This is a genomic window from Promicromonospora sp. NPDC110617 (genome assembly GCF_055598465.1).
Map to the genome: position 1 here is coordinate 1 of NZ_JBVKBM010000005.1, position 112,459 is coordinate 112,459.

99 protein-coding genes and 2 pseudogenes (1 of these 101 cut by a window edge) are annotated in these 112,459 nt (G+C 73.8%); 42 read left to right on the forward strand and 59 right to left on the reverse strand.

What is annotated here, in order from left to right; translation table 11 throughout:
• Positions 1 to 204: 204 nt before the first annotated feature.
• A complete protein-coding gene (locus ACZ7LE_RS23990) occupies positions 205 to 1,026 on the reverse strand; it encodes a hypothetical protein (protein WP_470405732.1) in 822 nt (273 codons plus the stop codon).
• Between the two features lie 146 nt (positions 1,027 to 1,172).
• A complete protein-coding gene (locus ACZ7LE_RS23995; protein ID WP_470405733.1) occupies positions 1,173 to 1,865 on the reverse strand; it encodes a TetR/AcrR family transcriptional regulator in 693 nt (230 codons plus the stop codon).
• On the opposite strand from ACZ7LE_RS23995, the gene ACZ7LE_RS24000 reads away from it, so the two are divergent.
• Both ACZ7LE_RS24000 and ACZ7LE_RS24005 read left to right on the forward strand, forming a co-directional pair.
• The gene (locus ACZ7LE_RS24000) at positions 1,864 to 2,571 is read left to right on the forward strand and encodes an SDR family NAD(P)-dependent oxidoreductase (RefSeq protein WP_470405734.1); all 708 of its coding nucleotides are present in this window, start codon (positions 1,864 to 1,866) and stop codon (positions 2,569 to 2,571) included. The two genes, ACZ7LE_RS23995 and ACZ7LE_RS24000, sit on opposite strands and share 2 nt — an antisense overlap.
• A 145-nt stretch (positions 2,572 to 2,716) precedes the next feature.
• Positions 2,717 to 3,112, forward strand: coding sequence for an SgcJ/EcaC family oxidoreductase (locus ACZ7LE_RS24005; protein WP_470405735.1), 396 nt, complete (start codon positions 2,717 to 2,719; stop codon positions 3,110 to 3,112).
• Positions 3,113 to 3,131: 19 nt separating this feature from the next.
• On the opposite strand, the gene ACZ7LE_RS24010 is transcribed toward ACZ7LE_RS24005, so the two are convergent.
• Positions 3,132 to 3,599 carry a winged helix-turn-helix transcriptional regulator gene (locus ACZ7LE_RS24010; RefSeq protein ID WP_470405736.1) on the reverse strand — a complete coding sequence of 156 codons (468 nt, stop codon included), beginning with the start codon at positions 3,597 to 3,599 and terminating at the stop codon, positions 3,132 to 3,134.
• Between the two features lie 118 nt (positions 3,600 to 3,717).
• On the opposite strand from ACZ7LE_RS24010, the gene ACZ7LE_RS24015 reads away from it, so the two are divergent.
• On the forward strand, positions 3,718 to 4,629 hold the full coding sequence (locus ACZ7LE_RS24015; RefSeq protein WP_470405737.1) for an SDR family oxidoreductase: 912 nt from the start codon (positions 3,718 to 3,720) through the stop codon (positions 4,627 to 4,629).
• A gap of 107 nt (positions 4,630 to 4,736) precedes the next feature.
• Complete coding sequence (locus ACZ7LE_RS24020) at positions 4,737 to 5,750, forward strand: zinc-dependent alcohol dehydrogenase family protein (protein ID WP_470405738.1); 1,014 nt, start codon at positions 4,737 to 4,739, stop codon at positions 5,748 to 5,750.
• A 213-nt stretch (positions 5,751 to 5,963) separates the two neighbouring features.
• On the opposite strand, the gene ACZ7LE_RS24025 is transcribed toward ACZ7LE_RS24020, so the two are convergent.
• On the reverse strand, positions 5,964 to 6,368 hold the full coding sequence (locus tag ACZ7LE_RS24025) for a RidA family protein (protein WP_470405739.1): 405 nt from the start codon (positions 6,366 to 6,368) through the stop codon (positions 5,964 to 5,966).
• Between the two features lie 256 nt (positions 6,369 to 6,624).
• Between ACZ7LE_RS24025 and ACZ7LE_RS24030 the strand changes: the two genes are divergently transcribed.
• Positions 6,625 to 7,407 carry a TetR/AcrR family transcriptional regulator gene (locus tag ACZ7LE_RS24030; protein ID WP_470405740.1) on the forward strand — a complete coding sequence of 261 codons (783 nt, stop codon included), beginning with the start codon at positions 6,625 to 6,627 and terminating at the stop codon, positions 7,405 to 7,407.
• A 34-nt stretch (positions 7,408 to 7,441) separates the two neighbouring features.
• Here the strand turns inward: ACZ7LE_RS24030 and ACZ7LE_RS24035 are convergent, their stop codons facing one another.
• Positions 7,442 to 8,152, reverse strand: coding sequence for a FadR/GntR family transcriptional regulator (locus tag ACZ7LE_RS24035; RefSeq protein WP_470405741.1), 711 nt, complete (start codon positions 8,150 to 8,152; stop codon positions 7,442 to 7,444).
• A 129-nt stretch (positions 8,153 to 8,281) separates the two neighbouring features.
• On the opposite strand from ACZ7LE_RS24035, the gene ACZ7LE_RS24040 reads away from it, so the two are divergent.
• Positions 8,282 to 8,869, forward strand: coding sequence for a gluconokinase (locus tag ACZ7LE_RS24040; RefSeq protein ID WP_470406028.1), 588 nt, complete (start codon positions 8,282 to 8,284; stop codon positions 8,867 to 8,869).
• Positions 8,869 to 10,419 carry a GntT/GntP/DsdX family permease gene (locus ACZ7LE_RS24045; RefSeq protein WP_470405742.1) on the forward strand — a complete coding sequence of 517 codons (1,551 nt, stop codon included), beginning with the start codon at positions 8,869 to 8,871 and terminating at the stop codon, positions 10,417 to 10,419. The genes ACZ7LE_RS24040 and ACZ7LE_RS24045 overlap by 1 nt, the downstream gene beginning before the upstream one ends.
• A 121-nt stretch (positions 10,420 to 10,540) precedes the next feature.
• On the opposite strand, the gene ACZ7LE_RS24050 is transcribed toward ACZ7LE_RS24045, so the two are convergent.
• A complete protein-coding gene (locus ACZ7LE_RS24050) occupies positions 10,541 to 13,084 on the reverse strand; it encodes an amylo-alpha-1,6-glucosidase (protein WP_470405743.1) in 2,544 nt (847 codons plus the stop codon).
• A 530-nt stretch (positions 13,085 to 13,614) separates the two neighbouring features.
• Here ACZ7LE_RS24050 and ACZ7LE_RS24055 point away from each other — a divergent pair.
• Together ACZ7LE_RS24055 and ACZ7LE_RS24060 are read left to right on the forward strand one after the other, a co-directional pair.
• Entirely contained in the window at positions 13,615 to 14,814 is a 1,200-nt protein-coding gene (locus ACZ7LE_RS24055) for a LacI family DNA-binding transcriptional regulator (RefSeq protein WP_470405744.1), read from the forward strand.
• Entirely contained in the window at positions 14,811 to 17,075 is a 2,265-nt protein-coding gene (locus ACZ7LE_RS24060) for a beta-galactosidase (RefSeq protein WP_470405745.1), read from the forward strand. The genes ACZ7LE_RS24055 and ACZ7LE_RS24060 overlap by 4 nt, the downstream gene beginning before the upstream one ends.
• A 23-nt stretch (positions 17,076 to 17,098) precedes the next feature.
• On the opposite strand, the gene ACZ7LE_RS24065 is transcribed toward ACZ7LE_RS24060, so the two are convergent.
• A complete protein-coding gene (locus ACZ7LE_RS24065; RefSeq protein WP_397395685.1) occupies positions 17,099 to 17,650 on the reverse strand; it encodes a MarR family winged helix-turn-helix transcriptional regulator in 552 nt (183 codons plus the stop codon).
• 171 nt (positions 17,651 to 17,821) lie between these two features.
• Here ACZ7LE_RS24065 and ACZ7LE_RS24070 point away from each other — a divergent pair, with 171 nt between their 5' ends.
• Positions 17,822 to 18,271 carry a pyrimidine dimer DNA glycosylase/endonuclease V gene (locus ACZ7LE_RS24070; RefSeq protein WP_470405746.1) on the forward strand — a complete coding sequence of 150 codons (450 nt, stop codon included), beginning with the start codon at positions 17,822 to 17,824 and terminating at the stop codon, positions 18,269 to 18,271.
• Positions 18,268 to 20,445: an MMPL family transporter gene (locus ACZ7LE_RS24075; protein ID WP_470405747.1), complete on the forward strand. Its 2,178-nt coding sequence runs from the start codon at positions 18,268 to 18,270 to the stop codon at positions 20,443 to 20,445. The genes ACZ7LE_RS24070 and ACZ7LE_RS24075 overlap by 4 nt, the downstream gene beginning before the upstream one ends.
• A 151-nt stretch (positions 20,446 to 20,596) precedes the next feature.
• Here the strand turns inward: ACZ7LE_RS24075 and ACZ7LE_RS24080 are convergent, their stop codons facing one another.
• On the reverse strand, positions 20,597 to 21,619 hold the full coding sequence (locus ACZ7LE_RS24080; RefSeq protein ID WP_470405748.1) for a TetR/AcrR family transcriptional regulator C-terminal domain-containing protein: 1,023 nt from the start codon (positions 21,617 to 21,619) through the stop codon (positions 20,597 to 20,599).
• A gap of 200 nt (positions 21,620 to 21,819) precedes the next feature.
• On the opposite strand from ACZ7LE_RS24080, the gene ACZ7LE_RS24085 reads away from it, so the two are divergent.
• Both ACZ7LE_RS24085 and ACZ7LE_RS24090 read left to right on the forward strand, forming a co-directional pair.
• Entirely contained in the window at positions 21,820 to 22,617 is a 798-nt protein-coding gene (locus ACZ7LE_RS24085; protein WP_470405749.1) for a GNAT family N-acetyltransferase, read from the forward strand.
• 145 nt (positions 22,618 to 22,762) lie between these two features.
• The gene (locus tag ACZ7LE_RS24090; protein ID WP_470405750.1) at positions 22,763 to 24,319 is read left to right on the forward strand and encodes an HNH endonuclease; all 1,557 of its coding nucleotides are present in this window, start codon (positions 22,763 to 22,765) and stop codon (positions 24,317 to 24,319) included.
• 247 nt (positions 24,320 to 24,566) lie between these two features.
• Here ACZ7LE_RS24090 and ACZ7LE_RS24095 read toward each other — a convergent pair whose 3' ends face one another.
• The 13 genes and pseudogenes from ACZ7LE_RS24095 to ACZ7LE_RS24155 form a co-directional block, all read right to left on the reverse strand.
• Positions 24,567 to 25,355, reverse strand: coding sequence for a ferredoxin reductase (locus ACZ7LE_RS24095; RefSeq protein ID WP_470405751.1), 789 nt, complete (start codon positions 25,353 to 25,355; stop codon positions 24,567 to 24,569).
• Complete coding sequence (locus ACZ7LE_RS24100) at positions 25,348 to 25,995, reverse strand: sulfite oxidase-like oxidoreductase (RefSeq protein WP_470406029.1); 648 nt, start codon at positions 25,993 to 25,995, stop codon at positions 25,348 to 25,350. The genes ACZ7LE_RS24095 and ACZ7LE_RS24100 overlap by 8 nt, the downstream gene beginning before the upstream one ends.
• Before the next feature lie 405 nt (positions 25,996 to 26,400).
• Complete coding sequence (pcaC, locus tag ACZ7LE_RS24105) at positions 26,401 to 26,802, reverse strand: 4-carboxymuconolactone decarboxylase (RefSeq protein WP_470406030.1); 402 nt, start codon at positions 26,800 to 26,802, stop codon at positions 26,401 to 26,403.
• A 629-nt stretch (positions 26,803 to 27,431) separates the two neighbouring features.
• On the reverse strand, positions 27,432 to 28,298 hold the full coding sequence (locus tag ACZ7LE_RS24110) for an alpha/beta fold hydrolase (protein ID WP_470405752.1): 867 nt from the start codon (positions 28,296 to 28,298) through the stop codon (positions 27,432 to 27,434).
• On the reverse strand, positions 28,295 to 29,830 hold the full coding sequence (locus ACZ7LE_RS24115) for a lyase family protein (RefSeq protein WP_470405753.1): 1,536 nt from the start codon (positions 29,828 to 29,830) through the stop codon (positions 28,295 to 28,297). Before ACZ7LE_RS24115 ends, ACZ7LE_RS24110 begins: the two co-directional genes overlap by 4 nt.
• 475 nt (positions 29,831 to 30,305) lie before the next feature.
• Positions 30,306 to 30,716 (reverse strand): annotated as a pseudogene (locus tag ACZ7LE_RS24120) (dioxygenase family protein); the annotation flags it as partial.
• A 34-nt stretch (positions 30,717 to 30,750) separates the two neighbouring features.
• Positions 30,751 to 31,677 (reverse strand): protocatechuate 3,4-dioxygenase subunit beta, encoded by a 927-nt coding sequence (gene pcaH / locus ACZ7LE_RS24125; RefSeq protein WP_470405754.1) that lies wholly within the window; start codon positions 31,675 to 31,677, stop codon positions 30,751 to 30,753.
• Between the two features lie 95 nt (positions 31,678 to 31,772).
• Entirely contained in the window at positions 31,773 to 33,005 is a 1,233-nt protein-coding gene (locus tag ACZ7LE_RS24130) for a 4-hydroxybenzoate 3-monooxygenase (RefSeq protein WP_470405755.1), read from the reverse strand.
• A gap of 193 nt (positions 33,006 to 33,198) precedes the next feature.
• The gene (locus ACZ7LE_RS24135) at positions 33,199 to 33,957 is read right to left on the reverse strand and encodes an IclR family transcriptional regulator domain-containing protein (protein ID WP_470405756.1); all 759 of its coding nucleotides are present in this window, start codon (positions 33,955 to 33,957) and stop codon (positions 33,199 to 33,201) included.
• Positions 33,958 to 34,093: 136 nt separating this feature from the next.
• A complete protein-coding gene (locus ACZ7LE_RS24140) occupies positions 34,094 to 35,014 on the reverse strand; it encodes an ABC transporter ATP-binding protein (RefSeq protein ID WP_470405757.1) in 921 nt (306 codons plus the stop codon).
• 1 nt (position 35,015) lies between these two features.
• A complete protein-coding gene (locus ACZ7LE_RS24145; protein WP_470405758.1) occupies positions 35,016 to 35,864 on the reverse strand; it encodes an ABC transporter permease in 849 nt (282 codons plus the stop codon).
• Positions 35,861 to 36,628 (reverse strand): ABC transporter permease, encoded by a 768-nt coding sequence (locus ACZ7LE_RS24150; RefSeq protein WP_470405759.1) that lies wholly within the window; start codon positions 36,626 to 36,628, stop codon positions 35,861 to 35,863. The genes ACZ7LE_RS24145 and ACZ7LE_RS24150 overlap by 4 nt, the downstream gene beginning before the upstream one ends.
• Positions 36,629 to 36,723: 95 nt before the next feature.
• Positions 36,724 to 37,755, reverse strand: coding sequence for an ABC transporter substrate-binding protein (locus ACZ7LE_RS24155; RefSeq protein WP_470405760.1), 1,032 nt, complete (start codon positions 37,753 to 37,755; stop codon positions 36,724 to 36,726).
• A 294-nt stretch (positions 37,756 to 38,049) separates the two neighbouring features.
• Here ACZ7LE_RS24155 and ACZ7LE_RS24160 point away from each other — a divergent pair, with 294 nt between their 5' ends.
• The gene (locus tag ACZ7LE_RS24160) at positions 38,050 to 38,847 is read left to right on the forward strand and encodes an NPP1 family protein (protein ID WP_470405761.1); all 798 of its coding nucleotides are present in this window, start codon (positions 38,050 to 38,052) and stop codon (positions 38,845 to 38,847) included.
• On the opposite strand, the gene ACZ7LE_RS24165 is transcribed toward ACZ7LE_RS24160, so the two are convergent.
• Positions 38,844 to 39,581 (reverse strand): sigma-70 family RNA polymerase sigma factor, encoded by a 738-nt coding sequence (locus tag ACZ7LE_RS24165; protein ID WP_470405762.1) that lies wholly within the window; start codon positions 39,579 to 39,581, stop codon positions 38,844 to 38,846. The two genes, ACZ7LE_RS24160 and ACZ7LE_RS24165, sit on opposite strands and share 4 nt — an antisense overlap.
• 239 nt (positions 39,582 to 39,820) lie before the next feature.
• On the opposite strand from ACZ7LE_RS24165, the gene ACZ7LE_RS24170 reads away from it, so the two are divergent.
• Together ACZ7LE_RS24170 and ACZ7LE_RS24175 are read left to right on the forward strand one after the other, a co-directional pair.
• Positions 39,821 to 40,912 carry an alpha/beta hydrolase gene (locus ACZ7LE_RS24170; protein WP_470405763.1) on the forward strand — a complete coding sequence of 364 codons (1,092 nt, stop codon included), beginning with the start codon at positions 39,821 to 39,823 and terminating at the stop codon, positions 40,910 to 40,912.
• On the forward strand, positions 40,909 to 41,625 hold the full coding sequence (locus tag ACZ7LE_RS24175) for an alpha/beta fold hydrolase (RefSeq protein ID WP_470405764.1): 717 nt from the start codon (positions 40,909 to 40,911) through the stop codon (positions 41,623 to 41,625). Before ACZ7LE_RS24170 ends, ACZ7LE_RS24175 begins: the two co-directional genes overlap by 4 nt.
• A gap of 161 nt (positions 41,626 to 41,786) precedes the next feature.
• On the opposite strand, the gene ACZ7LE_RS24180 is transcribed toward ACZ7LE_RS24175, so the two are convergent.
• Together ACZ7LE_RS24180 and ACZ7LE_RS24185 are read right to left on the reverse strand one after the other, a co-directional pair.
• A complete protein-coding gene (locus ACZ7LE_RS24180) occupies positions 41,787 to 42,614 on the reverse strand; it encodes a helix-turn-helix transcriptional regulator (protein ID WP_470405765.1) in 828 nt (275 codons plus the stop codon).
• A gap of 112 nt (positions 42,615 to 42,726) precedes the next feature.
• Entirely contained in the window at positions 42,727 to 43,848 is a 1,122-nt protein-coding gene (locus ACZ7LE_RS24185; protein WP_470405766.1) for an SDR family oxidoreductase, read from the reverse strand.
• Positions 43,849 to 44,026: 178 nt separating this feature from the next.
• Between ACZ7LE_RS24185 and ACZ7LE_RS24190 the strand changes: the two genes are divergently transcribed.
• Together ACZ7LE_RS24190 and ACZ7LE_RS24195 are read left to right on the forward strand one after the other, a co-directional pair.
• A complete protein-coding gene (locus ACZ7LE_RS24190; protein WP_470405767.1) occupies positions 44,027 to 45,502 on the forward strand; it encodes an NAD(P)/FAD-dependent oxidoreductase in 1,476 nt (491 codons plus the stop codon).
• Positions 45,492 to 47,204, forward strand: a complete 1,713-nt coding sequence (locus ACZ7LE_RS24195) for a cytochrome b (RefSeq protein WP_470405768.1) — start codon at positions 45,492 to 45,494, stop codon at positions 47,202 to 47,204. Before ACZ7LE_RS24190 ends, ACZ7LE_RS24195 begins: the two co-directional genes overlap by 11 nt.
• On the opposite strand, the gene ACZ7LE_RS24200 is transcribed toward ACZ7LE_RS24195, so the two are convergent.
• Both ACZ7LE_RS24200 and ACZ7LE_RS24205 read right to left on the reverse strand, forming a co-directional pair.
• Positions 47,167 to 47,346, reverse strand: a complete 180-nt coding sequence (locus ACZ7LE_RS24200) for a hypothetical protein (protein WP_470405769.1) — start codon at positions 47,344 to 47,346, stop codon at positions 47,167 to 47,169. The two genes, ACZ7LE_RS24195 and ACZ7LE_RS24200, sit on opposite strands and share 38 nt — an antisense overlap.
• Positions 47,347 to 47,515: 169 nt before the next feature.
• Positions 47,516 to 48,373, reverse strand: coding sequence for a phosphotransferase (locus ACZ7LE_RS24205; protein WP_470405770.1), 858 nt, complete (start codon positions 48,371 to 48,373; stop codon positions 47,516 to 47,518).
• Positions 48,374 to 48,718: 345 nt separating this feature from the next.
• Here ACZ7LE_RS24205 and ACZ7LE_RS24210 point away from each other — a divergent pair, with 345 nt between their 5' ends.
• Genes ACZ7LE_RS24210 through ACZ7LE_RS24250 form a run of 9 tightly spaced genes read left to right on the forward strand, consistent with a single transcriptional unit; the run spans position 48,719 to position 58,626 of the window.
• Positions 48,719 to 49,915, forward strand: coding sequence for a heme/hemin ABC transporter substrate-binding protein (locus tag ACZ7LE_RS24210; RefSeq protein ID WP_470405771.1), 1,197 nt, complete (start codon positions 48,719 to 48,721; stop codon positions 49,913 to 49,915).
• Positions 49,912 to 50,988: a FecCD family ABC transporter permease gene (locus tag ACZ7LE_RS24215; RefSeq protein ID WP_470405772.1), complete on the forward strand. Its 1,077-nt coding sequence runs from the start codon at positions 49,912 to 49,914 to the stop codon at positions 50,986 to 50,988. Before ACZ7LE_RS24210 ends, ACZ7LE_RS24215 begins: the two co-directional genes overlap by 4 nt.
• Entirely contained in the window at positions 50,985 to 51,968 is a 984-nt protein-coding gene (locus ACZ7LE_RS24220; RefSeq protein WP_470405773.1) for an ATP-binding cassette domain-containing protein, read from the forward strand. Before ACZ7LE_RS24215 ends, ACZ7LE_RS24220 begins: the two co-directional genes overlap by 4 nt.
• Entirely contained in the window at positions 51,965 to 53,314 is a 1,350-nt protein-coding gene (locus ACZ7LE_RS24225; protein WP_470405774.1) for a hypothetical protein, read from the forward strand. The genes ACZ7LE_RS24220 and ACZ7LE_RS24225 overlap by 4 nt, the downstream gene beginning before the upstream one ends.
• Positions 53,311 to 54,744: a hypothetical protein gene (locus tag ACZ7LE_RS24230; RefSeq protein ID WP_470405775.1), complete on the forward strand. Its 1,434-nt coding sequence runs from the start codon at positions 53,311 to 53,313 to the stop codon at positions 54,742 to 54,744. Before ACZ7LE_RS24225 ends, ACZ7LE_RS24230 begins: the two co-directional genes overlap by 4 nt.
• Before the next feature lie 43 nt (positions 54,745 to 54,787).
• Positions 54,788 to 56,515, forward strand: a complete 1,728-nt coding sequence (locus ACZ7LE_RS24235; protein WP_470405776.1) for an HtaA domain-containing protein — start codon at positions 54,788 to 54,790, stop codon at positions 56,513 to 56,515.
• Positions 56,516 to 56,522: 7 nt separating this feature from the next.
• Positions 56,523 to 57,818, forward strand: coding sequence for a WxL protein peptidoglycan domain-containing protein (locus ACZ7LE_RS24240; RefSeq protein WP_470405777.1), 1,296 nt, complete (start codon positions 56,523 to 56,525; stop codon positions 57,816 to 57,818).
• On the forward strand, positions 57,818 to 58,189 hold the full coding sequence (locus ACZ7LE_RS24245; RefSeq protein ID WP_470405778.1) for a YidH family protein: 372 nt from the start codon (positions 57,818 to 57,820) through the stop codon (positions 58,187 to 58,189). The genes ACZ7LE_RS24240 and ACZ7LE_RS24245 overlap by 1 nt, the downstream gene beginning before the upstream one ends.
• On the forward strand, positions 58,186 to 58,626 hold the full coding sequence (locus tag ACZ7LE_RS24250; RefSeq protein ID WP_470405779.1) for a DUF202 domain-containing protein: 441 nt from the start codon (positions 58,186 to 58,188) through the stop codon (positions 58,624 to 58,626). Before ACZ7LE_RS24245 ends, ACZ7LE_RS24250 begins: the two co-directional genes overlap by 4 nt.
• A 267-nt stretch (positions 58,627 to 58,893) precedes the next feature.
• Here the strand turns inward: ACZ7LE_RS24250 and ACZ7LE_RS24255 are convergent, their stop codons facing one another.
• Positions 58,894 to 60,150, reverse strand: coding sequence for a family 16 glycosylhydrolase (locus tag ACZ7LE_RS24255; RefSeq protein ID WP_470405780.1), 1,257 nt, complete (start codon positions 60,148 to 60,150; stop codon positions 58,894 to 58,896).
• A 372-nt stretch (positions 60,151 to 60,522) separates the two neighbouring features.
• Here ACZ7LE_RS24255 and ACZ7LE_RS24260 point away from each other — a divergent pair, with 372 nt between their 5' ends.
• Positions 60,523 to 61,695 carry a MarP family serine protease gene (locus ACZ7LE_RS24260; protein WP_470405781.1) on the forward strand — a complete coding sequence of 391 codons (1,173 nt, stop codon included), beginning with the start codon at positions 60,523 to 60,525 and terminating at the stop codon, positions 61,693 to 61,695.
• Between the two features lie 68 nt (positions 61,696 to 61,763).
• Here the strand turns inward: ACZ7LE_RS24260 and ACZ7LE_RS24265 are convergent, their stop codons facing one another.
• Positions 61,764 to 62,756 (reverse strand): DNA-3-methyladenine glycosylase family protein, encoded by a 993-nt coding sequence (locus ACZ7LE_RS24265; RefSeq protein WP_470405782.1) that lies wholly within the window; start codon positions 62,754 to 62,756, stop codon positions 61,764 to 61,766.
• A gap of 63 nt (positions 62,757 to 62,819) precedes the next feature.
• Positions 62,820 to 63,548 carry an esterase/lipase family protein gene (locus ACZ7LE_RS24270; protein ID WP_470405783.1) on the reverse strand — a complete coding sequence of 243 codons (729 nt, stop codon included), beginning with the start codon at positions 63,546 to 63,548 and terminating at the stop codon, positions 62,820 to 62,822.
• 55 nt (positions 63,549 to 63,603) lie between these two features.
• Between ACZ7LE_RS24270 and ACZ7LE_RS24275 the strand changes: the two genes are divergently transcribed.
• Positions 63,604 to 65,169 carry an NAD-dependent epimerase/dehydratase family protein gene (locus ACZ7LE_RS24275; protein WP_470405784.1) on the forward strand — a complete coding sequence of 522 codons (1,566 nt, stop codon included), beginning with the start codon at positions 63,604 to 63,606 and terminating at the stop codon, positions 65,167 to 65,169.
• On the opposite strand, the gene ACZ7LE_RS24280 is transcribed toward ACZ7LE_RS24275, so the two are convergent.
• From ACZ7LE_RS24280 to ACZ7LE_RS24295, 4 genes are all read right to left on the reverse strand, one after another.
• Positions 65,166 to 66,239, reverse strand: a complete 1,074-nt coding sequence (locus tag ACZ7LE_RS24280) for a YihY/virulence factor BrkB family protein (RefSeq protein ID WP_470405785.1) — start codon at positions 66,237 to 66,239, stop codon at positions 65,166 to 65,168. The two genes, ACZ7LE_RS24275 and ACZ7LE_RS24280, sit on opposite strands and share 4 nt — an antisense overlap.
• 74 nt (positions 66,240 to 66,313) lie before the next feature.
• Positions 66,314 to 66,907, reverse strand: a complete 594-nt coding sequence (locus ACZ7LE_RS24285) for a DUF3618 domain-containing protein (RefSeq protein ID WP_470405786.1) — start codon at positions 66,905 to 66,907, stop codon at positions 66,314 to 66,316.
• Positions 66,904 to 67,362 carry a phage holin family protein gene (locus ACZ7LE_RS24290; RefSeq protein ID WP_470405787.1) on the reverse strand — a complete coding sequence of 153 codons (459 nt, stop codon included), beginning with the start codon at positions 67,360 to 67,362 and terminating at the stop codon, positions 66,904 to 66,906. The genes ACZ7LE_RS24285 and ACZ7LE_RS24290 overlap by 4 nt, the downstream gene beginning before the upstream one ends.
• Complete coding sequence (locus ACZ7LE_RS24295; RefSeq protein WP_470405788.1) at positions 67,346 to 67,939, reverse strand: hypothetical protein; 594 nt, start codon at positions 67,937 to 67,939, stop codon at positions 67,346 to 67,348. The genes ACZ7LE_RS24290 and ACZ7LE_RS24295 overlap by 17 nt, the downstream gene beginning before the upstream one ends.
• 462 nt (positions 67,940 to 68,401) lie before the next feature.
• Between ACZ7LE_RS24295 and ACZ7LE_RS24300 the strand changes: the two genes are divergently transcribed.
• Positions 68,402 to 69,193, forward strand: a complete 792-nt coding sequence (locus ACZ7LE_RS24300; RefSeq protein ID WP_470405789.1) for a PAS and ANTAR domain-containing protein — start codon at positions 68,402 to 68,404, stop codon at positions 69,191 to 69,193.
• Between the two features lie 61 nt (positions 69,194 to 69,254).
• Here ACZ7LE_RS24300 and ACZ7LE_RS24305 read toward each other — a convergent pair whose 3' ends face one another.
• Positions 69,255 to 71,054, reverse strand: coding sequence for a CocE/NonD family hydrolase (locus ACZ7LE_RS24305; protein WP_470405790.1), 1,800 nt, complete (start codon positions 71,052 to 71,054; stop codon positions 69,255 to 69,257).
• Positions 71,055 to 71,318: 264 nt separating this feature from the next.
• On the opposite strand from ACZ7LE_RS24305, the gene ACZ7LE_RS24310 reads away from it, so the two are divergent.
• From ACZ7LE_RS24310 to ACZ7LE_RS24320, 3 genes are all read left to right on the forward strand, one after another.
• Complete coding sequence (locus ACZ7LE_RS24310; RefSeq protein ID WP_470405791.1) at positions 71,319 to 72,512, forward strand: sensor histidine kinase; 1,194 nt, start codon at positions 71,319 to 71,321, stop codon at positions 72,510 to 72,512.
• Entirely contained in the window at positions 72,509 to 73,111 is a 603-nt protein-coding gene (locus tag ACZ7LE_RS24315) for a response regulator (RefSeq protein WP_470405792.1), read from the forward strand. The genes ACZ7LE_RS24310 and ACZ7LE_RS24315 overlap by 4 nt, the downstream gene beginning before the upstream one ends.
• 106 nt (positions 73,112 to 73,217) lie before the next feature.
• Complete coding sequence (locus ACZ7LE_RS24320) at positions 73,218 to 76,064, forward strand: AfsR/SARP family transcriptional regulator (protein ID WP_470405793.1); 2,847 nt, start codon at positions 73,218 to 73,220, stop codon at positions 76,062 to 76,064.
• A gap of 59 nt (positions 76,065 to 76,123) precedes the next feature.
• Here ACZ7LE_RS24320 and ACZ7LE_RS24325 read toward each other — a convergent pair.
• Positions 76,124 to 77,005: pseudogene (locus ACZ7LE_RS24325) on the reverse strand (hypothetical protein); the annotation flags it as partial.
• 136 nt (positions 77,006 to 77,141) lie between these two features.
• On the opposite strand from ACZ7LE_RS24325, the gene ACZ7LE_RS24330 reads away from it, so the two are divergent.
• On the forward strand, positions 77,142 to 80,186 hold the full coding sequence (locus tag ACZ7LE_RS24330; RefSeq protein ID WP_470405794.1) for an AfsR/SARP family transcriptional regulator: 3,045 nt from the start codon (positions 77,142 to 77,144) through the stop codon (positions 80,184 to 80,186).
• Here ACZ7LE_RS24330 and ACZ7LE_RS24335 read toward each other — a convergent pair.
• From ACZ7LE_RS24335 to ACZ7LE_RS24350, 4 genes are read right to left on the reverse strand one after another with little or no spacing between them, the layout of a single operon-like run.
• Entirely contained in the window at positions 80,101 to 80,853 is a 753-nt protein-coding gene (locus ACZ7LE_RS24335; protein ID WP_470405795.1) for a succinate dehydrogenase/fumarate reductase iron-sulfur subunit, read from the reverse strand. The two genes, ACZ7LE_RS24330 and ACZ7LE_RS24335, sit on opposite strands and share 86 nt — an antisense overlap.
• The gene (locus ACZ7LE_RS24340) at positions 80,850 to 82,856 is read right to left on the reverse strand and encodes a fumarate reductase/succinate dehydrogenase flavoprotein subunit (protein WP_470405796.1); all 2,007 of its coding nucleotides are present in this window, start codon (positions 82,854 to 82,856) and stop codon (positions 80,850 to 80,852) included. Before ACZ7LE_RS24340 ends, ACZ7LE_RS24335 begins: the two co-directional genes overlap by 4 nt.
• A gap of 11 nt (positions 82,857 to 82,867) precedes the next feature.
• Complete coding sequence (locus ACZ7LE_RS24345; protein WP_470405797.1) at positions 82,868 to 83,692, reverse strand: hypothetical protein; 825 nt, start codon at positions 83,690 to 83,692, stop codon at positions 82,868 to 82,870.
• A complete protein-coding gene (locus ACZ7LE_RS24350; protein WP_470405798.1) occupies positions 83,689 to 83,976 on the reverse strand; it encodes a hypothetical protein in 288 nt (95 codons plus the stop codon). The genes ACZ7LE_RS24345 and ACZ7LE_RS24350 overlap by 4 nt, the downstream gene beginning before the upstream one ends.
• 190 nt (positions 83,977 to 84,166) lie before the next feature.
• Between ACZ7LE_RS24350 and ACZ7LE_RS24355 the strand changes: the two genes are divergently transcribed.
• Together ACZ7LE_RS24355 and ACZ7LE_RS24360 are read left to right on the forward strand one after the other, a co-directional pair.
• The gene (locus ACZ7LE_RS24355) at positions 84,167 to 84,589 is read left to right on the forward strand and encodes a hypothetical protein (protein WP_470405799.1); all 423 of its coding nucleotides are present in this window, start codon (positions 84,167 to 84,169) and stop codon (positions 84,587 to 84,589) included.
• Between the two features lie 15 nt (positions 84,590 to 84,604).
• On the forward strand, positions 84,605 to 85,150 hold the full coding sequence (locus ACZ7LE_RS24360) for a ferritin (RefSeq protein ID WP_470405800.1): 546 nt from the start codon (positions 84,605 to 84,607) through the stop codon (positions 85,148 to 85,150).
• Position 85,151: 1 nt separating this feature from the next.
• Here the strand turns inward: ACZ7LE_RS24360 and ACZ7LE_RS24365 are convergent, their stop codons facing one another.
• Both ACZ7LE_RS24365 and ACZ7LE_RS24370 read right to left on the reverse strand, forming a co-directional pair.
• A complete protein-coding gene (locus ACZ7LE_RS24365) occupies positions 85,152 to 85,553 on the reverse strand; it encodes a hypothetical protein (protein ID WP_470405801.1) in 402 nt (133 codons plus the stop codon).
• Between the two features lie 144 nt (positions 85,554 to 85,697).
• A complete protein-coding gene (locus ACZ7LE_RS24370) occupies positions 85,698 to 87,050 on the reverse strand; it encodes an FAD-binding oxidoreductase (protein ID WP_470405802.1) in 1,353 nt (450 codons plus the stop codon).
• A 140-nt stretch (positions 87,051 to 87,190) separates the two neighbouring features.
• Between ACZ7LE_RS24370 and ACZ7LE_RS24375 the strand changes: the two genes are divergently transcribed.
• Entirely contained in the window at positions 87,191 to 87,712 is a 522-nt protein-coding gene (locus ACZ7LE_RS24375) for a PH domain-containing protein (RefSeq protein WP_470405803.1), read from the forward strand.
• Between the two features lie 164 nt (positions 87,713 to 87,876).
• The gene (locus ACZ7LE_RS24380; RefSeq protein WP_470405804.1) at positions 87,877 to 89,337 is read left to right on the forward strand and encodes a PH domain-containing protein; all 1,461 of its coding nucleotides are present in this window, start codon (positions 87,877 to 87,879) and stop codon (positions 89,335 to 89,337) included.
• Here the strand turns inward: ACZ7LE_RS24380 and ACZ7LE_RS24385 are convergent.
• Genes ACZ7LE_RS24385 through ACZ7LE_RS24395 form a run of 3 tightly spaced genes read right to left on the reverse strand, consistent with a single transcriptional unit; the run spans position 89,303 to position 92,620 of the window.
• Positions 89,303 to 90,262, reverse strand: a complete 960-nt coding sequence (locus ACZ7LE_RS24385; protein WP_470405805.1) for a diacylglycerol/lipid kinase family protein — start codon at positions 90,260 to 90,262, stop codon at positions 89,303 to 89,305. The two genes, ACZ7LE_RS24380 and ACZ7LE_RS24385, sit on opposite strands and share 35 nt — an antisense overlap.
• Before the next feature lie 4 nt (positions 90,263 to 90,266).
• Positions 90,267 to 91,631 (reverse strand): MATE family efflux transporter, encoded by a 1,365-nt coding sequence (locus ACZ7LE_RS24390; RefSeq protein ID WP_470405806.1) that lies wholly within the window; start codon positions 91,629 to 91,631, stop codon positions 90,267 to 90,269.
• On the reverse strand, positions 91,628 to 92,620 hold the full coding sequence (locus ACZ7LE_RS24395; RefSeq protein ID WP_470405807.1) for a phosphotransferase family protein: 993 nt from the start codon (positions 92,618 to 92,620) through the stop codon (positions 91,628 to 91,630). The genes ACZ7LE_RS24390 and ACZ7LE_RS24395 overlap by 4 nt, the downstream gene beginning before the upstream one ends.
• A 182-nt stretch (positions 92,621 to 92,802) precedes the next feature.
• Between ACZ7LE_RS24395 and ACZ7LE_RS24400 the strand changes: the two genes are divergently transcribed.
• On the forward strand, positions 92,803 to 96,030 hold the full coding sequence (locus ACZ7LE_RS24400) for an AfsR/SARP family transcriptional regulator (RefSeq protein ID WP_470405808.1): 3,228 nt from the start codon (positions 92,803 to 92,805) through the stop codon (positions 96,028 to 96,030).
• Here ACZ7LE_RS24400 and ACZ7LE_RS24405 read toward each other — a convergent pair.
• The 3 genes from ACZ7LE_RS24405 to ACZ7LE_RS24415 are packed head-to-tail and all read right to left on the reverse strand — an operon-like array spanning position 96,014 to position 98,555.
• On the reverse strand, positions 96,014 to 96,763 hold the full coding sequence (locus tag ACZ7LE_RS24405; protein ID WP_470405809.1) for an ABC transporter permease: 750 nt from the start codon (positions 96,761 to 96,763) through the stop codon (positions 96,014 to 96,016). The genes ACZ7LE_RS24400 and ACZ7LE_RS24405 overlap by 17 nt on opposite strands.
• Positions 96,760 to 97,746, reverse strand: coding sequence for an ATP-binding cassette domain-containing protein (locus tag ACZ7LE_RS24410; RefSeq protein ID WP_470405810.1), 987 nt, complete (start codon positions 97,744 to 97,746; stop codon positions 96,760 to 96,762). Before ACZ7LE_RS24410 ends, ACZ7LE_RS24405 begins: the two co-directional genes overlap by 4 nt.
• Positions 97,746 to 98,555 (reverse strand): lysostaphin resistance A-like protein, encoded by an 810-nt coding sequence (locus ACZ7LE_RS24415; RefSeq protein WP_470405811.1) that lies wholly within the window; start codon positions 98,553 to 98,555, stop codon positions 97,746 to 97,748. Before ACZ7LE_RS24415 ends, ACZ7LE_RS24410 begins: the two co-directional genes overlap by 1 nt.
• A 169-nt stretch (positions 98,556 to 98,724) precedes the next feature.
• Between ACZ7LE_RS24415 and ACZ7LE_RS24420 the strand changes: the two genes are divergently transcribed.
• A complete protein-coding gene (locus tag ACZ7LE_RS24420; protein WP_470405812.1) occupies positions 98,725 to 99,105 on the forward strand; it encodes a zf-HC2 domain-containing protein in 381 nt (126 codons plus the stop codon).
• A 9-nt stretch (positions 99,106 to 99,114) separates the two neighbouring features.
• On the opposite strand, the gene ACZ7LE_RS24425 is transcribed toward ACZ7LE_RS24420, so the two are convergent.
• The 11 genes from ACZ7LE_RS24425 to ACZ7LE_RS24475 all read right to left on the reverse strand — a co-directional run bounded on the left by ACZ7LE_RS24425 (position 99,115) and on the right by ACZ7LE_RS24475 (position 110,674).
• Positions 99,115 to 100,791, reverse strand: a complete 1,677-nt coding sequence (locus tag ACZ7LE_RS24425) for a cellulase family glycosylhydrolase (protein WP_470405813.1) — start codon at positions 100,789 to 100,791, stop codon at positions 99,115 to 99,117.
• 185 nt (positions 100,792 to 100,976) lie between these two features.
• Positions 100,977 to 102,587 carry an FAD-dependent oxidoreductase gene (locus ACZ7LE_RS24430; protein WP_470405814.1) on the reverse strand — a complete coding sequence of 537 codons (1,611 nt, stop codon included), beginning with the start codon at positions 102,585 to 102,587 and terminating at the stop codon, positions 100,977 to 100,979.
• Entirely contained in the window at positions 102,584 to 103,666 is a 1,083-nt protein-coding gene (locus ACZ7LE_RS24435; RefSeq protein WP_470405815.1) for a LacI family DNA-binding transcriptional regulator, read from the reverse strand. Before ACZ7LE_RS24435 ends, ACZ7LE_RS24430 begins: the two co-directional genes overlap by 4 nt.
• Positions 103,663 to 104,706, reverse strand: a complete 1,044-nt coding sequence (locus ACZ7LE_RS24440) for an ABC transporter ATP-binding protein (protein WP_470405816.1) — start codon at positions 104,704 to 104,706, stop codon at positions 103,663 to 103,665. Before ACZ7LE_RS24440 ends, ACZ7LE_RS24435 begins: the two co-directional genes overlap by 4 nt.
• Entirely contained in the window at positions 104,703 to 105,800 is a 1,098-nt protein-coding gene (locus ACZ7LE_RS24445; RefSeq protein WP_470405817.1) for an ABC transporter ATP-binding protein, read from the reverse strand. The genes ACZ7LE_RS24440 and ACZ7LE_RS24445 overlap by 4 nt, the downstream gene beginning before the upstream one ends.
• Positions 105,800 to 106,732 carry an ABC transporter permease gene (locus tag ACZ7LE_RS24450; protein WP_470405818.1) on the reverse strand — a complete coding sequence of 311 codons (933 nt, stop codon included), beginning with the start codon at positions 106,730 to 106,732 and terminating at the stop codon, positions 105,800 to 105,802. The genes ACZ7LE_RS24445 and ACZ7LE_RS24450 overlap by 1 nt, the downstream gene beginning before the upstream one ends.
• 5 nt (positions 106,733 to 106,737) lie before the next feature.
• On the reverse strand, positions 106,738 to 107,814 hold the full coding sequence (locus ACZ7LE_RS24455) for an ABC transporter permease (protein ID WP_470405819.1): 1,077 nt from the start codon (positions 107,812 to 107,814) through the stop codon (positions 106,738 to 106,740).
• A gap of 2 nt (positions 107,815 to 107,816) precedes the next feature.
• Positions 107,817 to 109,478, reverse strand: a complete 1,662-nt coding sequence (locus tag ACZ7LE_RS24460; protein ID WP_470405820.1) for an ABC transporter substrate-binding protein — start codon at positions 109,476 to 109,478, stop codon at positions 107,817 to 107,819.
• A 168-nt stretch (positions 109,479 to 109,646) separates the two neighbouring features.
• Entirely contained in the window at positions 109,647 to 110,099 is a 453-nt protein-coding gene (locus ACZ7LE_RS24465; protein ID WP_470405821.1) for a hypothetical protein, read from the reverse strand.
• 25 nt (positions 110,100 to 110,124) lie between these two features.
• Positions 110,125 to 110,475: a hypothetical protein gene (locus ACZ7LE_RS24470; RefSeq protein ID WP_470405822.1), complete on the reverse strand. Its 351-nt coding sequence runs from the start codon at positions 110,473 to 110,475 to the stop codon at positions 110,125 to 110,127.
• 10 nt (positions 110,476 to 110,485) lie between these two features.
• Positions 110,486 to 110,674 (reverse strand): hypothetical protein, encoded by a 189-nt coding sequence (locus ACZ7LE_RS24475; RefSeq protein WP_470405823.1) that lies wholly within the window; start codon positions 110,672 to 110,674, stop codon positions 110,486 to 110,488.
• Between the two features lie 223 nt (positions 110,675 to 110,897).
• Here ACZ7LE_RS24475 and ACZ7LE_RS24480 point away from each other — a divergent pair, with 223 nt between their 5' ends.
• Together ACZ7LE_RS24480 and ACZ7LE_RS24485 are read left to right on the forward strand one after the other, a co-directional pair.
• A complete protein-coding gene (locus ACZ7LE_RS24480; RefSeq protein WP_470406031.1) occupies positions 110,898 to 111,419 on the forward strand; it encodes a DUF402 domain-containing protein in 522 nt (173 codons plus the stop codon).
• Between the two features lie 37 nt (positions 111,420 to 111,456).
• Complete coding sequence (locus ACZ7LE_RS24485) at positions 111,457 to 112,287, forward strand: TIGR02452 family protein (RefSeq protein WP_470405824.1); 831 nt, start codon at positions 111,457 to 111,459, stop codon at positions 112,285 to 112,287.
• Between the two features lie 37 nt (positions 112,288 to 112,324).
• Here ACZ7LE_RS24485 and ACZ7LE_RS24490 read toward each other — a convergent pair whose 3' ends face one another.
• Positions 112,325 to 112,459, reverse strand: the 3' end of a protein-coding gene (locus tag ACZ7LE_RS24490; protein WP_470405825.1) for a histidine phosphatase family protein. The gene runs 396 nt beyond the window's last position; 135 of the gene's 531 nt are visible here — the last part of the coding sequence; its start codon lies off the right edge, out of view; the stop codon is at positions 112,325 to 112,327.

The following is a 112,459-nucleotide window of genomic DNA, read 5'->3' on the forward strand; positions in this document are numbered from 1 at the left end:
CGGGCTGAAGGTTGGTGTGGTAACCCCTTCGATACCGGAGGTCCTCGCTACTTTCCGATCACGCCACGCCGTTCACAACCTTCCGGGGAACTACAGCTAGCTGGCCCGTCGACCAGTCGGCCAGTCGGCCAGTCGGCCAGTCGGCCAGTCGGCCAGTCGGCCAGTTGATCAGTCAGCCAGTTGGTCAGCCAGCCAGTTCGTGAGTCAGCCAGTTGGTCGGTCAGCCGCGCGCGGCCCGCGGCCCGCACCACCGGTCCACTGCCGGCGGAACCAGCCCTCCCAGGTGTGTCCGCCGAACCGCTCACCGGCGGCGACCAGCTTCTCGAACGAGTGGTATCCACCGGGCAGCGGCACGCGCCACGGCACCGGCGTCGCACCGTCCGCGGAGCCCGAACCGTCCGCGGAGCCCGAACCGTCCGTGGAGCCCGAACCGCCGGCGGAGCCCGTGGCGCGGTAGCGCGCCAGCCGCGGCATCCCGGCGAGCTCCTCCGCGCGCACCGGCACGATCTCCAGCGCGATGCCCCGCTTGTCGGTCACACGCAGGGCGCCGAGCACCTTGCCCTTGACCCAGCCGCTGACCTTGGCCTTCAGGTGGTCGACGGGTCCGCCGATCGTCGGCAGCTCCGGCGGCAGCTCATAAGCCAGACCGACGCGCTCCGCCCGGGTCCACCGGACGAGGTCCCAGGCCGTGCCGTGCCAGAACCAGATGCCCGCGACGTCGACCACCATGCCGCGCGGCCGGGTGACCCGCCAGAACGACGCCACGAACAGCACGCACAGACCGCCGAACAGCAGGCCGAAGAACCCTGCGATCCACCTGACGGCGGGGTCCGGGTCCGTCACGACGGCGTAGCCGCACGCCCAGCCGAGCGGGCCGGTCAGCAGGATGCCGACCACGAGGGTGATCGCACCCAGCCGCCCGAGGTCCAGCCGGTGCGCGCCGGGCGAGAAGACCGGCCCGGCGCCGTCCGCACCGCCGTCCGCGCCGCCGCCAGCGCCGCCGTCCGCAATGTCCCGTTCTGTCACGCGCGCAGCGTAGTGCACGCGCCCCCTGCCCCACCCCGTCCCGCCTCGCCCCGCCTCCGGCGTCGTTGAGTGCTGGGTTCTTGCGCTTTTCCGTGTGCCAGAAGGACACATACCCAGCACTCAACGACCCGAGCGGGGCCGGGCGGTCAGGCGGCGGCCGGGGCCGTCAGGCCCAGGAGCGCCAGACTGTTTCGCCACAGCGCGTCGAGCTGTGACGGGTCGTTGAACACCTTGGCGAAGAGCACGAGCCCCTCGAGCTGGGCGACGATCGCCTTGGCGGCCCCGTCGACGCCGTCCGCCGGGGGCTGCACGTCGCCGGACTCGACGGCCGCGGCGAGCCGGGCCGCGATCATCTCGATCTGCTCGTCGAAGATCTCCTGCAGGCGCAGCCGCACCGGCTCGTTCTGGGAGCTGACCTCCAGGGCGAGGTTGCCGAACAGGCAGCCCGCCACCCAGCCGGTGCCCGTCAGGGCGTCGACCTGCATCTGTGCCGTGGCGTCGAACAGGCCGCGCAGCCGCTCGAGCAGGGTGCCGGGGCCGTCGAGGATCCCGGTCCACACGCCCTTCTGCCAGGTCCAGTGCCGGTCGATCACGGCGAGCGCCAGCGCTTCCTTGGACGGGAAGAAGTAGTAGAACGACCCCTTGTTCACGCCGGCGCGCGCGCACAGCTCCGCGACGCCGATCGAACCGTAGGGGCGCTGGGAGAACAGTTCCACGCCCGCTTCGATCAGGCGTTCACGACCATCTGAGCTTCTCGGCATGTTGACAGCATACGACCGGTCAACTATAAAGGGAACCACCCAGTAGTTGACCGACCGTCTACCAAGGAAGAAGACCATGAGCACTCACAAGGTTGCCGTCATCACCGGAGCCTCCCAGGGCATCGGCGCCGGCCTGGTCGACGCGTACCGCCAGATCGGGTACGCCGTCGTCGCCAACTCGCGCTCCATCGACCGGGACGAGGCCGACGACCTCGCCGTCGTCAGCGGAGACATCTCCGACCCCGCGACCGCGGACCGGATCATCAAGACCGCCGTCGAGCGCTTCGGCCGCGTCGACACGGTCGTGAACAACGCGGGCGTGTTCATCGCCAAGCGGTTCACCGAGTACACCGCCGCGGACCTCGAGGCGATGGTCGGCATCAACGTCGCCGGCTTCTTCCACCTCACGCAGCGCGCGATCCCGCTGATGCAGGCGGCCGGCGGCGGCCACGTGGTGAGCATCACCACGACCCTCGTCGAGAGCCCGCTGTCGGTGTTCCCGTCCGCCCTCGCCTCGGTGACCAAGGGCGGCATCGCCTCGGCCACGCGCGCCCTGGCGATCGAGTACGCGGCGGAGAACATCCGCTTCAACGCCGTCTCCCCCGGCGTCATCAAGACCCCGATGCACCCGGAGGAGACCCACGAGACCCTCGCGGGCCTGCACCCGCTCGGGCGCATGGGCGAGATCGACGACGTCGCCCGCGGCGTCCTCTACCTGGAGCAGTCGCCCTTCGTCACGGGCGAGTTCCTGCACGTCGACGGCGGTCAGATCGCGGGCCACTGACCCGTCCGGGGCGGCCCGCGCGGGCCGCCCCGCACCCGGCCGGGCGCCTCCGTCCGGCACCTCGCAGGACACCTCGCAGGACACCTCGGCCGGCGACACGGCCACGCAGCTCACCGGTCCCCGGACCGGGACAAGGAGAGAGATCATGGTCCAGCACAAGACCAGCCAGGAGATCACCACCCGGGACGACGCCGGGGTGATCTCCGCGCTGCTCGACCGGTGGTCCGACGGGATCCGCCGCCGCGACCTGGCACACATCGCCGCGCAGTTCACGCCGGACGCCCTGTTCCAGGGCTTCGACCCCGAACCGTCCTTCGGCCGGGACGCCGTCTCGGCGTACTACGGCAAGCAGCCCGTGGGCCTGACCGCCGAGCACACGCTGATCCGGACCGGCGCGCTGGGCGACGACGCGGCGCTCGGCTACGCCGCGGTCACGTTCCACCGCCCCGGCGGACCGGTGAACGTCTACCTCACCGTCGTCGCGGTGCGCGAGGAGGGCCGCTGGCTCATCAGCCACTACCACGTCTCCCGCGTGCAGTGACGTGCAGTGACGTGCCGGGTCAGGGGCGCGGACCGGGCTCCGGCACGCCGTCCGGCTCCGGCACGCCGTCCGGCTCCGGTGCCCCGGCCGCGTCCCGGGCCGACGCCGCCGCCGTGGCCTCCAGCAGGTCGGCGAGCGCGCGCAGGCGCTGCGCCACCTGCTCCCCCAGCGGCGTCAGCCCGTACTCCACGCGCGGCGGGATGGTGGTGACGACGTCGCGCGTGACCATGCCGTCCCGCTCCAGGGCCTGCAGCGTCTGGGACAGCATCTTCTCGCTGACGCCCTCGACCCGGCGGCGCAGCGCGTTGAACCGGTAGCTGCCCTCCCCCAGCGCGAGCAGCGCCAGCGAGGCCCACTTGGACGTGACCACCTCGAAGGCCGCCCGGGAGGTGCACCCGCGGGCGAAGACGTCGGTCACCAGCTCCTGCGGCGGCCCGCTCGGGGCGTCGCCCGAGAGGTCGGCGGGTTCCAGGTCGGTGATGCTCACGAGCCCAGGGTACCGCGCACACTCGGAATGTGGTGTACTTTCGATTCGTTAGTGCTATCCGTTGGCAACTGACCAACGGGCCGCTCGGCACACACCGCACCGCGAACTGGAGAGAACCATGACCACCTACGCCGTCACCGGAGCGACCGGACACCTCGGCCGCCTCGTCGTCGAGGAGCTGCTGTCCCGTGGCGTGCCCGCCGCCGACGTCGTCGCGATCGCCCGCACGCCGGAGAAGGCCGCCGACCTCGCCGAGCGCGGCGTCCAGGTCCGCGAGGGCGACTACGACCGCCCCGAGACCCTGCCCGGCGCCCTCGCCGGGGTGCAGCGGCTGCTGCTGGTCTCCGGCAGCGCACCGGGTGCGCGCGTGCCGCAGCACACGGCCGTGATCGACGCCGCGCGGGCCGCCGGCGTCGAGCGCATCGCCTACACCAGCATCCTCAAGGCCGACGACACCTCCAACCCGCTGGCCGGGGAGCACCAGGCCACCGAGCAGGTGCTGCGCGCGTCGGGCGTCCCGGTCACGCTGCTGCGCAACGGCTGGTACACCGAGAACTACACCGAGCGGCTCGCCGAGTACCTCGAGCGCGGCGAGATCGTGGGCGCGGCGGGGGACGGCAAGGTCTCGGCCGCGCCGCGTGCGGACTACGCCGGCGCTGCGGCGTCCGCCCTGCTGGCCGACGACGCCGACGACGACGTGGCCGACGACACGGCCGGCTCCGGAGCGGGTGACGGCACCGCGCCCGTCGTCGTCCACGAGCTGGGCGGGCCCGCGTTCACGTTCGCGGAGCTGGCGGCGACGATCAGCGACGTCACGGGCGCCGCGGTGACCTACCGCGACCTCGCGGTGGCGGACTACGCCGCCGAGCTCCAGCAGGTCGGGCTCGACGCCGGGACCGCCGGCTTCGTGGCCGGGCTCGACGCCTCGATCGCGGCCGGCGACCTGCAGACCGACAGCGACGACCTGGATCGCCTGCTGGGCCGCCCGGCCACCCCGCTGGTCGACGTCGTGCGCGCCGCGCGGGGCTGAGCCCGCCCCTCGGCCGGGCCGGCCGCCCGGCTGAGCCCACCTCTCGGCGGCGCCGAGGGGTAACGGCAGACACTCCCTCATCCGCGGGGCGCGTGTTGAATGGGGGCATGCGAGGAGCAATCATTCATGGGCCCGGGGACGTCCGCTTCGAGGAGCGGACGGACCCCGTCGTCCTCGAACCGACCGACGCCGTCATCCGGACCGTCGCCGCCTGCGTGTGCGGCTCGGACCTCTGGCGTTATCGCGGGATCTCCGAGGTCAAGCGGCCCACGCCGATCGGCCACGAGTACGTCGGCGTCGTCGAGCAGGTCGGCGCCGACGTCACCACCGTCAAGCCCGGCGACTTCGTGGTCGGCGGGTTCCTGCACAGCGACAACACCTGCGCGGTGTGCCGCAAGGGCATGCAGGCCAACTGCCTGCACGGAGGCGGCTACGACGGCTGCCAGGCCGAGAAGATCCGGATCCCGAACGCGGACGGCACGTTGCTCGCCACCCCGGGCGAGCCGGACGCCGACCTGATCCCGAGCCTGCTGAGCCTGTCGGACGTGATGTGCACCGGTTGGCACGCGGCCGTCTCGGCCGGGGTCGGGCCGGGGTCGAGCGTCGTCGTGGTGGGCGACGGCGCCGTCGGGCTGAGCGGTGTGCTGGCCGCGGCCCAGCTCGGCGCCACCACGATCATCGCCATGAGCCGGCACGCGTCGCGGCAGAAGGTGGCCGAGGAGTTCGGCGCGACCCACATCATCGCCGAGCGCGGCGAGGAGGGCCTCGCCAAGGTCCTGGAGCTGACCGAGGGCATCGGCGCGGACGCGGTGCTGGAGTGCGTCGGCACCGCCGAGGCCCGGGCACAGTCCGTGGAGCTGGTCCGTCCGGGCGGCATGATCGGCATCGTGGGCGTGCCGCACGGCGACCTGCCCGTCGACTCCCTGTTCTGGGGCAACAAGGGCCTGCGGGGCGGCGTCGCGCCGGTCCGTGCCTACCTGCCGCACCTGCTCGACCTGGTGTGGAAGCGGGAGATCGACCCGGGCAAGGTCTTCGACCTGACCCTGCCGCTGTCCGAGGTCGCGGAGGCCTACCGCGCCATGGACGAGCGGCGCGCGATCAAGGTGCTGCTGCAGAACTGACCGCAGGCGGTCGGGGCGGGGCGAGCGGAACCGCTCCCGGTCGGACCATGCACCTGCTGCCAGACCTGACATCGGTCTGGCAGCAGGTGCATGGTCCGACCGCGCGGCGCCGTGGCAACCTGCCGAGGGTCGGCCTGTGGCTGGCCGGTCTGAAGCTGGCCGGTCTCGTGATGGCCGGCCTCGCGATGGCAGGTCTCATGATGGTGGCCGGGGTCAGTCGGCGAGCGCCGCCGTCAGGTCGACCTCGACGAGCTGGCCGGCGAAGCCGAGCACCGTGACGCCCAGGAGCGTGCTCGCGGTGGTGAACGCCTCGGCGAGCGGGCCGGCGCTCAGCCGGTGCCAGACCGCCGAGAGGACGGCGCGGTCGTCGGTCGCGACGTAGACGACGGAGCGGACGACGTCCCGCGGCGCGGCGCCCACGGCGGAGAGCGCCACCAGGGCGTTGGCGGCGACCTGGTCCGCCTGCGCCAGCGGGTCGTCGGCGCCGACGAGGGCGCCGGACTCGTCGAGCGGGCACTGGCCCGCCAGATGGGCGGTCCGGCCCTCCTCGACGATCGTCACATGGTGGTAGCCCGGCGTCGCGTGCAGCCCGTCCGGCTGCACCCTGCTGATCCGCATCGCAGGAGTGTCGCAAGGACGAGGGCTCCCTCGCGATGTGTTTTCCGGGGCCGCGACAGCGCACCGGCCGCGGGCCGGAGGCAGGAACGCAAGGCGGGAGCTCAAGGCGCGAACCGGGGGTGCGGAGCCTCGACCGGCCCAAGCTGGACGGTGGGGCCTCGGCCGCCGCGAACAGTACGGCGGGAGCTCGGCCGACCAGGGTACGATGATGTTCGCGCGAGTGGAACACCCCGTCCGTTTTGGCGAAGCGAGAGTCATGACCGAGCAGCTGGAGACCGTGCTTTCCGAGACCCCGACCTCGGAGACCGCGCCATCCGCGTCCGCGCCATCCGAGACCGCGCCATCCGCGTCCGCGCGAACCGCGTCCGCGCCACCCGAGACCGCGCGGCCCGAGACCGCGCCGCCCGAGACCCTGGAGCCGTACCCGGCGCGCGGGCTGCGGTCCGACGCGCGGGACAACCGCGAGCGCATCCTCCAGGTGGCGCGCGCGACGTTCGCGGAGCACGGCATCGACGTGCCGATGCGGGAGCTGGCCCGGCGCGCCGGCGTCGGGCCCGCGACGCTGTACCGGCGCTTCCCGACCAAGGAGGCGCTGGTCACCGAGGCGTTCGGGGAGCAGATGGCGACCTGTTCGAGGATCGTCGAGCAGGGCCTGGCCGACCCGGACCCGTGGCACGGGCTCGGTGCGGTGATCGAGGAGGTGTGCGTGATGCATGCCCTGGACCGCGGCTTCACCGCCGCGTTCGTCACGGCGTTCCCGAAAGCCCTCGACTTCGCCCGGGAGCGCACGCACACCCTGCGGTCGCTGGCGGAGCTGATCCAGCGCGCGAAGGACTCCGGCGGCCTGCGCCGCGACTTCGTCCTCGACGACCTGATCATGCTGATCATGGCGAACTCCGGCATCCGGGCCTCGTCCCGCAAGGCCGCGGTCGCCGCCTCCCGCCGGTTCGCGGCGCTGCAGATCCAGTCGATCAGCGCCCGGCCCGACGTCGCGCCGTTGCCGCCCGCCGTCCGGCTGCCGCTGCTGGCCGCGATCTAGGGCCTGTCCGGGTCAGGGATACCGACGAGCGACCTCAGGCGCGGGCCGGTGCCGAGCCGTCGTCGAGCGCGCCGCGCACCTCGCGCACGATGCGCGCCATCGCCTCCTCGGCGGCCTCGGCGTCGCCCGCGGCGACCGCTCGGGCCACCGCCTCGTGCGCGTCGAGCGCCTCCGGCACGGGGTAGGCGGGCATGAGGCCGAGGTGGATGCGCCCGGAGATCACGACGGCGACGACGTCGGCGAGCGCCGTGAACAGCTCGTTGCCGCTGGAGCGCATGAGCAGCTCGTGCATGCGGATGTCGAGCGCGAGGAACTCAGCACCGTCACCCTCGCCTGCCTCGCCGAGCTTGCGCATCTGGCCGGCGGTGGCGACGAGCTCGTCGCGCACCGCCGCCGTCGCACCGCGGGCCGCCCCCGCCGCGGCGCGCGGCTCGACGGCCTGGCGCAGCTCGGTGAGCGAACGGAGCTGGGACGTGCGGCCCGGGCCGTCCAGGCGCCACGCGATGACCCGGGGGTCGAGCACGTTCCAGGCCGAGTGGGGCAGCACGACGATGCCCACGCGAGGACCCGACCGGACCAGGCCGAGGCCTTCGAGCAGCCGCATCGCCTCGCGCGCGACCGTGCGGGACACCCCGAACTCGCTGCCGATCCCGTCGAGCGTCAGCGCGGCGCCGGCCGGCAGCTCACCACCGGTGATGCGGCGGCCCAGGGCGTCGAGGACGGGGCTGTGCAGCACAGGGGCCATCCGCACAGCCTAGTTGGCGCCGCCCCGCCCGGCCGATTGGTCACACCATTGGTGACATGAATCACGCGCGAATGGTGTCATCAATGGGTGAAGATAGATGCCATGGACACAGACGTCACCGAGACAGCGATGTTCTCGACCGAGACAAGCGGCGGGCCGGCAGGGCCCGCCGGGACTGATCCCGCACCCCGTGCCATCGTCGTGATGGGCGTGGCCGGCTCGGGCAAGACCACGGTCGCCGCCCTGCTCGCCGGCCGCCTCGGCGCGTCGTTCGCCGAGGGCGACGACTTCCACTCGCCCGAGAACGTCGCCAAGATGGCCGCGGGCCACCCCCTGGACGACGACGACCGCTGGCCCTGGCTGCGCGGCATCCGCGACTGGTTCGCCAAGGAGCTGAACGAGGGGCGCAGCGCGGTGGTGCCGTGCAGCGCTCTGCGCCGCAGCTACCGCGACCTGCTGGAGACGGCGGGCCGGGACACGAACGGCGACGGGACGGTCGGCAGCGTGCAGTTCGTGCACCTGACCGGCTCGTACGACCTGCTGCGCACCCGCATCCAGGGGCGCGCCGGGCACTTCATGAAGCCCGAGATGCTCGACAGCCAGCTCGCCGCGCTGGAGCCGCTGGCCGACGACGAGCCCGGGTTCTCCGTGGACGTCACGCCGCGCCCGGACCAGATCGTCGACGAGATCCTGCACCTGCTGGGAGAGGACGCCTGATGCTCGCCACCACCGCGCTCACCGGCTCTGCTCTCACGGACTCTGCTCTCACCGGCTCTGCTCTCACCGGCTCTGCTCTGCCGGTCTCCGCCGCCGCGGCGGACACGGCCCCGGCCGCCTCGACCCCGCAGCTCGTCCTCGCCGCGCTCCTCGGCATCATCGTCATCGTCGGACTCATCGTCTGGCTGAAGATGCACCCGTTCCTCGCGCTCGTGCTCGGTTCGGGCGTGCTCGCGATCGTGGCCGGGGTGGGCCTCACGGACACGTTCACCAGCTTCACCGCCGGCCTCGGGTCCACCGTCGCGGGCGTCGGCGTGCTCATCGCCCTCGGCGCGATCATCGGCAAGCTGCTGATCGACTCGGGCGGCGCCGACCGGATCGTCGACACGATCCTCGACCGCACGCCCGTACGGCGTCTGCCCTGGGCCATGGCGCTCATCGCGTTCGTCGTCGGCATCCCGCTGTTCTTCGAGGTCGGCGTGGTGCTGCTGATCCCGGTCGTGATGATCGTGGCGCGCCGCATGCGCGCCAACCCCGTGCTGGTCGGCATCCCGGCGCTGGCCGGGCTCTCCGCGCTGCACGGCCTGGTGCCGCCGCACCCCGGACCGCTGCTCGCCATCGACGCGCTCGGCGCCAACCTGGGCCTCACGCTCGGCCTCGGCCTGCTGGTCGCGATCCCGACGGTGATCATCGCCGGGCCGCTGCTCGCCATCCCGCTCACCCGCTGGGTCAGGCTGGACCCGCCCACCACGGTGCTCGGCATGTCCGACGACGCCGCGGGCGGCAACGGCGCGGGCGGGACCGGCGGCGCGTCGTCGTCAGACGGCGCCGGGAAGGCCACGGCGACCGCCACCGCGACGGAGACCGGCACCACCACGCTGCGCAAGCCGTCCTTCGGCATCTCGGTCCTGGTCGTGCTGCTGCCCGTGATCCTGATGCTCGCGCGGTCCGTGGTCGAGATCTCGGGCGCGACCGAGACGGGCTACGGCACGGTGCTGGAGTTCCTCGGCGAGCCGCTCGTGGCGCTGCTCATCACGTCGCTGTTCGCGCTGTTCGCCTTCGGCACCGCCGTCGGCCGCACGCGTCAGCAGCTCGGCGACCTCGTCGGCTCCTCGTTCGCGCCGATCGCCGGGATCCTGCTCATCGTGGGTGCGGGCGGCGGCTTCAAGCAGACGCTCGTGGACTCGGGCGTCGGCGACGTCATCGCGTCCGGCATCGCCGACGCCGGGATCACCCCGCTGCTGGCCGGCTGGCTCGTGGCGGCGCTCATCCGCATCGCCACCGGTTCGGCGACCGTCGCGACGATCACCGCCGCGGGCATCATGGCGCCGCTGGCCGCGGGCCTGGAACCCACGCAGGCGGCGCTGCTCGTGCTCGCCATCGGCGCGGGCTCGGTGTTCCTCTCCCACGTGAACGACGCCGGGTTCTGGCTCGTCAAGGAGTACTTCGGCATGACGGTCGGCCAGACCTTCAAGACCTGGTCGCTCATGGAGTCGGTGCTCTCGGTCGTGGCCCTGCTGGTGGTCCTGCTCCTGGGCGTCGTCGTCTAGCAAGCCGACCGGACCGGCCACCCGCCCAACCCGATCGTTGAGTGCTGGGTATGTGTTGCTCTCGGACGTCGAGACGAACACATACCCAGCACTCAACGGTTGGGGTGGGTGGGGTGGGTGGTTACCAGGTGAGGTGGGTGTCGCCCTTCTGGACCCGGAAGACGTGCGGCTGCTTGCCCGGGACCGTCACCGTGATCGTGGTGCGGGACGTCGCGGTGACGTCAATGCCGTTCTCGCCGCGGGCGGCGTCGAGCACCACGTCGCGGGCGACGACCCGCCCACCCTCGGCGCGCACCACCGTCCGGCCGTCACGCTCCAGCGTGGTGCTGCGCGGACCTGCCGTCACCGACCACGCGTGCCCCTTCAGGGGCACCTCCGAGACCGTGTTGGTGCCGGGCAGGCCGAGCGTGCCGAAGCGGAAGCCGGCGGCGTCGCCCCACGGCTCGTCCGCGATGAGCTCCTGCGTGCTCATCAGCGGCATCAAGTTGGACCACGAGTAGGTGCGCCACGCGGTGTCGGTCGCCACGGAGTTGATGACCTGGCCGGGCTCGGGGTCGAAGTACTCCGGGAACCAGCCGATGTCCTGGTACGAGGTGAGCCACATCCTGGTCGACTTCGTGGCCAGCTCGGCGGCGGCCTCGTCCAGGCCGTACCGCTTGAGGCCGTCGTAGACGGTGGCGTTCATCGGGGGCCAGGCGGCGCCCTGCCACTCCTCGCACGCGTCCTCCTCGCCCGGCTGGAAGTACCGGTACGCCTCGGACGACGCGTTGTAGCGCCCGGCGCAGAACGCCGGGTCGTTGCGCGCCACGCTCGGGATGACGAACTCGCCGCCGTACTCCTCCGGGTTCTGCAGGTGGTCGCGCACCAGGATCTCCGCGCGCTCCGGCGTCGCCAGCCCGCCGAACAGCGGGTAGAACACCGTGGGCGTGTTGGTCGGCTCCCAGCTCCCGTCGAGGTACCGGTTGAGGTAGAGCCCCCGCTCCTCGTTCCACAGGTGCTCGTTCATGCGCACCTCGAGGCGCTCGTGCAGCGCGGCGTACCGCTCGGCGCCCGCGGTGTCGCCGAGCACCGTGGCCATCTGCGCCAGGTTCTCGGCCATGAGCCCGTAGTAGGAGTTGAGCGCGACGTCGGTCAGGTTGGTGTTCTCCCGCGTGTCCGTGCCGCCGTCCCGCGGGACCTCGACGTAGTTCCAGTACTGCGGGCTGTCGTCCAGGCCGAGGTGGTTGCCGCGGCCGCCACGGCGCTCCTCCACCCACGGGCTCTCCAGGAGCCCGTCCTGGTTCGTGTCGAACTCCGGCATCCGCTCGATGTACTGCGTCATGATCGGGTAGACGAGCTCCAGGATGCTGCGGTCGCCCGTGCGCGTGTAGGCCCGCCAGGCGGCGTAGGTGTGCATCGGCCCGGCGTGGAGCTGGTCGTAGCGCGGGCCCTTCTGGTCGTAGAAGTCGCGGATGTGGTCGAGCGCCGTCGCGGGGTCGACGCTCAGCTCGGTGATCGCGTCCCAGGCGGAGTCCCAGCCGAGGAAGATGTCGTCACCCCCGCCGCCGAGGCCCCACATGACGAACGAGCGGTCGTACTTCTCGTCCCAGTTGTCGTTCAGCGACATGGCGTCGCGCAGGTACGTCGCCGCCTGGCCGGTCGGGCCGCGGCCGTGGAGCGTGTCGTCGTCGGCCCGCGCCTCGGCGCGGTCCAGGATCCGCGTCACGTCCCGGGTGCTCAGCCGGGACCGGTCGGGCGCCTCGGTCGAGACGGCGGCCTGGAACGCGACGGTCTCGCCCTTGTCGAGCGCGTACCGCTGCGCGACGGCGCCCTCGCCCGCCGCGTACTCCTTGCCGGCCAGGCCCTTGAGCAGCTCGGCGACGTTCGCGTAGCCGGTGGTCTCCTCGGGCGTCTCGGTCGAGTCGAGGCGGAAGCTGCCCACCCGGGAGGCGTCGCGCACGCCCGCCGACGTCGCGACGATCGAGCGCTCCCCCTCGGGACGGTACGTGCTCGGCTCGGCCCACGGCGGGCTGGCCTGCAGGAACACCTCGGTGTCGTCGGTCAGGGCGGTGGCCGAGCCCACGATCTCGCCGTCGTCCGTGGTCGAGAACCGCAGCCGGACGGTCCGGGTGTCGCGCACGGCCGCCTCATACGCGGCCTCTTGGACCGGCAGCTGCTCGCGGGCCTTCGCGACCTCCGCCTCGGACCAGTCCTCGGGGTGGGCGAGGACGGCACGCAGCCCGCCGAGCGTCTCCGGCGTGATGTTCCGGTTGTCGGTGGTCATGTCGATCTCGTAGTACGAGCCGTCGGGCGTGACCGTCCCGATCCGCTTGATCCACGGGACCATGTTGTCGTCGAGCACGCGGCCGGCCGGCGTCACCATGTTGAACGCCAGCGAGAAGCGGGCGTGCCCCTTGCCGACCAGGAGCGCGCCGTCGAACTCCTGCTCCTTGAAGCCCGGCAGGGCGAACGGGAGGGAGCGCGGGGCGTACTCGTCGTCGGAGGAGCCGGCTCCGGTGCCGGCGACCTGGGTGGCGGCTGTGCTGGTGGTCGCTGTGCTGGTGGTGGTGCTGGCCGCGGCAGTGGTGCCGGCGTCGGCGGCCAAGGCGCCCGCCGCGAGCGGGACGGTGAACAGGGCGCCGGCCACGAGAGCGGCTCCGAACCTGGCGGTCGTTCGTCGGCTCATCAATGAACCCTTCACGTCGATGTGAACGCTAACAACGTGCACCCTAGATGCTGGTCACATGACATACAAGTGCAGAGTTGGTCGAGCTGTGGCACGCGAGTTTCTCGTGTCACCTGCAGTCCGGGCGCGCCGACGGTCGCCGAAGAGCAGCCAAGCCTCGGCCAACGGGCTCCGCTCCGACATCGGCCCGTACGACATCGGCCCGTACGACATCGGCCCGCGCGACGGCGGCCCGCGCGACAGCAGCCCGCGCGACAGCAGCCCGCGCGACAGCAGCCCGCGCGACAGCGGCCCGCGCGACAGCAGCCCGCGCGACAGCAGCCGCACAACGGCGCGGAGACGACGGCCGCCGTGGCCTTGACTACGTAGTCAGGGCATGGTTCGCTCGGACCCGTTGACTACGTAGTCAGGCCGCGGTCGGCCCAAGGCTGAGGCGCGATCGGCGCCTGGCCAGAGACTGGTCAGTGCCTGGTCAGAGATTGGCCGGGGCCGGTCGTGACACCGTCCGAGCACAGCGAGGGAGCTGGTCCATGGATGCCGCGCAGCGCCCGCCGCAGCGCGCCTCGCAGCGCGTGTCGATGACGGACGTCGCCCGCCGCGCCGGCGTCTCGCAGAAGACCGTCTCGCGCGTGGTCAATCGCGAGCCGCACGTGACGGACGTGATCCGCGCGCGGGTCCAGGCCGTCATCGAGGAGCTGGGCTTCCGCCCCAACGCGGCCGCCCGCGCCCTGGTCACCCGGCAGAACCAGCGCATCGGCATGGTCACGATGGGTAGCGCGCTGTACGGTCCGGCGTCGATCCTGGAAGGGGTCGACGCCGCCCTGCGGGGCTCCGGCTACCACGTGAGCGTGGCGCGCACGCGGGGCGGCGGCGTCGCCGACCTGCAGGCCGCGATCGACGAGCTCGTCGCCCAGGACGTCGCAGGACTCGTGCTCTCCGAGCCGATCGACCTGGGCCACCCGGAGCTGCGCCTCCCGGCCGGGCTGCCGGTGCTCACGTTCGACTCGCCGACGAGCGTCGCCGGTGCGGTGCCCGACGTCGTACCGGGGAGAGGCGCAGCACCCGGGGAGACCCGCGGCGACCGGCTCTTCCTCGGGGCCGACGAGCTGAGCGGGGCCAGGTCGGCCACCGAGCACCTGTTGACGCTCGGTCACCCCACGGTGCGCCACATCGCCGGCACGGCCGGCTGGTCGGCCACGGCACGCCGCATCGCCGGTTGGCGCAGCGCCCTGGCCGACGCCGGGGTCGAGGCGCCCGACGTCGTGCACGGCGACTGGAGCCCCCGGTCCGGGTACGAGGCGACCACCGAGCTGCTGCGCCGTGCCGAGCTCGACACCAGCACCAGCACCAGCACCAGCATCGGCGCGCCCGTCACCGCGATCTTCGCCGCCAACGACCACATGGCGATCGGCGCGATCCGGGCCGTGGAACAGGCCGGCCTCCGGGTGCCGGAGGACGTCAGCGTCGTCGGCTTCGATGACGCTCCCGAGGCCGAGTTCCTGTCCACTCCCCTGACGACGGTCCGCCAGGACTTCGCCGAGGTGACCCGGCTAGCCGTGCACCGCCTGGTCCGCACCATCGAGGGCCGCCCGCCCGCCGAGCGGCACCGGCTGGTCCCGACCCAGCTCGTGGTCCGGGAGAGCACGGCGCCGCCGTCCGACCGGGCGCTGTCCGGCAGGAACTTCGACACCACCAGACCCGCCGTCACCCCATCCGAGAGGTCAGCATGAACCCCCTGCACCACCTGTCCGACGGCGTCCTGTTCGGCGCCGCGTACTACCCCGAGTACCACCGGCCCGAGGACCGGCTCTCGAACCGGCTGGAGAAGGACCTGGACCTCATGGTCGAGGCCGGGTTCTCCGTGATCCGGGTCGGCGAGTCGGTCTGGTCCACGTGGGAGCCCGAGAACGGTCGCTTCGACCTGGACTGGCTCCAGCCCGTGCTCGACGGCGCGCACGAGCGCAGCATCAAGGTGGTGCTCGGCACACCGACCTACGCGGTGCCGATGTGGCTGGCACGGCTGTACCCGGAGATCAACGTGGTGCGCAAGGACGGCCGCGAGATGGGCTGGGGCGCGCGCCAGGAGATCGACTACACGCACCCGGCGTTCCTGTTCCACGCCGAGCGGGTCATCCGCGCCGTCACCGCGCGGTACGCCGGTCACCCCGCCGTCGTCGGCTTCCAGGTGGACAACGAGCCCGGGAACGAGATCTTCCACAACCGCCAGGTCTTCGAGCGGTTCGTCGACCACCTGCGCGGCACGTACGGCACGGTGGAGCGGCTGAACGACGAGTGGGGGCTGACGTACTGGTCGCACCGGCTGTCGTCGTGGGCGGACCTGTGGACGCCGTCGGGCAACGCGCAGCCGCAGTACGCGCTCGCCTGGCGCCGGTTCCAGGCGCAGCTCACGACGGACTTCATCGGCTGGCAGGCCGACGTCGTGCGCGAGTACGCGCGCGAGGACCAGTTCGTCACCACCTGCATCTCGTACGAGCGCCCGGGCGTGCAGGACGACGCCCTCACGCGCGAGCTGGACGTGACCGCCGGCAACCCGTACTACCGGATGCGCGACCACCTGGCCCTGCCCCCGACCGCGGCCGACGACCAGGCCTGGATGACCACGGGGACGTGGTCGCTGTACGCCACGGCGGACCGGATGTACGCCTCGAAGCAGGCGCCGTTCCTCGTCACCGAGACCAACGCGCAGGCGATCGGCGGACCCTGGCAGAACGAGCCCGCCTACGACGGCCAGTGGCGCCAAGCCGCCTGGGCGCTGGTCTCGCGCGGCGCCACCATGATCGAGTACTGGCACTGGCACACGCTCCCCTACGGCACCGAGACGTACTGGGGCGGTGTGCTGCCGCACTCCCTGGAGCCGGGCCGGGTCTACCGGCAGGTCGCCGAGCTCGGCGCCGAGCTCCGCACGGCCGGTTCGGCGGTGGCGAACCTGACGCCGGACGCCGACGTCGCCCTGGTCTGGTCCAACCCGAGCAAGTGGTCGCTGGCCGAGTTCCCGCAGCTCGGCGGCGGCGCCGGCCCGGACCCGCGCGGCTGGCACCGGATCTTCGACGCCTTCTACCGCGGGGCGTTCGACGCCGGACTGCAGGCGCGGCTCGTGCACGACGCCCAGCTCACCGACGCCACCCCCGAGGACACCGCGCGCGAGCACCCCGTGCTGGTCGCGGCGGGCGTGACGATCGCCGACGACGCCTGGCTGCAGTGGCTGGAGCGCTACGCCGCGGCCGGCGGCCACCTCGTGCTGGGCATCCGCACCGGGTACGAGGACGAGGAGGCCCGCGCCCGGGCGGAGCGCAAGCCCGCGCACCTCAGCGCGGCGGCCGGCGTCTTCTACGACGAGTTCGCGACGATCGACGCACCGCTGCCCGTGCACGCGGCGGACGGCTTCGACGTGGCCGCCGGCGCTCCCGCCGACCCCCTTGCCGGCGCGCACGCGACGAGCTGGGTCGACGGGCTGCAGGTCCTGGACGCCGACGTGCTGGTCAGCTACGACCACCCGCACTTCGGCCGCTGGCCCGCCGTCACCACCCGGACGCACGGCGCGGGCCGCGTCACCACGGTGGGCACCGTGCCCGACCCGGCGCTGGCCACGGCGGTGCTGGACTGGGCGGCGCGGCACAGCGGTGCGGCGGTCCTGACAGGAACGACGGCTGGGGCGCCGTCGGTGAATCCGGCGTCGGGCGCGGCAGTGGACCCGGCGTCGGACGCGGCGATGGATCCGGCGTCGGGCAGGGCAGTGGGCGCTGCGTCGGACGTGGGGCCGCGGTGGCGCCCGCAGGCGCCGTCGCAGACGGTGACCGGTGCGCGGAACCCGGCCGGTCAGCGGGTGCGGTTCGTGCACTCGTGGTCCTGGGACGGAAGCGTCTTCGTGCTGCCGGGCGCGGTCCGCGACCTGCTCAGCGGCGAGGAGCTGGCCGAGGGTGCGCGGATCGAGCTCGGCCCGTGGGACGTCAGGGTGCTGCTCGAGGTGTGAGGACGGGTGCGCGGGGCCGGGCGCTAGTCCGGCTCGTGCTCCGTGCTCGCCAGGTCGTCGAGGAACCGCGCGACGATCTCCCGCTCCTTGGGCGTCAGCCGCGCCGCGGCGTCGAACCGCCGGGCGTGGCTGCGCCCCACGGTCTCCCGCGCCGCGCGCCGCGTCTCGACGGACACCTCGATCGCGAGGCTGCGCCGGTCGGATGGGTGGGGGAACCGGTGCACGTGGCCGCCCGCGGCGAGCCGGTCGATCAGCTTGGTGGTGGAGGCCGTGGTGATGCCCAGGTGCTCGGCGATCGCGCCCGGCGTCACGATGCGCCCGTGGTTCTGCATGGCGATGATGTAGCGCAGGGCCCGCATGTCGGTCTCGCCGAGCTTCATGTACCGACGCGACGCCTCGCTCATGCGGCGCTCGGTCTCGTGCCAGCCACGCAGGGCCTCCAGGACGCGCACGACCTGGTCGACGTCACGCTCGTCCATGCCCGCGCGGTGCACGATCTCCTCGTCGGGGTCCATGACGCGGGGGTCCAGCATCGACGGCTGGGTGTCGGCGTCCGGCACGGGTTCAGGCTCCACGCTCGGATTTTACCCCTGCACATACTGCGTCATACACTTGAATATAGCCTGGCTAGCTAAATTACCGGGCATCCCTGGCATGCCTGTGCCTTGTACCCCGCGCGTGACCCCGATCGCGTGCCCGGTGCGGGGAGCGGGCACCCCCACTCAGAGAAGGAGCCGACGACGCCCATGAGGCTCTGGTCGCTCGATCCCGCACTCCTCGACCGCCAGGGGCTCGTCGCCTGCTGGCGCGAGGCGCTCCTGGCGCAGGCCGTACTCCTCGGCCGGACCGCGGGATACACCGCACACCCCCAGCTCGAGCGTTTCACCGCGCACCCGGAGCCGGTCGCCGCCATCTCCAGCTACCTCCACGGGGTGCGGGACGAGGCGACGCGACGCGGCTACCAGTTCGACGCCGAGCGGATCTCGCGGCCGCCGGCCCCGAGCACGCGCGACGTCCGCCGGATCGTCGTGACGACGGGGCAGCTCGACCTCGAGCGGCAGCACCTGCTGCGCAAGCTCGCCGTCCGCTCGCCCGAGCTCCGGCCGCGGCTCGCCTCCACCGGCACGCCCGCCGCCCACCCGCTGTTCGTCACCGTACCCGGCGACGTGGCGAGCTGGGAGCGAGTCGTCGCATGAGCACCGCACCCAGTCCCCGCGCCCCCCGCACCACGACCTCGTGCGTTCCGCGCTGGCTGCGGGTGACCCTGCCCGCCGTCCTCATCCTCGTCTGGCTCGTGGGCGTCTCCGTGGGCGGCCCGTACTTCGGCCGGATCGACGAGGTCTCCTCGAACGACCGCACCGCCTACCTGCCCGAGACCGCCGAGGCGACCGAGGTGCAGGAGCGGCTCTCGGGCTTCACCGAGGGTGACGCGATCCCGGCGCTGGTCGTCTTCGTCTCGCCGGAGGAGCTGTCCGACGACGACCTCACCGCCATCGGCGACCGGCTGACCGCCGTCGCCGACCTGGACGTGGTGGACGGCGACGTCTCCCCCGCCATCCCGTCGGACGACGGTGTCGCCGCGCAGGCGTTCGTGCCGCTGTCGGGCGACGCCGACGTGGGCGAGGCGACCGCCAAGCTGCGCGAGACGCTGGGCGAGGACCTGCCCGCCGGCGTCGACCTGTACATCACGGGCCCGGCCGGCTTCTCCAGCGACCTGGTCTCGGCGTTCGCGGGTATCGACGGCCTGCTGCTGGGCGTGGCGCTGGCCGCCGTGCTCGTCATCCTGATCATCGTCTACCGGTCGCTGCTGCTGCCCCTGGCGGTGCTCGCCACCAGCATGTTCGCGCTGTGCATCGCGCTGCTCACGGTGTGGCACCTGGCCAACTCCGGGGTGCTGCTGCTCAGCGGGCAGACCCAGGGCATCCTCTTCATCCTCGTGATCGGTGCCGCGACGGACTACGCGCTGCTGTACGTGGCGCGGTTCCGCGAGGAGCTGCTGCACACGCCGGACAAGTGGACCGCGACGCTGCGCGCGCTGCGCGGCTCGGTCGAGCCGATCCTGGCCTCGGGCGGCACCGTCATCGCCGGCCTGCTCTGCCTGCTGTTCAGCGAGCTGCGGTCCAACAGCACGCTGGGGCCGGTCGCCGCCGTCGGCATCGCCTTCTCGATGCTCGCCGCGCTCACGCTGCTCCCGGCCCTGCTGCTGGCGTTCGGCCGGGCGGCGTTCTGGCCACGGCGCCCCGTCTACGACCCCGCCGCGGCGGAGTCCGGCGCCGAGGAGGTCGGGCTGTGGGGCCGCGTCTCGCGCGCGATCCGCGCCAGGCCGCGCACCATCTGGATCACGACGGCGGCAGTGCTCGCCCTCGGCTGCGTGGGGATCACCCAGCTCCAGGCCTCGGGCGTGCCGCAGTCGGAGCTCGTCCTGGGCTCCTCCGAGGCCCGCGACGGGCAGGAGGTGCTCGCCGAGCACTTCCCGGCCGGTTCGGGCAGCCCGGTCTACGTCGTCGCGCCGCAGGAGGACCTGCAGCGCGCGGCCGACGTCCTGCTGGCGGACGACGGCATCGAGGACGTCGCCATCACGGCCGACACCGCGAGCTCGACCGCGCCGGTGACCGAGGACGGCGTGCAGCCGTTCGGTCCGCCCGGCTCGCCGGCCCCGGAACCCGTGGTGTCCGACGGCACGGTGCTGCTCCAGGGCACGCTCGGCGACGCCGCGGACTCGCTGGCCGCGGAGCAGACCGTGCGCGACCTGCGCGCGGCCTACGCCGACGAGCTGCCCGCCGCCCTGGTCGGCGGCGAGTCGGCGACCGACCTGGACACGAACGAGGCGTCGATCCGGGACCGCACGGTCATCGTGCCGATCGTCCTCGTGGTGATCCTGGTCATCCTCATGCTGCTGCTGCGCGCGGTGCTCGCCCCCGTGCTGCTCATCCTGACCACCGTGCTGTCGTTCGGGACCGCCATGGGCGTCTCCGCGCTGGTCTTCAACGACGTGCTGGGCTTCCCGGGCGCCGACCCGGCGGTCCCGCTGTTCGGGTTCGTGTTCCTGGTGGCGCTCGGGATCGACTACAACATCTTCCTGATGACCCGGGTCCGGGAGGAGTCGCTCGTGCACGGCACCCGGGAGGGCGTGCTGCGCGGGCTGCGGCTGACGGGGGGCATCATCACGTCGGCGGGCCTGGTGCTCGCGGCGACGTTCACGGCGCTGGCCGTGATCCCGGTGCTGTTCCTCGCCCAGCTCGCGTTCATCGTGGCGTTCGGCGTGCTGCTCGACACGTTCCTCGTCCGCTCGCTGCTGGTGCCGGCGCTCACGTACGACATCGGCCGGAAGGTCTGGTGGCCGTCGAAGCTGGGGCGGGGTGGGAAGTAGACGGTGAAAAGTAGGCGGTGAGAAGTAGGCGCTGAGAAGAAGGCGCCGGCGGGTCCCGGGCGTCGTGGCGCCGGAATCCGTAGGTGGCAGAGGGTCGGCCGGTCCTGAGGGGCCGGCCCTCTGCTTTCCTGGCTTTCTTGCCGGATGCCGGTCAGGTCGCAGTGAGGCCCGCGAGGACTCGCGCCAGGCCGTCGCGGAACCACGTGTCGGCGTCGGCGTCGAACGACTCGGGCAGCCTGCCCTCGCTCACGGCGTCGAGCCACGGGTGGCGGCGTCGGGACCCGGTGCGGTCGAGGCGGCGGGCCTCCGCCGCCCACCAGGCCCGGTAGTCCGTCCCGGAACGGGATGCGCCGTGCTCGGCGAGGAGCAGCAGGGCCATGCCCTGGACGTAGCCGCTGAGCGCGAGGTACCGCCCCAGGGCCGACGGCGGGTCGGCGCCGAGCGATTCGAACGCCTCCGTGCTGGCCCGGGCCGCGTCCAGCACCGCGGGCACGAGGGGTGGCCGGCTGCTCGCGAGGACGGCGACCAGCCAGGGATGCTCGCGGTACGCGGCCCACTCCTGCTCGGCGAGGCGGACGAGGACGTCGAGCGGGGTTTCTGCCTGCGCGGGGAACGTGCTCTCGACGGGGGTCCCTGCGTGCGCCGGGGCGTCTGCGTTCGTCGCCGTGCGCTGCCGTGGGGTCGCCCGTCCCGAGGCCGTAGGGCGTGCTGTCGTGGCCGCCGGTCCCGACGCTGCGGGGCGTCCCGACGGGGCCGCCCCTCCCGGTTTGGCCTTCCGTCCAGGCGTGGCCTCCCGTCCAGGCGTGGCCTCCCGTCCAGGCGTGGCCTCCTGTCCAGACGCCGCGGGGCGTCCCGACGGGGCCGCCCCTCCCGGTTTGGCCGCCCGTCCGGACGTGGCCGGAGGCGTCGCGCGGCGTCGCGGCGCGAGGATCCGTTGGACCAGCGCGGCGATCAGCCGCTCCCGGCTCCCGAACGCGTGCTGCACCTGGGTGAGCGGCACCCCCGCACGGTGCGCGACGGCGCGGAGCGTGACGGCGGCGGCCCCGGCGTCGTCGGCCAGCGCGATGGCAACCGCCAGCAGGTCGCCGTCTTCCGGGACGCCCGCCGCCTGGAGTGCGGCGACCGGGCTGCCTGCGGTTGCGGGCGGTCGGGATGCGATGAGCCTGCCGGGCACCCGACGCCCCTCGTCCCGACGACGCCGGTAGGCCCGCGACTGACAGGACCGCGAGCAGTACCGACGAGGACGTCCGGTGCCGGCGGCCGGGCCGAGGTCACGTCCGCACTCCGCGCACGCCATGCCGGGTTCCTTTCGTCGCACACGCTGGTGAGTCGAAACTACTGCTGCGCGCTCCCGGCGCGCACGAGCCTGAGGTCATGTCGAAGCCTGAGATGCCGGATCCGGGAGCGCCGGAGCCCGGGATGTCCAACCGTGGAGTGCCGACGCTTGGAGTGCCGACGCTTGGAGTGCCGACGTCTGGGGTGTCGACGCTTGGGATGTCGACGCTTGGAGTGCCGACGTCTGGGATGTCGGGGCCGGGTCTGACCGTCCGGCCGGCCGTACCCGCGGAGTCCGACGTCGTGCTCGAGGTCTGCGTCGAGGCCTTCGCCGACGAGGCAGTGTCGGCGTGGGTGGAACCCGTCGCCGAGCGGCGCCTGGACCGCACCCGGGAGCTCTTCACGACATCGCTCCGCACGGCCGTCGACGCCGGCCAGCTCCTCGTGGCCTGGACGCCCGGAGGGGAGCCGGTCGCCGCATCCCTCTGGATCAGGCTCGACGGCGCGCCACCGAATTCCGAGACCGCCGAGCCAGCCCTGACCGCCGATCCCGCTGATCCCGCCGGACCCGATGACGACCGCTCTGTCGCACGGCGCCTGGCGGCTGTCCTGGCGGCAACCGCCGCCCGCCATCCCGAAGCGCCCCACGTCTACCTGTCGGCCATGGCCGCCCTCCCCCGCCTGCGAGGGCGAGGCGCGGGCTCGGCGATGCTGCGCCACGGCCTCGTCCAGGCCCGGGAACTAGGCCTCCCGGTGTACCTGGAGGCGTCGACGCCGCAGAACCAGCGCCTCTATGCCCGTCACGGATTCCGGGAGCACGGCGCGCCCATCCGGCTCCCCGAAGCAGGACCGACACTTCAGCCGATGTGGCACCCGAACGGGAGGACGTCCTCCTGAAGCCGAGGCTTCGCGGGAACCGAAGAGTTATCCACAGATCTTCTTATCACCCAACACATAGCACGTTCGTTCGATAGGCTCGGATCACCGTCGCAGCCGACCCGGTCCCGGCGTGGGAGATCGCGCACGAGAGGTGGTGTGAACCATGGCAGGAGAAGGGTGTGGAGGCACCCGACGTGCCCTGGAGGACGTCCTGACCGACCTCGACGCGCTGCTGGACGAGCTCATCGCCACACCACACGGATCCCTGACGACCTCAGGTCTGGTGTCGGCGTCCGCCCGGCTCCGCGTGGCCGGAGCGCGCATGGACGCCGTGCGCTGGTCGATCCTGCCCCGGATCGAGGCCGCCGGGCTCTGGGCCCAGACGGGCGCACGCACCTTCGCCGTCTGGCTGGCCCGCGCCGAGGACGTCCAGACGGTGACCGCCCGACGCGACGTCCGCACGGCCAGGGCCCTGCGCGACCACCTGCCCGCCACCCTGTCGGCAGGCCTGTCGGGTCACGTGGGTGTCGACAAGATCCGGGCCCTGGTCGACGTCGCCACCACCAGCGACACCCGCACCGAGGCCCTGGCCGCCCCGGCGGTCGATGTGCCCACCCTCGATCAAGCCGGCACAGTCCCTGATCCGGGTCCCGCTGGGGATGCACCCGCTGTACGTGACGAGCCGACGGACGAGCCGACGACGGGCACAACGGAGGCTGCACCGGCGCCTACGTGGGAGGAGCAGCTGCTCGACTGGTCGACCCAGAACGGGCCCGACCGGTTCCGCGGCCTCGTGCGCTACTTCGCCCGCCACGCGGACCCCGACGCCGACGAGCGCGGCTACACGAAGGCCAGGCAGCGCGAGTACCTCGACGTCGCACCCACGCTGGGCGGCTACCACCTGAGCGGGTTCCTCACCGAGGAGCACGGCCAGACGCTGACCACGGCGATCGGCTCGATCATGGGCGCGCCGGCCGCGGACGACGACCGCACGCCCGGTCAGCGCCGTGCCCAGGCCCTCGCCGACCTGAGCCGCATCGTGCTCGACACCGGCCGCACCGGCACCGGCGCCTCCGTCCGCCCGCACCTGAGCGTCACCGTGTCCTGGACCGAGCTCCAGGCCCTCGCCGGCCAGAGCCCGGCCAGGAGCGGCGCGGAGCACCCCGGCGCAAGCGTCCCGTCCGGGCCGACCAGCCCGACCAGCCCGACGAGCCCGACGAGCCCGACGAGCCCGACGAGCCCGATGAGCCCGACCACGCCGACCACGCCGGGCGGCCCGATCGGTCCGGACGGTGTTCCCCACATCAAGCGTCCTGCTGTCTTCACCGAGACGAGCACCCCGGTGCCAACCTCGCTCCTGCGCCGCATCGCCTGCGACAGCGAGGTCACGCGCATCGTGTTCGGAGCAGACTCGCAGATCCTGGACGTCGGCCGGAGCAGACGGACGGTCACCGGACAACTGCGCCGGGCGGTCATCGCCCGCGACCAGCACTGCGTCTACGGTCAGTGCGACCAACCGCCCACACGCTGCGAGGTCCACCACGCCCTCCGCCACTGGGCGCACGGCGGCGAGACCTCGACCACCAACGCCGCCCTGCTCTGTTACCACCACCACGACCTCGTCGACACGCAGAACATCACGATGCACTACGACCACGGCTGGCACTTCACGCACCCGAACGGCCACGTCACGCACCCCACCCGCACGAGCACCACATGACCAAGGAGCCACAGACCCACCGCCACGGCACGGCCGCCGCAGGATTCCGGCCAGATCGAGCGGCTCCCGCCCGGCCTTCGTCACCGAGGCTGGGCGGGGTCCCCCCGATCTTCACCACCGAGAGGCTCGGCGGGACCCCACCCATCCCTCGACACTCGAGACCGAAGCTGGGCGGAACCCCACCCGACCCTCGACACTCGACGCCGGGGCGGGCGGGACCCCGCACGGCCATCGACACCCAGGCCGATCAGCTTCCCGCGGGCCCGAACCGTTCGGTCCGGATGCGGGCCGGATCGTGGCCCTGGGCCACGAGCATGCGGGCGACCCCCTCGACGAACCCCGTCGGACCGCACACGTACACGCGCGGCTCCAGCTCGGGCGGCCAGCCCCACGAGGCCAGCTCGGAGGAGGTGAGCCGGCGCGGACCGCGCAACGCGGTCAGCGAGACCGCCCGCGTGTAGATCGTGCTCGCCTCGAACCCGTCGCCGCGGGCCACGAGCGCGTCGAGCTCGTCGGTATACAGCCGGTCCTCCGGCGTCCGCACCGAGTAGATCAGGCGGAACGGCGTCCGGTCGCCGGACTGGCGGCGGGCGCGGGCCATCGACATCACGGGGACCAGACCGGAGCCGCCGGCCAGGAGCAGCACGGGCGTGCCCGCGTCCCGCTCCGGATCCCAGACGAACCATCCGCCGATGGGCCCGCGCACCTCGATGGCCGCCCCGGGTGGGAAGTCGTCGACCAGGTAGGGCGACACCTCGCCGTCCCGCACGCGCTGGACGGTGACCTCCACACCCCCGCTGCCGGACGGCGTGGGGCCGCTCGCCAGCGAATAGGACCGCTCGGCGGTGTAGCCGTCGGGTGCGGTGAGACGCAGGTCCAGGTGCTGACCTGCCTGGTGACCGGGCCAGCGCGGGACGTCGAGCACGAGGGTCTCCGCGGAGGCGCTCTCGGCACGTCGTTCCAGCAGGGTCGCGACCTGCCAGCCGGACGGGACCGCGTAGCGCTGGCCGAGCCGGGTGCCCGCCGCCTCAGTCACCCTGGTACCTCTGCTCACGCCACGGGTCGCCGAGGTCGTGGTAGCCGAGCTTCTCCCAGAAGCCCGGCCGGTCCGTCGGCATGAGCGTGAGCGAGCGCACCCACTTCGCCGACTTCCAGAAGTACAGGTGCGGCACGAGGAGCCGCGCGGGGCCGCCGTGCTCGGGGTGCAGCGGCGCCCCGTCGAAGGTGTGCGCGATCCACGCCTTGCCGCCCAGCAGGTCGGCGACCGGAACGTTGGTCGTGTAGCCCCCGTAGGAGCCGACCATCGCGAAGTCGGCGGTGGACTCGACGTCCGCGAGCAGCACGTCCAGGGACACACCCCGCCAGCGAGTGCCGAACTTGGACCAGCGGGTGACGCAGTGGATGTCGACCGTGGGCGTGTCCTGGGGCAGCGCCATCAGCTGTGCCCACGTCCAGGTCTTCGCGGCACCCGACTCGTCGGTGACGGTGAAGGTCCAGGTCCGGCTGTCGACGTTGGGCGTCGGCCCGGCGGAGAGCACCGGGAAGCCCTCCTCCTTGTACTGCCCGGGCGGGAGTGTCACGCCCGCGGGCCGCGGCCGCCCGCGAAAGCCCGGGGTGAGCGTGACACCCGCGCCGCCGTCGGAGCCGGCGAGAGCGCCGGTGGGATCGGGACCGATGGGGCCAGAGCTGGTGGCATCGGTGCTGGTGCGGTCGGTGCTGGTGCGGTCCGTGCCGGTGAGATCGGGGCTGGTGAGATCGGGGCTGGTGCGATCGGTGCCCGCGGAATCAGGACCGCCAGGTACAGGCGGGGGCGTGCTGGTCATGCCTCAAGATAATGCGGCGGCGGACGCATCGTCACGCGTCGGACGGGCGAAGCGCGCGGATCTCGGCGCGCGGTCGACGCGAGGCCGACGCGAGATCGGACGCAGGACTCCGGTGCGAGTTCAAGCAGTAGTTGAAGCTTTGGCAGCACGCAGGCTGAGGTTCAGGTTGAAGGTCCCGCGCACACCACCCGACGTCGCGACCCAGCCCACGCCCACTCAGACTCAGACTCAGACTCAGACTCAGACTCAGACTCAGACTCAGACGAGACCCTCGTCGGCCAGCGCCTTCTGGGCAATCTTGAAGGCCTGGTTCGCGCTCGGCACCGAGCAGTAGACCGCCGTCTGCAGGAGCACCTCCTTGATCTCGTCGACGCTCAGCCCGTTTCGGACGGCGGCCCGCACGTGCATCGCCAGCTCGTCCCAGTGCCCACCGGCGATGAGCGCGGTCAGCGTGATCATTGAACGGCTGCGCCGGTCCAGCCCCGGACGATTCCAGATCTCGCCCCACGCGTACCGCGTGATGAGGTCCTGGAAGTCGGCGGTGAACGCCGTCGTGCCCACGATCGCGCCGTCCACGTGCGTGTCGCCCAGCACCTGGCGCCGGACGGCGGCACCGTCGTGCCGGCGCACGTCGTCCCCGCGCTCGGGTCTTCGGCTCAGGGGAACGCTGCTCGCGGGCGCGGCCCGACGAGCCGGCACTTCGCTGCGCCTCGCCACCACTCCGCCTCTCGACACACCAGCGTTGTCCGGCGCTTCGGCGCGCTCGGCCGCATCGGCACGCTCGGCCGCATCGGCACTGCTCGACGCGTCGCGATCCCGCACGATCTCGCCGCTGTCAGGGACGCCGCTCCCGTCCGACGCCTCATCCTCGTTCGCCGACGTGCCGGCGGTCAGGGCGTCACTGCTGTTCCGCAGGTTGCCGACGTCCGGCGCCTCGTCACCGCGCTCGACGTCGCCGGTGTTCGCCATGTCGCTTGCGTCCGGCGCCTCGTCACCGCGCTCAAGATCGCCGGTGTTCACCATGTCGCTCGCGTTCGGCGCCTCGTCACCGTTCAGGGCATCGCTCCCGTTCGGCTCCTCGTGCTTGTTCGACGACTCGGCACCGTTCGACGCTCCCACACCGTTCGATGCTTCGACGCTGTCCAGGACCTCACCGTCGTCCGGCGCCACGCCACCCTCCGGCGCTTCGCTGCTGTCCGACGCTTCGGTGCTGTCCGGCACCCCGCCGCTCTCCGGCACCTCGCCGCTTCTTGGCGCCTCACCGCTGTTCGAGACTTCGCTGCTGTCGGTCACGCTGTCACCCTTCCCGAGACGAGGTCGCGCACCAGGCCGGCCACGGCCTGCGGCCGCTCCGCCGGTGCGAGGTGTGCCGCTCCGTCCAGCACGTGGAGTCGTGCGCCAGGGACGGTGTCAGCGATCTCCTCGAGCTTCGCGGGCGGCGTCGCCGGGTCCGCGCTGCCCGCGATCGCGACGACGGGGACGCCGACCGCGGCGAGCTGTCCCCGCAGGTCGTGGGCGCCCACGGCGTCGCACACCGCGGCGTAGCCGAACCGGTCGGCGGTCTGCAGGCCGGCGAGCAGGCGGAGGGCCACCTGTGGTGCGCGGTCGAGGAATCCGGGCGCGAACCAGCGCCGCGTCGCGGCCTCCACCTGAGTGGGTGTGCCCGCCCGTCGCACGAGCTCGGCCCGTTCGGCCCACCCCGACGGTTCGCCGAAGGAGGTCGCCGTGCAGATCAAGGCCGCGCCGAGCACCCGGTCGGGCGCGTCCAGCAGCAACCGTTGACCGACTGCCCCGCCCACCGAGACACCGGCGTACCAGAACGGCGCCCCGACGTCCCCGCGCCGCGCCTGCGCGCGCTCGACGACGCCGAGGACCGCATCGGCGAGATCAGCGATGCTCAGTCCGTCGAGCTCGTCCGCGGACGGCGTCGGCGCGGCGCCGTGGCCCGGCAGGTCCCAGCCGATCACGTCGAGCTCGCCGGCGCCCTCGGCGGCTCGACCGCCGTCCGCGGAACCGCCCGCCCCGGCCAGCAGCCCGACCGCGTCGCCCCACAGCGCCGCCACCGACGTGCCCAGGGAGGGCCCCAGCACCAGCAGGGGGCGTGCGGCGTCGCGCAGCACGAACTCGACGGCGCCCAGCCTGGGTCGCGCGGTCATGTTCCCTGCCCTGCCTGTTCGGCGTACTGGTCCAGCACCCGGCCGACGACGGCGGCCGCCGCCTCGACGTCGGGCGCCGGTCGGAGGCCGGGCAGGCCGTCGCGCAGGTTCCGGGCCACGGCGTCGGCGTCGACCTCCAGACCTTCCAGGAGCTCCGCCGCGGCGTGCGCCGAGGCGATAGCGTGCCGGGCGAGCAGCTGCAGGGCGGGCCACTCGGCGTGCCAGGCACCGTCGGACCGCTCGTCCACGGCGAGCCCGGCGGCCCCGAGCACCTGCGCGGCCAGGTGCGGCGCGGCGATCGCGGAGCGCCGCACGAGCACCGACAGCACGGGGTTGCGCTTGTGCGCCATGGCCGACGACGTCCCGCGCCCCGGCGCGACCGGCTCACGCAGCTCACCGACACCCGGCCGGACCGCCTGCAGCACGTCGTTCGCGACCTTGCCGAGCGTCGTGCAGGTCTCGGCGAACGCCGAGGCGATCCGGACCATCGGCGTCCGGGTTGCGTGCCACGGCGCCGGGCCGACCGGCAGCCCGAGCTCGGCGCCCCAGGCCTCGACGAGAGCGAACTCGGGGCGCGGGGTCCCGATGTCGTCGGCCGGAACCGTCGACGCGGTCGCTCCTGAGCGCTCGGCCGCCTCCGCCCGCTCGGCCGCGCCCGTCCGCTCGGTCGCGCCCACCCGCTCGATCGCCCCGCTCAGGTCTCTTGGCTCAGACGGGTTGGTCGCTCCACTCAGGTTTCTTGCCTCAGACGGGTTGGTCGCTCCGCGCAGGTCTCCTGCCCCAGACGCGTTGGTCGCTCCGCTCAGGTCCGTTGCCCCAGACGGGTTGGCCGACCCGGAAAGCGCAGCCAGTCCGGACAGCTCGCCGGCCGCGCCGCCGTAGGCCAGCGGGAGTGCGCCCGAGACGGTATCCAAGAAGGCCCACGCGGCGAGGATGCCCTGCAACCAGCCGGCGAAACGCGCTCCGAGCGTCGTAGGCACCGCCGCCTGCGCGAGGGTGCGGGCGAGGGCAGGCCGGGCGCGGTGCTCGGCCGCGAGGCGGGCAGCCGCCGCGGCCGCTCGGTCGAGGTCGGTCACGACGGCTCGCGCGGCGTCGCGCAGCACGAGGACCAGCGCGGTGTCGAGCACGTCCTGCGACGTGAGGCCCGCGTGCACGGCAGGCGCGAGACGCGGCCCTGCCGCGTCTCGCAACGCGGCGACCAGCGGGATCACCGGGTTTCCCCCGGCCCCGCCGGCACGGGCCAGCCGCGTGGCGAGGGCCAGCGCGTCGTCGTCCGCCCCGGCGAGGCGCTTGACGACGGCGTCGAGGTCAGCGTCGAGGTCAGCGTCGAGGCCGGCGTCGAGGCCGGCGTCGAGGCCGGCGTCGAGGCCGGCGTCGAGGTCGGCGTCGTCCACCCGGTGCCCGACGACGACCCGCACCCAGGCCGCCTCGACGCGGAGCATCGCCCGCAGCACCGCCACGTCGTCGGTGAGCGCGGCCGGGGATCCCGGGGCGAGGTCGGCGCCGGGGGTCAGCAGGCCGACGTCAGGCATCGCCGCCACCCCGCGGACCACCGTGCGTCCCGCTTCCGTGCGTCCCGCTTCCGTGCGTCCCGCTTCCGTGCGTCCCGCTTCCGTGCATCGCGCTTCCGTGCATCGGTTTTCCGTGCGCAACCGTGTCGTACGTGAGGAACACGGTCTCCTCCTCGCCCTTCGGGCCGCCCTGGAGACGGATGTCGAACCGCAGCGACCCGTCGGGTTCGCGCGATGTGACCAGCGTGGCGCGCCGACCGGGTTCGAGCGAGGCGAGCAGCGGCTCCGCGGCCAGCGGGCTGACGCCGGCCAGGCCCCGATCATCCAGGCCGACATCCTGCGTGGCGACATCCCGCGAGGCGACATCCAGCAGACCGACATCCTGCGGGCCGCCCTCACGCGAGGCGACATCCTGCAGACCGACATCCTGCGGAGCGACATCGCGCAGGGCAGCACCGTCCGGACCTGCGCTGCGCGGGGCAGCGCCCGGGCCGGCGTCCGGCAGGTACGCGCGGGTGTGCAGGCGGTCCTGCAGGCCGCGCGCGAAGAGCGTCACCGCGAAGAACGCGGCGCGCCCCGGCTCGGTGGCGCCCGGCGTCAGGGTCCGGAACCAGTAGCCGCCCTCACGGTCCGTCTGGGCGCGGCCCCAGCCGGTGAAGGTCCCGTCGCGCAGGAGGGAGCCCGACCTGCCGACGACGGCACCCGCCGGGTCGGCCTGCCAGATCTCGATCAGGGCGTCGGGGACGGGCGCACCCGCGCCGTCGTACACCGTCCCGTGGAGGCGTACGGCGCCCGGCGCGCCGGCCTCGACCAGCTCGTTGCCGCGCGCGTAGGGCAGGGCGTAGCCGAAGAACGGCCCGACGGTCTGCCCCGGCGTCGGCGGGAGCAGGGCGTCGCGCGTGGGCACGGGCGCCCCCGCGGACGTGGGCTCGGGTGTCCGCTCACTCATCGCCGTCCTCCGGCTCGGTCCAGGTGCGGTGCGCTCCCGACAGCACGATGTCCCACCGGTACCCGGTCGCCCACTCGTGCTGCGAGAGGTCGTGGTCGTACGTCGCGATCAGCAGCTCGCGCGCCCGGGGGTCCTGGATGGACTGGTAGATCGGGTCGAGGGCGAACAGCGGGTCTCCCGGGAAGTACATCTGCGTGACGACGCGCTGCGTGAGCTCGGTGCCGAACAGCGAGAAGTGGATGTGCGCCGGACGCCACGCGTTGAAGTGGTTCTTCCACGGGTACGGGCCGGGCTTGATCGTCTGGAACCGGTACCAGCCGTCGTCGTCGGTCAGCGCGCGCCCGATGCCGGTGAAGTTCGGGTCGACCGGCGCCGGGTGCTGGTCGCGCTTGTGCACGTACCGCCCGGCGGCGTTCGCCTGCCACACCTCCACGAGCTGACGCCGGACGGGCCGGCCCTGGCCGTCGACCACCCGGCCGTGCACCACGATCCGCTCCCCGATCGGCTCGCCGCCGTGCTGCACCGTCAGGTCGGACTCCAGCGCGCCGATGTCCCGCTCGCCGAAGACGGGCGCGAACAGCTCGATCGTCTCCGGGTCGGCATGGCGCAGGTCCTTGGTCGGGTGCCGCAGGAGCGAGCTGCGGTACGGCGGCCAGTCGCGCCGCGGACCGAGCTCCTGTGGCGCGCCCTGCGCAAGCCCCTCCTCGTACGCCCGGTGCGCGGCCTCGATCTCGGCGCTGAGCTGCGCCTGCGTGTCGGCCGCCGCGTCCGGCGCCGTGCCGGCTGCTGGGGCGTCCGCCGAGTCAACAGCCGAGTCAGCAGCCGGGTCCGCTGCCCAGTCAGGCGCCGGGTCCACCACCGAGTCAGGTGTCGTGGTGGGCGCTGCGTCGGCCGCCGGGTCGGGCACTGGTTCCGTCATCTCGTCTCCCTCTCGACGTCGTCGTCGGTCGCCGTGCTCCGTGTCGTGATGCACTCCGCGCCCCGTGTCGTCACCCACCCGCTCGTCCGCCACACTCACAGCGCCCCCTCCCCGAGCACCGGGCCCCAGCCCGTGTACCCCTCCGCGAGGAAGCGTCGGCCGGACTCCGAGGTAGTGAGCGTGCGCAGCTCGGCCAGGCGCCGCCGGGCGGCGAAGCCCGTCTCGCCCGGGTGGGAGTGCAGCATGCCGCTCATCCACGCGGAGAAGTGCTGCGCGCGCCAGACCCGTTCGGCGACGCGGCGGCCGTACTCGTCGAGCACGGCGTCGTCCCGCTTGGCGAGCCAGGTCTCCAGCACGTCGTGCAGCACGACGACGTCCGCGAGCGCCAGGTTCAGGCCCTTGGCTCCCGTGGGCGGGACGGTGTGGGCGGCGTCGCCGGCCAGGAGCATGCGGCCGTGCCGCACGGGTTCGACGACGGACGAGCGGAAGCGCAGCACCGACCGTTCCTCGACGGGGCCCTCGACGAGGCGGAAGCCGTCGGGCCCGGCGACGCGGCGCTGCAGCTCGGCCCAGATCTGGTCGTCGCCCCAGCCGGCGGGATCCTCGTCGGGGTCGCACTGGAAGTAGAGGCGCTGGTGGGTGTCGGTGCGCTGGCTGATCAGGGCGAACCCGTGGTCGGACGCCGTGTACACGAGCTCGGGCGCGCTGCGCGGCGTCTCGACGATGACGCCGAACCACGCGTAGGGGTACTCGTGGACGAACGTGCGGCGCTGCGCCTCGGGCAGGGTGTGCCGCAGGGTCGAGTGCGAGCCGTCGGCTCCGACCAGCACGTCGCAGCGCAGCTCGTGGGTCTCGCCCTCGGGGTCGGTCCAGAGCACGCCTGGCCGGTCGGTGTCGCCGTCGAGCATGTGCGTGACGGTCGTGCCCCACCGGACCTGGGCGCCCTCGCGGCCGACGCCGTCCGCACCGTCGGCCGCGCGCCGGGTCGCGAGGTCGACGAAGACGTCGGTCTGCGGGTACAGCCACACGCTGCGGTCGGTGAGGCCGGTCAGGTCGATGCGGTGGTCGGCGCCGTCGAAGCGCAGCACGATGCCGTCGTGCCGGGACCCGTCGCGCAGCACGCGGTCCAGCCCGGCGTCCACGAGGACCTGCACCGCGCCGGCCTCCAGGATCCCGGCACGGTGCGTGTGCTCGATCTCGTCGCGGGAGCGCGCCTCCAGCACCACGTGGTCGACGCCGGACCGGTGCAGCAGGTGCGAGAGCAGCAGCCCGGCCGGTCCGCCGCCCACGATGCCGACGACGGTGCGCTCAGGTGCTGGTGCGGGCAAGACATCCTCCCGAGGTTCGACGGTTCAGGGAATCACGCTCAGGGAATCAGGCTCAGGGACTCAGGTACAGGGAGCCAGGTTCGGGGACTCAGCAGGTTCAGGGACTCAGGTACAGGGCATCAGGTTCAGAGGTTCATACGGTTCAGCAGGTCGGCAGTTCGCGCTCCCAGCAGCCCGGCCACGGAAACCCGCCCTACCGCATCCGGGCCAGGTCGGCCTCGATCGCAGCGGCCGCCTTGAGCAGCGGGGGCAGCACGTGCCGCAGGATCTCCGCGACCTCGCCGCGGCGGACCGGCGCCGACACGTTCACGGCCGCCACCACGCGGCCCGTCCCGTCGCGCAGCGGCGCCGCGACCGACCGCAGGCCGTCCTCCAGCTCCTGGTCCACGAGCGCCCAGCCCTGCTCGCGCACCTCGGCGAGCGCGGCCCGCAGGTCCTGGGGGTCGGTGATCGTGCGCGGGGTCAGCGCCGCGAGCGTGCCCGACGGCGCCGCCCGCGCGAGGTGCGCGTCGAGCGCGGCGGGCTCGGCGTGGGCCAGGATCGCCCGGCCCATCGACGTCGCGTAGGCCGGGAACCGCGTGCCCACCCGGATCGTCGCGCTCATGATGCGGCGCGTGGCGACGCGGGCGACATAGACGATGTCCGCGCCGTCGAGCACCGCCACGGACGAGGACTCGCTCACCCGTTCGGACAGCTTCTCGAGGTGCGGGGTCGCGATGTCCGGGAGGGTGAGGCTCGACAGGTAGGCGTAGCCGAGCTCGAGCAGGGCGGGCCGCAGCGTGAACTCGCGGCCGTCGGTCGCGACGTACCCGAGCTCGACGAGCGTGTGCAGGAACCTGCGCGCCGACGCGCGGCTGAGCCCCGTCTCGCGCGCGACGTCGCTCAGCGTGAGGGACCGCCGGTCGCCGTCGAACGCACGGATCACCGCGAGGCCGCGTTCGAGGGACTGCACGAACTCGGGCGAGCGGCCGGCCCCGGCATCGGCCCCGGCATCGGCCCTGGCATCGGCGTCGGCCCCGCCGTCCGCATCAGACTCAGGCAGACCAGACCCAGGCAGACCAGACTCAGGCACGTCGGGTTCCGGTACGTCAGGCATCCGCTCCCCCCACCGCGTGGGTGAGCCGCGCCTCGGCGAGGCTGCGCACGCCCTGCTTGGCCTGCTGCACCAGCTCGTACACGTGCGTGCGCAGGCGGGCGAACTCGGGCGCGGACCGCGTCCCGAGCTGGTCGCGGTCGGGGCCGAGGCCGATCGCGACGTCCTCCAGGACGACCGTGGGCCGGGCCGAGAGGACGAGCACGCGCTCACCGAGGTAGATCGCCTCGTCGATGTCGTGCGTCACGAAGACGACGGTGATGCCCAGCCGCCGCCACAGCTCGCGGACCAGGTCCTCCAGGTCGAACCGGGTCTGCGCGTCGACGGCGGCGAACGGTTCGTCCATGAGCAGCACCTGCGGCTCGTACGCCACGGCGCGCGCGATCGCCACGCGCTGCTGCATGCCGCCGGAGAGCTGCCACGGGTAGGCGCCGGTCACGTCGTCCAGGCCGACCGCCGCGAGGGTCTCCCGGACGAGCTCCGCCCGCCGCCCCTTCGCGACACCCTTCTCGCGCAGCGGCAGCTCCACGTTCTGGGCGACCGTCATCCAGGGGAACAGGGAGCGGCCGTACTCCTGGAGCACCACCGCCATCCCCTGCGGCGGCTCGGTGATCACCTTCTGGCCCAGCACCACCTCGCCCGACGTCGGCGGCAGGAGGCCCGCCACGCAGCGCAGCAGCGTCGTCTTGCCGGCGCCCGAGGGGCCGACGACGCACACCAGCTCGCCCGGGCGCACCTCGAACGTGAGGTCGGCGATCGCCTCGACGGGCGCCGTGCCGCCACCCGCGCCACCAGCACGGGTACCAGCCGGTCGAGCACCACCCGGACGAGGACCGCCGGCGTACACCTTGCGCAGGCCGCGCACGGCGAGACGTGCCCCGCCTCCAGCGGTGTCCGTCATCTCGGTCCCGTCCATCTCAGGCACCTCCGTTCTGCGACTGCCGGTACCCGAGGTACCAGCCGAGGACCGCGCTCGTCACGGCCCGGAAGACGAGGGACAGCAGCACGCCGATGACGCCGAGCAGGATGACCCCGCTCCACATCTCCGGGATGGCGAAGCTGCGCTGGAACTGCACGATCGAGAACCCCAGTCCGTCCTTGGCCGCGAACATCTCGCTGATCACCATCAGGATGATCCCGATCGACAGCGCCTGCCGGGCGCCGGTCACGATCTGCGGGCCGGCGCCGGGCAGCACGAGGTGCCGCAGCGTCGCCACGCGCCCGAGCCGGTAGGCCCGGGCGGTGTCGCGCAGCACCGGGTCCAGGCCGCGCACGCCCTCGACGGTGTTGAGCAGGATCGGCCACAGGCAGCCGGTGGCGATCACGACGATCTTCATCGGGGTACCGATGCCGAGGAACAGCATCAGGACCGGCACCAGCACGGGCGGCGGGATCGCGCGGAAGAACTCCAGCACCGGCTCGGCGTAGGCGCGCAGCGCGCGCGAGGACCCGATCGCCACCCCCAGGCCGACGCCGGTCACGAGCGCGACCGAGTACCCGGCGAGCAGTCGCAGCACGCTCGGCACCACGTCGGTCGCGAGGCGGCTCCCGCCGATCCCCTCGCCGGGCGGGGCCCCGGAGGGGGCGCGGAACCACGTCTCGCCGAACGTGCCGACGATCGCGCGCAGGGGCGGGTTGAAGTACGACGTGCTGCCGGCCGTAAGGACCCACCACGCCACGAGCAGCACGGCGGGCAGGCCGACGACGAGCAGCACGGACCGCAGGACCAGCGCCGCCCTGGAACCGCTCCGCGCCGGGCCCGTCATGCCGCACGCTCCCCACGGACCGAGGGGTGCCAGAACAAGGTCCGGCGCTCCAGCGCGCGGGCCACGACGTTCACGCCGACACCGAGCAGGCCGGCGACGACCACGTAGGCGTACATCGACGCGACCGCCCCCGAGGACTGCGCCACGCCGAGCAGCTTGCCGATCCCGGGGGTGCCGATCAGCAGCTCGCCGGTCACGGTCAGGATGAGCGCCACGCTCGCGGCCAGCCGCAGGCCCGTCATCGCGTATGGCAGCGCCGTCGGCCACACCACGGTGCGGACGCGGGTCAGCGGCGAGAACCGGTACGAGCGCGCGGTGTCCGAGGCGACCGGATCGACGTCCTGCACGCCCGCGAGCACCTGCACCAGGACCTGCCAGAAGCTCGCGTAGACCACGAGCAGCAGGGTGGAGGTCATCCCCGTGCCGTACAGCAGGATGGCCACGGGGATGAGCGCGACCGAGGGCACCGGACGCAAGAACTCGATCGTCGACGCCGTCCCGGCCCGCAGCAGCGGCACCGACCCGATGACCACGCCCAGCACGACGCCTGCCACGAGCGAGATCGCCAACCCCGTGAACCACGTGGTCAGCGTCTGCCCGAGCGCCGTCCAGAACTCGCTCCGGCCCAGTCGTTCCGCCAGCGCCGCCAGGATCTGCGACGTCGGAGGCAGGTACCGCGCGCTCACGAGCCCGAGGCGTGGCACGAGCTCGACGACCAGGAGCAGGGTCGCGACCCCGGCCGCGCCGAGCGGCCAGGCGGGCACGTCTCCGGTTCGGCTGCCGGACCGGGCAGCGGACCGAGCAGCGGACCGAGCAGCGGACCGAGCGCCGGACCGGGCAGCCGGGCTGACGACGCGGCTCACGGCAGCAGCGTGCTCACGTCGACGGCCTCGTCGAAGAGGCCCTGTTCCAGGCCGAGGTCGGCCAGCACCTGGAACGACGACGCCTCCAGCCCGGCCGCGAACCGCGGCATGATCATGGCCTTCTTCACGGCCGGGTCGATCTCGGTGTAGGTGTCCAGGATCGCGCGCGTCTCGTCGGGGTGCTCCTCCGCGTAGGTCAGGGACTCCTCCATGGCGGCGGTGAAGGCCTCGACGGTCGCCGGGTCGGCGGCGATCTGCTGGTCGGACGTGAAGTAGGCGGCGATCAGCAGGTCGGGGTCGGTCTCGGCGAAGTTGGAGGCCACGACCCGCGCGCCGTCCTGCAGCGCCCGGGTCAGGTGCGGCTCGACGATCCACGCGGCGTCGACCTGGCCCCCGGCGACGGCGGCCGGCATGTCGGGGAAGGCCATCTCGACGAACTCCACCGCGGCCGGGTCGCCGCCGGCGTCGGCGACCACCTTGCGGATCGTGGTGTCGCCGATGTTGTTCAGCGTGTTGACGGCGACGGTCCGCCCGGCCAGGTCGGCGGCGTCCTGGACGTCGGAGTCCTCCGGGACGACGACGGCGCTGAAGTCCTCACCGGCCACGCCCGTCGTGGAGTTGCCGGGCGCCACGGCCTTGAGCGGCAGCCCCTGCGACGACGCGACCAGCAGCGAGGTCACGTTGCTGAACCCGAACTGGTACTCGCCGGCCACCACGGCCGGCACGATGGCGGCGCCACCCTGCGCGAGCTCGAGCGTGACATCGAGGCCCTCGTCCTCGAAGAAGCCCTCCTGCACGCCGAGGTAGATCGGTGCGACGTCGACGATCGGGATGACGCCGACCGTGACCGGCGTGAGCCCGCCGTCGGACCCGCCGCCTCCGGTGCCGCCGGAGCCGGACCCGGCCTCGGAGGCGCCCCCGCACCCGGCCAGGAGCAGGACCGCCGTCGCGGCGGCAAGAACAGGAGCAGCAGCAGAAACAGCAGCAGGGACAGCGGCCGGGACAGCAGAAAAGCGGGTACGTCGCACTGAGGTTCTCCCTTGAACATGGTGCTGAACGTGGTGCTGAACATGGTGCGGAACGTGATGCTGAACATGGTGCGGAACGTGATGCTCGCACTGTGTTCGGTATCCGAACGATTGTGCCCACAAAGAACATAGCGACCCCGGCGGTGCGCGGTCAACGCCGTCCGGCCGCGTACGCAATCGCCCTCATTGCCCGATCTGCCCAGCGGTAATAGCATCCGCCTGCCCGGCTTTTCACCCGCTCGCACGTACCCCGCTCGCACGTACCCGAAGCGCAGGACTCACGAGAGGCCCGTCATGGAACGCACGGACCGCCGACCGACGCCCCACACACCGGCCCGCATCCTCGCGGCCGCCGCCGTCACCCTGCTCGCGCTCGTCGCACCGGCCACGGCCGCGCAGGCCGACCCGCCGCCGAACCTTCCGCAGAACGCCGGCGGGTACGAGCAGTCCTTCTCCCCCGCCTACGACTACGACACCGACGGCTGCTACGCGACGTCCGCGATCGGCCCGGACGGGACGCTGGCGACCGGCCTCGCGATCGGCGGCGCCGTCAACGGGAGCTGCCGCGACCAGTGGGACCTGGACGCGTCGCAGACCTACTCGCGCGACAAGTGCAACAACGGCTGGTGCGCCGTCATGTACGCGAGCTACTTCGAGAAGGACCAGACCATGGACGGGCCGGTGGCGATCGGCAGCCACCGGCACGACTGGGAGCACGTCGTGGTGTGGGTGAACCAGGCGAGCAACCAGGTGGAGCACGTCTCGATCACCGAGCACAGCGGCTCGGCGACCTACCCCCGCTCCCAGGTCCGGTTCGAGGGCTCGCACCCCAAGATCGTCTACCACAAGGACGGCGTGAGCACGCACCTGTTCCGCCTGGCCAACGGTAACGACGACCCGCCGGAGAACCACTACGGCACCTGGCGCTACCCGCCGATCGTCGGCTGGAACGGCTGGCCAAGCACGGCGCTGCGCGACCGCCTGATGACCGCCGACTTCGGCGGTGCGAGCATCAAGATCGACGACGGCGACTTCACCTACTGGCTGGAGCGCATGAAGCCGGCCGGCATCCCGTTCGACCCGGCGGCCTAGCCCGACTCCGCCCAGACGCGGGCCGGGCCGACCCAGACGGGGTCGGCCCGGCGCGCGACGTCGGCGACGAACAACCGCTCCAGCCCCGTCAGGTCGCCGGACCGGGCTGCCACGACGAACGCCTCCAGCAGCGCCCGGCGCTTGCTCGCCAGCACGGCGCTCCGTCGCCCGGACGTGATGTGCTTGCGCGCCCGGCTGACGAGCTGGCGCGCGGCCGCCTGCGAGAGCTGGACGATGTCGGCGATGTCGGCGTACGCGTAGTCGAACGCCTCGCGCAGCACGTACGCGGCGCGCTCGGTCGGCGTGAGGCGTTCCAGCAGGACCAGGACCGCGACGTCCAGGGCCTCCGCCCGCTCCGCGCCGAGCGCCGGATCGTGGCTGGTGTCCACCGGCTCGGCCAGCCACGGGCCGACGGACGTCTCGCGCCGCGTGTGCGCGCTCTGCAGCACGTTGATCGCGAGCCGCGTGGTGGTCGTCGTCAGGAACGCGTGCGGGTTGCGGACGACGGACCGGTCCGTGGTGTGCCAGCGGATCCAGGTCTCCTGCAGCACGTCCTCCGCCTCGACGACCGAGCCGAGCATCCGGTACACGATCCCGAGGAGCTGCGGGCGGACCTCCGTGAAGACGGCGGCCGCGACGTCGAGGCCCGGCCCTGGCTCGCCCCGCCCTGGCTCGCCCGGCTCTGGCTCGCCCGGCTCTGAACTGCCCGGCTCGGGGGCACCTGATGCGGTCATGGACTCACCTCGGGGACGAACGGCCGTCACAGCCGGCGCCCCCGACCGGTCGTACGTGTGAGGCCGATAAAAGCACGGCCCGGATCCCCTGTCCTGCGCTGCCCGCGCCGCCACCCGGGCGGGCAGACCCATCGAGATGCATCCACAGGCTCGGTAGCAGGCAGGACGTAGCAAGCGACAGAGCAGGCAATCAGAGCAAGCAATCAGAGCAAGCAATCAGAGCAAGCAAGGAGAAGAACATGAGCGAGCACGTGCTCGAGCCGGCAGCCCAGGCGTTCGCCGACGCGACCGCGAAACCCCCGTTGCTCTACGAGCTGGGCGTCGAGGGAGCCCGCAAGCTGCTCGACGACGTCCAGGCGGCGCCGATCGAGAAGCCGGACGTCGACGAGAGGTGGATCACCGTCCCGGCCGACGTCGGCGACGTGCGGGTGCGGATCGTCAAGCCCGTCGGCGCCGGATCGACCGGACCGGACGGCGCGGGCCGACCGGGGCAGGAGCTGCTGCCGGACCTGCTGCCCACGCCGCTGCCGACCATCCTCTACGTGCACGGCGGCGGGTGGATCCTCGGCAACGCGGGCACCCACGACCGCCTCGTGCGCGAGCTGGCCGTGGGCGTCGGCGCCGCCGTGGTCTTCGTGGAGTACACGCGGTCGCCGGAGGCCCAGTACCCCGTGGCGATCGAGCAGGCGTACGCCACCGCGCGGTGGATCACCCGGCACGGCGCCGCCGAGGGGCTGGACGCCACGCGGCTCGCCGTCGTCGGCGACTCGGTGGGCGGGAACATGACCGCCGCCCTGTCGATCCTGGCCAAGCAGCGCGGCGACGTGAGGTTCGTGCACCAGTCGCTGTACTACCCGGTGACCGACGCCGGGCAGGACACCGGCAGCTACCGCGAGTTCGCCGACGGCCCGCACCTGACGGCCAAGGCGATGGCGTGGTTCTGGGACGCCTACCTGCCGGACCTGGAGCGGCGCGGCGAGATCACCGCCTCCCCGCTGCGGGCCACCGCCGAGGACCTCGCGGGCCTGCCCGAGGCGTTCCTCGTCGTGGACGAGAACGACGTGCTGCGGGACGAGGGCGAGGCGTACGCGCGGAACCTGCTGGCCGCCGGCGTCCCGACCACGACCATCCGCTACAACGGCACGATCCACGACTTCCTGATGCTGAACCCGCTGCGCGGCACCGCCGCGACGACCGCCGCCCTGGAGCAGGCCGTCCACGTGCTGCGCAAGGCGCTGGGCACCACCGTGAGGAGCAGCACCACCACCACATCAGTCGCCAACACAGCAGTCACCACCACAGCAGTACCGAGCAAGGGAGAGCAGTCATGACCACACCCACCGTCGTCCTCGTCCACGGGGCGTTCGCCGAGTCGTCGAGCTGGAACGCCGTCGTCGGGCACCTGCAGCAGCAGCTGATCCCGGTGGTCGCCGTCGGCAACCCGCTGCGGTCCGTCGCGGGTGACGCCCAGTACGTGCGCGACGTCGTCGCCTCGATCCCCGGGCCGGTCGTCCTGGCCGGGCACTCCTACGGCGGCATGGTCATCACGGAGGCCGCCGCCGGCAACCCGAAGGTCGTGGGTCTCGTCTACGTCGCGGCGTTCACGCCGGACACCGGCGAGAACGCGTTCAACCTGTCGGCCAAGTTCCCCGGCAGCACCCTCGGCGCGACGCTCCAGGCCTACCCGGTCTCCACCGGTGGCAACGAGCTCGCGATCCGTCCGGAGGTGTTCGGCGAGCAGTTCGCCGCCGACGTCGACGAGGACCTCACCGCCCTCATGGCCGCCACCCAGCGGCCGGTCACCGAGGCTGCCCTGACCGACGACCTGCCCGCGGCCGAGCCGGCCTGGCGCACGATCCCGTCGTGGTTCGTGTACGGCGAGGACGACCGCAACATCCCGGCCGAGCTGATCCGGTTCATGGCCGAGCGCGCCGGGGGCCGCCTGGTGACCGGGGTGCCCGGGGCGTCGCACGCGGTCGCCGTGTCGCACCCGGTCACGGTGGCCGAGACGATCATCACCGCGGTCCGGGCCACCTCGGACTGAGCACCGAGCACCGAGCACGGACACCGAGTTCGGACACCGGGCACGAACACCGAGCACGATCACCAAGCTCGGACACCGGGCTTGAACATGACGCCGGCCGGGAGCCCGCCAGCATCCCGGCCGGCGTCGTCCGTGCGCCGTCGGCGCGCGCCGCGAGCGCCTCAGAAGGAGCCCACGACCTCCAGGAGCCGGAGCCGGTCGTAGCTCTCCGTGCCGGGCACCGCGGTGAAGACCGTCAGCGCCTGGTTCTGGTCCGGGTCGAGCAGGGTCTGCCCGTGCAGCTCCACGAGACCCACCTCGGGGTGGTTCAGGCGCTTGGGCTCGCAGTAGGGCCCGACGACGGGGTGCTCGTCCCACAGCCGGGCGAACTCCGGGCTGCGGTCGCGCAGCCGGACGGCGAGCTCACCCGCCGGGGACCGCGGACCGGTCTGCGCCTGGAGGGCGGCGAGCCGCGCCGTGAGCGTGCGCCCGTGCCGCTCGTGGTCCTCCTCCGGTGTGCGGTCGCGGGCGTGCGGGTCGGTGAACCACCGGTAGGCGCGCACCCGCTCGGGGCCGGTGTAGGACGTCTCGTCGCCCAGGAGCGCCACCGCGAGCCGGGTCTGCCGCAGGGTCTCGCCCAGCACGTTCTCGACCTGGGCGGGCGCGTCCGTCAGACCGTCGAGGATCCGCATCATGCCGACGTTGACGTGGTCCCCGCGCTGCACCCGGCGGGGCAGGGCGTGCCCCGCGAGCTCGACCAGCCGGTCCCGCTCCTGAAGGCTCAGGCGCATCCCGTGCGCGATCGCCGCGAGCACCTGCTCCGACGGCACCGGCCCGCGCTGCTGCTCGATGCGGCTGTAGTAGTCGGCGGAGACGCCGCTCAGCGCCGCCACCTCCTCCCGCCGGAGCCCGCTCGTGCGCCGGCGCGGGCCGCGCGGCAGGCCCACGTCCTCCGGCTGGAGCGCCTCGCGGCGCGTCCTCAGGAAGTCGGCCAGCTGCTGACGGTCCATCGTCGCCTCACTCTCGTCGTGCGGACCCTGCGCATGCGGGCTCTGCGCATACGGGCTCCTGCTTCGCGGGAACCTTCGCTCTCGGAACCTTCGCACTCGGAACCTTCGCCGGTCAGGAGCCCGCACCCGGGAACCGGACGCCCGTCAGGTCCTCCGAGACGTCCCAGAGCCGGCTCGCGGCCGCCTCGTCGGTCGCGGCCGCGTAGACGCGCTGCGGCGCCGAGCTGCCCGTGAAGTGGCCAACGCCGTCGGGCCCGTAGAACGTCCCGCCGCCGGCCGTGACGTCCGTGACGGCCTGCAGGGCAGGCAGGACGCCCATCTCGACCGGCTGCACGAACACCCCGAGGGCGAGCAGCCGGCGCATGATCGTGTCCATCCGCGGGGGCTCGCCAGTTCCCGAGCCAGCTGCCGAGCCCGTTCCCGAACCCGTTCCCGGGCCGCTGCCCAGGCCCGGTCCGGCCGCGTAGAGGCCCGTGTAGGTGGTGCCGGGGTGGGCCGCGTTGCTCACGATGCCCCAGCCGTGCGCCCGGCTGCGCCGGTCCAGCTCCAGGGCGAACATGAGCTGGGCGAGCTTGGAGAAGTTGTAGGCGCGCACCGGCGAGTAGTCGCGCTCGCTGTTGAGGTCGGCCCAGTCGATCCTGCCGAACCGCGCCGCGGCGCTCGACATCGTGGTCACGCGCGCCCCGGTCACACGGGTACCGGCCGCACGGGTCTCGGTCGCACCGGCCTCCGAGGCACGCAGCAGCGGCAGCAGCCGCCCGACGAGCGCCATGTGTCCCAGGTGGTTGGTCCCGAGCTGGAGCTCGAACCCGTCGGCGGTCGTGTGTCGGCTGGGCGGCGTCATCACCCCGGCGTTCGCGACCAGCAGGTCGATCGGCCGGCCCTCGGCCAGGAGGTCGTCGGCGAGGGCGGCCACGGACTCCAGCGACGCGAGGTCGAGCCGGCGCGTGCCGACGACGGCGTCCGGCACCGCCGCACGAAGGCGCCCGACGGCGGCCTCGCCCTTGGCCGGGTTCCGCACGGGCAGCACCAGCTCGGCCCCGGCCCGCGCGAGCCGCTCGGCGATCCCGAGCCCGATGCCGTCGCTCGCGCCGGTCACGAGGGCGCGCCGGCCGGTGAGGTCGGGCACGACGACGTCGGTGTACCTCCGGGGCCGGTGCCGCGCGGGGCTGCCGGCAACGGCGCTGCTGGTGACGGGGCTGCTGGTCTTCTTGCTGACGGCGGGCTTGCTCACGACGGGTCTTCCTCACGACGGGTTCTCCACCGGTCGGCCGACCGGTCCCGATCAGCGTGCGCGCGGCCCGCGGCCGGATCCAGGTTCGAGCTGTCCGTGGCTACGGGCCTGTGACCAGCACCACGTCACGTCCGGGCCCGCTGTGTTGTCGAACTGGTAAGACCACCAGGAGGGTGTCATGGAGAAGATTCTGATCGTCGGCGGCGGCTACGCGGGCTTCTACACCGCGTGGGGCCTGGAGAAGAAGCTCCGCAGGGGCGAGGCCGAGGTGACGCTCGTCGACCCGCACGGCTACATGACCTACCAGCCGTTCCTGCCCGAGGTCACCGCCGGCTCGATCGAGGCGCGCCACGTCATGGTGTCGCTGCGGCGCCACCTGCACCGCACCACGATCATCGCCGGCCACACCACCCGGATCGACCACGCGCACCGCACCGCGACCGTCCGCACCAACGACGGCACGCTGCGGGAGATCGCGTACGACACGATCGTCGTGACCGCCGGCGCCGTGACCCGGACCTTCCCCGTCCCCGGCATCGAGCAGGAGGCGATCGGCCTCAAGCACGTGGAGGAGGCCGTCGCGATCCGCGACGCGCTGCTGACCGCGTTCGACCGCGCCGCCCTGCTCCCGCCGGGGATCGAGCGGCGTCGCCTGCTGACGGTCACCGTCGTGGGCGGCGGGTTCACCGGCGTCGAGGTGTTCGGCGAGCTGCTCTCGCTGGCCACCGCGCTGCTGCGCTCCTACCCGGAGCTCGGCCGTGACGACCTGGCCTTCCACCTCGTCGACTCGAACAAGCGCATCCTGCCCGAGGTCACGGACGAGCCGGGCCGCTGGGTCGTGCGGCACCTGCAGGAACGCGGCGGGCGCATCCACCTCGGCACGCAGGTCGTCTCGGCGGCCGACGGCCGGATCATGCTCTCGACCGGCGAGTCGTACGGCAACGGCCTGCTGATCTGGGCCGCCGGCAACGGCAGCAACCCCGTCGTCGCGCGGAACACCGACCTGCCGGTCGACGAGCGCGGCCTGGTCCGCGTCCGCGCGGACCTCCGCGTCGGCACCGACGACGAGCCCGTCGCCGACGCCTGGGCCGCCGGCGACAACGCCGCCGTGCCCGACCTGGCCTCGCCCGTCCCCGGCGCGCGGACCGTGCCGAACGCGCAGCACGCCGTCCGGCAGGGCAAGCTGCTGGCGAAGAACCTGGTCGCCGTCCTGCGCGGCCGAAAGCCCAGGCCGTACCTGCACCACAGCCTCGGCGTGGTCGCGACCCTCGGCATCGGACGCGGGATCTTCCAGTACAAGGGCCTGGTCATCAAGGGGTTCCCGGCCTGGATCATGCACCGCGGCTACCACGTCCTGGCGGTCCCGACCTGGGAGCGCAAGGTGCGCGTGCTGCTCGTGTGGGTCTCGGCGGTGCTGTTCGGCCGCGACATCATCCCGCTCTCGACGGTGCAGGCGCCGCGCGCGGCGTTCCTCGCGGGCGGCGACCCGTTCGCGGGTGCGCACGAGCGGACGACGCCGGCCACCCCGGCAGCCGCACCGGCGGCCGCGGCGGCGGCCGCACCGGCAACCGCGGCGCCGACAGTCGCGGCACCTGCGGCACCGGCCGCCGACGCCGTCCGCCCCGAGCTGAGCGTGGTGCGCGATGCTGGCTGACCTCCGCCGCCGGGCCGCGGGACTCCGCGCCCGGGCCGCCGCGCTCGGCGAGCGGCGCGTGCAGCTGCACTGGTCCAACCTGTTCGGCGTCGTGACGTTCACGTGCCTGGTCGTGCTGACCGTGACCGGCATCCTGCTGGCGTTCACCTACACGCCGTCGAACGAGCTGGTCACGTACACCGGGCCCTACGGGCCGCTGCAGGGGGCGACGGTCACCGAGGCGTTCGCCTCGACCATGCGCATCTCGTTCGAGCAGACGGGCGGCCTGCTGCTGCGGCAGACGCACCACTGGGCGGCGCTCGTCATGCCGGCGTCGGTCATCACGCAGCTGCTCATCACGTTCTTCACCGGCGGGTTCCGCCGGCCGCGGCGGCTGAGCTGGGTGCTGCTGGTGGCCGCCTTCGTGCTGGTGCTGGCCGCCGGCTGGAGCGGTTACGCCCTGCCCGACGACATGCTGTCGGGCACCGGCCTGCGGATCGTGGAGGGCGTGGTGCTGAGCATCCCGTTCCTCGGGACCTGGATTGCCGGGCTGATGTTCGGCGGGCCGTTCCCGGGCCAGATCATCGAGAACCTGTACCCGCTGCACGTGGCGATCGCGCCGGGGCTGCTCGTCGTGGTCCTGATCGCGCGGGCGGCGCTCACCCTGCGGGACGGGCAGGCCAAGCAGTTCCGGCCGGAGCCGGTCGCGTCGCTCGGGCTGCGCCTGTGGCCCGACGCCGCCTTCCGCGCCTTCGGCATGATGGGCATCACCGGGTCCGTGCTGGTGCTGCTCGGCGCGACCGCCACGATCAGCCCCGTCTGGACCTACGGGCCGGCGTCGGTGGGCGAGGTCGGTGCCGGGAGCCAGCCCGACTGGTACATGGGCTTCCTCGACGGGGCGCTGCGCCTGGTCCCGATGGGCTGGGAGACCGAGTGGTTCGGCTGGACGTGGACGTTCGCCACGCTGGTCCCGCTCGCCGTGGTCGCCGTGTACTTCGGGCTGCTGGTCGTCTACCCGTACGTCGAGGCGTGGGTCACCCAGGACCGCGAGCAGCACCACGTGCTGGACCGGCCGCGCCACTTCCCGGTCCGCACCGGGATCGGCGTGGCGGGCGCGCTCTTCTACGGCATCCTGTGGGGCGCCGCGAGCGCCGACATCGTCTCGACGGAGTTCAACGTGACCTTCGAGTCGGTGATCACCACGCTGCAGGTGCTGCTGTTCGTCGGTCCGGCGCTGGCGTTCGAGATCACGCGCCGGGTCTGCATCGGGCTGCAGCGCAAGGACCGCGAGATCGCGCTGCACGGGCACGAGACGGGCCGGGTGGTGCGGATGCCGAACGGCGGGTACGCCGAGATCCACCAGCCGGTGGACGACGCCGAGCGGGCGCGGCTGACCGTCGTCCCCGTCCCGGCGGCGCCGGGCCGAACGGACGGCCGGGGCCGGCTGCGCGGGACCGAGCGGCTGCGCGGGGCGCTGGCGCGCGGCTTCGGCACGGGGCACGTCATGCCGGCGGCGGAGCGCGACGGTGGGCGGGGCCGGGACGGCGCCCGGGAGCTGGAGGGCGCGGGCGGCCGGGGCCGGGAGCTGGAGGGCGCGGGCGGCCGGGGCCGGGAGCTGGAGGGCGCGGGCGGCCGCGTCGCCGCCGGGAGCGGCCGGAACGCCGGGACCCACGCGACGCGCAGGGCTATCCGCCCAGCGCCGAGAACGCCTCGTACACCATGAACGCCGGCCAGAAGAGGCCCTGGACGATGGCCCAGATGACCTCCCAGAACCCGTCGGCCTGCTGCCAGAAGTAGACCCAGGCACCGATGACGCCAAGCCCGTAGATCGCGCCGCCGCCGGCCGCCGCACGTGAGTCGCTCATGACGCACCTCCTGCGCCAACGCTACGCGGGCGACGGTCCGGCGTCCCGCTGAGCTGGGCGGGGGACGCACCTACCGGGCTCCCGGGCGGCGGTTCTCCTCGCCGGCACGGGCCGCCTCACCTTCGAGGCCCGGGTTTCTCCGCTTGAGACGCCCTGAAAGCGGAGAAACTCAGGCCTCGAAGGCGTGCATCGCCCGCACGAGCCAGCCGACGAGCCGGGAACGCTCGCCCTCGACTCCTTCGGACAGCCGCGCCGCGACGTGCACCACGAGCCACGGCTCCAGGTCGCGCAGGGGACGCGGCGAGCCGTCGGCGTAGGCCAGCGCGTACCCGCGGGTGAGCACCGACCGGCCGGCGGCGACGAGCCCGCGGCTCGCCAGCCCGGCCACACCGCGCGGGGCGGCGGGCGACGCGTCGGCCCACTGCAGCAGCAGGATCGCCCGGGTGTGGTCCGCCTCGGGCACACCGCGGGCGGCGTTGGGCCAGTCGATGACGTTGACCCGCTCGCCCGACACCATGACGTTGCCGGGGTGGTAGTCGCCGTGACACAGGCGGTCTCCCGACGGCAGCCCGTCGAGCAGGCGCAGCGCGAAGCCGCGCAGCTCCGGGGACAGGGTCGCGCCCTCGATGCGCGCGGCCAGCACCTGGCGGACGTCGGGCAGGTCCGCCGGGGCGGGCACCGCGTGGACGGCGAGATGCGTGTCGGCCAGGGCCCGGGCGAGCGCCCGCACCCGCCACGGCCTGCGCCGGAGCACCTCCAGCATGTCCGCGCCGGCGACCCGTTCCAGCACCAGGCCGGGGCGGCCGTCCCAGGTCAGGACGTCGACGAGGCCCGGTGCGACGTCGTGCCCGGCCAGCCCGGCCAGAGCCGCCGCCTCGGCCTGGTGTCCGTCGAACCCGGAGCGGTAGAGCTTCACGACGGCGTCGCCGCCCCACGCGTACACCTCCGCCTCACGCCCCACGCCGATCCGGGGCCCGAGCCTTGCCCCACCGGCGGGGACCGGTCCGGCGGCGGTCGAGTCGGTCATCCGCACAGTGTGCCGGGCGGACGGCGGTGCTCACCACATCCTTTTCGGGTGGTCTCCGGCAGCCGCACACCCGAGCCGCCCGGCGCGCTCCAGGGTGTTGACCACAGCAGTTGCTGCCAGCCGGAGGCCGAATCTGGCAGCAACTGCTGTGGTCAACACCGTGGGGTGGTGTGGTTGCGTCGACGCGGCAGGCGAGTCGGGGGCAGGGCTTCGACGCGGCGACGGCTCGGGTGATTTATCGGCTCATGTGCCGACCTGACTTGACTTGATCAGGCTCGCCTCGCCTAAGTTAGGCACACCTAATTCCATACCGGGCACCGTCCCGGCGTACGAGGGAGTTGTCCGATGTTGCGCCTGCCCGGAGCCGGCCCCGATCGCGCCGCGACGCGCACCCCGAGCAGGCCGGTCACCGACAGGTCGTTACCTCCGGCCCGACGCCGTGCGGCCGGCGCCGCCGCCGCGGCCGGGCTGCTCGCGATCGCCGTCCTCCTCGCCGGGTGCGGCCTGCAGCTTCCCCTGGCGGGGCACGCGGACGACGGCGGCGCCGTCGTGGGCACCGAACCCCTCGCCGAGCTGGAGCCGATCGCCGACCCGCGCGCCTGGACCGGCGAGATCACCGTCGGCACGCCCGAGCGCCCCGTCGACCCGGTCGCCGAGGACCCGCGCCCCGCACTGCCCGCGACCGTCACGGACGCGCAGGGCACCGAGGTGACCGTCACCGACACGAGCCGGATCCTCGCGCTCGACCTGTACGGCTCGCTCTCGCGGATCGTGTTCGAGCTCGGGCTGGGCGACCGCGTCGTGGGGCGGGACGTCTCGTCGGGGTTCCCGGAGATCGCGGACCGCCCGGTCGTCACGTCCGACGGCCACGAGCTCACGGGTGAGGCGATCCTCGACCTGGCGCCGACCGTCATCCTCACGGACACCACGCTCGGCCCCTGGGACGTGGTGCTGCAGATGCGCGACGCCGGCATCCCCGTCGTCGTGCTCGACAGCCACCGCAGCCTGGAGACCTCCGCCGACCTGGCCCGCGCCACGGGCGAGGCCCTGGGCCTGCCCGGCGAGGGCGCGACCCTGGCCGAGCGCACCGCGGCCGCCGTCGACGACACGCTGGCGCAGGTCGCGGACCTGGTGCCCGCCGACCCCGCCGTCCGGCCGCGCGTGATCTTCCTCTACGTGCGCGGGCAGTCCGGCGTCTACTACCTGTTCGGCGACGAGTCCGGGGCGGACTCGCTGATCGAGGGCCTGGGCGCCGTCGACGCCGCGGCCGAGGTGGGCTGGAAGGGCATGCGCCCGCTGAACGACGAGGGGCTGATCTCCATGCAGCCCGACCTCGTGCTGCTGATGACCGGCGGGCTGGAGTCCGTGGGCGGCGTCGACGGGCTGCTGGAGCAGGTGCCCGCCCTCGCGCAGACGCCGGCCGGCGAGAACCGGCGGTTCGTCGCCATGGACGACACGGAGATCCTGTCGTTCGGGCCGAGGTCGGCGGACGTGCTCGACGCGCTGGCCCGCGCGTTCTACGCGCCGGAGAGCGTCTCGTGACCCCGGTCGACGCCGACGTCCGCGTGCTGCCGCCCGCCCGCCCGGCCCGCACCGCGGCCGTCGCCGCGGGTCTGACCGTCGCGCTCGGCGTGCTGGCGGTCGTGTCCGCCGGGTCCGGGCAGCTCCACGTGCCGCCGGCCGAGGTGGTGGGGTCGCTGCTGCACCACGCGGGACTCGACGCCGGCCCGCTGCCGGCCCACCCGAACGGCGACGCCGCGCTCTGGACCATCCGGTTCCCGCGCGTCGCCATGGCGGCGCTGGTGGGGGCCGCCCTCGCAACGGCGGGCGCCGTCATGCAGGGCGTGTTCGGCAACCCGCTGGCCGAACCCGGCGTCGTCGGCGTCTCCTCCGGCGCGGCCGTGGCGGCGTCCGTGACGATCGTGCTCGGGCTGACGGCCCTCGGCCCGTGGACGACGGCGGTCGCCGCTTTCGCGGGCGGGCTCGCCGCGACGTTCCTCGTCTACGGGCTGGCGCGGTCGGCGGGCCGCACCGAGGTCGTGACGCTCGTGCTCACCGGCGTGGCCGTGAACGCCGTGTGCGGCGCGGGCCTGGCGCTGACCACGTTCCTCGGGGACACGCAGGCCCGGGAGCAGATCGTGTTCTGGCAGCTCGGCTCGTTCAACGGGACCCGCTGGGCGTACGTCGCCGTGGTCGCGCCGCTCGTGGTCGTCGGACTGCTCGGCGCGCTGCTGCTGGCGCGCCGCCTCGACCTGCTGTCCCTGGGCGAGCGGTCGGCGCGCCACCTCGGCGTCGACGTCGAGCGCCTGCGCGTGCTCAGCATCGTGGTGGTCGCCGTGCTCACCGCCGCGGGCGTCGCGTTCTGCGGCATCATCGCGTTCGTCGGACTCGTGGTGCCGCACCTGGTCCGCATGGCCGTCGGCCCGGCACACCGGGTGCTCGTGCCCCTCAGCGCGCTCGGCGGCGCCGTGCTGCTGCTGGCCGCCGACCTCGTCGCGCGCACCGCCGTCGGCTACGCCGACCTGCCGATCGGCATGCTCACCGCGCTGGTCGGCGGGCCGTTCTTCTTCTGGCTCATCCGCCGCACGCGCCGCACCGCGGGAGGCTGGGCGTGAGCGCGCTCCTGACGCTGACCGGGGTCCGGGTCGAGGCCGGGAGCGCCGTCCTCCTGGACGACGTCGACCTCGACGTGCGCCCGGGCGAGGTGCTCGTCGTCGTCGGCCCGAACGGCGCCGGGAAGTCCACGCTCGTCTCCGTCCTGGCCGGCGACCGCGCCCCCGACGCCGGCGAGGCGGCCTGGACCGGTACGCCGCTGGGCGCCGTCCGGCCCGCCGAGCTGGCCCGGCTGCGCGCCGTGCTGCTCCAGGAGAACCAGGTCAGCTTCCCGTTCCGGGTGATCGACGTGGTCCGCATGGGGCGCGCGCCGTGGCAGGGCTCGGGCAGGCAGGGCTCGGGCAGGCAGGGCCCCGGCAGGCAGGGCTCCGGCAGGCAGGGCTCCGGCACCCCCGCCGACGACGACGCCGTGGTCGCCCGCGCGCTCGACGCCGCCGACGTCGCGGCGCTGGCCGAGCGACGCTTCCCGACGCTGTCCGGCGGCGAGAAGGCCCGGACGTCGTTCGCACGGCTGCTCGCCCAGGACACGACGCTGCAGCTGCTCGACGAGCCGACCGCCGCCCTCGACGTACGGCACACCGAGCACCTGCTGCGCCAGGCCCGGCGGCACGCGACCGCGGGCGGCGCCGTCGTCGTCGTGCTGCACGACCTGGCGCTCGCCGCCGCCTGGGCGGACCGCGTGCTGGTGCTCGACGGCGGCCGGGTCGCCGCCCTCGGCGCCCCCGCCGACGTGCTCACCGCCGATCTGCTCACCCGGGTGTACGAGCACCCGGTCGACGTGGTGCGGCACCCGCTCACGGGCGGGCTGCTGGTGCTCCCCCGCCACGGCGGCGATCACGGCAGCGCTCCCGCCCCTTCGCCCGCCGGGACCCCCGGGACCCCCGGCCTGATCGACGCGCAGGCCCGCACCGGAGCCCCTGCCCAGGTTTCCGCCCGGACACCTGCCCCGACCGAGGACGCCCTCAGCGAGGACCCCGCATGACCTCCCGTCACCTGCCCCGCCCGCCGATCTCGCTGGTCGCCCTCGTCGTCGTGGTCGCGCTGGCGCTGCTGGGCCCGGTGCTGCTCGGCTCGGTGCCGACGGCGCACGCCGCCGCCCGCGTCGCGGTGTCGGGGCAGCCCGACCCGGGCGGGGCCTCGACGGTGCGCCTCTCGGGCAGCGGGTTCCAGTCGGTGCCCAAGGCGTTCGGTGGGCTCTACGTGTTCTTCGGGTGGGTCTCGGACCCGTCGGGCGGGTCGTGGGCGCCCAGCCGCGGCGGCGTGTCCGGCGACGCCTACCGGTACGTACCCGACGCCGAGACCGCGCAGAACGCGGGCTACCAGCGGTTCGTCGCGTTCCCGGGGTCGAGCACGGAGGCGGAGGCGAACGGCGGCACCATCGCCGCGGACGGCACCTGGTCCACCGACCTCGTGATCCCCGGCGCGCGCTTCAAGGCCGCCGACGGCGGCACCGTGGACTGCGCGGCCGTGCAGTGCGGCATCATCACGATCGGCGCGCACGGGGTGCGCAACCCGAACAACGAGACGTTCACGCCCGTGACGTTCGCGGGCTCGGGCGCGGGCTCGGGTACCGGCGCGGGCTCGGGTACGGCGGGCGGCGGCTCCGGTGCGGGGTCGGACGCGGCGGACGGCGGCTCGGGCGGCGCGCAGGACGACGCAGCCGGCTCGGGGACGGGCGGGTCCGGCAGCGCATCCGGCGACGCGAACGGGTCCGGCGACGACGCGAAGGGCCGCCCCGCGAAGGCCGGCCTCGGCGTGGACCAGGCCACCGCCGTCGTCGGCCGCGTGCTGAGCTTCGGCGCCCAAGGCCTGGAGCCCGGCGAGCAGGTGAGCGTCACGCTCGACGACGGCCTGGTCGCCGTCGGGCCGCTCGTCGCGGGCAACCACGGCGAGGTCGCGGGCCTCCTGGAGCTGCCCGCGGACCTGCGCACGGGCACGCACGTGCTGCGGCTGTCCGGCGCCTCCTCCGGGACGACGATCGAGACCGAGGTGACCGTCACCCGCGACCCGGCCGAGGTCTCGGCCGCGGAGGCCGCCGCAGAGGCCGCGGGAGCCGCGGGGACGGGGGCCGCGGGAGCTTCCGTGGCCGACGACGGCACCTGGCGGCCCGAGGAGATCGCGGTCGGCGTCGCGGCCCTGCTGCTGGTCGTCGCGATCCTGTCGTCACTGGTCACGTCGCTGAAGCGCCGCGCGGACCGGCGTCGGGCGGAGCGGGACACGGCAGGGCGGGAGGCAGGGCGGGAGGCAGGAGCCCCGGGCAGCGGGGACCCCACGGAGCAGCCCGACCCCGCAGAACAGCACCCCGCCGAGCAGGAGGCCCGCGCATGAGCCGCACGACCCGCCGTCGTCACGGCGCCGCGACGGCCGCCGTCGTCGTGCTCGCCCTGCTACTCCCGGCGACGGCCGCGGCATCAGCCGTCGCGTCGGCGACTGCGGCAGCGACTACGGCTGCGACAGCGGCCACCGGCGACGACCAGGGCCCTCTCCTCCTCACCGTCACCGTGCCCGAGGACGAGAAGCCGCCGCCCGGCGAGGCCGAGGACGGCAGGCTCACCGACGCCGAGCTGCGCTGGGCCGTCAGCGTGCAGGCCGGTTCGGAGAGCCACCTCGCCGGGCAGTGCAACTTCCTGGTCGCGGGCCGGCCCGGCACCGACGGCGACACCGGCGGCGGGCGCATCTGGACGGACGCCGACCGGGACCTCTACCACGGCACCGCCGGCGACGTACGGGTGGTGCGCACGGTCGGGCGGGGCGCAGACGCTGCCCAGCGCGCCGCGACGTTCGGCACGCGCTGCACGGCTCCCGACGGCCGTCCCGTGTCGTACTCGGCGGGGCGCACGACGGGTGCCGAGGTGGTGCTCACGGGCGGCACCGGCACGCGCGAGGCCGACGGCTCGGTGCGCATCCGCTGGACGGGCAGCTTCACCGTGGTGTTCTACGGCGGCCTGGTCTACTGGTGGGTCACCGACCCGGAGCTGCGCCTCGACCCCGCCGGGAACGGCGCGCTGACCGGCACGCTCGGCGGCTACGGCACCGACCAGCAGGACATGACCGTCTGGGAGCCGCTCCCGCCGACCCGGGCACAGCTCCTCACCTTCACCGGACGCCGGCTCGACCCGAAGTCGCGGGGCGGGCACCTCGTGCCCGACTACTGCGGCGTGCGCGCGAGCACCGGCGACCGCGTGCCGCAGCTCCGCGAGGACCCGGCCGGGAGCTGCTGGGGCTCGTTCCCGCAGGGGTTCGTGAACTTCCACCAGCGTGTGGGCGAGCCCGAGTTCTGGTACTCCACCGGTACCCGGGACGAGATCAAGTCTCCCGCGAACGTGAGCGTCAGCTTCGACGCCGCGGAGTCCGTCGGCAGCGCCGGCCCCGGCAACGGCGGCACCGGCACGGGCGGCGGCAGCGACAACGGGGGCGGCACGGCCCCACCCCCCGCGGCTGCCCGACCCGCCGCGTCCGCCCCGCCCACCACCGGACCCGAGGGCAGCGGCGGCAACCCGGCCGGGGGCGGCGGAGGCACTCGCGACGGCTCCGGCTCGACGCCCGACGCCGACACCCCCGCCTCGTTCCTCCCCGTGGCCGCCGCGACCCTCGACGCCGCCGGCGCCGCCCTGATCCCCGACGGCCTGATCCCGGGCGGCACCACCGGCCGCCGGCTCGCCGTCCTGACCGCCGTGCTGCTGGTCGCCGCGTCCGTGGCGATCCTCGGCTTCCGGCAGGGCTGGCTCGTGCTGCCCTTCCGGCGGCGTGACCCCTGAGACCCCCAGTCCGCAGTCCATCCCCAGAGAGAGGCAAGAACTGATGACACGCAGCAGACCGGCGGGCCGCGCGCGGCACCGCGGGCACGCTCTGATCGCCACCGGACTGGCCGCGACGCTCGGCACGGCGCTCGCCGCCGCGCCGCTCGTCGCACTGACCGCCACCGCGGCGGAGCCGAGCGAGGTCACCGCCGACAGCGGTGACCTCGCCTGGGGCTTCCGCGAGAGCTTCCGCAACTACGTGGGGCGCCAGACGGCGGCGCTGCCGCCCATCGGCGCAGTCCCGGTCGGCGAGCGGATCACGCTCGTCGCGCCCGGCGAGTTCGACGAGAACGGCACGCCCGCCGCCAACCTCGACACGACGCCGCCGAACGAGACCCTTCCCTACCTGCTGCCCGTCACGGGCGGCACGGTCACCGACGCGGACAACCTGACGGTCGCGAGCGCCGGCGGCGCCGTCTTCCACTTCCCGTCGCACGCCTTCACGGTGACGGTCAAGGACGTCGCCGTGGTGGTCGACGGCGGCGCGGGCACCCTCGTGGGCGACCTCGCCGTCGAGATCCCGGAGAACAACCTGGGCTACGAGCCCGGCACCTACGGCGGCGACGACGTCGTGCTCGGCGAGGTGGCGACCACCACGGTGGACGTCGCGGCCGACGCCGTCACCGTCTCCGGGACCGGCGTGACCCTGACGGCCGAGGGCGCCGCGGCGCTCCAGGGCTTCCTGGCCGAGGGCGCCGCGCTCGACAGCTTCACCGTGAGCGCGCGGACCGCGCCGGCCGAGGAGCCGGGCACCGGGGAGCCCGAGGAGTGGAACCCGACCGTGACGCTGTCGAAGGCGTCGGGGCTGGACCCCGCCGGCGAGACCGTCACGGCCACCGGCTCGGGCTTCGACCCGGCGGCCAACGTGAACACCTCGGGCCGCCCGCCGGTCGCCGCGGGCGCGCCCACGGGCGTGTACGTGGTGTTCGGTTCCTTCGGGAACCCGTGGCGTCCCTCGGAGGGCGCCGGCTCGGGCGCCCGGACGGTGCTCGCCCAGAGGTGGGCGCTGCCGGAGCCGTCGTACTCGCAGGTCAAGGCGGACTTCCCGAACGTGGCCGGGCAGCTCGTGCTGCTCAACCCGGACGGCACGTTCACGGCCGAGCTCGCCGCGGCGCCGTCGGACACCGCTACCGGCGCCTACGGCGTGTACACCTACGCCGCGGGCGGGGCGGCCGCCAACGCCGCCCAGGAGCTGGGTATCCCGGTGTCGTTCGCGGCGCCGGGCGGCGAGGGCGACATCGACCTGGAGGTCACCGTGCCCGAGGGCGAGGACCCGGGTGAGCCCGGCGAGCCGGGCGCGTTCACGTGGACGGTCGTGGGCGGAGCCGGGGCCGTGAGCCTCGGCACGGCCGAGGCGGGTGCGGGCGCCCTGACCGCGACGGGCGACCTCAAGCGGGTCACGGTCACGGACACCCGCGCGGGCGGTCCCGCGTGGAGCATCAACGGCACGGCGACCGACTTCCTCGCCACCGGCGGATCGGCGTCCTTCCCGGGGAGCAGCCTGGGCTGGTCGCCGTCGGTCTCGGAGAACACCGGCGGCGCCGTCGCCGGTGCGCTGGTGCGGCCCGGCACCGGCTCCGGCCTGACCGCGGGCGCCACCCTGGTGTCCGCTCCGGCGGGGCACGCGTCCGGTTCGGTGACGGCGGACGCCGCGCTCGACCTGCGCATCCCCCTGGAGACGCCGGCCGGCGACTACGCGAGCGTGCTCACGCTCACCGCGGTGGGCTGACGGTCCCGTGCTCTCCCTGCCTCACCTCCTGCGTCACAGCGCAGGCCCGCTGCCGCGACGCGCCCTCGGGCGCGCCGCGGCAGCGGTGCGCACCGTCCTGCCCGTGGTCGCCCCGCTCAGGATCGCCCCGCTCAGGATCGTCCCGCTCAGGATCGTCCGGCGCGGGACAGGCGTGCTCGGGATCGTCCTGACCGGGATCGCCCTGCTCGGCGGGCCGCCGCTCGCGGGTCCCGCGGCGGCCCACGCCATGCCGGCTGCCGCAGGGTCGACCGCCGCAGGGTCGACCGCCGCCGCCGTCGGCACGGCCACTGCCACCGCTACCGACACCGCCGCCATCGGCACGTCCACCGCCACCGACACCGACACCAGCCCCAGCACCAGAACCAGCACCGACGGCATCTCGTGGTCCGTCGCCCCCGCCGACAACCGGCAGGGCGCCGGCCGCGCCAACTACGCCTACGCCGTCGAGCCCGGGGACCGCGTCCGCGACGCCCTGGTGGTGACCAACCGGTCGGCAGCTCCCCTGCGGCTCAGCGTGTACGGCACCGACGCCTTCACGACCCCGGGCGGCCACATCGACCTGCTGACCGCCGAGGAGCCCGCGACCGGCCTCGGCACCTGGATCACGCTCCGGCGGGGCGCGCTGGACCTCGACCCGGGCGAGTCCGCGGAGGTCCCCTTCACGCTCCGCGTGCCCGACGACGCCGCGCCCGGCGACCACGCGGGCGGCGTCGTCACCGCGCTGACACAGCAGGTGGGCGGCTCGGCCCTGACCGTCGACCGGCGTCTGGCCCTGCGCGTGCACGCGCGCGTGGCGGGCGACCTCGCGCCGGGGCTCGGCATCAGCGACCTGAGCGTCACGACGGACGTGTCGGCCAACCCGTTCGGGACCGTCACCTCGACGGTCCGCTACCGGCTCACCAACACGGGCAGCGCCCGGCTGGTGCCCACGGAGTCGGTCAGCGTGGCGGGTCCCGCGGGCGGGTCCTGGGCCGGCGGCACGGCGACGGCGTCGGGCGAGCTGACCGAGATCCTGCCGGGCTCGACGGTGGAGCGCGTGGTCGAGGTCCGCGGCGTCCGCCCGCTCGTTCGGGCCGAGGCGACGGTCCGGGTGGACGGCCTCGTGGTCGGCATCGGCGGGGGCGGCGTCACCTCCGCGCACGACGCCGTGAGCGGCTGGGCCGTGCCGTGGGCCCTGCTCGGCCTGGTGCTGCCGGCAGTGGCGGCCGCCGTGGTGATCCCACTGGTGCGCGCGAGACGTGGCAGGCTCTGGGGCAGACCTCACGACGCAAGGAGTACCTGATGAGCCGGCCGGACGAGCAGCGGTTCCCGGCGTCGGTGTTCGGCGTCGGCTCGGAGCCCGACGCGCGCTTCTCCCTCGCCAACGAACGGACCTTCCTCGCCTGGATCCGGACCGCCCTCGCCCTGGTGGCCGGCGGCGTGGCCCTGGAGACCCTCGGGCTCGACCTGCACCCGGGTCTGCGGCTCGCGGCGTCGCTCGTGCTCATCGTCGCGGGCACGGCGCTGCCGCTGATCGCCTGGGCCGGGTGGATGCGCGTCGAGCGGGCGCTGCGCAGCGGGTCGCCGCTGCCGTCGTCGATCGTCGGCGTGGTGCTCGCGGTCGTCGTCGCGGTGGTCGGTGTGCTGGTGCTGCTGGGCGTGCTGCTGCGATGACCGCGGCGGGGTCGCCTCCGGGCGCGGGATCTTCGCCGGGTGCGGGGTCTTCCCCGGGGGCCGGGTCACCTCCGGGCGGCGGGCCGCCCCCGGGTGCCGGACAGGCGCCCGTTCCTGGGCTGCAGCCGGAGCGCACCGAGCTGGCCTGGCGCAGGACGGCGCTGTCGGTCGCCGCGGTCTCGCTGGTCGGGGCCCGGCTGCTGCCCGCACTCTTCGGCAGCGTGGTCTGGCTGCTGCCCGGCCTGGTCGGGCTGATGCTGGCCGGGTACCTCCTGATCGCGTCCCGACGCCGGCACGGCCGACGCGTGCCGATCCCGGCGCGGGGCCCCGGGCATGACTCGCCGGGCGCGGGGCTGCTCGCGGTGGCAGGCGCGGTCGTGGTGGCGATCGGCCTGGGCGGCTTGGCGGTCGTCGTGGCGACCCACCTCCGGGCCTGACGGTCCGCCGACCCGACCGCTGGTCCGCCGTCGGGCACCGGTCCCGCACGGCGCGCTCCGCTGGGCCGCCAGGCCCCTGGGCCGCCGGACGCGTCCAAGGTGCGCTTCTACCCAGTCATCTGGCCCGCAGGACGCATGACTCCGGGCCGAATGACTGGGTAGAAGCGCACCTTGTGGGCAGGCTGATGGGTGGGCGGGCTGATGGGTGAGTGGGCGGGCTCGTGGGTGGGCGGGTCGACGGGTCGTCCAGGTCCGCGGGTCAGCGGGTCAGGGCAGGGTCCAGCGCTGGACCGTGCTCCCGTCGCAGTCGGCGATCTGGGTGCGGGTCCCGTCGGTCTGCACACGGCCGACCGGCTGCAGGCAGCGGCCGGACTGCGGGTTGCGCAGCGCGAGGGTGCCGCTGGTCGAGGCCCACTGCTGGGCGCCGGTACCGTTGCAGTCCCAGAGCTGGACGGCGGTACCGGGCGCCGTGGCTCCCCCGGCGACGTCGAGGCACTTGCCGAGCGCACGGACGGTGCCGTCCGTGCCGACGGTCCACTGCTGGGCGGCGTTGCCGTTGCAGTTCGCGAGCTGGATGGGCGTGCCGTTGGCCGAGTTGGCGCCGGCGACGTCGAGGCAGATGCCGTTGCTCGCCCGGATCGTGCCGGTGCGCCCGCCCCCGCCGCCCTGGGAGTCGTAGACCCGGACGTAGTCGACGACCATCTGCTGCGGGAACTGGGTGCTCCCGTCGGGGTAGCCGGGCCAGTTGCCGCCGACGGCGACGTTCAGGATGAAGAAGAACGGCTGGTTGAACACCCACGGGTTGCCGCCGGTGTTGGCGGGCGTGAAGGTCTGGTACGCGTTGCCGTCCACCAGCCAGGTGATCGAGTTGGGGCTCCAGTCGATCGCGAAGGTGTGGAAGTCGTCGGCGAACGACCAGCCCTGCGGGTGCTGGTACTGCCCCGTGATGGGGTTGCCGCCCGAGTAGCCCGGGCCGTGCAGCGTGCCGTGCACCAGGTGGGGCTCGCGGCCGATGTTCTCCATGATGTCGATCTCGCCGGACTGGGGCCACGGCGTGCCCGGGAACTGCCCGCCGAGCATCCAGAACGCCGGCCAGATGCCCTGGCCGCGCGGGATCTTGATCCGCGCCTCCAGCCGGCCGTACTGCGGCTGCACCTTGCCCTTGGTCGTCAGCCGGGCCGAGGTGTACCCGCTGCCCTCCTGCCGGGCCGTGATGACGAGGTTGCCGTTGCCGTCCAGGGCGGAGTTCTGGCGGGAGTTGACGTAGTTCTGCAGCTCGTTGTTGCCCCAGCCGCCCGCGCCCGTCTCGTGGTTCCAGTTCGCGGCGTTAGGGGCGCTGCCGGCGGCGCCGTCGAACTCGTCGGACCAGGTCAGGGCGGCGGCGACCTGTGCCTGCGCATCGGTCTGCGCGGCGTCTGCCTGCGCTGCCGTGCCCTGGGTTGCCGTGTCCGGCGCTGCCCCGGCGTCGGGCACCCGCGGCGGCGCTGCCGAGGCGACGAGCGAGGCGGACAGGACGAGCGTCACGGCGGCAACCGCCGTGACGAGGGTTCGGGGTGTGGTGCTACCGGCGGTGCCGGACCTGCCGGATCTGTGTGCACGACGCATCGGGGTGCTCCCTCGACGTGAGCCATCCCGCCGGGCGGGACTGCCCGGCGGTCATCGCAGTGACCTTCGCGCTCAGAGCTGTTGCTGACGGACCGTACCTTCGGCCCTCAGAGCCGCACAACGAGTGGTCGCACAGTTACGGGTTTTCCCCATCCTGCTGCCGGTTCGCCGCGGGTGACGGCGGCGGACGCCGGGGCCGCGCTGTGAATGTTCGGCCCGCACATCTGAGGATCGGGTGACGGAGGTGCGTGGCGGCGCCCGGCGCGGGGGCGCAGCGCTTACCGTCTACCCGTGACGCTCGTCGACCTCGTGCTCCTCGTGGTGCTGCTCATCGCCCTCGGTGCCGGGCTGAGCCGGGGCCTGCTGGCCACGCTCGGCGGCCTCGTCGGCCTGATCCTGGGCGGCCTGGCCGCGTTCTGGGCGGTCCCCGCGGTCAACGACGTGCTGCCGTCGTCGCAGTGGCGCGGGCCGGTCTCCATCGCCATCGCCGTGCTGCTGCCGCTGTTCGGGGCGTCCCTCGGCGCCGGCCTGGGCCGCGACCTACGGCGCGGCGTGGACCGCACCGCGCTGCGCCCGCTGGAGCGGCTGCTGGGCGGCGCGGCGAACGTGATCGTGGTCGCCCTGGCGCTGTCGTTCGTGGGCAACGCGGTCTCGGCCACCGGCACGCCGGGCGTCTCGTCGGCCGTGTCCTCGTCGGCGGTCCTGCGCACCATCGACGACCTGACGCCCGCAGCGGTGGGCCGCCCCCTGGCCCAGATGCGCGCCATGGTGCTCGACGACGGCCTGCCGCGGCTGAACATCCTGATGGTCCCCCGGCAGGACCCGGTCACGCCCGTCGTCGACCTCGACGACCCGCAGCTCGAGGCCGCCGCCCAGTCGGTGGCCCGGATCTCCGGCATCGCCTACGCGTGCGGCAAGAGCTCGACCGGGTCGGGGTTCGTCGTGGCCCCGGACCGGCTGGTCACCAACGCGCACGTCGTGGCGGGCGTGGACCGGCCGGTCGTCGAGCTGCCCGACCGTCCGGCCCGCGAGGGGCGTGTCGTGTACTACGACCCGGTGGACGACCTCGCCGTCGTCGCCGTCGAGGACCTGGGCGCCGAGCCGCTGAAGATCGCGCGGACCCTCTCCGTCGGCGACCGCGCCGCCGTCCAGGGCTACCCGTGGGGCGGCCCGTTCACCTCACGTGGCGCGGGCGTGCTGAGCGTCAGCACCGCCCCCGTCCCGGACGTCTACAACGAGGGGGCCAGCCCCCGCGAGGTCTACTCGGTGGCCGCCGAGGTGCGCCCCGGCAACTCCGGCGGGCCGCTGCTGACCACCGACGGGCGCGTCGCGGGCGTCATCTTCGCGCGCGCCGAGGCCGACGTCGAGGTCGGGTTCGCCATGACGGACGCCGAGCTGCGGCCCGTCGCCGCCCAGGCCACCGCCCTGGACACCCCGGTGTCGTCGGGCCGCTGCGCGGCCTGACCCCTCCCGGCCCGCCCCCTCCCGGCCCGCCCCGCCTGGACCGCCCCGCCGCCGACCCCGGAAGGCCCCTAGAACGCCCGGTAGTCCGCGATCGGCGTCTTGGGCCCGCGCCGCGGCGCGCGCGGGTGCCCGGAGAGCGACAGCAGCCGGACCACCCGGTGCCGGTGCGGCGCGTAGGGCGCCAGCAGCCGCAGCATCCCGGCGTCGTCGGTGCGCTCGCCGGCCAGCGCCCAGCCGACGGCGGCCGGGAGGTGGAAGTCGCCGACCGAGACGGCGTCCGCGTCGCCGAACGCGCGCTGCGCCACCTCCGCCGATGTCCACACGCCCACGCCCTGCACCTTCTCCAGCCGCACCCGGGCCTCCGCCGGCGCCATCGCGGCCGCCTCCTCCAGCCGTGGGGCGACCAGGGCACACCGTGCCACGGTCCGCGCACGTCCGGGGTCGACGCCGGCGCGGTGCCAGTCCCACACCGGGACCCGCGCCCAGGCCTGCGCGTCGGGCACCACGCGCAACCCGCCGCGCTGCCCACCCCGCTGCCCGCCGTGCTGCCCACCCCGCTGCCCACCTCGCTGCCCACCGTCCAGACCCTCGGGCGCGGGCCCGGGGGCCGGGGTGCCGTACCGCATGAGCAGCCAGCGCCAGGCCCGGTGCGCCGTGACGGTCTGCACGCGCTGCTCCAGCACGGCGGGCACCAGGGACTCCAGCACCCGCCCGCTGCGCGGCATCCGCAGGCCGGCGGCCCGGCGGTGGGCGTCGCGGACCTGCGGGGGCGGCGCGAAGCCCGCCGCGTCGTCGTCCTCGCCGAGGAGGACCGGCAGCGCCTCGGCGGCCTCGCGGGCGCCGTCGCCCCACAGGTGCACCACCACCTCCCGCGGCCCGGCCGGGACGAACCGCTGCGTCACCGGCCCGCTCCGGAGCAGCGACGTGCGCCAGACGGACCCGTCGGCGGCCCGGTGGAAGGTGGGGTCGCCCGGTCCGTGCGCGAGCGGTCCGAGCGTCAGGCCGACGTCGAGCCGCCGCGGCGAGGTGTGGCGGACGGTGAGCACATCCCAGTGGACCACGCCCGGGGACCGCGCCGGTACACCATGCCGGAACACCATGCCGCGACGGGTTCACCCCACCGCTCACGGGACGGCGCGCTCCGCCTCCACCCGGTCCACCTCGCGCACCACGGTCTCCACCAGCAGGCGCTGCCCGAGCGGCCGGAAGTGCCCCGCCAGCGGCAGCTCGACGTTCCGCGCGCCGGGCAGCCGGCCGGTCTCGGGGATGTGCGGGTCGAACCGCGGGTACACGGCGGTGATGCGCTCGTTGACCAGCAGCTCACCCGCGAGCGCCAGCAGCACCGGGTCCCGTGGGTCGAAGGAGCGCAGGGCGCGCGAGAGCATGTACCGCGCCCAGCGGGAGCCGGAGAAGGGCGTGGCGATCGCCACCATGCCGAGCACGCGGTCGCTCGCGGGCGAGAGCATGACGTGCTTGCCGATGAGGCCGCCCTTGCTGTGCGCCACGAGCACGACGCCGGACAGGTGGGCGCGCTCGAGGTGCTCGACCACGACGTCGGCGGACTCGGGGACGGGCCGGGCGTTGTGCCGCAGGCCGGGCACGGCGTGCACGGGGTGGCCGGCGCGGGCGAGCGCCGTGGCCGCGGGGCCGAGGAACTCCCAGGTCTCGTAGATGCCGGGCAGGAGCACGACGGGCGCGGCGCCGCCGGGTCCGGTGGGCAGGACGGCGCGGCCCACCAGGTGGCGCAGCTGCCGGTCGGCGGCCCAGGCGTAGTCGACGGCCCGCGTGCCGAGCCGGCCGAGCTCGGCGAGCACGCGTGGGGCGGGCCTGCCGGGGTCGCGGGACCGGTTCATCGGGTGCAGGTTATCGCGGGATGCGGGTGCCCGGGCCGGGTGCGACCGTGTGTTCATGCGTGTCGTGGTCGTCGGAGCAACGGGAAACGTCGGGACCGCGCTGTTGCGCGCCCTGCACGCCGAGCCGCGGGTCACCTCGCTGCTCGGCATCGCGCGGCGGCTGCCGGACCGCACCGCGGAGCCGTACCGGCACGCGGGGTGGGCCGCGGTCGACGTCGGCTCCGAGGACCTGGACGCGACGGTGGTCGCGCGGCTCGCGGACCAGTTCGGCGGGGCGGACGCCGTCGTGCACCTGGCCTGGCTGGTCCAGCCCAACCGGGAGCGCGAGCTGCTGCGCCGCACCAACGTGGAGGGCACCCGCCGGGTGGCGGAGGCCGTGGCGCTGGCCGGGGTCCCGCACCTGGTGGTCGCGTCGTCGGTGGGCGCGTACTCCCCTGTGGGCGACGACGCGCCGCGCCAGGAGGACTGGGCGACGGCGGGCGTCCGGACGTCGCACTACAGCGTGGACAAGGCCGCGCAGGAGCGGGTGCTCGACGAGTTCGAGGCGGCGCACCCCGACGTCGTGGTGGCCCGGCTGCGGCCCGCCCTGGTCTTCCAGGCGGACGCCGCTCCCTCGATCGCGCGCTCCTTCCTCGGGCCGCTGGTGCCGGTGCGGCTGCTGGGCCGGCTGCCCGCGCTGCCGCTGCCCGCCGGGTTGCGGCTGCAGGCGGTGCACGCCGACGACGTCGCCGACGCCTACCGGCGCGTGGTGGTCGAGCGGGCCGCCGGCGCGTTCAACGTCGCCGCCGGGGACGTGCTGCGCGGGCAAGACCTCGCGCGGATCGTGGACCACGGGCGCCTGGTCGAGGTGCCGCCCGCCGCCGTCCGGGGCGCGCTGGCCGCGGCCTACGACGCGCACACGGTGCGGGCGGACCCGGGCTGGCTGGACATGGCGCTGTCCGTGCCGGTCCTGGACTCGGCGCGGATCCGGGCCGAGCTGGGCTGGGAGGCGCGGCGGACGGCGGCGGAGGCGGTCGAGGACCTGCTGGACGGGATGGCCGCGGGCCAGGGCGTGGGTTCGGCGCCGCTGCGTCCGGCGCGACCGCGGCCTCCGGGTGCGTGGGACGGGCCCCGCATCCCCGACTCGATGGACCACTACCTCTTCGGTCTCTACCTCTCGGACCACTTCACCGGCGCGACGGCGGGCCTGGAACGCCTGGAGCTGATGACCCACACCTCCGAGGACACGCCGTTCTACGCCGAGCTGGCCGAGGCGACCGAGCAGCTCCGGAGCGAGCGGGAGCTCTACCGCGACCTGCTGGCCACCCTCGGCGTGCCGCGCCGCCGGCACCGCCAGGTGGCGGCGTGGCTGGGCGAGAAGGCCGGGCGCCTCAAGCTCAACGGCCGGATCGCGGACCGGTCTCCGATGACGCCCGTGCTGGAGGCGGAGCTGATGCGGTCGGCGGTGCTGGGCAAGATCGGCGGCTGGCAGACGCTGCGCGAGCACGCCGCCGACGTCGGCCTGGACCCCGCACAGCTCGACGAGCTCCTCGCGCAGGCGCGTCGGCAGATCGACCTGTTCGACCGGTACCACGCCTGGGCGCGCGAGCGGGCGTTCCGGACGGCGGCCTGGGAGCGCTAGCGGGCCTCGTCCTCCCGGTCCTCCCGCGCTGCCGCGACCCGGATCTCGCGGCCACGCTCGACCTCGCGCAGGTGCTTGGCCTCGCGCTTCTCGCTCGCCCGCGCGTCCTTGGGCGGGAGCTGCACGTTCTCCTCGGCGGCGATGCCGCCCTGGAGCTCGCGCCCGCGTTCGAGCTCCGCGTCCAGCTCGGCGCCGAACAGCAGCGCGAGGTTGGTGATCCAGAGCCACAGCAGGAACACGATGATCCCGGCCAGCGACCCGTACGTGGCGTCGTAGCTCGCGAACGACGCGACGTAGAACCCGAACGCGGCGGACGCGACCAGCCACCCGAGGATCGCGACGACCGCCCCGACACTGATCCAGCGCATCCTCGGCTGCCGCACGTTCGGCGTGACGCGGTACAGGAGCGCGACCAGCAGCACGGCCAGCAGGAGCACCACCGGCCACTTGACGATGCCCCAGACCGTGACCGCCGTCGAACCGAGGCCCACGGCCTCGCCCACCGCCCGGGCGAGCGGCCCGCTCAGCACCAGCGCCCCGACGACCAGGGCTGCCATGACCACCACGATCAGCGTGACCAGCAGCATCACCGGGCGGAGCTTCCAGATGGGGCGGCCCTCGTCGATCCCGTAGATCCGGTTCATCGCGCGCCCGAACGCGCCGACGTATCCCGACGCGGACCACAGGGCCAGCACGACACCGAGCACCAGGGTGAGCCCGGCACCGCCGCTCGCGGCGGCGTTCTGGACGAGCGGCTCGACGATCGCGAGCGCGTCGGGCGGCACCACGCCGTCGACCGTGTCGAGCACGCGCTCGACCGCCTGGCCGCCGTCCCCCACGAGACCGAGCACCGAGACGAGCGCGAGGAGCGCCGGCGCCGCGGCGAGCACCGCGTAGTACGTCAGGGCCGCGGCCAGGTCCAGGCACTCGTCCCGCGTGAACTGGCGCACCGTGTTGCGCGCGACGTATTTCCACGTGCTGCCATGCAGGTCCGGCGGGGCGTCCGGCGTGCGCCGGTCGTCCGGCGCCGGTGCGGCCGCGCGTGCGGACGAGTCGTCGATGTCGGTCATGTCAGCCCCCTCGTTCCGACCACCTCTTGCCCGGCGTGCTTCTCCGCGGGCCCGGGCCCGCGGAGAAGCACGGTTCAGTCGTTCCCGGCGACCCGCGACCGGACGTCGGCGGCTGCCTCCCGGCCGTGCTCACCGACGGACCGTGCGGCGTCCTTCGCGGCGTCCCGCACGGCCTCGGCGCTCTCCTGGACCGGACCGCGCAGGTCGTCCGCGACCTCCTTCGCCGTGCTCCGCACGTCCTCCACGAACGGCGCCGCCTTCTCCCCGACGGTCGTCGCGGCACGGCGTTCGGCGCGGCTGGACGGGATGAGCGACGCCGCCACGAGGCCCAGCCCGAAGGCGACCAGGCCCACCCCCAGCGGGTTGCCCTGCGTCTGCGCGCGGACCGTGCGCGGCACGGAGCCCACGGACTCCGCCACCGACGACGCGGCCTCCCGGCCGCGGCCGGCCAGGTCGTGCGCGCCGGTCTGCGCCGAGCCCGCGGCGTCGTGCGCGGAGCCCATCACGCGGTCCTTGACGTGGGACACACCGGAACGCACGCGGTCGGCCTGACGCCGGGCGACGTGACTCGGGTTCACCTTGTCGCCGAGCGCGTCGACGTCGTGGCTCAGTTCCTCGCGCGTCCGCTCGATGTCCGCGCGGATCTCCTCGGGATCGTTGGTGCTCATGAGTTCCTCTCCTCGTGTCCACGCAGTGCGTCGGGGATCTTCTTGACCGACTCGGTCGTCCTGGACAGGCCCTCCACGGAGCGCAGCTCGGCGCGTCCACGCGCGGCGAGCACGGCGGCGATCACCGCCCACACCGCCGCGACGACCAGGGCCGACCAGCCGCCGCCGATCAGCGAGCCGAGCGCCCACCACAGCGCGAGGGACAGGAACAGCAGGACCATGTGGCCCGCCACCCCGGCGCCGCCGAACATGCCGGCGCCCTTCCCCGCGCGCTTGGCCGACTCGGTCACCTCGGCCTTCGCGAGCGCGACCTCCTGCCGGATCAGCGTCGACAGGTCACGGCTGACCTCGCCGACGAGCTGGCCCACGCTCTGCCGCTCGGGCGGCGCGTTGCGGCCGTCGGTCGGGTCCGGTGCCACGCTGGAGGCCACGAACGGATCAGGTGCGCTCGACATACGGCTCACCCCCGGCGCTCGGCGCGGCCCAGGACTCCGGGGCGGGCGGCGCGGCGGGCGGCACGGCAGCCGGCGGCGCGACCGGCGGCGGGGTCGACGGCGGGGTCGACGCGTGGCGGCGGTCGCCCTCGTCGTCCGGCGCGTCCCGCATGCCCCGGACCAGGCGGCCCACCAGCAGCCCGGCCCCCGCCGCCAGCGCGATGAACAGGCCCGGCCGGCGCCGCGCGAAGTCCTCGACCTCGCGCAGGACGGCGCCGGGTTCGCGTTCGTCGAACCAGTCCGCGACGCGGCCGGTGGCGTCACCCGCGCGCTGGACGAGCTCGCTCGCGTAACCCGGGTCCTGGGTGCCGCCCGCCATCTGGCCGAGCTCGTCGCCGAGCGACCGCAGGCCGCTGGCCAGATGCTGCTGCTGGGTCTCCATCTGGGCACCGAGCTCGATGCGTGTGCGCCCGATCAGGCCCCGCGCGCGTTCCGAGGCCTCGTGGGCCACGTCGCGCGCCGCCTCCTTGGCGTCGTGTGCGGTCTCGCGGCCGGCGTCCCCGATCTCCGACGCCGCGTCGGCGACACGTTCCTTCATGCCTGGGGCCCCTCCGGGATCGTCCCCGGCGCCGCCCGTTCCGGACGACCAGCTCCCCTGCTGCGGGCCCGTCCCTGTGCTGTACGGATGTGCCGTCTGGCTCATGATGGGACTCCTGTCGTCGTCCCCGCCTGACGGCGGTGGACGAGGTCGGAGAGCAGGGCACCGGTGTGCCGTGCTCCACCGTGCGGCCGCTTCATGACCTCTTTCCAACCTAGGCGGGTGAAAGCCACTCGCAACCCGGGGTCGACGCGCGGCGGCCGGCGAGGCCCGATGGCAGGGCGACCGATGTCGGGAATACTGCGGAAAAGGACTCGGTAACCGAGAGCAAAGAGCGGCTCAAAAACCCCTATTCATCAGCGTCTTTGCGGTCCGGACTGTCCGAATCGCCCGAACCGGCGTAGGGTGAATTGCTCGGAGTCATGAAGCGGCTCCCGATCCGGACGGATCTGGGAGGCACCTGTGTCCTTGATCGAACAGCCGCGCTCGACCGCTGTGAGCGACATCCAGAACAACCACTCCGCACCCACCGCAGGTTTCTCGCCGGCAGCCCTCATGCGCACGATGGGGCTGGGTACCAATCTTCTGGTCGGTACCTACCGCGTCGAGCTCGCCTCCGGGACGTGGTGGTGGTCCGACGAGGTCTACACGATGCACGGCTGGAAGCGGGACGAGATCGAGCCAGGGCTCGACGCCCTCCGCTCCCGCAAGCATCCGGACGACCGGACCCGCGTGGTCCGCGCCGCCAGCCAGGCGCTGCGGGTCGGCCGCCCGTTCGCGTGCGCGCACCGCATCGTGGACCGCAACGGCCGCACCCGGTCGGTGGTGGTGACCGGCCAGGGCAGCCAGAACGACCGCACCCATTCGCCCGAGCTGGTCGGCTACGTCGTGGACGTCACGCCCGTGCAGAAGGAGGCGCTGGACCGGGAGGCGGACGGCGCGGTGAACCGCGCGTTCGTCAGCCAGGCGGCGATCGAGCAGGCCAAGGGCGTCATCGCCGCGGTGCGGGGCGTCGACGAGAACGCGGCGACGGAGATCCTGGTCGAGGTGGCGCGCAAGGCCGACGTCCCGCTGCGCCTCGCCGCCGACCAGGTCATGGAGGCGCTGCAGGCCGACAACGAGAAGGCCGGCGTCACCCAGGCCGCGCTCCGGCGCGCGCTCGACGTCGTCCACCCGGTGGGGCGGCCGCGCGGCCATGACGCCCTCCTGACCCGGCGGCCGCGTCGCACGGACACGCGCCGCCGGGACAACTGACCCGGACGGCTGGCCGGGACAGCTGAGCCCGGAACAGCCGAGCAGGGTCAGCCGAGCAGGGTCAGCCGAGCAGGGTCAGCCGCGCCCGCCGGGCGGCGGGCACCTCGAAGGACGGCGCGCCCGGGGTCAGCTCCGCGGTGAAGGCCGCGAGGTAGGAGTCCAGCCAGACGGCGCGCCCGCCCTCCGTGGGCGCGTCGCCGGCCGGGTCGTCCACGGCGAGCTCCAGCCGGGCGTCGCGCACGCGGAGGGTCTGGCCCGACGGCGTGTCCACCCACGAGCCGGACTGGATCGAACCGATCTCCACGGCCAGCCGGTGGCCGGCGGCCAGGGTCCAGTCGGTCGACTCCAGGTCGAGGGTCACCCGGCCCGGGTCGACGACGGCGGCCTGCTCGACGAACGGCACGGCTGTCCCGTCCGGGGCGACGTCGTGCAGCTCGACCAGCACGTTGCCGGTGCCCCGCACGTCCAGCGCCACCTGTGGTGTGCCGACGACGCGGGTGTCCGTCCTGACGGGCGCGGACCATTTCAGGAAGCTCGACCGGGCGCCGTCCTGCTCCTCGTCGGGGCCGCCGTCATCGACGTAGGAGCCGCCGCCGAGCGCGATCCGCGCGGTCCGGTCGGCGGTCGGCCACGTGTCCTCCGCGCGCCAGGCGCCGGTGCTGTCCTGGATCGAGAACGCCGGGTACTCCGTCGTCGGCGCCATGCCCTTGAGGTGCTCGTCGTAGAAGGCGCCGATCTCGTCGAACCAGCCCGCGCGCCCCATCTGCAGGGTGCCGTCCTCGGTGCGGTCGTTGCCCCGCACGTGGTCCCACGGGCCGAGCCAGCCGCGCTGCGGGCCGTCGTGGTGGGCGAGGTACTCGGCCATGCCCTCGGGCCGGGTGTTCCACTCCAGGAAGCCCTGGGTGACGAACAGCGGGGTGTCGCTCCCCTTCGCGTGCCTCGCCAGGTCCCGGTCCTGCCAGTAGTCCGTGCCCGGGTCGGCCTTCAGGTTGTCGACCGTGTTGGCCGCGACGCACTCGGGGTGCGCCAGCTCGTACCTCGAGTTGGCCAGGTAGCGCTCGTCGTCGTCCGGCAGCTGCGGGAGCTGGGCGATCGTGTTGTACGTGCTCGGCGCGATGATGCCCTCCTGACGGGGCACGCCGTTGCTGCGGACACGGTCGTACATGTCCCAGATGGGCTCCTGGGCGACGACCGCCTTGAGCGCGTCCTGGTCCAGGTTGTTGCCGATGAGGCCGGTGACGGCGTCGTACGACTTGCCGTACATGCCCACCGCGCCGGTGGACCACGACTGGTCGGCGGCCCAGTCGATCGCGGCGGCCACGTCGGCCTGCTCGCCGGGGCCTGCGAAGTCGAGGCATCCGGTCGAGCCGCCGTAGCCGCGGGTGTCCACCAGGACCAGGGCGTAGCCGCGGTCGAACAGGTCGATGCCCTCGACGAGGTCGCCGAACCGGTCGGACGGGCCGGTGTGCGCGTGGCCCTCCGCGGAGATCTCGCCCGAGTGCCCGAAGTACGAGCCGGCCGACAGGATCACCGGCACCCGCTCGCCCTGCTCCAGCCCCTCCGGCAGCAGGACGTCGGCGTGCAGCTCGACGTCGGAGCCGTCCGAGGACGGGAAGTAGTGCTGCGTCCATGCGGCTCCCTCCGGGACGCGGTCGTTCTCCGCGTGCGTCACGGGGTGGTCGGCGGTGGCGACGGCGGCCTTCCCGGACGTGCTACCGGGCGACGTGCCCGCCGGGGTCGCGGACGGTGCGTTCGTCGGGTCCTCCGACGTCGCCAGGGCGACGGGGACCCCGACGGCGCCCGCCAGGGCGACGACGGCCAGGGCGGACACGGTCGTGAGTGCGGCTCGTGGTCTGTGCATGGCTCGATCACACCGGATCTTTCACCCGCTCGACAGTGGGACGACGTCACCGACCCCGCATGACATTCATCAGGCCCGGCTGTGACGCAGCGTCACTGGTGGGGCCGGGGCCGAGGACGAATACTGGGGAACGATTCTCCGTGCCCCACCCGAACCGGAGTGCCCGATGGACCTCGAGCCAGTGCGTGTGTCGCACCTCCGCGCGCACCTGACCGGTGCGCGCGCAGCCTGTGCGCGCGCGGCCGGTGCCGAGCGGGTCGAGTGGTGAGGCCCCGGCGGACCGCCCTGTCCGAGCACAACGAGGTGTCCCAGGGGAAGCTGCGCCGCCTCAACCTCGTGCTCCAGGTCCCGCCGATCGTGCTCACGGGCGTGGTGCTCGTGCTGATCGACCACACGACCTGGTGGGGCACGGCAGTGCTGGTCGTGGGCGTGCTGGCCGCGGTCGTCGCGATGGAGCGGTGGACGGCGGACGACCTCGCACGGGTCGCCCTGCCCTGCCTGACCGTCACGGCGGCGGTGTGGGTCTTCGGGGCGCTGGTGACCGACAGCAGCACGGCGTTCTACGGCGTCGGCGTCGTGGGCTCCCTCGTGGTGCCCCAGCTCCCGCGGCACCGGATCGCCGCGGGGCTCGGGCTGCTCGGCTTCATCGTGGCCGTGGGCGCGAGCCGGCTGCTGGTGTCGCCCGGCGACGTCGCCGGCGACCTGATCACCTACGTGCTGGTGCCGGCGGGCGTGTTCGTCGTGGCCACGCCGCTGCTGTACGGCAACCAGCGGTACCTCGACCTCATGAAGGAGACGCGCGACCGCGAGGCCGAGCTGGCCGTCGCCCAGGAGCGCATCCGGTTCGCGAGCGACCTGCACGACATCCAGGGACACACCCTGCACGTGGTCAAGTTGAAGACCGTGCTGGCCCAGAAGCTGGTGCACGGCGACGCCGACCGGGCGCAGGAGGAGCTGCGCGAGATCCACGCGCTGGTCGCCGACACGATCGCGCAGACCAAGAACCTGGCGCACGGGCAGCGGCGGCTCAACCTGTCGGTCGAGCTGGAGAACGCGAAGAACCTGTTCGAGGCCGCGGGCATCGACGTCCGCGTCGACCGCGTGGCCGAGGCCGACCCGCGGACCGCCGAGCTGCTCGGCCAGGTGCTGCGCGAGACGACCACCAACATCCTGCGGCACGCGCAGGCCTCACTGGTGCGGATCACGCTGTCCGGCTCCGGCATCGACATCGTCAACGACGGCGTCCGGGACGGGCCGCCGCCCGCGCTCGGCGGGCTGTCCGCCCTGCGGCAGCGCGTGGCCGAGGACGGCGGCGAGCTGACGGTGGAGCAGGGTGCGGGACGGTTCCGGACCGCGGCGACGTTCCTGCGGGACGGCGTGACCCCCGCGAGGCCCGCAGCACCGGCGGGACCCGCGGGGCCTGCGACGACGACGAGAGCACTGGAGGGCAGCCGATGACCACGGTGGTACTGGCCGACGACGAGGCCCTGCTGCGCAAGGCCCTGGCCGCGCTGCTCCCCCTGGAGGGCGACATCGAGGTGCTGGCCGAGGCCGAGGACGGCGTCACCGCCGTCGAGGCCACGCTGCTGCACCGGCCCGACGTGCTCGTGATCGACCTGGAGATGCCGGGGGTGGACGGGCTCGGCGCCGTCGCACAGATCCGGGCCGCGCGGTCGGACCAGGTGATCCTCATGCTCACCCGCCACGCCCGGCCAGGGGTGCTGCGCAAGGCGCTGCGGCTCGGCGTCCAGGGCTTCGTCAGCAAGTCCGCGGAGCCGGCGCACATCACCCAGGTCATCGCGGCCCTGCACGAGGGCAAGCGCTGGATCGACCCGGACGTCTCGGCGCTCGCCGTCATCGACGACTGCCCGCTCACCGAGCGGGAGGTCGACGTGCTGCGGGTGACCAGCAAGGGCTACTCGGTCGCCGAGATCGCAGCCCAGCTCCACCTCGCGGAGGGCACGGTGCGCAACTACCTCTCGAACGCGATGCAGAAGACCCAGACCCGGACCCGGCACGAGGCGGCACGGTACGCCCGGGAGCACGACTGGCTGTAGGGGGGCTGGTTGTCGGGCGCACTCTTGCCGGTCATGACCTCTGCGCCACAGGGCGGCGAGGCACGATACTGGGCAGGCACAAGGACGGCCGACCCAGGGAGCGGGCATGGCACACGGCGGCACGGGCCGGCTGTCGGTGCGCCTGCTCGGCCCGTTCGCCGTGACGGTCGACGACGCGCCCGTCACTCTCAGCTCCCGCCTGCGCACTCTCCTCGCGGTGCTCGCGCTCGACGTCGGGCGGCCCGTGCCGACCGAGCGCATCGCCGCCGCGGTGTGGGGGCAGGACCGCCCCGCCGACCCCCGCAAGGCGATCCAGGTGCTGGTAACCCGGCTCCGCACGGCGCTCGGGGCCGACGCCGTCCGCACCACTCCCGGCGGCTACCAGCTCGACGTCCGGCCCCAGGCCGTCGATCTCTCCCGGTTCGAGGCGGCGCTGACCGCGAGCCGCGCGGCGGCCGACCCCGCCGAGGAGTACCGGCTCCTGCGCCAGGCCCTCACGGACTGGCGCGGCTCCCCCTTCGAGACGGTCGACTCCGACCTGCTCCGCACGGTCGAGCGCCCGCGGCTGGTGCAGCCCGCGCTGGCCGCCGTGGAACGGTGCGCCGACCTCGCGCTGGCCACCCACGCCCCCCACCCCGGCGACCCCGACCCCGGCAACCCGGACCTCGGCGACCTGGCCGCCACCCTGCGCGAGCTCGTGGCCGTCCACCCGCTGCGCGAGAGCCTGTGGGTCCGGCTCATGGCCGTGCTCGACCGCACCGGCCGGCGCGCGGACGCCCTGGCCGCCTACCAGGACCTGTACCGGATCCTGCGCGACGAGCTCGGCACCCCGCCCGGCGAGGAGGCCCAGGCCGCGCACCGCCGGCTCCTCGCGCCCGAACCAGCCGAGCCACCCGAACCGGCCCAGCCACCCAAGCCACCGGCACCCCCGGCCATGCTCCCGCCCCCGGAGCGCACCTTCCGCGGCCGCGCCGCCGCCCTCACCGCCCTGGACGCCCTCCTCGACGCTGCTCCACGGATCGCCGTCGTCGACGGACCGGGCGGGGTCGGCAAGACGGCGACGGTGCTGCACTGGGCCCACCGCGCGTCCGACCACTTCCCCGACGGGACCCTCTACGTCAACCTGCGCGGCTACTTTCCGACCAATACGCCGCTGGCCCCCGCGGTCGCCGTCCGCCAGCTCCTCGACGCGCTCGGCGTCCCGCCGGCGCAGGTCCCGGACGACGCCGATGCCCAGGCCGCCCTGTACCGCTCGGTGCTCGCGGACCGCCGGGTCCTGGTGGTGCTGGACAACGCCCGCGACGTCGAGCAGGTGCGGCCCCTCCTGCCGGGCGGACGGCGCTGCGTGGTGGTCGTCACGAGCCGGAACCGGCTGGGCGGCCTGGTCGCCGTCGAGGGCGCCGCGCGGCTCGCCCTCGGGACGCTCCCGTCACCCGAGGCCGAGGACGTGCTGTCCGCCCGGCTGGGCGCCGCCCGCCTCGCCGCTGAGCCCGCGGCCGTCCGCGAGCTGCTGGCGCTGTGCGGCGGACTCCCCCTGGCGCACGTGATCGTCGCCGAGCGGGCGGCCGCACGGCCCGGGGCACCGCTCGCCGGCCTGGTCCGCGAGCTGCACCGCTCCCGTATCTCCGCCCTCTCCGCCGGCCGCGACCGGGCGGCCCGCTCCGTCTTCTCGTGGTCCTACCGCGCCCTGGGCAGGGACGCCGCCGCGGTGTTCCGCCTGCTCGGCCTGCACCCCGGACCGCACGTCACCGTCCCGAGCGTCGCGAGCCTCGGCGCGCTCCCCCGGGACCGCGCCCGCGCCGCCGTCGCCGAGCTGGAGCGCGCGAGCCTCCTGATCGAGCTCGCGCCGGGCCGGTTCACCATGCACGAGCTGCTCATGGACTACGCGTCCGAGCTGGTCGCGCAGGACCCGCCCGAACAGTCCGGCGCCGCGACCGTCCGCATGCTCGACCACTACCTGGGCGTCGCCCACCAGGCCGAGCAGGCGCTCGCGCCCACCGAGGACCGGCACACGCTCGGCCCGCCGTCGGACGGCGTCGTCGCGTCGCCCCCGTCGTCCGGGTACGACGCCGGCCTCGCCCTCCTCGAGGACGAGGCGCCCGTTCTCGTCGCGATGGTCCGGCGGGCCGCCGCCACCGGCAACCACGAGCACACCTGGCGCATCGCACGCTGCCTGCGCCCGTACCTGTGGGGACGGCGGCAGATCCCGACGCTCCTGGAGTCCGAGCGACTGGCGCTCGCCGGGCTGGAACGCCTCGGCCGCGTGCCGGAGCAGGTGGGCTCCCGCCGCTGGATCGCCCACGCCCTCATGCGGCTCGGGCGGCCCGACGACGCCTGGCGCACCCTCGAGCCGACCCTCCCCCTGACCGAGCACCAGGCCGAGCGCGCGGCCGAGCACCACGACGAGGTCGACGACACCACGCGCGCCTGGCTGCTGAACACGACGGCCGCCGTCCTGTCCGAGCTGGGCCGCCTCGACGAGGCCCTGGACCACGCGGAGCGGTCCCTCGATCTCTTCCGCCGAACGGGCGACCTCCTCGGCGACGGCTGCACCGAGTCGGCGGTGGGCCTCTACCTGCGCCGGCTGGGCAAGCTGGACGACGCCCTGGCGGCCGCGCAGCACGCGTACGCCACCCTGACGGAGACCGGCGACCGCTGGGTCCGCTGCTACACCCGCGAGCTCGTCGGCGACATCCAGCTCGAGCTCGGCGAGCCGGACGCCGCGGCTGCCACCTACCGGGCGTGCGCCGAGGACCTGCGCGCCCTGGGCCGCACGGACGAGCTCGCGGGGATCCTGGGCAAGCTCGCCGCCGCGCGCGGCGCGGCCGACGCCGCGGCCGCCGGCACCGCCGCCGACGACGGTGACGACGACGGCGACACCGACGCCGACGCTGACCCCGCCGGAGGTCGCTGGACGACCGGCAGCACCCGGTCGCCGTCGAGCACCACCTGACCGAGCGGCGTGAGGGTGTGCCAGACGCTGTTACGTTCCCGCCGCGACGCGATCAGGCCGGCGTCGCGCAGCACGGACGCGTGCTCCGAGGCCGACGGCGCGGAGACGCCGATGTGCCGGGCCAGCTCGCTCGTGCTCGCGCCGTAGGCGAGAGCCGCCAGCGCGGCCGCGCGGGTCCGGCCGAGGAGCGCGGCCAGCGCCCGGTCGTGCCGGCCGCCGCCGGCCGGGCGGAGCCAGGCGAGCCGGTGCGGCACCGGGTACACGAGCACCGGCGCGAGCCCCGGGTCGGCCAGCGAGATCGGCGCGCGCCAGCAGAAGAACGCCGGCTGCAGGGTGAGCCCCCGGCCCTGGAGGTACAGGTCCCGGTCGGCTGCGGTCTCGACGCACAGCACCGGGTCCCGCCAGGTGACGGACGGGTGCACCGAGCTCAGCAGCGCCGCCGTGCCGCCGCCGGTCAGGGTGCGCACGTGCGCGGCGACATCGGCCTCCACGGCAGTGCGGATCGCGGACCAGTAGGGGGCGAGCGCCTGGTCGTGGTACGCCTGGGCGGCGCGGCCCAGGCGACGACGGGCCGGCGCCGACCGCGCCAGGTCGGTGGCCCAGCGCGGCACGTCGCGCTGCCCGCCCAGGAGCCCCAGCTCGTCCCGGAACCGGGCGGACGGCGTGCTCAGCACCGTCTCCAGGCCCGCGCCGAGCTCGGTGGTCCCGCCGGCGGGCGTGAGGAAGTCGGGCGTGTACCCCCGCGGCGGCGTGAGCCGCAGGTAGGAGCGCGCCTCCCACGACAGCCCGGACAGCACGCGCGAGCGCCACTCGGCGAAGACCATCGGCCCGCCCGGCTGGTTCACCTGGTGCGCGCTGAGCACGGCCTCCCACAGCGGGTCGGGCCCGGGGGCGAGCCGGACCCGCAGCAGGTCCTCGGCGGTGAAGTGGATCCGTAGCATCGGCGCCCTCCTGCAGGACGCCGGATCTCGGCGTCAGCACACATTCCACGCGGTGACGGTTTCAAACCGCTTTCACTTTCGGTCGGGACGCCGACCCGGCAGGATGGCCGGGACGGGGGCGCGACCGAGCGGGACGATGCGGCAGGACGGGATGCGGCGGGACGGGATGCGGACGGACGACGGGCACGAGCCCGCGGTCACGGTCTCCGTGCTGGGCCCGTTCGCCGTCGTGGTCGACGGCGCGGAGGTGCGCCTGCCCGGCCGCCTGCGCGCCCTCCTGGCCGGGCTGGCGGTCGGCGCGGGCGCGCCGGTGTCCGTGGAGCGACTGGTCGACGTCGTCTGGGGCGAGGACCTGCCCGCCTCCCCGCAGGGGTCGCTGCAGGTGCTGGTCCGCAGGCTGCGGTCCGTCCTGGGCGACGCCGCCGTCGAGACCGGACCGGGCGGGTACCGGCTGGCCCTCCCCGCCGGGTGGGTGGATGTCGCGTCGTTCGCGGGCCTCGTCCAGGCCCCGGCCGCCGAGACCACGCCCGTAGAGACCACGCCCGTAGAGACCACGCCCGCGGAGACCCCTGCCGCGGAGCGACGGCGCCTGGCCGAGGCGCTGCGGCTGTGGCGCGGGGCTCCGTTCGACGGGGTCGGGTCCGAGATCCTGCACGCGGTCGAGGCGCCGCGGCTGGAGGAGCAGCGCCTCGCGGCGCTGGCCCGCCGCATCGAGATCGACCTGGCGACGCCGGACGACGCCCTGGTCGCCGAGCTGCGCGAGCTCACGGACCGGTACCCGCTGCAGGAACGCTTCTGGGGGCACCTCATGACGGCGCTGGCCCGGAGCGGACGGCCCGCCGAGGCCCTCGCCGCCTCCGCGCGGCTGGAGCAGACGCTCGCCGACGAGCTGGGCATCGGCCCCGGGGAGGCGGTCCGGCGGCTGCGGCGGGAGATCGCCGGCGCGGAGAACGCAGGCGGGGAGAACTCAGGCGGGGCGACCGCGGGCGGGGAGACCACAGGCGCGGAGTCCGTCGGCCGACCGGGCGCGGAGCCGGGCCGCGTCCCGCGCCAGCTCCCGCTCGGTCCCCTCACCTTCAGCGGCCGCGCGGCCGCGCTCGCCGAGCTCGACGCGTTCCTCGCGGACGACGGCGCGCCCCGGGTCGCGGTGCTCGACGGCGCGGGCGGCGTCGGCAAGACCGCGACCGCCCTGCACTGGGCGCACCGGGTCGCCGAGCGGTTCCCCGACGGGCAGCTCTACGCGAACCTGCGGGGGTTCGACCCGACGTCGGCCCCGGTGCCGCCGGGCACGGTGGTGCGGGCGTTCCTGGAGGCCCTGGGCGTGGCCAAGGGCCGCGTCCCGGCGTCGGAGGACGCCCTGCTCGCGCTGTACCGGGGCGTCGTGGCCGGACGGCGGCTGCTCGTGGTGCTGGACAACGCCCGCGACGCCGACCAGGTGGCGCCGCTGCTGCCCGGGTCCGGGCCGGGCGTCGCCGTGGTCACGAGCCGCGCCACCCTGACCGGCCTGGGCGCCGCGCGGGTCGCGCTGGGCACCCTGACGCCCGCCGAGGGATACGACCTGCTCGCGCTGCGGGTCGGCGCAGAACGCTGCGCGGCCGAGCCCGAGGCCGCGCGCCGGATCGTGGAGCGCTGCGCCGGCCTGCCGCTGGCCGTCGTGATCGCCGCGGCCCGGGTGCTGGCCCGGCCGGCGTTCCCGCTGTCCGCGGTCGCCGACGAGCTGGCGGACGGCGGCGCCCGGCTCGACACGCTGGGCGACGACGACGCGATGGCCGACGTCCGCAGCGTGTTCGCCACGTCGTACCGGGCGCTGTCGCCGCAGGCGGCACGCCTGTTCCGCCTGCTCGGGGTCCATCCCGGGCCGGACGTAGCGGCGGCCGCGCTGCCGGCCCTCCTCGGCGACCCGGGCACAGCGGGCACAGCGGGCACAGCGGGCACAGCGGGCGCCGAGGACGCGCCGGCCGAGCTGGTCCGCGTGAACCTCGTGACGGAGCACGTCCCCGGCCGGTACGCGATGCACGACCTCGTGGCGGAGTACGCCCGCGAGCGGGCGCGCGAGGACGAGACGCGGGAGTGGCGGGACGCCGCCGTGGGACGCGTGACGGCCTGGTACCTGGGCGTCGCGCTGGAGATGGACCGCCGCCGGTGGCCGGGCCGCGTCCGCCAGGAGTTCGTCCGGGACCCCGGCCCCGTCCGGGTGCCGGACGCGGAGCCCGCCGCATGGTTCCGGGCCGAGCGGACCGTCCTGTTCGCCGTCGTGGCGGCGGCCCGCGAGCACGGGCTCCACGGCGAGCTGATGTCCCTGGTCTGGGCCCTCTACAGCACGCTGTCCCAGCACGCGGAGCAGCGCGACGCGCTGCGGACGGTGCTGGTCGCGGCGCGGGACGTCGCGGTCGAGGTGCGGGACCGCGGGGCGGAGCTGTGGTGCACCCGGTACCTCGCGGCGGTGGCGGCAGCCGCGGGGCGCCGGAGGGAGTGCGAGGAGCTGCGGCGACGCACGGTCGACCTGGCCGCGGAGCTGGGCGACGTGCGAGGGCTCCAGCTCGCTCACCACGGCTACGCCGGCGACCTGGTGCGCTGGGGGCGGCACGACGAGGCGGTGGCCCAGGCGGAGCAGGCGCTCGTGCACGGCCGCCGCTCCGGCGACCCCTTCCACGAGGCCCACGCGCTGAACATCCTCGCGTGGTCCCTGGCGCACGCCGGCGACCTCGACCGGGCGCTGCCGCTCGCCGAGCGGGCCCTGGGGATGCTGAACGACCGGGACAACCCGACCACCCGCGCCGTCGTCTGGGACACGCTCGGCCTCGTGCACACCGCCCTGGGCGACCCGGAACGGGCGATCGTCTGCTACCAGGAGGCGGCGGTCCGGTTCCGGGAGTTCGACGTGGGGCAGGACCTGGTGGCGGCCGAGCGCCGGCTCGCCGTCCTGCTCGGGGAGGCCGGCCGGTGGGCCGAGGCGCGCGACGCCTGGCAGGAGTGCCTGGACCAGTCCGTCGAGCTCGGGCTCGGCGGCGTCGCCGGGATCCGGGCGGAGCTGGCCCGGGCCACCGGGGAGCTCAGCCCCGCGGAGCTCAGCACCGCGGAGCTCAGCACCGAACTCAGCCCCGACGACGCGAGATCGTCCGGCCCAGCCACACCAGGGGGTCGTACCGCCGGTCCGCCACCCGCTCCTTCATCGGGATGAGGGCGTTGTCGGTGATCTTGATCCCCTCGGGGCACACCTCGGTGCAGCACTTGGTGATGTTGCAGCGGCCCAGGCCGTGCTCGTCCTGCGCGGCGGGCACCCGGTCGGCGACGTCGAGCGGGTGCATCTCCAGCTCGGCGACCCGCATCAGGAACCGCGGGCCGGCGAACGCCTGCTTGTTCTCGTCGTGGTCGCGCACCACGTGGCACGTGTCCTGGCACAGGAAGCACTCGATGCACTTGCGGAACTCCTGCGAGCGCTCGACGTCGACCTGCGCCATCCGGTACTCGCCCGGCGCGAGGCCGTCCGGCGGCGTGAACGACGGGATCTCGCGCGCCTTGGCGTAGTTGAACGACACGTCCGTCACGAGGTCGCGCAGCACCGGGAACGTCCGCATCGGTGTCACGGTCACCACGTCGGTGGGCGCGAACACCGACATCCGCGTCATGCACAGCAGCCGCGGGCGCCCGTCGATCTCGGCCGAGCACGACCCGCACTTGCCCGCCTTGCAGTTCCACCGCACCGCGAGGTCGGGCGCCTGCGTGGCCTGGATCCGGTGCAGCACGTCGAGCACCACCTCGCCCTCGTTGACCTCCACCTCGAAGTCCGCGAGCGCCCCGCCGGAGGCGTCCCCGCGCCAGACCCGGAAGCGACCCTTGTAGCTCATGCCGTTCCTCCCTCGGGGTGCAGCGCCGCGGACCGCCCGGCGTCGGTGTGCCCAGCGTCGGGGTGCCCGGCCAGCTCGGCCGGCGTGTAGTACTTCTCCAGCTCGGACAGGTCGAACAGCGCGAGCAGGTCCGGGCGCATGGGTTCCCGCTCGGCGGGTTCGACGGCGGTGCGCGGCACCACCGCCGCGCCGGACCCGAGCCCGGACCCGTCCCGGACGCAGTGGGTGACCAGCACCCGGTGCCGCCACTCGGCGTCGAGCCCGGGGTGGTCCTCGCGGGTGTGGCCGCCGCGGCTCTCGGTGCGCAGCAGGGCCGAGGACGCGACGGCCTCGCTGACCATGAGCATGTTGCGCAGGTCCAGCGCGAGGTGCCAGCCCGGGTTGTACTGGCGGTGACCCTCGACGACGACGTCGTGCACCCGGGCCCGCAGCTCGGCGAGCCGGTCGAGCGCGGCGACGACCTCGGCCTCGGTGCGGATGATGCCGACCAGGTCGTTCATCACGCGCTGCAGCTCGGCGTGCAGCGTGTAGGGGTTCTCGCCCGCCCCGCTGACCGGGTGCGCGTCGAACGGGGCGAGCGTCATGGCGGCCGCCGCGGCGACGTCCGCCTCCCGAACCTCGGGACGGCGCTCCAGGCCGACGACGTAGTCGGCCGCGCCGAGCCCCGCGCGCCGGCCGAACACCAGCAGGTCGGACAGCGAGTTGCCGCCGAGCCGGTTGGAACCGTGCATCCCGCCGGCGCACTCCCCCGCCGCGAACAGCCCGGGCACCCGGGACTGCCCGGTGTCGGGGTCCACGGCGATGCCGCCCATCACGTAGTGGCAGGTGGGTCCGACTTCCATCTGCTCGGCGGTGATGTCGACGTCGGCCAGCTCCTTGAACTGGTGGTACATCGAGGGCAGGCGCCGCCGGATCTCGTCGGCGGGCATGCGGCTGGCGATGTCGAGGTAGACGCCGCCGTGGGGTGAGCCGCGGCCCTCCTTGACCTCGGTGTTGATGGCGCGGGCCACCTCGTCGCGAGGCAGCAGGTCGGGCGTGCGGCGGTTGTTCTCCTGGTCGTCGTACCAGCGGTCCGCCTCGTCCTCGGACTGGGCGTACTGGCCCTTGAACACGTCCGGCACGTACCCGAACATGAACCGCTCGCCGTCGGAGTTGCGCAGCACGCCGCCGTCGCCGCGCACGCCCTCGGTCACGAGGATGCCCTTGACGCTGGGCGGCCAGACCATCCCGGTGGGGTGGAACTGGACGAACTCCATGTCGATCAGGCTGGCCCCGGCGCGCAGGGCCAGGGCGTGGCCGTCGCCCGTGTACTCCCAGGAGTTGGACGTGACCTGGAAGGACTTGCCGATGCCGCCCGTGGCCAGCACGACGGCGGGCGCCGAGAACTGCACGTGCCGGCCCGACTCGCGCCAGTACCCGAACGCCCCGGCGACGGCGCCGTGGTGCTCGGTCCCCGCCTCGGGGTCGGTGAGCAGCTCGGTGATCGTGCACTCGGCGAACACCCGCAGCCGCGCCTCGTGGTCGCCGGTGGCGGCGTGGTCCTCCTGCTGCAGCGCGACGATGCGCTGCTGCAGGGTGCGCAGCAGCTCCAGCCCGGTCCGGTCGCCGACGTGCGCGAGCCGCGGGTAGGTGTGCCCGCCGAAGTGGCGCTGGCTGATCCGGCCGTCGGGCGTCCGGTCGAACAGCGCGCCGTACGTCTCCAGCTCCCAGACCCGGTCCGGCGCCTCCTTCGCGTGCAACTCCGCCATCCGCCAGCTGTTCAGGAACTTGCCGCCGCGCATCGTGTCGCGGAAGTGCACCTGCCAGGAGTCGTGCTCGTTGACGTTGCCCATGGCCGCCGCGCAGCCGCCCTCGGCCATCACGGTGTGCGCCTTGCCGAACAGCGACTTGCAGACGATCGCCGTCCGCAGCCCACGCTCGCGGGCCTCGATCGCGGCGCGGAGCCCCGCGCCGCCCGCGCCGATCACGAGGACGTCGTAGTCGTGCCGTTCGATCTCGGTCAACGCCGGTCTCCTTACCCGATGAGTCGCAGGTCCGTGATCGTCCCGCGCGCGACGAGCATCACGTACAGGTCCGTGAGGATCAGCGAGGCGAGCGTGATCCAGGCGAAGAGCATGTGCCGCGTGTTGAGCGCGGAGATCCGCGTCCAGAACCAGTAGCGGACCGGGTGCTTCGAGAAGTGGGTGAGGCGGCCGCCCATGACGTGCCGGCACGAGTGGCAGGACGCCGTGTAGCACCACAGCAGGGCGACGTTCGCCAGCAGCACCAGGTTGCCGACGCCCACGACGAACCCGCCGTCGGGATGCCGGAACGCCACGAGCGCGTCGTAGGTGTTGACCAGCGAGACCAGGACCGCGACGTAGAAGAAGTAGCGGTGCACGTTCTGCATGACCAGCGGGAAGCGGGTCTCGCCCGTCTGCCGCGCGTGCGGCTCGGGCACCGCGCACGCCGCGGGCGCGAACCAGAACGACCGGTAGTACGCCTTGCGGTAGTAGTAGCAGGTGAGCCGGAACAGCAGCAGGAACGGCAGGCTGAGCGCCGCGTAGGGGATCAGCGGGTGGTCCGGCAGGAACATGCCGAAGTGCGAGGACCCCGGCTCCGACGCGCACCCGAGCGACACGCACGGCGAGTAGAACGGCGTCAGGTAGCGCTCGTCCGCGAAGAAGTACGCCTGCTGGAAGGCCCGCGCGGTGGCGTAGACGACGAAGACCAGCAGGCCGGCCGCCGTCGCCGCCGGGGCGAGCCACCACCGGTCCGTGCGCAGCGTGCGGGCCCCGACCGCGGCGCGCCCCGGTGCGTCGACCCCGCGCCACGCGGGGTGGCGCGCCGTCGCCGTCACGACCGGTCGCCGTGGTAGCCGCCGAGCCCCTCGTCGTCGGCATCGCTGAACATCGACTCGTCCAGCGGGGTGTCGGGCACGACGACGTGCTCGGGAACCAGGTCCGGGACGCCCCGCGCGGGGTGTGCCGCGGCGAGCTCGCCCGCGTCGATCTCCAGCCGCTCCAGGTCGTTCACCAGCCGGCGCACCTCGGGTGCGTCACCGAAGGCGCCGCGCACGTCGGCGACGCTCCGACGCAGCTGCTCGATCGAACGGCGCAGCGTCGCGAACTCGGTGGTCGTCATGGGACACCTCCTTGGCGACGCGCCTCACCCCGTCGTGAGGTGCGTCACACCAGACTCTGCCGTGTCTGCCCCGGTGAGGCAAGGGCGAACCCGCCGTGGGACCCGAGCGTGACAGGAACGAGACGTGACCGGCGTTGCCCCACCCGGGTCGGTTGGTGTTAGGTAAGCCTTACCTGACCTGGAGGACGACGTGGCGTACGACGACTTTTCCCTGCACCTGCTCATGGCGGGCGACGCGCACGACGCGCCCCGGCTGCGGGAGCTGATCGACCTGCTCCCCGTCCACGCCTACGGCCAGGTCTTCGTGGAGGTCGGTGTCACGGGCGGACAGCGGCGGGTCGACCCGGCGGACTGGCCGCTGCCGCCCGGGATGAGCATGACCGTGCTGCGCCGCTCCCCCGGCTCGCCCCGCCCGCGCCGCGGGCAGCTGCTGGCCGCGGCAGTCTCGGCCTGGGCGGCCGAGTGGCTCCCCGCCGACGCCTGCACCTGCTGCGCCGGGCCGTTCGCGCTGTGGGTCGGCTGCGCGGCGAGCCCCGACGTCGAGGGCATGTGCCGGGCCCTGACCCAGCGGCTCGACCTCGCCCCGGCGCACCTGCATCGCCCCGGCCCCTGACCTACCGTTGGCCCCATGACGACGACCGATCCGAACTCCGAGTACTTGCGCCTCCTGGGCGAGCAGGTGGGCCACGAGTTCGCCGCGCACCTGCAGTACGTGGCGATCGCGGTGTGGTTCGACAGCCACGACCTGCCGCAGCTCGCCGCGCACTTCTACCGGCAGGCGCTCGAGGAGCGCAACCACGGCATGATGATCGTGCAGTACCACCTCGACCGGTCGCTGCCCGTGCGCATCCCGGGCACCCCCGAGGTGCGCAACGACTTCGCGGACGTGCTGGAGCCCCTGCAGCTCGCGCTCGACCAGGAGCAGCAGGTGACCAACCAGATCGAGGCGATCTTCCGCGCGGCCCGCGCGGAGGGCGACGCGCTCGGCGAGCAGTTCCTGCTGTGGTTCCTGGAGGAGCAGGTCGAGGAGGTCGCCGCCGCGACGACCCTCGTGACCGTCGCGAAGCGCGCCGGCGACAACCTGTTCGACCTGGAGAACTACGTGGCCCGCGAGACCATCGGCGACGCCGGCGAGTCGGCGGCCGCACCCCGCGCGGCGGGCGGGGCGCTCTGACCTACGCCGGCTCCGCGTACACGTCCGGTCCGCCCTCGTTCTCCTGGAGCTCGTCGAGCTCGTCGAGCAGGTCCTCGAGGGCGACCAGACCGTCCAGCCGGAACGCGTAGGGCACCGCCCGGAGGGCGGCCGTCGTCCGCCGCACGACCGGCAGGCGCTCGCCGGCGCGGTCCGCACCGACCATCCCCCGCGGGATCGCGTCCTCGACCAGGTGATCCGTCGGGACCCGGTCGGGGTCGAGGTTCGCGTACGCGTCACCCAGCAGGCCGTCGAGCACCGTCCGCAGCCGCGCCCGCTCCCCGGGCTTCGCCGAGGTCAGGGCCGACAGCAGCCGTGGCTCGAACGCCCACCCCGGGTCGGGCAGGGCAACCGTGTGCGCCACGCCCTCGACGTCGAACCACATGATGCCCTCGATTCCCGCCCGCAGGTGGCCCGTAGGTACGGACCGAGGCTCAGGTCCGCGCTGACGGAAGCAACCTAGAGAACACCCGCTCGCTCGCACAAGGCGATCGCGGGTGAACATCTCTCCCGCTCAGGCCCTGCCCGGTCAGGCCTTCGCCGGCGGGATGTTCTGGTTCAGGTGGAACACGTTCTCCGGGTCGTAGGCGCGCTTGACCTCCGCGAGCCGCGCCAGCTTCGCCGGCGGGTAGGCCCGGCGGACGCCGGCCGCGCCGTCGTCGGCCAGGACGTTGACGTAGACGCCGCTGGCGTACTGCTCCAGCAGGGCCGCTGACGAGCGGGCGGCGGCGATCCGCCGCGCGTCCTCGGCCGGATCGGTCCAGCCGGTCGCCACGACGTACTCGAACCGCGCGTCGCGCTGGCTGAAGGCGGACTCGTCGTCCGGCACCTCCGCGATGGCGCCGCCGTAGGCCTGGAGGCCGGCCCGCACCTCGGGGTCGTGGGCGAGCAGCGCCTCCAGCGCGGCGTCGGGCAGCTCGCGGAAGTAGTGGCCCTTCCAGTAGCGGCGCACGGCGTGCCCCCGGACGCTGTCCTCCCGGGTCTGCAGGTCCAGGTAGGACAGCTCCTCGATCCGGCGGGCGGACGGCGTGCCCAGCGCGTCGAGCTCCCGCGCGTGCGCCCGGCCCTCGTCGGGGTCGCCCACCCAGACGAAGCCGAGCGTCGCGACGCCGTCGTGCACGGCCGCGGTGTAGGTGGCCTGCCGCGGGGCGTAGGCGCTGAGGTCGCGCCACCGAAAAGCCGCCGACGCCGCGGACGACGTCGACGCCGCCCCGTCGCCCGCCCCCGCCGCACCGATCGGGAAGTCGAGCTCCACGCCGAGCGCCCGCGTCCCGGCCGGGTGCAGGCGGAACTCGAACTCGGTCACCACGCCGAAGTTGCCGCCCCCGCCGCGCAGCGCCCAGAACAGCTCGGGCCGTTCGTCGGCCGACGCACGGACCACCTCGCCGGCCGCCGTCACCACCTCGTAGGCCACGACGTTGTCGCAGGCCAGGCCGTACTGGCGGGCCAGCCACCCCATGCCGCCGCCCAGGGTCAGCCCGCCGACGCCGGTGTGCGAGACGTTCCCCGCCGTCGTCGCCAGGCCGTGGGGCTGGGTCGCCGCGTCGAGCGCGCCGAGCAGGGCGCCGCCCTGCACCCACGCCCGCCGGCGCTCCGGGTCCACACGCACCTCGCCCATGGGCGTCAGGTCGATCATCAGCCCGCCGTCCGGCACCGCGTGCCCGACGACGCTGTGCCCGCCGCACCGGACGCCCACCTCCAGGCCCTCGCGCCGGGCCAGCGCGAGCGCCGCGACGACGTCGTCCGTCGTGCGGCACCGGACCACCAGGGCCGGGCGGTGATCCACCATCGCGTTCCACACCGCGCGGGCCTCGTCGAACCCGGCGTCGCCCGGACGCCGCAGGTCGAGCCTCGCCACCGCCGGGTCTTCCGTGATGTCCATGCTGCCGTCTCCTCGCGCGTCGTGGGACCGTGCCGGTCGTGGGACCGTGCTGCAGGAGAGACCGTCCGTCGCCGCGGGACTCATCGCACGCGACCAGGAAATTTGTTGCCGCCGCTTCCCCGCCTTGGGACCATGACCGGGTGACATCGCCGCTGACCGACGAGAGTCCGAGCGCGCCCCTGCGGCTGCGTCCCCCACGACATGCCGTCGACCCGCGCGCCGTGGGCTGGTGGGCCCTGCAGTGGGTCCTGCTGACCGCGGTGCCCGTGGTCGTCCTGGTGGTGCTGGGCGTGCTGATCCCGCCCGCCCGCCTCTGGCTGTTCCTGCCGGCCGGCATCCTGGCCGTCCTCGGGGCGGCCGCCGCGCTCGCCCTGCCCCGGCTGTGGTTCCGCCACCACCGCTGGGAGGTCACCGACGAGGCCGTCTACACCCGCACCGGCTGGTTCTTCCAGGAGTGGCGGGTCGCCCCGCTCTCCCGGATCCAGACGGTCGACACGGCGCGGGGGCCGCTGGAGCAGCGCTTCGGGCTCGCCACGCTCACGGTGACGACGGCGTCCGCCCGGGGCGCCGTGAAGATCGAGGGGCTCGACGCCGAGACGGCCGCCGACCTCGCCGCCGGGCTGACCGTCGCGACCCAGGCCACACCCGAGGACGCGACCTGAGCGCCGCGGACCGCCCCGCGGCGCCCGAGAACCCCGCGTCCGACGATCCCGCGCCGGACGACGTCACCTGGGAGCGCCTGGACCGCCGGGCCTACCTGGCCGGCGCCGCCTACACCCTCGGCCCCGCCGCGGGTGCCGCGCTCATCACGGGGTACTGGCTGGCCGTGGGCAGCGGGCTCGGGTTCGCGCTGGCCTGGGTGCTGCCCCCGCTGGTGCTCGCGGTGGCCGTGGGCGGCCTGGCCGGCGAGTGGATGCGCCGCGTCACCCGGTACCGCGTGGACCCGGAGCGGTTCCACGTGCACACCGGCGTCGTCGTCCGCAAGCGCCTGGCCCTGCGCCGGGAGCGCATCCGCTCGGTGGACCTGACCGCCGACCCGGTGCTGCGCGTGCTCGGCACGGCCACCGTCCGGGTGGGCACGGGCGAGCAGGCCGGGACGGAGGGGACGGTCACCCTCTGGCCGCTGCGTCGTCCGGACGCCGAGGCGCTGCGTGCCACCCTTCTCGCGCACGCCGCGCCGGGAAGCGGTGCCGAGGGCAGGGACGGCGGCACGGACGACGACGGCGCCCTCGCCCGGTTCGACCGCCGCTGGATCCGGTTCGCCCCGCTGTCCTTCCTCACCCCGGCGCTCGGCGCCGCGGCGGCCGGCGGCCTCATCCAGGTGTCCGAGTGGTTCGGCCTGCAGGAGGAGCTGTTCGAGACGATCGGGTCGTGGTTCGGCCTCGCTCCGGCCGTGCTCGTCGCCGTGCTCCTGGGCGTGGTCCTGTTCGTCGTGGGCGGCGTGGCCACCGTCGCGCTGTGGGTCGAGTACTGGTGGAACCACACGCTGGACCGCCGGGCCGACGGCACGCTGCACGTGCGGCGCGGGCTGCTCACCACCCGGTCGATCACGCTCGAGGAGTCCCGGCTGCGCGGCGTCGAGCTCGTGGAGCCCCTCACCGCCCGGCTGGCGGGCGGAGCACGCGTGGACGCGGTCGCGACCGGCCTCGCCACGGGCGAGGAGGACTCGACCGACAGCAAGACGCTGCTGCCGGTCGCCCCCAAGGAGCTCGCCGACCGGGTCGCCGCGGACGTGCTGCGCGAGCCGGTCTCGCCTACGGCGGCGCCGCTCACGGGCCACCCCGTCGCCGCGCGCGGCCGCCGGCTGCGCTGGGCGCTGGCCACCGTGCTCGCGACCGAGGCCGTGCTCGTGGTGCTCGGCCTGCTGCTCACGCCCGTCCTGCTGCACATCGCCTGGACCAGTGCGCTGGTGCTCGTACCGCTGGCGATCGTGCTGGCCCTGGATGCCTACCGCTCGCTCGGCCACACGCTGACCGAGCGCTATCTCGTCGCGCGCAGCGGCACCGTGCGCCGCGCCACCGTGGCGCTCCAGCGGCGTGGCATCGTGGGCTGGACCGTGCGGCAGTCGGTGTTCCAGCGCCGGGCCGGGCTCGTCACGGTGCTCGCGACCACCGCGGCGGGCTCGGGCGCGTACGCCGTGCGTGACGCCGCCGAGCCGGACGGCCTGGCGCTGGCCGACGCCGCCGTGCCCGGTCTGCTGCGACCCTTCCTGGTGGGCCCCGCGGACGCGGTGGGGCCGGCGGACGGACCCGTCAGCGCACCCGGACCGCGCCCGGCTGGACGGTGACGGCGGCGCGGGTCGACTCCCCCAGGTCCTCGCCGTCGATCTCGAACACGCGCGGTTCGCTCAGCTCGATCTCCAGGCGCTCCAGCCGGCGGTGGGTCGCGCTCTCGCTGCTCTCGGCCGAGGCCCCGCCGGCCAGGGCACGCTTGATGCCGTTGTCCCAGACCATGTTCCGCAGCGTGTCGACCCACCCGGCGGCGCCGTCGGCGCTCAGAACCAGCAGGTCGAGCTCGCCGTCGCCGGGGTCGGCGTCGGGCAGGAGGGTGATGCCGGCCTGGAGCATGCCGCAGTTGCCCACCAGCAGCGTGTGCGCGCTGTCGCGCTCCAGCACCTGGCCGTCGGCCGTGATCGTGACGTCGAGGGTGCCGCTCGCGGTCAGCGCGCGCCCCAGCGACTCGACGTAGGCGAGCCAGCCCACCTTGTCCTTCAGGTCGTCGTCGGTCTCGGTGATCATGTGCGCGTCGAGCCCGAACCCGGCCATGACGGCGAAGGCGTGGCGGCGCGTGCCGCCGTCCAGCTCGATCTCCAGCCAGCCCACGTCGAGCGTGCGCGGGCGGCCGCCCAGCACCCGGCGGAAGGCCGCCGCCGCACCGGTGAGCGGCACCCCGAGGTTGCGGGCGAGCAGGTTGCCGGTGCCGAGCGGGACGATGCCCAGCTCGACGTCGGCGCCCGACTGCGCGAGGTGCTCCGCGACGGCCCGGACGGTCCCGTCCCCGCCCGCGGCGACGAGCACCTCGGCGCCCGCCTCGATCGCCCGCCCGGCCGCGCCCTGGCCGGGATCGTCCTCGGTGGTCTCGAACCACAGGACCGCCTCGCGCCACCGCGGGTCGTCCAGGCGCTCGGCGGCCACGGCCTTGTCCAGCGCGGTGTCGAGGGCCTGCCTGGTCGTCTTGGCGGGGTTCCAGATGATGCCGAGGCGTGCGGTCATGGCGTCATGCTCGCACGCCGCGACGGGTCGCGAGGCGGAGCACCACGAGTGCCGCGAGCGCCGCGGCCACCTCGCCGGCGGCCAGGGCGACCCAGGTGGCGGTCGGGCCGACGTGGCCGAGGGCGAGCACGAGCGGGATCTTGATCGCCACGAGGGTGCCGATGGACACCAGGTAGGACGGCCGGGCCTGGCCGAGGGCCTGGAAGTACGCGGAGACGAGCGGCGGGATCCCGGCGAGGGCGAGGCCGGCCGCGATGATCCGGAGCGCCTCGGTGCCGGCGCGCACGGTGGCGGCGTCGTCGACGAACACGCGCACGAGCGGCTCCGCGAAGACGATGACGAGGGCCGCGGCGCCGATCCCGTAGAGCACCGTGGCGCGGAGGCTGAGGGTGCGGGCGCGGGCCACCCGGTCGGGCAGGCGCGCCCCGGCGTTGTAGCCGACGACGGGCTGCAGCCCCTGGCTGATGCCCGTCTGGGGCATGGTCACGAAGGTCTGGATGCGCGCGCAGACGGCGAACGCGGCCAGGACCACGGCTCCCCCGGTGCGGGACAGCGCGAGGTTGACCAGCACGGTGAGCGCAGTGGTGCCGAGCCCGGCGAGGAACGAGGGTGCGCCGATGCCCAGGAGCGCGCCGATCGTCGGCGGGTGGGGCCGCAGGTCGGCCCACCGGACGCGATAGGGCCGGCGGCGCTGGAGGAAGAAGAACCAGAGGCTCATCGCCGCCGAGACCGCCTGCCCGCAGACGGTGCCCAGTGCGGCGCCGCGAACGCCGAGGTCCAGGACGAAGATGAACAGCGGGTCGAGGACGATCTGCACGACGACGGCCACGACCCACACCATGGTGGAGTAGGCCATCCGGCCCTCGGCCCGGATCAGGCTGGAGAAGCTGGTGGCGAAGATCGCCCCGGCCAGGATGACGACGGCGTAGTCGTGCGCGTACTGGCGGGTGGCGCCCGTCGCGCCGAGCAGGGTCAGCAGGGGCCCGAGGAACGTGAGGCCGGCGACGGTGGTGAAGATCGCGGTCGCCCAGAACAGCACGAAGGCGTTGCCGGCGGCGCGGGCGGCCCGCGCGGGGTCGCCCGCGCCGAGGCTGCGCGAGACCAGGGACGCCCCGCCCACGCCGACCGTGGTCGCAACGGCTCCCAGCCCGAGCAGCACCGGGGCGACGAGGTTGACGGCGGCCATCGCCGTCGGCCCGACGCCCCGGGCCACGAACCAGGCGTTCGTCAGGGCGTAGATGCCGTAGACCCCCACCGACAGGGTGGTCTGCGAGGAGGTGTGCCACAGCAGCCGGCCCACGGGCCGGGTGCCGAGCAGGTCCGCCGCCCGGCCGGCTGAGTGGTCGGCCGGGCGGCCGGTGCGGGTCACGGCTCTCTCGTGCGGCCGAGCAGGCCGAGCGCGATGTCGAGCTGCTCGCGCGCCCAGCGGTACTGCTCCGGGGTCTGCCGGCGGTAGGTGGTCTCGACGAGCATGGTGACGCAGAGCCAGAGGGTGTAGAGGTGGCGGCGGGTGCGCTCGCCCTCGGTCAGCTCCGGCAGGCCGAAGCCGCGCTGGAACGGCGTCGGGTCGGGGAAGAACGGCAGGTCCAGGCCGGTCAGCCCCGCCTCCATGAGCGGGTCGCCGAACATGGCACGCTCGTGGTCGATGACCGCGACGATGCGGCCGTCGCGGATCATCGAGTTCTTGGCCCACAGGTCCACCTCGACGAAGCGCGGCACGGTGACCTCCGCGAGCACGCCGGCGTGGTCGTCCCAGACCTTCCGCACGACGTCGGGGTCCCACCCCAGGTCCACGCCCGCGCGGACGCCGTCCGCCAGGACGTCCGCGAACAGGGTCGTGGCGGCCTCCGGCCAGGTCGCGAAGCCGGGGCCGTCGACGGGCCCGAAGTGCGGGCCGACGATCGCGGTGAGCTCCCGGTTCAGGGCGCCGAGGTGCTCGAAGCCGGCGTCCACCTCGGCCGGTGAGAGCTCCCCCGCCTCGGCGGCGATGCCGAAGCACGCGGCGTCCACGTGCTCCATCGCGAACCAGTCGGCGCCGCACAGGTCGCCGGTCAGGTCGCTGTGGTCCACGCGCGGCACGGGCACGTCCGACGCGCGCCGCACGAGCTCCATCGCGGCGATCTCGTTGCGCATCATGCGCTGCTCGCGCGTCATGACGGGCACGTCGGCGGGCGGGGCGATCTTGAGCACGGCCCGCGCGCCGTCGCGCACCCGGACCGCGTAGAGCGCGTTGAAGAAGCCGTAGGACAGCTCCGTCGCGAAGTCCTCCCCGTCCGGCACCTGCTCGGGGCCGTAGGCCCGCTCGATCATCGCCCGCAGCGTCGTCGTCGACTGGCGGTTCTTGGTGATGCTGTCCACTGGTCCTCGTCCTCGATGCTCGATGGTGTGCGGCGCGGTTGTGCACGGGCTGGCCGGCGCACGTCGATGCGTACGGTCGTACGCAAGTGAGTGTAGAGACTTCCAGCACGCTTATCTACCACCTGGTAGGTAATCGCGAAATTGTCGCCCGGGGCGCCCTCGCCCTGTGCCAAGATCTGCCGGTGCAGATCAGGCTGATCGGTCCGTTCCAGGTCTCCCTGGACGACGGCGCCGCCGCCGACGTCCCCGGGACGCGGCTGCGCGCGCTGCTGGCCGCCCTCGCGCTCGACCCCGGCCGCGTCGTGCCCAGGGCGACGCTGGTGGACTGGATCTGGGGCGAGGCCCCGCCGTCGGACGCGACGAACGCGCTCCAGCGCCTGGTCTCCCGGCTGCGCAAGGTGCTGCCGGACGGCTCGCTGGAGGGCCAGGCGAGCGGCTACCGGCTGCTGGTGACCCCCGACGACGTCGACGCCGTGCGGTTCGAGCGCCTGGTCGCCCGCGCGCACGACGCCGACGTCGCCGTCCGGGTCCGGCTGCTGCGCGAGGCCCTCGCGCTGTGGCGCGGCCCGGCCCTGCAGGACGTCGGCGGGCCGGACGGCGTGGTCGGCAGCGGCGTCGGCAGCAGTGGCGGCGCCGGCGGCGGAAGCCTCGCCGCCGCCGTCACCCGGCTCGACCGGCTCCGCCTGACAGCCCTGGAGGACCGGTTCGACGCCGAGCTCGGGCTCGGCCACGGCGCCGAGGTCGTCGCGGAGCTGACCGACCTGGTGGCCGAGCACCCCGTGCGCGAGCGGCTGGTCGCCGCGCTCCTGCGCGCGCTGGCCGCGACCGGGCGCGACGCCGAGGCGCTGGAGGTCTACCAGCGCACGCGCGAGGCGCTGGCCGACGCCCTCGGCGTGGACCCGTCGCCGGAGCTGTCGGCCCTGCACGTCGCCCTGCTGCGCGGCGAGCTGGCCCCGCGGGAGGCGACCCGCCGGACCAACCTGCGGGCCGCGCTGACCAGCTTCGTCGGCCGGGACGCCGACCTCGCCGTGGTGCGCGGCCTCGTCGCCGACCACCGCCTGACCACGCTGGTCGGGCCGGGCGGCGCGGGCAAGACCCGGCTGGCCGTCGAGACGGCGGGCCTCCTGGCCGCCGACCTCCCCGACGGGGCGTGGCTCGTCGAGCTGGCCCCGCTCGGCCCCGACGACGACGTGGCACAGGCGGTGCTCACCGCGCTCGAGCTCCGCGACGCCCTGCTCGGCGAGGGGTCCGCCCTGGACACGACCGACCGGCTCGTCGCCGCCGTCCGCGACCGCGAGGCCCTGCTGGTCCTGGACAACTGCGAGCACGTGATCGACTCCGTGGCGCGGTTCGCCGAGCGGGTGCTCGGCGAGTGCCGGCGCCTGCGGATCCTGGCCACGAGCCGCGAGGCCGTCGGCATCCCGGGCGAGGCGCTGTGGCAGGTGCTCCCCCTGGCCCTGCCGGGCGCCGCGGCCGGCGACGACGAGATCGGCTCCGCCCCCGCCGTCCGGCTGCTGCTCGACCGGGCGGGCGCGGTGCGCGCCGACCTCGCCATCGCCGCACCAGCCGCCACCGCCGACGCGGCCGGCACCCTGGCGACCATGGCGCGCGTGTGCCGGGCGCTGGACGGCATGCCCCTGGCCATCGAGCTGGCCGCCGCCCGGCTGCGCACCATGTCGATCGACCAGCTCGCCGCCCGGCTCGACGACCGGTTCCGCCTGCTGACCGGCGGCAGCCGCACCGCGCTGCCGCGCCACCGCACGCTGCGCGCCATGGTCGACTGGAGCTGGGAGCTGCTGTCGGACGCCGAGCGGACCGTCCTGCGCCGGCTGTCGGTGTTCCGCGGCGGGGCGAGCCTGGAGGCCGCCGAACGCGTCTGCGCGGACCCGGCGACCGGCGTCCTGCGCGACGACGTGCTCGACCTGCTCACCGCCCTGACCGAGAAGTCGCTGCTCGTCGCGGACGGCGCGGCCCACGCCCCGCGCTACCGCATGCTCGGCACGATCAAGGAGTACGCCGCCGGACGCCTCGCCGAGGCCGGGGAGGACGAGTCGGCCCGCCGGGCCCACCTGGCCTGGTGCACCGAGCTCGCCGAGACCGCCGAGCCGCACCTGCGCCGCGCCGAGCAGCTCACCTGGCTCGCCACGCTCACCGTGGAGCACGACAACCTCACGGCCGCGATGCGTGGCGCCCTCGCCGCCGGCGAGGCTCCGGAGGCGATGCGCCTCGCGGCCGGCACCGGCTGGTACTGGTGGCTCAGCGGGCACAAGTCCGAGGGCATGGACCTGCTGCTGGCCGCCACCAGACTGCCGGGCGACGTGCCGGACGACGTCCGGGCCTGGGTGTACGCCCTGCTCTCGGTCTTCCTGAGCACGGGCCTGGGCGACGAGCACACGGCCGCCGACTGGATCCACAAGGCCTACCGGTTCAGCCAGGACGCCGAGCGGCAGCACCCCGCACTGCCGCTGACCGTCCCGCTCGAACGCCTCCTGGTCGCGCCCGACGAAGGCCTGGCCGCCTGGGCCGACGTGCTCGACGACCCGGACCCCTGGGTGCGTGCCCTGGCCCGCCTGCACCTCGGCAAGCTGCGTCTCCTCCTCGGCCAGGACGAGCGGGAGGCGGAGGCCGACCTCGCCCGGGCGCTCGCGGAGTTCCGCGCGCTCGGCGAGCGGTTCGGCATCTCGTTCGCGCTGGCCGAGCTGGCCGACCAGCTCGCGGCGCGCGGCGACCTCGCGGCCGCGTGCGAGCACTTCGAGCAGGCGGCCGTGGTGGTCACCGAGATCGGGGCCGTCGACGACGTGATCCAGGTCCGGTCCCGCCTGGCCCACCTGCACTGGCTCCTGGGCGATGCCGACGCGAGCGCCGCCGCCATGGCCGAGGCCGAGCAGCACGCGCGCCGGGTCACGTGGCCGGGCACGCTGGGCGCGCTCGCGCTCGCCCGGGCGGAGCTCGCCCGCTGGCGCGGGGCGGCCGACGAGGCGCGCGAGCACCTGGCCACCGCGGCGGAGATCTGGGGCGAGGACGCCGGCGGGGCGCACATCGGCGCCGTCCTGCGCGACCAGCTCGGCTACCTGGCCGCCGACGTCGACGAGGCGCGCGCCCACCACACGGCGGCCCTCCGAGCAGCCGTGGAGACCGGGCACGCGCCGATGGTCGCGGTCGCGCTGGTCGGTGTCGCGGACCTCGCGCTGCGGCTCGGGGAGCCCGAGCAGGCCGCGCGCCTGCTCGGGGCGAGCGCCGGGGTGCACGAACGGCGCGACTACCGCGCCACGCCGGACATCACCCGGGTCGAGTCCGCGGCGCGGAGCCGCCTCGGCGACACGAGGTTCGCCGAGGCGGCCCGGGTGGGGCGGGAGTCGGCACCTGCACCGGGCTGGGAGCGACTCGCCGCCGTCACGCTCGCTTCGTGAACGTGGCACCCGCCCAGACGTAGCCCACCAGGGCGATCGCGACGCACCAGCCGACGGCGACGAGCGCCGTGCCCGGGGACGGCGTGCCGGCGAGCAGCCCCCGGACGGTCTCGATGATCGGCGTGAACGGCTGGTACCGCGCGAACTGCGCCAGCCCGGGGCCCATCGTGTCGGCCGGGACGATCGCGCTGCTGAAGAACGGCAGCATGACCAGCGGCACGGACGCCAGGCCCGCGGTCTCCGGCGACTTCGCCGCCAGGCCGAGCGCGACGGTCAGCCAGCCGGTCGCGAACCCGAGCAGCACGACCATGCCGGCGACGCCCAGCCAGTCCAGGGGTCCCGCCGCCGGGCCGAACCCGAGCAGGAACGCCACCCCGAGCAGGGCCGCGACGGCCACCACGTTGGTGAGCAGGCTGGCCACGACGTGGCCCGTGAGAACGGCGCTGCGCGAGACGTCCATGACCTTGAACCGGTTGATGATCCCCTTGGTCATGTCGGAGTTGACGGCGGTGGCCGTCGACCCCAGCCCGTAGCAGACGGCCAGCAGGATCAGGCCCGGGGTCGCGTAGTCGATGTAGTCGACGCCCACGTCGAAGGCGTCGCCGAACATGTAGACGAACATCAGCAGGATGATGATCGGCATCAGCACCGCGTTGAACACGGCGGTCGGGTTGCGGGCGATGTGCTTGAAGTTGCGGCGCAGCATCACCAGCGCGTGGGGCCGGGCGCTCATCGGGCGGCCTCCTTCTCGGTGGTCGGGTCGGTCGTCGGGTCGGGCGTCGGGTCCGTCGTCGGGGTGGCGCCGTGCCCCGTCAGGGCGAGGAAGACGTCGTCGAGATCGGGCGTGTGCACGGACAGCTCCTCGGCGCTCAGGGAGTACTCGTCGAGCCGGTCCAGCAGGGTGCGCAGCGACCGGGTGCCGCCGTCGCCGGGTACCCGCAGGCTCAGCGCGTCGTCGTCCCGCGTGGCGTCGGTCAGGACCCGCGCGGCGGCGTCGAGCTGGTCGAGGGTGGCGAACCGCAGCCGCACGTGGGTGCCGGGGATCTGGCGCTTGAGCTCGTCGGCCGTGCCCTGGGCCACGATGCGGCCCTGGTCCAGGACGGCGATCCGGTCGGCGAGCTGGTCGGCCTCCTCCAGGTACTGCGTGGTGAGGAAGATCGTCACGCCGTCGGCCACCAGGTCACGGATGATCGACCACATCGTGCGGCGGCTGCGCGGGTCCAGGCCCGTCGTCGGCTCGTCCAGGAAGATGATCTCCGGGTCGCCGACCAGGGTCATCGCCAGGTCGAGCTTGCGGCGCATGCCGCCCGAGTAGGTCGACGCCGGCTTGTGCGCCGCCTCGGTCAGCTCGAAGCGCTCCAGCAGCTCCGCGACGGACGGGCCGGCGGCGGCGCGGCCGTTGAGGTCGACCATGAGCTGCAGGTTCTCGCTGCCGGTCAGCAGCTCGTCGACGGCGGCGAACTGGCCCGTCACGCCGATCGCGGCACGCACGGCCTTCGCCTCGGTCGCCAGGTCGTGGCCGGCGACGCGGGCCGTGCCGCCGTCGGCCCGGGTCAGGGTGGTCAGCAGGTTCACCGTCGTCGTCTTGCCGGCGCCGTTGGGGCCGAGCAGCGCGAAGATGGTGCCGGCCCGGACGTCGAGGTCGATGCCGTCGAGCACAACCTTGTCCTTGAACGTCTTGCGCAGTCCCGAGACCGCGATCGCCAGGTCGCTCATCACATGACCCCCAGCATCAGCGCGATGGTGCCGCCGGTGGCCATGAGCAGCGTGGTACCGGCGTGCATGCCGATGGACAGTCGCAGGTCCTGCTTCTTCCAGACGAACCAGGGACCGGGGAAGAAGAAGATCACGCGGGACAGGAACACCCAGGGCGACCAGAGGTGGTAGAGCGAGAAGAGGACCGTGCTGAGCACCGGTGCCCAGGCACCCAGGTGGGCCAGCCGCGGCATCAGGAACCCCCGGAAGTAGTACTCCTCGATGAGCGGCAGGGTGAAGCCCGTGAACGGGATGGACGCGGCCAGCGTGATGATCATGACCGTGCGGTCGTTGCCCTCCAGGTACGTGGTGGCGCTGGCGCCGACGTCGTCGAACGGGAGCCACGTGAAGAAGGCCTCGAAGACGGCGGTGTCCAGGACGGTGAGCACCGACGACACCACGACGAACCAGGCGATGAGGCCCGCGACCATGCCGATCAGGCGGCCACGCGGCACCGGCTTGTCCAGGTAGCCCAGCACACCGCGCAGCGACCACCGGCCGGTGCGGTAGCGGCCGAGCCAGAGCAGGCCGAGCTGGAGCGGGTAGAGCACGATGACCAGGGCGATCGCCCAGCCCAGGAACGACGGGTAGTCGATGGCCCGCACCAGCGGCTGGGCCACGAGCAGGTAGACGGCGACGATCAGCACGCCGGGCACGAGGTGCAGGGCGATCGACAGCGGGAGGGAGTGGCGGTCGGCGAGCAGCAGCTCGGCGACGCGGTGGGTGCGCGTGTCCTCGACGAAGGCCGTGGGGCCGGTTCTGTTGTCCATGCCGAGGATGCTGTCGCCACCCGCGGACACGACGCTGACACGGCGCTGACACGGCTCCCGGACCGCCGTCAGCGCGTATCACCCGTCCGTTTGCGCAACTCCCGGTGTGCAGTGGCACTATTTGCCCGGCCGGTCCGGCCGGACACTCTACGCAGAGGGGGCAGTGCGCGTGACGAACACGGGTGTGCGTCGGGCCGACGTCGCCAGGCTCCGCACCGCGTTGGCCGGACTGTCGGACGAGGCCGGACCGTCGGACGGCCTCGCGGGGCGCGGCGACCGGGGGGCGCGCCCCGAGTGCCGCTCGACCCGGGCCTCGATCCACGACTACCTCTCGGGACGGCTGCTCCCCCACCGCCGGCACCGGCTGGAGCGGCACCTGGACGGCTGCGCCGGATGCATCCGCGCGTTCATCGACGTCCGCCAGGTGTCCTGGAACCGCAGCGCCCTGGACCGGCGGCTGGTCGCCGACGACCACCGGGGCGGCCGGCACCGCCGTCCCCTCCGCCGCCGTGTCAGACGTACAGGTCACTCGGGTGACCTGTACGTCTGACCCGCGCCGTCAGCCCGCGCGGACCGCCACCTCGAAGACCCGGGCCACGTCCGGGGTGTAGTTCGACGGGTCCGTGATCACGAGCCGCACCTGGTCGACGGCCGCTGCCGGGCCGGGCACGCTGACCAGGCCGAGCGTGTTGTCGTCGAACGCGCCCGCCTGCTGCCACCCGGCGGACGTGTGCACCTCGACCGTGAAGTCGCGCAGGACGTTGACCGAGCCGCCGCCGATGAACCCGCTGTACACGTCGACCTGGTCGACGACGGTCGGCGCGTCGAGCGTGATCGTCAGGGTGGGCGTGGTGTCACCGGCCGCCGACAGCCAGCGGCCCGCGTTGGTGCAGTCGCCGTCCACCGCCTTGGCCGCGCCGCTGGTGGAGCTGTTGGACGACGACGCGACCGCCGTGGCCCCGACCGCCGCGTGGGACGCGCACGGCGACGCGTACGGCTGGTCGGCGAGCCAGGCCTTGATCATCGCGCCCTGGTGCTCGCCGCCGAGCAGGTTCCAGTCGTGGTCGAACATCTGCGGCTTCCAGTAGTTGTCGAAGATCCACGCCGTCCAGCTGATGTGCGGCCGGGCGTCGAGGTACTGGCGCAGCGGGATGCCCCAGCCGGACGTCGTGCCCTGCGTGACGGTCGGGTCGGAGAACTCGCCGGGCGGGTTCCAGCCGAACTCCGTGAGGATCACCGGGATCTGCTGCGCGGCGTTGCCGAACTTCGCGTCCAGGTTCGTGGCCGTGGCGTCCCCCTGGTTGGGGTACAGGTGATAGACGTACGCGATGTCGTTGCCGGCGATCGGGTCGGCCGCCGCCTGGTTGACGTACGTGCTCCACTGCGGGCCGCCCATGAGCAGCAGCGTCTCGGGTGCGACCGCCCGGATGTCGTCCACCACGGGCTGGATGTACGCCTTCCACGTGGCCCAGCTCGCCGGGGCGACGGGCTCGTTGAACACCTCGTAGATCACGTTCGGCACGTCGGCGTACAGGGGCGCCACGTAGTCCCAGAACTCCGCGACCGTGGACTGCGGCACGCCGGTGCTGCCGTAGTCGGACACGTAGTGCAGGTCCACGATGATGTAGATGCCCAGGTCCACGGCCTGCTGCACGTAGGGGTCCACGTACTGGGCCACGTTGTCCTCGACGCTGAGCGAGCCCCAGACCGTGACGGGCAGCCGCACGACGTCGGACTGCCAGCCGTCGGACACGGTCATGTCGATCACGTCGGAGATCGGCCTCGGGTGGCACTCGGGGCACTCCGCGTTGTGCCGGGGCGCCAGCACGGACACGCCCCGGAGCTGGACGGGGCTGCCGGCGGCGTTGACGATCTTGTTGCCGGAGGTGCCGAGGCGCGAGACGACGGCGGGTGCGGCGTCGGCTGCCGGTGTGACGTCGGGCGAGAGGGCGGCGGGCGCGACCTGGGCGCGCTCGACGGCGGCGGACGCCGCCCCGGCCGCTCCCGCCGCCGGGACCGCGAGGCCCAGGCCGGCCACGACCAGCGCGAGCGCCGACGCGGCGACCGCGTGCCGTGTCCGCGCCCGGCGGGGCGGTCGGGCGGCGGGTCGGGAGACGGCGGGGACCGTGGTCGGCACGTCGGCGCGGGCTGAGGTCGGCACGTCGGCGGGCGCGGTGGTGGGAAGAGCTCGGGTGGGCCGGGACCTGCGGCCCCTGGAGAGGATGTTTCGCAGCACGATGGTTCTCCGTTCTTCGTCGAACGCGCGGTCGAGCTGGTGCAAGGCATGGCACAAGAGGTGGCACACGAGGTGGCACACATGAGATCGGTCGGCTGCCGTGAGACCGGTCGGTTGACCGACCGGTCTCAGTGCACCGGACCGAAGTCAGTGAGTTCGGTCAGTTGCTCCTGGTCACCTCCCCCTCACTCGCGGTGGGTACGGATGTCGTCGGGCCACGCGAGCGTGATGCCGAGCGTGTCGGTGAGCAGGCGCTGGTAGTCGGCGAGCCGCGCGGGGTCGTTGCGCACCTTGCGGGGCGGCAGGCCGCGGTCGAGGCAGAACGCGACGAGCGCCCCGACCGCCTCGCCGACGCCCCACTCCACGGGGTGCAGCCGGTAGCAGCCGTTGGTGATGTGCGTGGTGCCGATGTTCTTGCCCGCGGGCAGCAGGTTCTCCACGCGCACCGGAACCAGCGCCCCGAGCGGCACCTGGAACGGGTACGCCTCGATGTCCACGTAGGTGCGGCCGGCGGTGCTGGGGTGCAGGTCGATCCGGTAGCGGCCCAGGCCCACGGTGTCGGGAAAGACCTCGCTGCCCGCGCCGTCGGGCCGCGCCTGCACGCCCACGTGCTGCTCGGTGACGGTCAGCTCCGCCTTGATGCGGCGGGCCTCGCGGATGTACGGGGTCTTGGCCAGGCCGTCCGGTGTGCCGGTCACGTCGGGGCGCAGGCGCAGCCCGGGGTAGCCGGTACCGCCGTCGGGCCGCGGCGCCTCGGTCTGGAGCCAGTGCAGGAACGAGAGCGACAGGTCGCGCGCGCCCGCGAGCGCCGCCGCGCGGGCGGCGTCGTCGACGCCGGGGCCGAGCAGGGGCGCCGCCCAGTAGTCGATCTGGGGCCAGTTGACGATCGTGACGTCGCGGACGGTGCCGTCGGCGAAGTTCTCGCGGGCCAGGACGCGGCGGAACGTCCACAGCGGGAAGTGGGCGTTGCGGGCGTGGTCGGCCTCGAACAGGCGGGAGGTGCGCGGCTGCAGGGTGATGGGCACGACGTCGTCGAAGGAGAGCTGCGGGCCGGGCCAGAAGGGCGCGACGGCGGTGCGCCAGTGGGCGTAGCCCGCGGGCCGGTCCACGGTGTGGTCCTCGCCGGGCCGGTGCTCCAGGGCGAAGCACCAGGAGATCGCCTGCTGGTCCAGCGGGTCGGCGACGGCGGGGGCGTGCGGCTCGCCGGTCTCGTCGCGGCCCTCGGCGCCGATGACGTGCTCGACGTCGGCGAGCTCCAGGAGGTCGCCGAGCTCGGTGGCGTCCACGACGTAGTCGGCGTGCACGGTGGTCCCGTGGCCGTCGCGGGTGTCGCGCAGGGTGACGGCGTCGACCTCGTCGCCGGAGGTGTGGGCGGCGACGGGCTCGTGGCACAGCAGGAGCTCGATCTGCCCGCCGGCGCGCCAGGGGGCGATCATCTCCTCCAGGACGGCGGCCGCGACGCGCGGCTCGTGGCACAGGTGGCTGACGATGCCGAGCCCGGGGTCGAGCAGCGGGTCGGCGGCGGCGCGCGGCGTCAGGGGGTAGTTGCGCCGGTAGTAGTCGCGCACGCGACGGCGCAGCTCGGCGTACCCGGGCGGGGCGTAGCGCTCCTCGATCCAGGTGTGCTCGTCGGGCGGCACGGCCTGCGCGGTGAGCTGGCCGCCGAGCCAGTCGGTGGGCTCGGTCAGCACCACGCGCCGGCCCAGCCGGGCCGCGGTCAGCGCGGCGGCCACGCCGCCGAGCCCGCCGCCCACGATCAGCACGTCCGTCTTGCGCTCGCTCGTCCCCGCGCTCATCCAGCGTTCCCCTTCGTCGGTGCTGATGGTCCGGCCGGCGGCGCGGCCACGGTCTCCCCGTCGACGACGACGCACTCCACGAGCACGTCCGCGACCGGCTCGCCGGGCTCGTCGAGCATGCCGACGAGCGTGTCGATGGCGAGGCGGCCCACCTCGCGGCGGGGGATCTGCAGGCAGTCCCAGCGCACGGGGGCGTCGGGGGCCACGCCCTCCAGGACGGCGACGGACACGTCGCGCGGCACGGTCAGCCCGCGCGCGGCCAGCCCGTCGGCGAGCGGGTGCGCGAGCCACTCGGCGTCGGCGACCACGGCGGTGACCTCACCGGCCGCCACGACGTCGAGCCAGGCGGGATCGAGGGCGCCGTCCTGCAGGCCCGGGCCGGCCGGGGAGACATCGCGCAGGTCGCGCCGCGCGACGGCGGACTCGTAGCCCCGCCGGCGGTCCGCGTAGGACTCCTCCTCGATGCCGGCGCGCAGGTAGCCGATCCGCTCGTGCCCGAGGTCGGCCAGCCGGTCGACGATGGCGGCGGCGGCCGACTCGTAGTCGGGCACGACACACGTGATGCGCGTGCCGGGCACCTCGCGGCGGCCGATGTGCACGAACGGGTAGCCGTCGGCCTCCAGCCGCGCCAGCTCAGCGCGGTCGGCGGCGACGCCGAGCAGCACCGCGCCGTCGGCCACGTTGAGGCGGTTGACGCCGTCGCGGTAGACGCGGCGCCGTCCGTCGCTGCCGCCCGTGGAGGTGAACAGCACCAGGTCGTGGTCGATCTCCTCGGCCCGCTCCTCGATGCCGAGCAGGAACTCGAAGTAGAAGTCCTCGCGCGCCCGCGGGAACACCGCCTCGAAGGTGTGCACGCCGAGCAGCCGGTTGCGGCCGGTGCGCAGCTTGCGCGCCGTCGGGTTGGGCACGTAGCCCAGCTCCTTGATCGCGTCCTGGATGCGCCGGACCGTGGCCTCCGGGATGCGCGCGGCATCCGTGTCACCGCCGATCACGCGGGACACGGCGGACTGCGAGACGCCGGCCAGCCGGGCGACGTCGGACTGGCGCGGCGCCCGGGCGCGGCGCGGGGTGGTGGTCACTCGTTCTCCTGGGTGATCGTGCGGTCGGCGGCGTGCAGCCAGCAGCGGGCCCAGCGACCCTCGCCGAGGTCGGTACGCGGCGGGGCCTGCGTGCGGCACACGTCCATCGCGAACGGGCAGCGCGGGTGGAACCGGCAGCCGGACGGCGGGTCGATCAGGCTGGGCGGCTCGCCCAGGCCGTCGGCGTCGGCGTCGAACAGGGCCTCCCGGTCGCGCGCGCCGCGGCCCGGGTCCGGCGACGACTCCACCAGCAGGCGGGTGTACGGGTGCTGCGGGTCGGCGATGACCTGCTCCTTGGGCCCGCCCTCGACCATCTCGCCGGCGTACATCACCACGATGTCGTCGCAGAGGTAGCGGGCGCTCGCGATGTCGTGCGTGATGTAGAGCAGCGCCAGGCCGTCCTCGGTGCGCAGCCGGTCGAGCAGGTTGAGCATCTCCAGGCGGATCGACACGTCGAGCATCGAGATGGGCTCGTCGCCGAGCAGCACCTTGGGCTCCACGGCCAGGGCCCGCGCGATGACGACCCGCTGCCGCTGCCCGCCCGAGAGCTCGTGCGGGAACTTGTCCACGTACTGCTCGGCGGGCGTCAGCGCCACGCGCTCCAGCAGCTCCCGCACCCGCCGGTCGAGCTCCGCCCTGCCGCGCACCCCGTGGTGCAGCTTGAGGGGCCGCTCCAGGTTGTGCCGCACCCGGTGCAGCGGGTTGAGCGAGCCGAACGGGTCCTGGAAGACAATCTGCACGTCCTTGTGGTAGCCGCGCTCCACGCGCCCGCGCCGCTGCCGCACGGGCACGCCCTCCAGCGCGATCTCGCCGCTCGTGGGGGTGTAGAAACCGGCGAGCAGCCGGGCCAGCGTCGTCTTGCCGCTGCCCGACTCCCCCACGAGCGCGACGACGCGACCGCGGTGCAGCGCCAGCGAGGCGCCCTCCACGGCGCGCACCACCGAGCGGGCGCCCACGGCCGAGCGCACCTCGAAATGCTTGGTCACGTCCACGGCCTCGAGCACCGGGACGTCCGGCGTGGGAAGGGTGGTGGCGGTCATGCGGGGCCTCCTTCGGTGCGGCCGGACGCCGAGTCGGGTGCCGGGGCCGGTCGCGCGGTCGGGTCGTGCAGCCGGCAGGCGACGGCGTGCCCGCCCTTCGTCACCAGCTCCGGCAGATGCGTGTCGCACCCCTCGAACCGGGCCGCGCACCGCGGGTGGAACGGGCAGCCCGACGGCGGACGGCGCAGGTCGGGCGGCGTGCCCGGGATCCCGGTGAGCCGCGTCAGGGGCGCGTGCAGCGGCGGGAACGAGTCGCGCAGCCCGCGCGTGTAGGGGTGGCGCGGGTCGTCGTAGAGCTCCCGCGCGGTGCCGAGCTCCACGATGCGCCCGGCGTACATGATGGCGATGCGGTCGGCGAGCTCCAGCAGCAGGGACAGGTCGTGCGTCACGAAGACGACGGCGAACCCCAGCGTCCGGCGTAGCCGCAGCACCTGGGCCAGGATCTGCCGCTGCATGACGACGTCGACCGCCGTCGTCGGCTCGTCCATGACCACCAGCTCCGGGCCGCACGCGAGCGCGAGCGCGATGCTGGCGCGCTGCCGCATGCCGCCCGACAGCTCGTGCGGGTAGCTGCGGGCCCGGTCCCCCGAGATGCCGACCGTGGCGAGGAGCTCGGCCGCGCGCGCCCAGGCGGCGTCCTTGCTCAGCGTCCGGTCGTGGGTGCGCAGCGCGTCGGCGAACTGCGCGCCGAGCCGCATCACGGGGTTGAGGGCGTCCATGGCGCTCTGCAGCACGATGGACAGGGAGGTCCAGCGCAGCGCGCGCAGGGCCTGGGGGCTCGCAGTCACCAGGTCGACGGCGGCCCCGCCGTCGCGCGGCTGGAAGACGATGCTGCCCGCGGTGGTGACTGCGGGCGGCCGCTGCAGCCGGGTCAGGGCCGTGATCAGGGTGGACTTGCCGGAGCCCGACTCCCCCGCGACGCCCAGGATCTCGCCGCGGCGCAGCGTGAAGGTGACGTCGGCGCAGGCGCGCACCGGGTCGCCGTCGGTCACGTACTCGACGGTGAGACCGGTGACGCGCAGGACGTCGGCTCCCTGAGTAGCGGCGGTTCCGGTGGTGCCGTGCTCGGCGTCGGACCTGATCTGGGTGACCATCAGGCATCACTCCCTACGGACGTCTCGGCAGCATGCTCGGCAGCAGTCTCGGCGGCGCGGTCCCGGGTGCGACGCACCACGGAGCGCCGCACCGTGCGCAGCTTCGGGTTGGCCAGCTCGTCGACGCCGAAGTTGACCAGCGTCGCCGCCGTCGCGACCAGGGCGATGCACAGGCCCGGCGGCACGAACCACCACCACATGCCGCGCAGCACCGCGCTCTGCTGCTGGGCGGCCTGGATCATGGTGCCCCAGCTGATCGCGCCGGAGTCGGAGATGCCGAGGAAGGCGAGGCCCGCCTCGGCCATGACGCCGCCGATGACGCCCGACAGGAACATCGCGGCGATCCAGCCGGTCAGGTGCGGCAGCACCTCGTGGAACAGGAGCCGGTGGTGCGGTTCGCCGAGGGTGCGCATGGCGAGCACGAAGTCGCGGTTGCTCACGCTCATGGCCTGGGCGCGGATGGTGCGGGCGCCGCCCGACCAGCCGAAGAAGCCGATGATCAGCGCGATGACCCACAGCCCCGTGCCCTGCATGTAGCCGGCCACGATGAGGATGAGCGGCAGCACGGGCATGACGATGAACAGGTTGGACAGGAAGTTGAGCCAGGAGTCGGTGCGGCCGCCGAAGTAGCCGGCGGGCAGCCCGACGAGGATCGCGAGCGCCGTGCCGATCACCGCGGAGAGGAACCCGACGAACAGGGAGCCGCGGGCGCCCTCGATGGTCTGGGCCAGCACGTCCTGGCCGAACTGGGTGGTGCCGAGCCAGTGCTCGGCGCTGGGCGGCAGGCCGATCGCGGTCAGGTCGTTGGCGCGCGGGTCGAGGGTGGGCACGCTCGCCGTCAGCCACGGTCCCAGCAACGCCAGGAGCACGAAGAAGCCGATGACGGCCAGGCCGACGCGGACCTTCCAGCCCTTCAGGAGTCCGGTGTTCACGCCGCTCACCCCTGTTCCCGGATGCGCGGGTCGAGCACCACGTAGAGGGAGTCGGCCAGGAGGTTGGCGAGCAGGGTCGCGAGCGTCACGATGAGGAAGACCCCCTGCATCATCGGGTAGTCGCGCTTGTTGAGGGACTCGAACAGCAGGTAGCCGATGCCGGGGTAGCTGAACACGGTCTCGGTCAGCAGCGCCCCGCCGATCACGCCGCCGAGCGCCATCGCGAAGCCCGTGAAGCTCGGCAGCATGGCGTTGCGCGCGGCGTAGCGCAGGATGACGCGGCCGCGGGAGAGGCCCTTGGCCTGCGCGAGCAGCACGTAGTCCTCCCGCACGGTGGTGACCGTCATGTTCCGCATGCCGAGCAGCCAGCCGCCGAACGCGGAGAACACGATGGTCGCGGCGGGCAGCGCGCCGTAGTGCAGGACCGAGGCGAGGAACGGCAGGTTGAACCCCTCGGCGAGGTTGGCGTCGTAGCCGCCCGACAGGGGGAACCAACCGAGCACGAAGCCGAACACCCACAGGGCCAGCAGCGCGACCCAGAAGTACGGCACGGACGACAGGAACGCCGTCAGCGGTGTGAGGATCGAGTCGAGCCGGCTGCCGGCCTTCCACCCGGCGATCACGCCGAGGCCGGTGCCGAGCACGAACGCGAGGACGGTGGTGGTGCCGACCAGCAGGAGCGTCCAGGGCAGCGCCTCCAGCACGAGCTCGCTGACGGGCACGGGAAAGTTGACGACGGAGACGCCGAGGTCGAACCGGGCGAGCTGCCCCAGGTAGCCGAGGAACTGCTCGCCGAGGTTCTGGTCGGGGTCGCCGAAGATCGCCCGGATGCTCTCCAGGGTCTCCGGCGGCACCTGCTGGCCGCTGACCCGCTGCAGCTCCTCCACGATCGCGGAGGACGGGTCCCCTGGCATCAGGCGCGGCAGCAGGAAGTTGAGCACGATCGCGGCGGCGGCCGCCGCGACGTAGAAGCCCAGCCGGCGCAGCAGGAACCCCCAGCGACGCACCGCTCGCACGGCCGCTGGCGGGCCGCCCTGCGCCGGGCAGGCCTGCGCCGGGGCCGGCGCCTCCGTCGTCGTCATGGTCAGCCCTCCGCCGGCTCGAGGCCGAGCAGCGTGAGGATGAGGTCCGGCCCCATCCCGACGAAGGGGATGTGGTCGAAGTTGTCCGGCGTGGGCCAGCCCGACCAGCGGGTCGCGTTGATCTCGACGAAGTAGAAGTTGTCGTACAGCGGGCTGAACGGCACCTCGTCCACGACGAGCTCCTGCATCCGCAGGCCCAGTTCCTTGAGCTCGGCCTCGTCGTCGGTGCTCTCCATCGCCGCGATGATCTCGTCGGCCTCCGGGTTCGAGAAGCGGCCCTGGTTGAGGGTCGCCGTCTCCCCCACCGGCACCACGAAGTCGCCGTCCAGGAACCCGTAGACGCCGTAGATGCCGGCGCCGCCCGTGGACGCCGCGGTGATGTCGAAGTCGCCGAGGTTCATCGCGTCGTAGTAGCCGGCGGTCGGCTGCCCGGCGGGCTTGACCTCGACGCCGAGCGTGTCGCGCCAGCCGTTGATGAGGATGTCGGCGTAGCTGCCCCAGGCCCAGTCGTTGTTGAACAGGATGGTGGGCCGGTAGCTCTCGCCGTCCTTGACGAGGGCGCCGTCCTTGACGGTCCAGCCGCCGTCGGCCAGCTCGGCCTGCGCGGCCTCGGCGTCGACGGGCCACGGGTCGGCGAGCTCCGGGTTGATCCAGTCGGCGTAGACCGTGGCGTTGAGCCCGGTGGGGCCGGCCTCGGTGCCGGGGCGCTGGAGCGTGGTGGTGATGGCGGTGCGATCCATGGTCATGGCCAGCGCGCGGCGCACGTGGACGTCGTCGAACGGGGGCTTGCCGGCGTTGAACATCGCCGACATCGCGCCGCCGTTGGGATAGAGCTGGTAGAGGTTGTGCTCCGGGTCCTTGGCCGTGTACTCCTGCTCGCCGTTGGCCCAGGAACCCTGCGCGATGTCGATGTCGCCGCGCAGGAGCTGCGCCTTGGCGGCGTCCGCGCTGGTGGGGATGATCTTGTAGGTGGACATGGGCAGCTCGCCGCCCCAGTAGTCGTCCCGCGCCGTCAGCGTGACCTGCTGCGGCTTGAACTCCGTGAGGGTGAACGGCCCGGTGCCGACGGGCTCCGGGTTGGTCCAGGTGTTGAGGTCCTGGTCGCGCCAGATGTGCTCCGGCACCATCGGCAGCAGGATGTTGGCGAACTGCTTGACCGTGGCGAACGACGGCTCGGCGAACGTGACCGTGAACGTCAGGTCGTCCACCTTCTCGGCCTTCTCGTAGGTGACGCCCGCGATCGAGAACTCCGGCTGCTCGATCGGCAGGTTCAGCGAGAAGACGGCGTCGTCGGCCGTGAAGCGCTCTCCGTCGGAGAAGGTGACGCCGTCGCGCAGGTGCACCGTGAGCGTGGTGCCGGCGTCGTCGAACTCCCAGCTCTCCGCGAGCCACGGCTCGACCACGGCGCCGTTGCTGTAGTCGACGCGCATGAGCGGCTCGTAGACCAGCTCCATGTTGGGCGCCTTGTCGACGGCGGGGCCGACCACGTTGTAGTTGTGGACGAACGTGGTGCCGCCGTCCGTCTTGCCGTAGATCATCGTGTCGTCGCGCCCGCCCGCGGTCCCGTCGCCGGACGACGAGCCGCCCGCACAGGCCGAGGTGAGCAGGACGAGTGAGACGACCAGCGCTGAAACGCGCCGCCCGAACGATCGTGCGTGTCCCATGCCAGATCCCTTCCGCTTCGTCGAGGTGGATCACCGCGCAGTCGCTGCGCGAATTCTGCTCATACGTATGAGCAGCGACTCGCGGCGATGCGGAGGGTTGCTCTTACGTATGAGCGAGGACATTAGGGGCGAGGCGGGCGGGGTGTCAACACCCTCGTGGTGCGAGGTTCAGGGGAGCTCGCGAGCCTCGGGCGGCAGCTCGTCGTCGATCGCCGCGCGGACGAACTGGACCAGGGAGTGCTCCGGCCCGAGGGTGAAGCGCTTGGAGACCTTGAAGACCGGGTAGGCGGCGTACTGGGCACCCTGGACAACGGCGGTGCGCTGGTCGGCGTCGTAGGTCCAGCGTGCGTCGGTGCCGTGCTGCACGATCACCTCGCCCACGTACGCGCCCATGCCGAGGCTGAAACCCTTGTCGAGGTCGGCGGGAGACGCGGACTCCAGCAAGGTACCGATCAGAACCTCGAGGGCTGTGATCGACTCGACGGTGTAGTCGAAGAGGTCGGGGCTTCGGGAGTTGCGGACGAACTCGCCCGCGAAGCTCCGCGTGATGTCGGCGGCCTCGGCGTCCGTGGGCGGGCGGAGGTCGTCCGATTCCTTGGGCTTCTTGCGCCACAATGCCATGCGACCATCATGCCAGGCCGCGTATTCACAGCACATTCAGCGCGTTGATCGCCAGCTCACGAACGACATCCCATTCAGGGTCGTTCTGCAGGGAGTCCATGCTCCAGAAGTTTTCGAAGCCAGGCTGGCTCTTCGACATCAGGAATGCATCAAGAGCTGTAATCATTCCTTGCGCCCGTGGCAGGATCCAGCCGGACCTGACGAACTGTCCAGCCAGGAGTGCTCCGTCCTCAAGCTCGAGCGCGAGCTCGTCGACAAAGCCCGAGTCACCCGTCCCGATAGAGGACAGCCAGGCAATCTGCCGGTCCGCGGGCAGTGCCAGGATGGCGACGGCTCGCACCAGCCTCGCGAGTTCTGAAGGGTTGATGTCTGTCATCTAGAAGTTCTCACCGCTCCATCCGTGCCGTGACATCGTCGAACAGGTCCCCGGTCGCCTGCTGAGCGAGGTTGCGCCAGGCGCTGACCAAGGCTATCGAGATCGCCTCGCCGTGCGGCGACATGAAGGTGCATCGTCCGAGTTCACAGGGCTGGCCCCCTGCGTGGATCTGCGAAGGGCGGTCGATCAGCTCGGTCATCTGGGCACGCGTCAACCCGACGGTATGGTGGTTGCGCATCGGCCCTTCGTCCGGCTCGACCGGTGGTCCCGACATCCCGATCCGGCCGGACGCGAAGACCGTTGAGCTACTACCTGTCGAACCCTGTCCTGCCCCAGCAACGATGCTGGTCAGGCAGCTACGAGACCACTCCCGAGCCAGACGCGCTGACGAACGCTCCAAGGAGCAACATGGAATGAACAGCATGGTTTTTGAATTGCATTCGACCAAATTCAGTGGGACACATCACCGGATATTGAGTTTCACAGAACTGGGAAGAAACGAGTTCGGCCTTTGGGGGCGTTCGACCGACTCATCGCGCATCGAGTGGGGAACGGCGAGGTGTTCGGATTCGCCTTTCCAACACAGATCCTGGTCCCCTTCGACGGGTCGGGCTGGACGATTTCGTTCATCTCAAGACCCGGAGGCACGGAGAGGTCTATGGAAACATCTGCCTGCCGCCAAACTTCTTGTTGACGGAACGGTGGAGGCGGTCGACCTCGATCTCGATGTGGTGGGCACGCTCGGAAGTGTTTCGACAGTGGATTGGGAAGAGTTCGAAGAGAACCGGATGCTCATGGCCTATCCGCCTGGTGTCGAAGAATTTGCGCGGAGACAGGCCGATGGACTCCAAGCTCTGCTCGGTGCGGGTTCAGGAAGCCGACTGGCCAGAGCGGAGGCGGAGTGGCGGAGGCGCCGTGTTCGGACTGACCCTGACCTGCGCTGATTGACCAGCCCGGTACCCGGCCAGCACTATTGCGCCCGTGACCTCGTCGAACAGCCGCCGGGACCGGTTGCGTTCCCTCGCCGCCGAGACCGTCGACGCCGTGACGACCGGCTCCTACGTCGTCGACGGCCGGCGCGTCGACATCGCCGACCAGGTCGCCGCCGCCGTCGCCGGGACGCGGCTGTTCCTCCCGGAAACGCCGCTGGCGGACGTCACTGCTTGGTCCGGCACCACCACGGTCGAGGTGCGCGAGGAATCGAGCCTCGCGGCGGCGCGGCGGCTCGGCCCGGGCGCGGCGTGCCTGGTCTTCGCGTCCGCGCGCAACCCGGGCGGCGGGTTCCTCAACGGCGCCCAGGCCCAGGAGGAGGCGATCGCGCGCAGCTCGGCGCTCTACGCGACCCAGACCGTCGTGCCGGAGTTCTACGAGCACCACCGCCGTGAGACGTCCCTGCTCTACAGCGACCGGGTCATCCTCTCCCCCGACGTCCCGGTCATCCGGGACGACGACGGCGCCCTGCTCGCCGAGCCGTACCCGGTCACGTTCCTGACGGCTACGGCGCCGAACCGGGCCGCAGTCGAGCGCAACCAGCCCGCCGCGGTGGGCGAGGTCAGTGCCACGCTCGTCCGCCGTGCGGCGCGGGTGCTCGACGTGGCCGCCGCCCACGGCAGCCGGCGTCTCGTCCTCGGCGCGTGGGGCTGCGGGGTGTTCGGCAACGACCCAGTCGACGTCACGTCGGCGTTCGCCGAGGCGCTGGCGTCCCGGCCGTGGCTCGAGCATGTCGCCTTCGCGATCCTGGATCCGAGGCCTGGGCAGCCGGTGCTCAAAGCCTTCGAGCGGGCGCTGAAGGTGCCGACGGCCCAGACGTGAGTCCCGTGCGTACCTGGTCCTGGCCCAGATCCGGTAGCTACCCACCACCCGTCGCCTTCCCGATCGTGATCACGTCCGGCATCGCCAGCGAGCCCCACCGCTCGAGGTCCGGCTCGGTCCCGGTGAGCTCGGCGGCCAGCAGCGTCCACGCCGTCCCGTGACCGACCAGCAC

Excerpts from the sequence above, each read along its gene's own strand:
- ACZ7LE_RS24170 (WP_470405763.1), top strand. The coding sequence starts at position 39,821 with ATGAGCGAGCACGTGCTCGAGCCGGCAGCCCAGGCGTTCGCCGACGCG.
- ACZ7LE_RS24060 (WP_470405745.1), top strand. The coding sequence starts at position 14,811 with ATGAACCCCCTGCACCACCTGTCCGACGGCGTCCTGTTCGGCGCCGCG.
- ACZ7LE_RS24245 (WP_470405778.1), top strand. The coding sequence starts at position 57,818 with ATGAGCCGGCCGGACGAGCAGCGGTTCCCGGCGTCGGTGTTCGGCGTC.
- ACZ7LE_RS24230 (WP_470405775.1), top strand. The coding sequence starts at position 53,311 with ATGAGCCGCACGACCCGCCGTCGTCACGGCGCCGCGACGGCCGCCGTC.
- ACZ7LE_RS24415 (WP_470405811.1), bottom strand. The coding sequence starts at position 98,555 with ATGGACAACAGAACCGGCCCCACGGCCTTCGTCGAGGACACGCGCACC.
- ACZ7LE_RS23995 (WP_470405733.1), bottom strand. The coding sequence starts at position 1,865 with ATGGTCTTCTTCCTTGGTAGACGGTCGGTCAACTACTGGGTGGTTCCC.
- ACZ7LE_RS24440 (WP_470405816.1), bottom strand. The coding sequence starts at position 104,706 with ATGACCGCCACCACCCTTCCCACGCCGGACGTCCCGGTGCTCGAGGCC.
- ACZ7LE_RS24075 (WP_470405747.1), top strand. The coding sequence starts at position 18,268 with ATGAGCACCGCACCCAGTCCCCGCGCCCCCCGCACCACGACCTCGTGC.
- ACZ7LE_RS24270 (WP_470405783.1), bottom strand. The coding sequence starts at position 63,548 with ATGAACCGGTCCCGCGACCCCGGCAGGCCCGCCCCACGCGTGCTCGCC.
- ACZ7LE_RS24235 (WP_470405776.1), top strand. The coding sequence starts at position 54,788 with ATGACACGCAGCAGACCGGCGGGCCGCGCGCGGCACCGCGGGCACGCT.
- ACZ7LE_RS24280 (WP_470405785.1), bottom strand. The coding sequence starts at position 66,239 with ATGACCGACATCGACGACTCGTCCGCACGCGCGGCCGCACCGGCGCCG.
- ACZ7LE_RS24115 (WP_470405753.1), bottom strand. The coding sequence starts at position 29,830 with ATGCCTGACGTCGGCCTGCTGACCCCCGGCGCCGACCTCGCCCCGGGA.
- ACZ7LE_RS24015 (WP_470405737.1), top strand. The coding sequence starts at position 3,718 with ATGACCACCTACGCCGTCACCGGAGCGACCGGACACCTCGGCCGCCTC.
- ACZ7LE_RS24350 (WP_470405798.1), bottom strand. The coding sequence starts at position 83,976 with ATGACGACCACCGAGTTCGCGACGCTGCGCCGTTCGATCGAGCAGCTG.
- ACZ7LE_RS24225 (WP_470405774.1), top strand. The coding sequence starts at position 51,965 with ATGACCTCCCGTCACCTGCCCCGCCCGCCGATCTCGCTGGTCGCCCTC.
- ACZ7LE_RS24090 (WP_470405750.1), top strand. The coding sequence starts at position 22,763 with ATGGCAGGAGAAGGGTGTGGAGGCACCCGACGTGCCCTGGAGGACGTC.
- ACZ7LE_RS24480 (WP_470406031.1), top strand. The coding sequence starts at position 110,898 with ATGGTTTTTGAATTGCATTCGACCAAATTCAGTGGGACACATCACCGG.
- ACZ7LE_RS24305 (WP_470405790.1), bottom strand. The coding sequence starts at position 71,054 with ATGCACAGACCACGAGCCGCACTCACGACCGTGTCCGCCCTGGCCGTC.
- ACZ7LE_RS24175 (WP_470405764.1), top strand. The coding sequence starts at position 40,909 with ATGACCACACCCACCGTCGTCCTCGTCCACGGGGCGTTCGCCGAGTCG.
- ACZ7LE_RS24475 (WP_470405823.1), bottom strand. The coding sequence starts at position 110,674 with ATGACCGAGCTGATCGACCGCCCTTCGCAGATCCACGCAGGGGGCCAG.
- ACZ7LE_RS24070 (WP_470405746.1), top strand. The coding sequence starts at position 17,822 with ATGAGGCTCTGGTCGCTCGATCCCGCACTCCTCGACCGCCAGGGGCTC.
- ACZ7LE_RS24190 (WP_470405767.1), top strand. The coding sequence starts at position 44,027 with ATGGAGAAGATTCTGATCGTCGGCGGCGGCTACGCGGGCTTCTACACC.
- ACZ7LE_RS24210 (WP_470405771.1), top strand. The coding sequence starts at position 48,719 with ATGTTGCGCCTGCCCGGAGCCGGCCCCGATCGCGCCGCGACGCGCACC.
- ACZ7LE_RS24160 (WP_470405761.1), top strand. The coding sequence starts at position 38,050 with ATGGAACGCACGGACCGCCGACCGACGCCCCACACACCGGCCCGCATC.
- ACZ7LE_RS24285 (WP_470405786.1), bottom strand. The coding sequence starts at position 66,907 with ATGAGCACCAACGATCCCGAGGAGATCCGCGCGGACATCGAGCGGACG.
- ACZ7LE_RS24000 (WP_470405734.1), top strand. The coding sequence starts at position 1,864 with ATGAGCACTCACAAGGTTGCCGTCATCACCGGAGCCTCCCAGGGCATC.
- pcaH (WP_470405754.1), bottom strand. The coding sequence starts at position 31,677 with ATGACGGAACCAGTGCCCGACCCGGCGGCCGACGCAGCGCCCACCACG.
- ACZ7LE_RS24195 (WP_470405768.1), top strand. The coding sequence starts at position 45,492 with ATGCTGGCTGACCTCCGCCGCCGGGCCGCGGGACTCCGCGCCCGGGCC.
- ACZ7LE_RS24030 (WP_470405740.1), top strand. The coding sequence starts at position 6,625 with ATGACCGAGCAGCTGGAGACCGTGCTTTCCGAGACCCCGACCTCGGAG.
- ACZ7LE_RS24385 (WP_470405805.1), bottom strand. The coding sequence starts at position 90,262 with ATGACCGCACGCCTCGGCATCATCTGGAACCCCGCCAAGACGACCAGG.
- ACZ7LE_RS24025 (WP_470405739.1), bottom strand. The coding sequence starts at position 6,368 with ATGCGGATCAGCAGGGTGCAGCCGGACGGGCTGCACGCGACGCCGGGC.
- ACZ7LE_RS24360 (WP_470405800.1), top strand. The coding sequence starts at position 84,605 with ATGACGACGACCGATCCGAACTCCGAGTACTTGCGCCTCCTGGGCGAG.
- ACZ7LE_RS24410 (WP_470405810.1), bottom strand. The coding sequence starts at position 97,746 with ATGAGCGACCTGGCGATCGCGGTCTCGGGACTGCGCAAGACGTTCAAG.
- ACZ7LE_RS24460 (WP_470405820.1), bottom strand. The coding sequence starts at position 109,478 with ATGGGACACGCACGATCGTTCGGGCGGCGCGTTTCAGCGCTGGTCGTC.
- ACZ7LE_RS24470 (WP_470405822.1), bottom strand. The coding sequence starts at position 110,475 with ATGACAGACATCAACCCTTCAGAACTCGCGAGGCTGGTGCGAGCCGTC.
- ACZ7LE_RS24275 (WP_470405784.1), top strand. The coding sequence starts at position 63,604 with ATGCGTGTCGTGGTCGTCGGAGCAACGGGAAACGTCGGGACCGCGCTG.
- ACZ7LE_RS24370 (WP_470405802.1), bottom strand. The coding sequence starts at position 87,050 with ATGGACATCACGGAAGACCCGGCGGTGGCGAGGCTCGACCTGCGGCGT.
- ACZ7LE_RS24200 (WP_470405769.1), bottom strand. The coding sequence starts at position 47,346 with ATGAGCGACTCACGTGCGGCGGCCGGCGGCGGCGCGATCTACGGGCTT.
- ACZ7LE_RS24085 (WP_470405749.1), top strand. The coding sequence starts at position 21,820 with ATGTCGAAGCCTGAGATGCCGGATCCGGGAGCGCCGGAGCCCGGGATG.
- ACZ7LE_RS24020 (WP_470405738.1), top strand. The coding sequence starts at position 4,737 with ATGCGAGGAGCAATCATTCATGGGCCCGGGGACGTCCGCTTCGAGGAG.
- ACZ7LE_RS24180 (WP_470405765.1), bottom strand. The coding sequence starts at position 42,614 with ATGGACCGTCAGCAGCTGGCCGACTTCCTGAGGACGCGCCGCGAGGCG.
- ACZ7LE_RS24320 (WP_470405793.1), top strand. The coding sequence starts at position 73,218 with ATGGCACACGGCGGCACGGGCCGGCTGTCGGTGCGCCTGCTCGGCCCG.
- ACZ7LE_RS24250 (WP_470405779.1), top strand. The coding sequence starts at position 58,186 with ATGACCGCGGCGGGGTCGCCTCCGGGCGCGGGATCTTCGCCGGGTGCG.
- ACZ7LE_RS24330 (WP_470405794.1), top strand. The coding sequence starts at position 77,142 with ATGCGGCAGGACGGGATGCGGCGGGACGGGATGCGGACGGACGACGGG.
- ACZ7LE_RS24205 (WP_470405770.1), bottom strand. The coding sequence starts at position 48,373 with ATGACCGACTCGACCGCCGCCGGACCGGTCCCCGCCGGTGGGGCAAGG.
- ACZ7LE_RS24165 (WP_470405762.1), bottom strand. The coding sequence starts at position 39,581 with ATGACCGCATCAGGTGCCCCCGAGCCGGGCAGTTCAGAGCCGGGCGAG.
- ACZ7LE_RS24465 (WP_470405821.1), bottom strand. The coding sequence starts at position 110,099 with ATGGCATTGTGGCGCAAGAAGCCCAAGGAATCGGACGACCTCCGCCCG.
- ACZ7LE_RS24005 (WP_470405735.1), top strand. The coding sequence starts at position 2,717 with ATGGTCCAGCACAAGACCAGCCAGGAGATCACCACCCGGGACGACGCC.
- ACZ7LE_RS24455 (WP_470405819.1), bottom strand. The coding sequence starts at position 107,814 with ATGACGACGACGGAGGCGCCGGCCCCGGCGCAGGCCTGCCCGGCGCAG.
- ACZ7LE_RS24430 (WP_470405814.1), bottom strand. The coding sequence starts at position 102,587 with ATGAGCGCGGGGACGAGCGAGCGCAAGACGGACGTGCTGATCGTGGGC.
- ACZ7LE_RS24035 (WP_470405741.1), bottom strand. The coding sequence starts at position 8,152 with ATGGCCCCTGTGCTGCACAGCCCCGTCCTCGACGCCCTGGGCCGCCGC.
- ACZ7LE_RS24110 (WP_470405752.1), bottom strand. The coding sequence starts at position 28,298 with ATGACCGCGCGACCCAGGCTGGGCGCCGTCGAGTTCGTGCTGCGCGAC.
- ACZ7LE_RS24295 (WP_470405788.1), bottom strand. The coding sequence starts at position 67,939 with ATGAAGGAACGTGTCGCCGACGCGGCGTCGGAGATCGGGGACGCCGGC.
- ACZ7LE_RS24445 (WP_470405817.1), bottom strand. The coding sequence starts at position 105,800 with ATGGTCACCCAGATCAGGTCCGACGCCGAGCACGGCACCACCGGAACC.
- ACZ7LE_RS24365 (WP_470405801.1), bottom strand. The coding sequence starts at position 85,553 with ATGTGGTTCGACGTCGAGGGCGTGGCGCACACGGTTGCCCTGCCCGAC.
- ACZ7LE_RS24290 (WP_470405787.1), bottom strand. The coding sequence starts at position 67,362 with ATGTCGAGCGCACCTGATCCGTTCGTGGCCTCCAGCGTGGCACCGGAC.
- ACZ7LE_RS24405 (WP_470405809.1), bottom strand. The coding sequence starts at position 96,763 with ATGAGCGCCCGGCCCCACGCGCTGGTGATGCTGCGCCGCAACTTCAAG.
- ACZ7LE_RS24040 (WP_470406028.1), top strand. The coding sequence starts at position 8,282 with ATGTTCTCGACCGAGACAAGCGGCGGGCCGGCAGGGCCCGCCGGGACT.
- ACZ7LE_RS24055 (WP_470405744.1), top strand. The coding sequence starts at position 13,615 with ATGGATGCCGCGCAGCGCCCGCCGCAGCGCGCCTCGCAGCGCGTGTCG.
- ACZ7LE_RS24045 (WP_470405742.1), top strand. The coding sequence starts at position 8,869 with ATGCTCGCCACCACCGCGCTCACCGGCTCTGCTCTCACGGACTCTGCT.
- ACZ7LE_RS24050 (WP_470405743.1), bottom strand. The coding sequence starts at position 13,084 with ATGAGCCGACGAACGACCGCCAGGTTCGGAGCCGCTCTCGTGGCCGGC.
- ACZ7LE_RS24145 (WP_470405758.1), bottom strand. The coding sequence starts at position 35,864 with ATGACGGGCCCGGCGCGGAGCGGTTCCAGGGCGGCGCTGGTCCTGCGG.
- ACZ7LE_RS24335 (WP_470405795.1), bottom strand. The coding sequence starts at position 80,853 with ATGAGCTACAAGGGTCGCTTCCGGGTCTGGCGCGGGGACGCCTCCGGC.
- ACZ7LE_RS24315 (WP_470405792.1), top strand. The coding sequence starts at position 72,509 with ATGACCACGGTGGTACTGGCCGACGACGAGGCCCTGCTGCGCAAGGCC.
- ACZ7LE_RS24140 (WP_470405757.1), bottom strand. The coding sequence starts at position 35,014 with ATGGACGGGACCGAGATGACGGACACCGCTGGAGGCGGGGCACGTCTC.